The organism is Streptomyces sp. NPDC034086 (genome assembly GCF_055575515.1).
Map to the genome: position 1 here is coordinate 22,306 of NZ_JBVISM010000012.1, position 111,607 is coordinate 133,912.

At 75.0% G+C, this 111,607-nt stretch carries 102 protein-coding genes and 2 pseudogenes (1 of these 104 cut by a window edge); 47 read left to right on the plus strand and 57 right to left on the minus strand.

Translation table 11 applies throughout. The features are described from left to right. The first annotated feature begins 265 nt into the window (after positions 1-265). On the plus strand, positions 266-1,186 hold the full coding sequence (locus ACZ514_RS24205; RefSeq protein ID WP_468166192.1) for a glycoside hydrolase family 19 protein: 921 nt from the start codon (positions 266-268) through the stop codon (positions 1,184-1,186). Positions 1,187-1,208: 22 nt separating this feature from the next. On the opposite strand, the gene ACZ514_RS24210 is transcribed toward ACZ514_RS24205, so the two are convergent. The 3 genes from ACZ514_RS24210 to ACZ514_RS24220 form a co-directional block, all read right to left on the minus strand. Then, positions 1,209-3,965, minus strand: coding sequence for a helix-turn-helix transcriptional regulator (locus tag ACZ514_RS24210; protein ID WP_468166190.1), 2,757 nt, complete (start codon positions 3,963-3,965; stop codon positions 1,209-1,211). Between the two features lie 236 nt (positions 3,966-4,201). Further along, on the minus strand, positions 4,202-5,974 hold the full coding sequence (locus tag ACZ514_RS24215) for a S8 family peptidase (protein ID WP_469125719.1): 1,773 nt from the start codon (positions 5,972-5,974) through the stop codon (positions 4,202-4,204). A 393-nt stretch (positions 5,975-6,367) separates the two neighbouring features. Next, positions 6,368-7,102: a DUF1838 family protein gene (locus tag ACZ514_RS24220; protein WP_468166188.1), complete on the minus strand. Its 735-nt coding sequence runs from the start codon at positions 7,100-7,102 to the stop codon at positions 6,368-6,370. A gap of 157 nt (positions 7,103-7,259) precedes the next feature. Between ACZ514_RS24220 and ACZ514_RS24225 the strand changes: the two genes are divergently transcribed. From ACZ514_RS24225 to ACZ514_RS24235, 3 genes are all read left to right on the plus strand, one after another. Continuing rightward, positions 7,260-8,246 carry a DUF1996 domain-containing protein gene (locus ACZ514_RS24225; RefSeq protein WP_469125633.1) on the plus strand — a complete coding sequence of 329 codons (987 nt, stop codon included), beginning with the start codon at positions 7,260-7,262 and terminating at the stop codon, positions 8,244-8,246. Between the two features lie 83 nt (positions 8,247-8,329). Next, entirely contained in the window at positions 8,330-8,932 is a 603-nt protein-coding gene (locus ACZ514_RS24230; protein WP_467883788.1) for a sigma-70 family RNA polymerase sigma factor, read from the plus strand. Beyond that, a complete protein-coding gene (locus ACZ514_RS24235) occupies positions 8,929-9,660 on the plus strand; it encodes an anti-sigma factor (protein ID WP_468166184.1) in 732 nt (243 codons plus the stop codon). The genes ACZ514_RS24230 and ACZ514_RS24235 overlap by 4 nt, the downstream gene beginning before the upstream one ends. Here the strand turns inward: ACZ514_RS24235 and ACZ514_RS24240 are convergent. After that, complete coding sequence (locus ACZ514_RS24240) at positions 9,639-10,091, minus strand: hypothetical protein (protein WP_469125634.1); 453 nt, start codon at positions 10,089-10,091, stop codon at positions 9,639-9,641. The two genes, ACZ514_RS24235 and ACZ514_RS24240, sit on opposite strands and share 22 nt — an antisense overlap. Before the next feature lie 309 nt (positions 10,092-10,400). Here ACZ514_RS24240 and ACZ514_RS24245 point away from each other — a divergent pair, with 309 nt between their 5' ends. Next, on the plus strand, positions 10,401-10,934 hold the full coding sequence (locus ACZ514_RS24245; protein ID WP_468166182.1) for an EF-hand domain-containing protein: 534 nt from the start codon (positions 10,401-10,403) through the stop codon (positions 10,932-10,934). A gap of 58 nt (positions 10,935-10,992) precedes the next feature. Here the strand turns inward: ACZ514_RS24245 and ACZ514_RS24250 are convergent, their stop codons facing one another. From ACZ514_RS24250 to ACZ514_RS24300, 11 genes are all read right to left on the minus strand, one after another. After that, positions 10,993-11,898 (minus strand): class I SAM-dependent methyltransferase, encoded by a 906-nt coding sequence (locus tag ACZ514_RS24250; RefSeq protein WP_468166180.1) that lies wholly within the window; start codon positions 11,896-11,898, stop codon positions 10,993-10,995. Positions 11,899-11,978: 80 nt separating this feature from the next. Next, positions 11,979-13,082 carry an NAD(P)-dependent alcohol dehydrogenase gene (locus ACZ514_RS24255; protein WP_468166236.1) on the minus strand — a complete coding sequence of 368 codons (1,104 nt, stop codon included), beginning with the start codon at positions 13,080-13,082 and terminating at the stop codon, positions 11,979-11,981. 2 nt (positions 13,083-13,084) lie between these two features. Then, positions 13,085-14,488 (minus strand): aldehyde dehydrogenase family protein, encoded by a 1,404-nt coding sequence (locus ACZ514_RS24260; protein ID WP_469125635.1) that lies wholly within the window; start codon positions 14,486-14,488, stop codon positions 13,085-13,087. A gap of 8 nt (positions 14,489-14,496) precedes the next feature. Continuing rightward, positions 14,497-15,252, minus strand: a complete 756-nt coding sequence (locus ACZ514_RS24265) for a (5-formylfuran-3-yl)methyl phosphate synthase (RefSeq protein ID WP_468166175.1) — start codon at positions 15,250-15,252, stop codon at positions 14,497-14,499. 591 nt (positions 15,253-15,843) lie between these two features. Further along, positions 15,844-16,575 (minus strand): DUF7873 family protein, encoded by a 732-nt coding sequence (locus tag ACZ514_RS24270; protein ID WP_468166173.1) that lies wholly within the window; start codon positions 16,573-16,575, stop codon positions 15,844-15,846. Between the two features lie 130 nt (positions 16,576-16,705). Then, positions 16,706-17,944, minus strand: a complete 1,239-nt coding sequence (locus ACZ514_RS24275; RefSeq protein WP_468166171.1) for a cytochrome P450 family protein — start codon at positions 17,942-17,944, stop codon at positions 16,706-16,708. Then, a complete protein-coding gene (locus ACZ514_RS24280) occupies positions 17,941-19,170 on the minus strand; it encodes a cytochrome P450 (RefSeq protein ID WP_467883796.1) in 1,230 nt (409 codons plus the stop codon). Before ACZ514_RS24280 ends, ACZ514_RS24275 begins: the two co-directional genes overlap by 4 nt. Next, on the minus strand, positions 19,167-19,814 hold the full coding sequence (locus tag ACZ514_RS24285; protein WP_469125636.1) for a GTP-binding protein: 648 nt from the start codon (positions 19,812-19,814) through the stop codon (positions 19,167-19,169). Before ACZ514_RS24285 ends, ACZ514_RS24280 begins: the two co-directional genes overlap by 4 nt. Next, a complete protein-coding gene (locus ACZ514_RS24290) occupies positions 19,795-20,151 on the minus strand; it encodes a DUF742 domain-containing protein (protein WP_388936307.1) in 357 nt (118 codons plus the stop codon). The genes ACZ514_RS24285 and ACZ514_RS24290 overlap by 20 nt, the downstream gene beginning before the upstream one ends. Next, positions 20,148-20,549 carry a roadblock/LC7 domain-containing protein gene (locus tag ACZ514_RS24295; RefSeq protein ID WP_136214855.1) on the minus strand — a complete coding sequence of 134 codons (402 nt, stop codon included), beginning with the start codon at positions 20,547-20,549 and terminating at the stop codon, positions 20,148-20,150. The genes ACZ514_RS24290 and ACZ514_RS24295 overlap by 4 nt, the downstream gene beginning before the upstream one ends. Beyond that, positions 20,546-22,153 carry a sensor histidine kinase gene (locus ACZ514_RS24300; RefSeq protein WP_469125637.1) on the minus strand — a complete coding sequence of 536 codons (1,608 nt, stop codon included), beginning with the start codon at positions 22,151-22,153 and terminating at the stop codon, positions 20,546-20,548. The genes ACZ514_RS24295 and ACZ514_RS24300 overlap by 4 nt, the downstream gene beginning before the upstream one ends. A gap of 227 nt (positions 22,154-22,380) precedes the next feature. Between ACZ514_RS24300 and ACZ514_RS24305 the strand changes: the two genes are divergently transcribed. The 3 genes from ACZ514_RS24305 to ACZ514_RS24315 all read left to right on the plus strand — a co-directional run bounded on the left by ACZ514_RS24305 (position 22,381) and on the right by ACZ514_RS24315 (position 24,882). Further along, a complete protein-coding gene (locus tag ACZ514_RS24305; protein WP_468166164.1) occupies positions 22,381-23,286 on the plus strand; it encodes an ATP-grasp domain-containing protein in 906 nt (301 codons plus the stop codon). Next, positions 23,283-24,071, plus strand: coding sequence for an ATP-grasp domain-containing protein (locus ACZ514_RS24310; protein WP_468696588.1), 789 nt, complete (start codon positions 23,283-23,285; stop codon positions 24,069-24,071). The genes ACZ514_RS24305 and ACZ514_RS24310 overlap by 4 nt, the downstream gene beginning before the upstream one ends. A gap of 94 nt (positions 24,072-24,165) precedes the next feature. Continuing rightward, entirely contained in the window at positions 24,166-24,882 is a 717-nt protein-coding gene (locus ACZ514_RS24315) for a hypothetical protein (RefSeq protein ID WP_469125638.1), read from the plus strand. On the opposite strand, the pseudogene ACZ514_RS24320 reads toward ACZ514_RS24315, so the two are convergent. After that, positions 24,879-24,977 (minus strand): annotated as a pseudogene (locus ACZ514_RS24320) (IS481 family transposase); the annotation flags it as partial. The gene ACZ514_RS24315 and the pseudogene ACZ514_RS24320 sit on opposite strands and share 4 nt — an antisense overlap. Positions 24,978-25,149: 172 nt before the next feature. Here ACZ514_RS24320 and ACZ514_RS24325 point away from each other — a divergent pair. Beyond that, entirely contained in the window at positions 25,150-25,683 is a 534-nt protein-coding gene (locus ACZ514_RS24325; protein ID WP_468166158.1) for a hypothetical protein, read from the plus strand. A gap of 304 nt (positions 25,684-25,987) precedes the next feature. Here ACZ514_RS24325 and ACZ514_RS24330 read toward each other — a convergent pair whose 3' ends face one another. Then, positions 25,988-26,830, minus strand: a complete 843-nt coding sequence (locus ACZ514_RS24330; protein ID WP_469125639.1) for an alpha/beta fold hydrolase — start codon at positions 26,828-26,830, stop codon at positions 25,988-25,990. A gap of 14 nt (positions 26,831-26,844) precedes the next feature. Then, positions 26,845-27,957 carry a DUF2330 domain-containing protein gene (locus ACZ514_RS24335; RefSeq protein ID WP_469125640.1) on the minus strand — a complete coding sequence of 371 codons (1,113 nt, stop codon included), beginning with the start codon at positions 27,955-27,957 and terminating at the stop codon, positions 26,845-26,847. Between the two features lie 114 nt (positions 27,958-28,071). Between ACZ514_RS24335 and ACZ514_RS24340 the strand changes: the two genes are divergently transcribed. After that, entirely contained in the window at positions 28,072-28,551 is a 480-nt protein-coding gene (locus tag ACZ514_RS24340) for a hypothetical protein (protein WP_469125641.1), read from the plus strand. Here the strand turns inward: ACZ514_RS24340 and ACZ514_RS24345 are convergent. Then, positions 28,532-29,551: an NAD-dependent epimerase/dehydratase family protein gene (locus ACZ514_RS24345; RefSeq protein WP_469125642.1), complete on the minus strand. Its 1,020-nt coding sequence runs from the start codon at positions 29,549-29,551 to the stop codon at positions 28,532-28,534. The two genes, ACZ514_RS24340 and ACZ514_RS24345, sit on opposite strands and share 20 nt — an antisense overlap. A 71-nt stretch (positions 29,552-29,622) precedes the next feature. Here ACZ514_RS24345 and ACZ514_RS24350 point away from each other — a divergent pair, with 71 nt between their 5' ends. Both ACZ514_RS24350 and ACZ514_RS24355 read left to right on the plus strand, forming a co-directional pair. After that, positions 29,623-30,543, plus strand: a complete 921-nt coding sequence (locus tag ACZ514_RS24350; RefSeq protein ID WP_469125643.1) for a LysR family transcriptional regulator — start codon at positions 29,623-29,625, stop codon at positions 30,541-30,543. Positions 30,544-30,668: 125 nt separating this feature from the next. After that, a complete protein-coding gene (locus ACZ514_RS24355; protein ID WP_468166145.1) occupies positions 30,669-31,688 on the plus strand; it encodes a hypothetical protein in 1,020 nt (339 codons plus the stop codon). 90 nt (positions 31,689-31,778) lie between these two features. On the opposite strand, the gene ACZ514_RS24360 is transcribed toward ACZ514_RS24355, so the two are convergent. Beyond that, positions 31,779-32,720, minus strand: coding sequence for a hypothetical protein (locus ACZ514_RS24360; protein ID WP_468696574.1), 942 nt, complete (start codon positions 32,718-32,720; stop codon positions 31,779-31,781). A gap of 136 nt (positions 32,721-32,856) precedes the next feature. After that, positions 32,857-33,606 (minus strand): ABC transporter ATP-binding protein, encoded by a 750-nt coding sequence (locus ACZ514_RS24365; RefSeq protein ID WP_469125644.1) that lies wholly within the window; start codon positions 33,604-33,606, stop codon positions 32,857-32,859. Between the two features lie 158 nt (positions 33,607-33,764). Between ACZ514_RS24365 and ACZ514_RS24370 the strand changes: the two genes are divergently transcribed. From ACZ514_RS24370 to ACZ514_RS24380, 3 genes are read left to right on the plus strand one after another with little or no spacing between them, the layout of a single operon-like run. Further along, the gene (locus ACZ514_RS24370; RefSeq protein WP_469125645.1) at positions 33,765-37,004 is read left to right on the plus strand and encodes an FtsX-like permease family protein; all 3,240 of its coding nucleotides are present in this window, start codon (positions 33,765-33,767) and stop codon (positions 37,002-37,004) included. Continuing rightward, the gene (locus ACZ514_RS24375; protein WP_469125646.1) at positions 37,001-39,748 is read left to right on the plus strand and encodes a thioesterase domain-containing protein; all 2,748 of its coding nucleotides are present in this window, start codon (positions 37,001-37,003) and stop codon (positions 39,746-39,748) included. The genes ACZ514_RS24370 and ACZ514_RS24375 overlap by 4 nt, the downstream gene beginning before the upstream one ends. Next, complete coding sequence (locus tag ACZ514_RS24380) at positions 39,745-40,737, plus strand: ABC transporter ATP-binding protein (protein WP_469125647.1); 993 nt, start codon at positions 39,745-39,747, stop codon at positions 40,735-40,737. The genes ACZ514_RS24375 and ACZ514_RS24380 overlap by 4 nt, the downstream gene beginning before the upstream one ends. A gap of 147 nt (positions 40,738-40,884) precedes the next feature. Here ACZ514_RS24380 and ACZ514_RS24385 read toward each other — a convergent pair whose 3' ends face one another. Beyond that, positions 40,885-41,298, minus strand: a complete 414-nt coding sequence (locus tag ACZ514_RS24385; RefSeq protein WP_469125648.1) for an Imm10 family immunity protein — start codon at positions 41,296-41,298, stop codon at positions 40,885-40,887. A gap of 175 nt (positions 41,299-41,473) precedes the next feature. Here ACZ514_RS24385 and ACZ514_RS24390 point away from each other — a divergent pair, with 175 nt between their 5' ends. Then, positions 41,474-42,940, plus strand: coding sequence for a condensation domain-containing protein (locus ACZ514_RS24390; RefSeq protein WP_468166131.1), 1,467 nt, complete (start codon positions 41,474-41,476; stop codon positions 42,938-42,940). On the opposite strand, the gene ACZ514_RS24395 is transcribed toward ACZ514_RS24390, so the two are convergent. The 3 genes from ACZ514_RS24395 to ACZ514_RS24405 all read right to left on the minus strand — a co-directional run bounded on the left by ACZ514_RS24395 (position 42,930) and on the right by ACZ514_RS24405 (position 45,132). Next, positions 42,930-44,165 (minus strand): RNA polymerase sigma factor, encoded by a 1,236-nt coding sequence (locus ACZ514_RS24395; RefSeq protein WP_469125720.1) that lies wholly within the window; start codon positions 44,163-44,165, stop codon positions 42,930-42,932. The genes ACZ514_RS24390 and ACZ514_RS24395 overlap by 11 nt on opposite strands. Positions 44,166-44,251: 86 nt before the next feature. Next, positions 44,252-44,611 (minus strand): YciI family protein, encoded by a 360-nt coding sequence (locus ACZ514_RS24400; protein WP_468166128.1) that lies wholly within the window; start codon positions 44,609-44,611, stop codon positions 44,252-44,254. Positions 44,612-44,862: 251 nt separating this feature from the next. Next, positions 44,863-45,132: a hypothetical protein gene (locus ACZ514_RS24405; RefSeq protein WP_468166126.1), complete on the minus strand. Its 270-nt coding sequence runs from the start codon at positions 45,130-45,132 to the stop codon at positions 44,863-44,865. A 94-nt stretch (positions 45,133-45,226) separates the two neighbouring features. On the opposite strand from ACZ514_RS24405, the gene ACZ514_RS24410 reads away from it, so the two are divergent. The 3 genes and pseudogenes from ACZ514_RS24410 to ACZ514_RS24420 all read left to right on the plus strand — a co-directional run. Next, positions 45,227-45,571, plus strand: coding sequence for a thioredoxin family protein (locus ACZ514_RS24410; protein ID WP_469125649.1), 345 nt, complete (start codon positions 45,227-45,229; stop codon positions 45,569-45,571). A 180-nt stretch (positions 45,572-45,751) separates the two neighbouring features. Then, entirely contained in the window at positions 45,752-46,939 is a 1,188-nt protein-coding gene (locus ACZ514_RS24415; protein ID WP_468696565.1) for a cytochrome P450, read from the plus strand. A gap of 5 nt (positions 46,940-46,944) precedes the next feature. Beyond that, positions 46,945-47,136: pseudogene (locus ACZ514_RS24420) on the plus strand (ferredoxin); the annotation flags it as partial. 196 nt (positions 47,137-47,332) lie between these two features. Here the strand turns inward: ACZ514_RS24420 and ACZ514_RS24425 are convergent. Together ACZ514_RS24425 and ACZ514_RS24430 are read right to left on the minus strand one after the other, a co-directional pair. After that, entirely contained in the window at positions 47,333-47,536 is a 204-nt protein-coding gene (locus ACZ514_RS24425) for a cold-shock protein (protein ID WP_468166119.1), read from the minus strand. Between the two features lie 124 nt (positions 47,537-47,660). After that, positions 47,661-48,047 (minus strand): HGxxPAAW family protein, encoded by a 387-nt coding sequence (locus tag ACZ514_RS24430; RefSeq protein ID WP_468166117.1) that lies wholly within the window; start codon positions 48,045-48,047, stop codon positions 47,661-47,663. A 90-nt stretch (positions 48,048-48,137) separates the two neighbouring features. Here ACZ514_RS24430 and ACZ514_RS24435 point away from each other — a divergent pair, with 90 nt between their 5' ends. Together ACZ514_RS24435 and ACZ514_RS24440 are read left to right on the plus strand one after the other, a co-directional pair. Further along, a complete protein-coding gene (locus ACZ514_RS24435) occupies positions 48,138-48,635 on the plus strand; it encodes a MarR family transcriptional regulator (protein WP_468166115.1) in 498 nt (165 codons plus the stop codon). A 163-nt stretch (positions 48,636-48,798) separates the two neighbouring features. Then, positions 48,799-50,295, plus strand: a complete 1,497-nt coding sequence (locus ACZ514_RS24440) for a DEAD/DEAH box helicase (protein ID WP_468166112.1) — start codon at positions 48,799-48,801, stop codon at positions 50,293-50,295. A 64-nt stretch (positions 50,296-50,359) separates the two neighbouring features. Here ACZ514_RS24440 and ACZ514_RS24445 read toward each other — a convergent pair whose 3' ends face one another. From ACZ514_RS24445 to ACZ514_RS24460, 4 genes are all read right to left on the minus strand, one after another. After that, positions 50,360-51,301 (minus strand): class I SAM-dependent methyltransferase, encoded by a 942-nt coding sequence (locus tag ACZ514_RS24445; RefSeq protein WP_469125650.1) that lies wholly within the window; start codon positions 51,299-51,301, stop codon positions 50,360-50,362. Positions 51,302-51,420: 119 nt separating this feature from the next. Next, the gene (locus ACZ514_RS24450; RefSeq protein ID WP_468166108.1) at positions 51,421-51,954 is read right to left on the minus strand and encodes a hypothetical protein; all 534 of its coding nucleotides are present in this window, start codon (positions 51,952-51,954) and stop codon (positions 51,421-51,423) included. A 114-nt stretch (positions 51,955-52,068) separates the two neighbouring features. Beyond that, positions 52,069-52,578 (minus strand): SRPBCC family protein, encoded by a 510-nt coding sequence (locus tag ACZ514_RS24455; protein WP_468696554.1) that lies wholly within the window; start codon positions 52,576-52,578, stop codon positions 52,069-52,071. Positions 52,579-52,633: 55 nt separating this feature from the next. After that, the gene (locus ACZ514_RS24460) at positions 52,634-53,641 is read right to left on the minus strand and encodes an NUDIX domain-containing protein (RefSeq protein WP_469125651.1); all 1,008 of its coding nucleotides are present in this window, start codon (positions 53,639-53,641) and stop codon (positions 52,634-52,636) included. Between the two features lie 253 nt (positions 53,642-53,894). Between ACZ514_RS24460 and ACZ514_RS24465 the strand changes: the two genes are divergently transcribed. The 3 genes from ACZ514_RS24465 to ACZ514_RS24475 all read left to right on the plus strand — a co-directional run bounded on the left by ACZ514_RS24465 (position 53,895) and on the right by ACZ514_RS24475 (position 59,047). After that, entirely contained in the window at positions 53,895-54,362 is a 468-nt protein-coding gene (locus tag ACZ514_RS24465; RefSeq protein ID WP_469125652.1) for a hypothetical protein, read from the plus strand. 108 nt (positions 54,363-54,470) lie between these two features. Next, the gene (locus ACZ514_RS24470) at positions 54,471-56,213 is read left to right on the plus strand and encodes an RNA ligase family protein (protein ID WP_469125653.1); all 1,743 of its coding nucleotides are present in this window, start codon (positions 54,471-54,473) and stop codon (positions 56,211-56,213) included. Further along, positions 56,213-59,047, plus strand: coding sequence for a poly(A) polymerase (locus ACZ514_RS24475; RefSeq protein ID WP_469125654.1), 2,835 nt, complete (start codon positions 56,213-56,215; stop codon positions 59,045-59,047). Before ACZ514_RS24470 ends, ACZ514_RS24475 begins: the two co-directional genes overlap by 1 nt. Before the next feature lie 76 nt (positions 59,048-59,123). On the opposite strand, the gene ACZ514_RS24480 is transcribed toward ACZ514_RS24475, so the two are convergent. Then, positions 59,124-60,041: an NADP-dependent oxidoreductase gene (locus ACZ514_RS24480; RefSeq protein WP_468166232.1), complete on the minus strand. Its 918-nt coding sequence runs from the start codon at positions 60,039-60,041 to the stop codon at positions 59,124-59,126. Positions 60,042-60,406: 365 nt separating this feature from the next. On the opposite strand from ACZ514_RS24480, the gene ACZ514_RS24485 reads away from it, so the two are divergent. Continuing rightward, a complete protein-coding gene (locus ACZ514_RS24485; RefSeq protein WP_468166096.1) occupies positions 60,407-61,150 on the plus strand; it encodes an SDR family NAD(P)-dependent oxidoreductase in 744 nt (247 codons plus the stop codon). 102 nt (positions 61,151-61,252) lie between these two features. On the opposite strand, the gene ACZ514_RS24490 is transcribed toward ACZ514_RS24485, so the two are convergent. Together ACZ514_RS24490 and ACZ514_RS24495 are read right to left on the minus strand one after the other, a co-directional pair. Further along, a complete protein-coding gene (locus tag ACZ514_RS24490; protein ID WP_468166094.1) occupies positions 61,253-62,002 on the minus strand; it encodes a peptidoglycan-binding domain-containing protein in 750 nt (249 codons plus the stop codon). Between the two features lie 217 nt (positions 62,003-62,219). After that, positions 62,220-63,455: an MFS transporter gene (locus tag ACZ514_RS24495; protein ID WP_469125655.1), complete on the minus strand. Its 1,236-nt coding sequence runs from the start codon at positions 63,453-63,455 to the stop codon at positions 62,220-62,222. Between the two features lie 464 nt (positions 63,456-63,919). Here ACZ514_RS24495 and ACZ514_RS24500 point away from each other — a divergent pair, with 464 nt between their 5' ends. Beyond that, positions 63,920-64,348 (plus strand): hypothetical protein, encoded by a 429-nt coding sequence (locus ACZ514_RS24500; protein ID WP_468166090.1) that lies wholly within the window; start codon positions 63,920-63,922, stop codon positions 64,346-64,348. A 22-nt stretch (positions 64,349-64,370) separates the two neighbouring features. Here the strand turns inward: ACZ514_RS24500 and ACZ514_RS24505 are convergent, their stop codons facing one another. Further along, positions 64,371-64,685: a hypothetical protein gene (locus tag ACZ514_RS24505; protein ID WP_468166088.1), complete on the minus strand. Its 315-nt coding sequence runs from the start codon at positions 64,683-64,685 to the stop codon at positions 64,371-64,373. Between the two features lie 93 nt (positions 64,686-64,778). Between ACZ514_RS24505 and ACZ514_RS24510 the strand changes: the two genes are divergently transcribed. Both ACZ514_RS24510 and ACZ514_RS24515 read left to right on the plus strand, forming a co-directional pair. Beyond that, a complete protein-coding gene (locus tag ACZ514_RS24510; RefSeq protein ID WP_469125656.1) occupies positions 64,779-65,237 on the plus strand; it encodes a hypothetical protein in 459 nt (152 codons plus the stop codon). A gap of 33 nt (positions 65,238-65,270) precedes the next feature. Next, complete coding sequence (locus ACZ514_RS24515; protein WP_468166084.1) at positions 65,271-65,465, plus strand: hypothetical protein; 195 nt, start codon at positions 65,271-65,273, stop codon at positions 65,463-65,465. A gap of 81 nt (positions 65,466-65,546) precedes the next feature. Here ACZ514_RS24515 and ACZ514_RS24520 read toward each other — a convergent pair whose 3' ends face one another. Then, the gene (locus ACZ514_RS24520; RefSeq protein WP_469125657.1) at positions 65,547-68,279 is read right to left on the minus strand and encodes a DNRLRE domain-containing protein; all 2,733 of its coding nucleotides are present in this window, start codon (positions 68,277-68,279) and stop codon (positions 65,547-65,549) included. Between the two features lie 329 nt (positions 68,280-68,608). Here ACZ514_RS24520 and ACZ514_RS24525 point away from each other — a divergent pair, with 329 nt between their 5' ends. The 3 genes from ACZ514_RS24525 (at position 68,609) to ACZ514_RS24535 (ending at position 70,238) form a co-directional block, all read left to right on the plus strand. After that, positions 68,609-68,911 (plus strand): hypothetical protein, encoded by a 303-nt coding sequence (locus ACZ514_RS24525; protein ID WP_007262440.1) that lies wholly within the window; start codon positions 68,609-68,611, stop codon positions 68,909-68,911. 184 nt (positions 68,912-69,095) lie between these two features. Then, a complete protein-coding gene (locus tag ACZ514_RS24530) occupies positions 69,096-69,560 on the plus strand; it encodes a Crp/Fnr family transcriptional regulator (RefSeq protein ID WP_468166079.1) in 465 nt (154 codons plus the stop codon). A gap of 234 nt (positions 69,561-69,794) precedes the next feature. Continuing rightward, positions 69,795-70,238 carry a subtilase-type protease inhibitor gene (locus ACZ514_RS24535; protein WP_468166077.1) on the plus strand — a complete coding sequence of 148 codons (444 nt, stop codon included), beginning with the start codon at positions 69,795-69,797 and terminating at the stop codon, positions 70,236-70,238. Between the two features lie 76 nt (positions 70,239-70,314). On the opposite strand, the gene ACZ514_RS24540 is transcribed toward ACZ514_RS24535, so the two are convergent. Together ACZ514_RS24540 and ACZ514_RS24545 are read right to left on the minus strand one after the other, a co-directional pair. After that, a complete protein-coding gene (locus ACZ514_RS24540; RefSeq protein ID WP_469125658.1) occupies positions 70,315-71,166 on the minus strand; it encodes a GNAT family N-acetyltransferase in 852 nt (283 codons plus the stop codon). Between the two features lie 215 nt (positions 71,167-71,381). After that, positions 71,382-71,831, minus strand: a complete 450-nt coding sequence (locus tag ACZ514_RS24545) for a hypothetical protein (protein WP_469125659.1) — start codon at positions 71,829-71,831, stop codon at positions 71,382-71,384. A gap of 212 nt (positions 71,832-72,043) precedes the next feature. Between ACZ514_RS24545 and ACZ514_RS24550 the strand changes: the two genes are divergently transcribed. Further along, positions 72,044-72,766, plus strand: coding sequence for an SIR2 family NAD-dependent protein deacylase (locus tag ACZ514_RS24550; protein ID WP_468166071.1), 723 nt, complete (start codon positions 72,044-72,046; stop codon positions 72,764-72,766). A 52-nt stretch (positions 72,767-72,818) separates the two neighbouring features. On the opposite strand, the gene ACZ514_RS24555 is transcribed toward ACZ514_RS24550, so the two are convergent. After that, positions 72,819-73,469, minus strand: coding sequence for a TetR/AcrR family transcriptional regulator (locus tag ACZ514_RS24555; protein WP_468696526.1), 651 nt, complete (start codon positions 73,467-73,469; stop codon positions 72,819-72,821). Positions 73,470-73,647: 178 nt separating this feature from the next. Here ACZ514_RS24555 and ACZ514_RS24560 point away from each other — a divergent pair, with 178 nt between their 5' ends. Beyond that, positions 73,648-75,273, plus strand: coding sequence for an APC family permease (locus ACZ514_RS24560; RefSeq protein WP_469125660.1), 1,626 nt, complete (start codon positions 73,648-73,650; stop codon positions 75,271-75,273). Then, on the plus strand, positions 75,270-76,400 hold the full coding sequence (locus ACZ514_RS24565) for an agmatine deiminase family protein (protein WP_469125661.1): 1,131 nt from the start codon (positions 75,270-75,272) through the stop codon (positions 76,398-76,400). Before ACZ514_RS24560 ends, ACZ514_RS24565 begins: the two co-directional genes overlap by 4 nt. 579 nt (positions 76,401-76,979) lie before the next feature. Here the strand turns inward: ACZ514_RS24565 and ACZ514_RS24570 are convergent. The 7 genes from ACZ514_RS24570 to ACZ514_RS24600 form a co-directional block, all read right to left on the minus strand. Further along, positions 76,980-77,462: a VOC family protein gene (locus tag ACZ514_RS24570; protein ID WP_468696520.1), complete on the minus strand. Its 483-nt coding sequence runs from the start codon at positions 77,460-77,462 to the stop codon at positions 76,980-76,982. Between the two features lie 118 nt (positions 77,463-77,580). Further along, a complete protein-coding gene (locus ACZ514_RS24575) occupies positions 77,581-81,144 on the minus strand; it encodes a bifunctional glycosyltransferase/CDP-glycerol:glycerophosphate glycerophosphotransferase (protein WP_468166061.1) in 3,564 nt (1,187 codons plus the stop codon). 183 nt (positions 81,145-81,327) lie between these two features. Beyond that, positions 81,328-81,699, minus strand: coding sequence for a hypothetical protein (locus ACZ514_RS24580; RefSeq protein WP_467883846.1), 372 nt, complete (start codon positions 81,697-81,699; stop codon positions 81,328-81,330). 85 nt (positions 81,700-81,784) lie between these two features. Next, positions 81,785-82,261 (minus strand): roadblock/LC7 domain-containing protein, encoded by a 477-nt coding sequence (locus tag ACZ514_RS24585; RefSeq protein WP_469125721.1) that lies wholly within the window; start codon positions 82,259-82,261, stop codon positions 81,785-81,787. Positions 82,262-82,359: 98 nt separating this feature from the next. Continuing rightward, on the minus strand, positions 82,360-83,142 hold the full coding sequence (locus ACZ514_RS24590; RefSeq protein ID WP_469125662.1) for a transcriptional regulator: 783 nt from the start codon (positions 83,140-83,142) through the stop codon (positions 82,360-82,362). After that, positions 83,139-83,534, minus strand: a complete 396-nt coding sequence (locus tag ACZ514_RS24595) for a hypothetical protein (protein WP_362467359.1) — start codon at positions 83,532-83,534, stop codon at positions 83,139-83,141. Before ACZ514_RS24595 ends, ACZ514_RS24590 begins: the two co-directional genes overlap by 4 nt. Positions 83,535-83,750: 216 nt before the next feature. Then, positions 83,751-84,314, minus strand: coding sequence for a TetR/AcrR family transcriptional regulator (locus tag ACZ514_RS24600; protein WP_468166055.1), 564 nt, complete (start codon positions 84,312-84,314; stop codon positions 83,751-83,753). A gap of 133 nt (positions 84,315-84,447) precedes the next feature. Between ACZ514_RS24600 and ACZ514_RS24605 the strand changes: the two genes are divergently transcribed. Then, a complete protein-coding gene (locus ACZ514_RS24605; RefSeq protein ID WP_469125663.1) occupies positions 84,448-85,710 on the plus strand; it encodes a PucR family transcriptional regulator in 1,263 nt (420 codons plus the stop codon). Here the strand turns inward: ACZ514_RS24605 and ACZ514_RS24610 are convergent. From ACZ514_RS24610 to ACZ514_RS24620, 3 genes are all read right to left on the minus strand, one after another. Then, positions 85,622-87,568, minus strand: coding sequence for an APC family permease (locus tag ACZ514_RS24610; protein ID WP_469125664.1), 1,947 nt, complete (start codon positions 87,566-87,568; stop codon positions 85,622-85,624). The two genes, ACZ514_RS24605 and ACZ514_RS24610, sit on opposite strands and share 89 nt — an antisense overlap. A 227-nt stretch (positions 87,569-87,795) precedes the next feature. Further along, entirely contained in the window at positions 87,796-88,251 is a 456-nt protein-coding gene (locus tag ACZ514_RS24615) for a (2Fe-2S)-binding protein (RefSeq protein ID WP_468166049.1), read from the minus strand. Positions 88,252-88,269: 18 nt separating this feature from the next. Further along, the gene (locus ACZ514_RS24620; protein ID WP_469125665.1) at positions 88,270-90,501 is read right to left on the minus strand and encodes a xanthine dehydrogenase family protein molybdopterin-binding subunit; all 2,232 of its coding nucleotides are present in this window, start codon (positions 90,499-90,501) and stop codon (positions 88,270-88,272) included. Positions 90,502-90,798: 297 nt separating this feature from the next. Here ACZ514_RS24620 and ACZ514_RS24625 point away from each other — a divergent pair, with 297 nt between their 5' ends. Further along, a complete protein-coding gene (locus ACZ514_RS24625; protein ID WP_469125722.1) occupies positions 90,799-91,047 on the plus strand; it encodes an SCO4226 family nickel-binding protein in 249 nt (82 codons plus the stop codon). A gap of 273 nt (positions 91,048-91,320) precedes the next feature. Beyond that, positions 91,321-92,745: a PP2C family protein-serine/threonine phosphatase gene (locus ACZ514_RS24630; protein WP_469125666.1), complete on the plus strand. Its 1,425-nt coding sequence runs from the start codon at positions 91,321-91,323 to the stop codon at positions 92,743-92,745. A 160-nt stretch (positions 92,746-92,905) separates the two neighbouring features. Here the strand turns inward: ACZ514_RS24630 and ACZ514_RS24635 are convergent, their stop codons facing one another. Then, positions 92,906-94,399: a DNA-binding protein NsdB gene (locus tag ACZ514_RS24635; protein WP_469125667.1), complete on the minus strand. Its 1,494-nt coding sequence runs from the start codon at positions 94,397-94,399 to the stop codon at positions 92,906-92,908. Positions 94,400-94,630: 231 nt separating this feature from the next. Between ACZ514_RS24635 and ACZ514_RS24640 the strand changes: the two genes are divergently transcribed. Continuing rightward, a complete protein-coding gene (locus tag ACZ514_RS24640; RefSeq protein ID WP_469125668.1) occupies positions 94,631-95,758 on the plus strand; it encodes an aminoglycoside phosphotransferase family protein in 1,128 nt (375 codons plus the stop codon). Between the two features lie 199 nt (positions 95,759-95,957). Beyond that, positions 95,958-97,757: a 3-oxosteroid 1-dehydrogenase gene (kstD, locus tag ACZ514_RS24645; protein WP_469125669.1), complete on the plus strand. Its 1,800-nt coding sequence runs from the start codon at positions 95,958-95,960 to the stop codon at positions 97,755-97,757. Positions 97,758-97,834: 77 nt separating this feature from the next. On the opposite strand, the gene ACZ514_RS24650 is transcribed toward kstD, so the two are convergent. After that, positions 97,835-98,335: a hypothetical protein gene (locus ACZ514_RS24650; RefSeq protein ID WP_468166037.1), complete on the minus strand. Its 501-nt coding sequence runs from the start codon at positions 98,333-98,335 to the stop codon at positions 97,835-97,837. A 502-nt stretch (positions 98,336-98,837) separates the two neighbouring features. Here ACZ514_RS24650 and ACZ514_RS24655 point away from each other — a divergent pair. From ACZ514_RS24655 to ACZ514_RS24670, 4 genes are read left to right on the plus strand one after another with little or no spacing between them, the layout of a single operon-like run. Beyond that, a complete protein-coding gene (locus ACZ514_RS24655; protein WP_469125670.1) occupies positions 98,838-99,011 on the plus strand; it encodes a hypothetical protein in 174 nt (57 codons plus the stop codon). 14 nt (positions 99,012-99,025) lie between these two features. Then, positions 99,026-99,556, plus strand: coding sequence for a toxin-antitoxin system, toxin component (locus ACZ514_RS24660; RefSeq protein ID WP_468166228.1), 531 nt, complete (start codon positions 99,026-99,028; stop codon positions 99,554-99,556). Positions 99,557-99,558: 2 nt separating this feature from the next. Further along, positions 99,559-100,749, plus strand: coding sequence for an MAB_1171c family putative transporter (locus ACZ514_RS24665; protein WP_469125723.1), 1,191 nt, complete (start codon positions 99,559-99,561; stop codon positions 100,747-100,749). Next, the gene (locus tag ACZ514_RS24670) at positions 100,746-102,164 is read left to right on the plus strand and encodes an NAD(P)/FAD-dependent oxidoreductase (RefSeq protein ID WP_469125671.1); all 1,419 of its coding nucleotides are present in this window, start codon (positions 100,746-100,748) and stop codon (positions 102,162-102,164) included. The genes ACZ514_RS24665 and ACZ514_RS24670 overlap by 4 nt, the downstream gene beginning before the upstream one ends. A 121-nt stretch (positions 102,165-102,285) precedes the next feature. Here the strand turns inward: ACZ514_RS24670 and ACZ514_RS24675 are convergent, their stop codons facing one another. After that, the gene (locus ACZ514_RS24675) at positions 102,286-102,750 is read right to left on the minus strand and encodes a hypothetical protein (protein ID WP_468166030.1); all 465 of its coding nucleotides are present in this window, start codon (positions 102,748-102,750) and stop codon (positions 102,286-102,288) included. A 173-nt stretch (positions 102,751-102,923) separates the two neighbouring features. Between ACZ514_RS24675 and ACZ514_RS24680 the strand changes: the two genes are divergently transcribed. After that, positions 102,924-103,463, plus strand: a complete 540-nt coding sequence (locus ACZ514_RS24680; protein ID WP_469125672.1) for a hypothetical protein — start codon at positions 102,924-102,926, stop codon at positions 103,461-103,463. Between the two features lie 27 nt (positions 103,464-103,490). On the opposite strand, the gene ACZ514_RS24685 is transcribed toward ACZ514_RS24680, so the two are convergent. From ACZ514_RS24685 to ACZ514_RS24705, 5 genes are all read right to left on the minus strand, one after another. Then, complete coding sequence (locus ACZ514_RS24685; RefSeq protein WP_468166026.1) at positions 103,491-103,730, minus strand: DUF397 domain-containing protein; 240 nt, start codon at positions 103,728-103,730, stop codon at positions 103,491-103,493. Positions 103,731-103,872: 142 nt separating this feature from the next. Continuing rightward, on the minus strand, positions 103,873-105,048 hold the full coding sequence (locus ACZ514_RS24690; RefSeq protein ID WP_469125673.1) for a thiolase domain-containing protein: 1,176 nt from the start codon (positions 105,046-105,048) through the stop codon (positions 103,873-103,875). Continuing rightward, entirely contained in the window at positions 105,045-106,112 is a 1,068-nt protein-coding gene (locus ACZ514_RS24695; protein WP_469125674.1) for a thiolase domain-containing protein, read from the minus strand. The genes ACZ514_RS24690 and ACZ514_RS24695 overlap by 4 nt, the downstream gene beginning before the upstream one ends. Next, positions 106,112-107,074: a Zn-ribbon domain-containing OB-fold protein gene (locus ACZ514_RS24700; RefSeq protein WP_468696489.1), complete on the minus strand. Its 963-nt coding sequence runs from the start codon at positions 107,072-107,074 to the stop codon at positions 106,112-106,114. The genes ACZ514_RS24695 and ACZ514_RS24700 overlap by 1 nt, the downstream gene beginning before the upstream one ends. A 104-nt stretch (positions 107,075-107,178) precedes the next feature. After that, complete coding sequence (locus ACZ514_RS24705; protein WP_468166018.1) at positions 107,179-107,979, minus strand: crotonase/enoyl-CoA hydratase family protein; 801 nt, start codon at positions 107,977-107,979, stop codon at positions 107,179-107,181. A 172-nt stretch (positions 107,980-108,151) separates the two neighbouring features. Here ACZ514_RS24705 and ACZ514_RS24710 point away from each other — a divergent pair, with 172 nt between their 5' ends. The 3 genes from ACZ514_RS24710 to ACZ514_RS24720 form a co-directional block, all read left to right on the plus strand. Then, entirely contained in the window at positions 108,152-109,783 is a 1,632-nt protein-coding gene (locus ACZ514_RS24710) for an acyl-CoA synthetase (RefSeq protein ID WP_468166016.1), read from the plus strand. Positions 109,784-109,974: 191 nt separating this feature from the next. After that, positions 109,975-111,300, plus strand: coding sequence for a phenylacetate--CoA ligase PaaK (paaK, locus tag ACZ514_RS24715; RefSeq protein ID WP_469125675.1), 1,326 nt, complete (start codon positions 109,975-109,977; stop codon positions 111,298-111,300). Between the two features lie 101 nt (positions 111,301-111,401). Further along, positions 111,402-111,607: the 5' portion of a YhjD/YihY/BrkB family envelope integrity protein gene (locus ACZ514_RS24720; RefSeq protein ID WP_468166012.1), read on the plus strand. The gene runs 649 nt beyond the window's last position; 206 of the gene's 855 nt are visible here — the first part of the coding sequence; its start codon is at positions 111,402-111,404; its stop codon lies off the right edge, out of view.

Here is a 111,607-nt window from a genome sequence, read left to right on the forward strand (position 1 = left end):
GGAAAGGAAAAACACCCCCCGAAAAAAAAAAAAAAAAACCCTCCCTCCCTGACCGGAATCCTCGCGAACGGGGCACCGATTGAGAAAAAAGGCCCCGGTCTCCTTTCCCCCCCCCCCCCCCGCTCCGGCGCGTTCCGGCCCGTTCCGTCCCCTCACGCAACGGCCCTGGTCTAGACCTTGACAGGTCCAGACCACTTTCGGTTCAGTGGCGGTAGTCGTCTCCCCACACGACGGCGACGATTCCCCCCATTCCAGGAGCAGTTACGTGATACGTACGCTACGCCGCCGCGCCCTGTCCCTCGCCGCGGCCGCCGCCGCGACCTTCGGCCTGGCCGTCGCCCTGCCCGCCTCCCCCGCCGCCGCGGCGCCCGCCTGCGCCGGCGCCTGGAGCTCTTCCGCCGTCTACACGGGCGGTACGAGCGCCTCGTACGGCGGCCACAACTGGCAGGCGAAGTGGTGGACGCAGGGTGAGACGCCCGGCGCCACCGGCCAGTGGGGCGTCTGGTCGGACCAGGGCGTCTGTGGCGGCGGGGGCCAGGAGCCCGACCCGGGCACCGGCGACCCGTCCGGCTTCGTGGTCAGCGAGGCCCAGTTCAACCAGATGTTCCCGGACCGCAACCCCTTCTACACCTACAACGGCCTGGTGGCGGCGCTCTCCGCGTACCCCGGGTTCGCCCACACCGGCGACGACACCGTCAAGCGCCGCGAGGCGGCCGCGTTCCTCGCGAACGTCTCGCACGAGACGGGCGGGCTGGTGCACATAGTGGAGCAGAACACCGCCAACTACCCGCACTACTGCGACGCCACCCAGCCGTACGGCTGCCCCGCCGGCCAGGCCGCGTACTACGGACGCGGCCCCATCCAGCTCAGCTGGAACTTCAACTACAAGGCGGCGGGCGACGCCCTCGGCATCAACCTGCTCGCCGACCCCTACCTGGTGGAGCGGGACCCGGCCGTCGCGATGAAGACGGCGCTCTGGTACTGGAACACCCAGAACGGCCCCGGCACGATGACCGCGCACGCCGCCATGGTCAACGGCGCGGGCTTCGGCGAGACGATCCGCTCCATCAACGGGGCCCTGGAGTGCAACGGCGGCAACCCGGCGCAGGTGCAGAGCCGGATCGACAAGTACCGCGCCTTCACCCAGCTGCTGGGCGTCACCCCGGGGAACAACCTGAGCTGCTGACGGGGGGGCGGTGGGGGCCGGCTCACTGGCCGCGCAGCGCCGTGGCGAGCTGGGCGCGGGACCGGACGTCCAGTTTCTGGTAGATCCGGGTGAGCCGGGCCTCCACCGTCTTGACGCTCAGGAAGAGCTTCGCCGCCGCCTCCTGGTTGCTGGCGCCCCCGGCGACGAGGAGGGCGAGCCGGGCCTCCGCCTCGGTCAGGGCCTCCACCCCGGGGTGCGGTCCGCAGCTCTCGGGCGCGTTGTCCCGGGCGAGTTCCAGCCAGGGCACGGCTCCGGCGGCCTCGAACAGCCCGGCCGCGGCCCGCAGCGCGTCCCGGGCCGGGGCGCGGCGGCGGCGCCGGCGTTCCACACGGGCCAGCGCCAGCAGCGTACGGCCGTGTTCGAGGGGCAGCCCGAGCGCGCCGAACCGCTCGGCGGTCGCCTCGAGCAGGGCGACCGCCCGCTCCGGCTCGCCCTGCGCGGACAGGCACAGGCCCCGGGCCCGGTCCAGGGCCGCGAGCACGGTGGTCCGGCCGAGGGAGCGGGCGACGGGCGTGACCCGGTCCAGCAGTACGAGCGCCTCGTGCGGGGCGTCGGCGGCGACCAGCGCCTCGGCGAGTTCCCCGTGCCAGCGCAGGACGGAGGGGTCCACCACCTGCTGGGCCTCCTCGAGGGCGGCGACCCGGCGCAGGGTGGCCACGGCCTTCGCGGCGTCCCCGGTGGCCAGTTCCACCGTGCCGAGCGCGTACAGCCCCCGGGACAGGAAGACCTGGTCGCCCTCCTCCTCGGAGGCCCGGATGCCCCGGCGGGCGTAGGCGGCGGCCCGGGCGAAACCGCCGCCGGCGGCCTCGGCGGTGGCGGCCACGTACCAGGCCGGGCCGGGTGAGAGGCCCGCTTCGATGGTGAGTTCCAGGGCGCGGCGGGCATGGGCCGTGGCGCGGGCGCAGTGGCCCCGGCGCAGCTCGGCCTCGGTCATGCTGCGCAGCACCTCGAAGACGTCCTCGGCGGAGCCGGTGCGCTGGACGGCGGGCAGCAGGGCGAGGAGCTGGCGGTGGGCGTCGGCGAGCCGGTCGTCGAAGAGGGCGTGGCGGACGGCGAGGAACTGGGGGGCGTTGCGCATGCCGAGGGGGACCTCGGGGGCGGGCAGGGCGAGGGCCTCGGCCAGGATGTCCTCGGCGTCGGGGTCGCCGAGGATGCGGCCCATCCGGGCGCGGACGGTCAGGGCCATGGCTTCGGCGACCTGGTCTCCCCCGGCCTTCGCGAGCGCTCCGGCCTCGGCCGCGGCGTCGCGGGCGCGCACCGGGTCGCCGTCGCCGATGTTGTGCTTCCAGGCGATCCGCAGCTGGACGGCGGCCTGGAGGGAGGGGTCTCCGGCGGCGTCGGCCACGGCGTGGGCGATGGTCTCGTCGAGGTCGGCCAGGGCCTGCCCGGCGGCGTCGATGACCGCGAGCCGGGCCCGTACCCGCTGGGCGGGCGAGGCGTCGCGGGCGAGCACGGCGCGGGTGGCGCGGCGGGCCAGGTCGGCGCGGCCGGCCCAGCCGGCGTCCTCGGCGGCGGCGACGAGGCGGGCGAGTTCCTCCTGCGGGAAGGCGGCGGGGGTGCGTTCGGCGGCGAGCAGGCCGAGTTCGGCGGCCAGGGCCCGCTGGCCCCGGCGGCGGCAGGCGTCGGCGGCCCGGGTGATCTCGGCGGCGAGGTCCGCGTCGGGGGTGTCGACGGCGAGCGCGCGGTGGCGTACGGCCTGGACGGGGTCGTCCACGGCGGCGGCGAGCGCGGCGTGCCCGGCGGCCCGCTCGGGCCAGCCGGCGTCGGCGGCCAGGGCGGTCGGCAGGGCGCCGGCGGTGAAGGTGACGGTGCCGTCCTCGCCGACGGTGACCAGCGCGGCCCGTTCGGCCTGCGCGAGTTCCGCCTCGGCGTCGGGGCGTCCGGCCCGGCGCAGCAGGGCGGTGGTGGGGCGGGCGGCGAGTGCGGCGAGGAGCAGGGTCGGTCGGGCCCGGCCGGGGGCGGCGGCGAGGAGCCTGCGGGCGACGTCGCGGGCCTGGCCGGTGACGGGCAGGGTGTCGGCGTGGTGGGCACCGCCGCCCTGTCCGGCGGCGGCTTCGGCGAGGGAGTGGCCGAGCGCCAGGGCGAGGCGGGGGTTGCCGCCGCTGGCCTGGTGGATGCGGCCGGCGAGGCGGGCGGGCAGGCCGTGGCGCAGCAGCAGCTCGGCGACCTCGTCGGCGCCGAGGGCGGGGACGTGGACGACGGGGGTGCCGGGGCCGCAGAGGGATTCGGCGACGGGTGTGTCCTGGACGCATTCGGCGGCGAGGACCCGTACGCGCGGCGGGGTGAGGCGCAGGACGAAGCGGAGCAGGTCGGTGCTCTCGGGGTCGAGCCACTGGGCGTTGTCGAGGACGAGGAGGACGGGCCCGGAGGCGGCGAGGGTGCGGAGCACTTCGACGACGGCCAGGCGCAGGGCGACGTGGTCGCGGCCCGCGCGGGGGGCGTCGGCCTCGCGGCGGAGCAAGGCGACGGCCGTGCGCTGGGGGCCGGCGAGGCGGTCCAGGGCGGTGCGGGGCACGGAGGCGAGGAGGGCCGCGGCCGAGGCCTCGGGTATCTCCCGGTCGACGGCCTCGGGGGCGAGGCGCAGGACGGTCTCGCGCCGCCTGGCGGCGGCGGCCGCGACGGCGCGCGCCACCTCGGTCTTTCCCGAGCCGGCCACGCCCGTGAGGACGGCGCGGCCGTGCGCGGCCAGCGCCCGGTCGACCGCCTCGATGAGTGCGCCGTGTCCGACGTTGGTGTCAGCGTTCCCCGTCGCCGCCACGCACAGCCACCAGCCTTTCGCGCCCCTGCTCCTGTGCCCTTCCTGTGAGACGCGACAATACGAGGTCAGCCCCCCGACGGACCCGGATTGTGACGCAGAATTCAGTCAGGTGACAGGAAAGCGCCGCCGGCCTGCCGGTACGGGAGGTACCGGCAGGCCAGCGCACTGGGTTGGTCCGTACTATCGGCCCGTCAGGACGGAGTTGGGGGGCTCCGCCGGGACCGGTGCGAACCGGGTCAGAAGCCGAGGCTCCAGGAGTCGATCTTGCCGGTGTCGCCGCCCGCGTTGTCGTTGACGCGCAGCTTCCAGGTGCCGTTCGCGACCTCGGAGGAGGCGTTGACGGTGTAGGTCTGGTTGATGTTGTCCGCGCTGCCGCCGGCCCGGTTGTGCAGGGTGTAGACGGTGCCGTCGGGGGCGACCAGGTCGACCTTCAGGTCACCGATGTAGGTGTGCGCGATGTTCACGCCGACCTGGAGGGCGGCCGGGGCGTTGCCGGTCACGCCGGAGACGGTGATCGGGCTCTCGACCGTGGTGTTGTCGCCGATGGCGAAGTCCGTGGTGTTCTCGAAGGCCGGGGTGGGCTGGGTCGAGGTCACGGCGTTGACGGTCGCGGTGGCGTCGGCGAGGCCGGAGCCGCAGCCGCCGGTGCAGGTGCCGGCCAGCGGGCGGGCGTTGGCCTTGATCGCGGACTCGATCTGCGCCGGGGTCAGCGAGGGCTTGGCCGCGACGAGGAGGGCGGCGAGGCCCGCGACGTGCGGGGCGGCCATGCTGGTGCCCTGGTACGGCTTGTAGATCTCGGCGCCGGGGGTGGTGGTGCCCGCGTTCAGCGTGGAGAGGATGCCGTTCTCGGGGGTGGTGACGGTGCCGGGCGTGTCGGTGGCGCGGCGGGTCTCACCGCCCGGGGCGGCGACGTCGATGATCGTGCCGTAGTTGGAGTAGAAGGAGCGGTCGCCGGTGCGGTTGCTGGCGGCGACGTTGATCACGTTGTTGCAGCTGGCGGGCGAGAAGCCGGCCGCGTCCGCGTTGCTGTTGCCGGCGGCGACCACGACGGTGGTGCCGCGGGCGACGGCCGCGTTGATGGCGTTCTGGTAGGTCGCGGTGCAGGCGCCGGAGCCGCCCAGGCTCATGTTGATGACCTTGGCGGGGGTGGCGTTCGCCGGGACGCCCGCGACGGTGCCGCCGGAGGCCCAGGTGATGGCGTCGACGATGTCCGAGGTGGCGCCGCCGCACTTGCCGAGCACGCGGACGGGCTGGATCTTGGCGTTGTACGCGATGCCGGCGACACCCTTGGCGTTGTTGGTCGCGGCACCGATGGTGCCGGCGACGTGGGTGCCGTGCCAGGAGGAGTCGCTGGCCTTGGAGCCGGTGCCGCACTCGCCGGCCGCGCTCCAGTCGCCCTGGTCGGCCGGGTTGCTGTCGCGGCCGTTGCCGTCGCGGGCGGCGGTGGAGCTGCTGATGAAGTCGTAGCCGGCGACCACGTTGGCGGCGACGTCGGAGTGCGCCACGTAACCGGTGTCGATCACGGCGACGGTGACGCCGGAACCGGTGGTCTTGTCCCAGGCGGCGGGCACGTTCATGCCGGCGGTGGGCTCGAAGAGGTCCCACTGCTTGGCGTAGTCGGTGTCGTTCGGCGTGGCCATCGCGTAGGCGCGGGAGTCCGGCTCGACGTAGGCGACGTCCGGGTCGGCGCGGAACTGGTCCATGAGGGCGGCGGCGTCGGCCGGGGCGGTCGCACCGCCGAGCTTGACGAGGGCCGCTCCGGTGCCGAGACGGCGGTCGAACGTGGCCTTCTTGCCGGCCTTCTTGCCCTTGGCGGCGGCGTCGTCGGCGGCCGCGTCGTTCGAGCTGGCCTCGGAGGCCGAGGACTTGTAGCCGACGATCAGGTTCTCGACCGGGGCGGCGGCGGGGGCGGCGGGGGCCGCGGCGGCCGGCAGGGTGGAGGCCGGGTCGTTCGCGGGGGTCACGGCCACCGCGGCCGTGGCGGAGCCGGCGAGCAGGGTGACGGACATGGCCACGACGGATATGAGCCGACGTCTGGGTGCGTGCACGTTGTTCCCCTTTTACGGGCCGGATCCGGGCAGGCCGGAGCGGCCGGTGGGTGCAGTGTGGGAGGTGGAACCGGCGGAGCGGGGCCTGGGCGGGCTGGTCGATCCCGCCCCGGCCGCCGCCGCGCGCCACGTCGCCCGGCCGCGACGGCGGGGCAGGGCGACGGCGTACCCGGCGATCAGCGCGTCCGCGGTCGTTTCACACCATGTGGGGTTGGTGCGGGGTCCGCCCGGGACGCGGAAGATCGCCGGTGGGCAGACAGTAGGCAACGCGGGGGTGAACCCGATACGGGGAAAACCCTTGTCCGGACCCTGTGGGGCCCCTCCCCCTCCGGGGGTTGGCGGCGGCCGGCCAGGTCAGCGCGGGTGGAGCCGGCGGAAGTAGGTCCAGCTGGACTCGTTGGGTTCGGCCCACTTCTCCGGGGCGCGGGCGAACTGCGGGTGGTGGGCGGCGATGTACGCGCGGGTGCGCTCGGGCACCTCGGTGTACGAGCCGAGCTTGACGCCCCGGCAGTGGAAGGTCAGTCCGCCGGGCCGCTGCCCCTGTTCCATCCAGGGCAGCCAGGGGGACATCCGCATCCACGACATGGTGGCGGGGACGCCCGGGGCGTCACCGGCGAGGGCGGCCGCGGAGGTGAAGAACTGGAAGAGCTCCAGGGCCCGGTAGGTGTCGTCGGCCGAGTTCAGCGGGTAGTCGGCGACCGGCAGCGGAGAGGGGTAGGCGAGGGGGATCTCCAGGCTGAAGCAGACCTGGTCGCCCAGTTCGGTGCGCGGGACGGGGAAGGGCCGCAACCGCTGGTTGGCCGGATCGTTCCAGACGTGGACGACGGGCTTGCCCTGCCAGGTCTCGAGGATCTCCCGGGTCACGGGGTCGAGGTAGAAGGCGGCCTCGCGGGACAGCATCCGGTAGCCCCCGCCCTCCTCGTCGGCCTCCAGCCGGGCGGCGTTGAGGCCCTCGAAGCCGAAGAGGCGGCGGTAGGGCTCACCGGGCGCCCAGGAGTGGACGTCGCCGGTCCACCAGAAGACCGTCTCCTCGCCGTCGAGGGAGGCACGGGTGCGGGCGAAGGCGTGCAGGAGCTCTTCCGGTGTCATACGGAGAACTCTCGCGGCCGGGTCCGCGGCCGGACAAGCACCGGACGGGCCAACCTCGCCCGTCCGCGCATCCCCGCGACACCTACGAAACCGCGGGGACCGCCTCGTACGGACGCCCGGTTGACGGCCCGGCGCGCCACCGGTGACCGTGACCGTCATGGGGAACGGAAACCGCCTGCCGGCGCTGCTCGTGTGCCTCCTGCTCGGTGCCGGGCCGGCCGCGGCCGCGCTGGGGGCCGCCCGGACGGCGGCGACGCCGCGGCACGCCGCCCCCGCGTCCGGTGACCGGGTGGACATCGGTGACGTCCCGCCCGGGCCCCTCCCGCCCCCGGCCGGGCCCGACGCCTCGACGGGAACGGTGACGGTGGAATGCGGCCGCAACGAACAAGGGCACTGGAACCAGGACAACGTGGTGGTGTCACCGGGCCTGCGGGCGGGCGCCCACCACACCCACGCGTACGTGGGCAATCTGTCCACGGACGCCCTGTCCACCGACGCCTCGCTGGCCGCCGCCGGCACGAGCTGCGCCGGCGGCGACCGTTCCGCGTACTACTGGCCCGTCCTGCGGCGCACCGACCGGCCGGGAGGGCGGCCCCACGAGCGGGCGGCGGGGCACGGCAACACGGGGGAGATCCTCGCCGAGGCCTCGGTGCGGGTGGAGTTCCGGGGCAGCCCCGTGAGCAAGGTGGTGCCGATGCCCCGCTTCCTGCGGGCCGTCACGGGGGACGCCGTGGCCGCCACGGCGGGGACCGGCGCGGGCGTCCGGGCCCGCTGGGGCTGTTCGGGCTTCCCCGACCGGTCGACCACCGGCTACCCGCGCTGCCCGGCCGGCCGGCTGGTGACCCGTACGCTCGTCTTCCCCAGCTGCTGGAACGGGCTGGACACGGCCGCCGCCGACCACCGCTCGCACCTCGCGTTCCCCTCCGCGAGCGGGGTGTGCCCGCAGGGCACGTTCCCGGTGCCCGAGCTGCGGCTGTCGCTGGCCTACGCGGTGCCGCCGGGGGTGCCCGTCGCGCTCGACTCCTTCCCGGAGCAGCGGCACAGCCCGCGGACGGACCACGCGATGTTCGTGGACGTGATGACCGACGCGCGGATGGCCGAGCTCGTCGGCTGCCTCAACGAAGGCCGCACCTGCCGGATGTGAGTGACGCGGGTCACATGAACCGGGGGGCCCTTCGGGGCGTGTTCCGACCGCACGACGCAACACGGAGGCGGACGGAGGGTGCCATGCCCGGACCACTGTGGCCCCGCACTCGGCGGGGCTCGACCGACGAGGCGCTGATCAGGGCGGTGTACGAGGAACACGGCAACGCCCTGCTCGCCTACGCCACCCGGCTGACCGGCGACCGCGCCGCCGCCGAGGACGTCGTCCAGGAGACCCTGATCCGGGCCTGGAGGCATTCCGAGGTCCTGGTCAACGGGAAGGGCTCGGTGCGCGGCTGGCTGCTCACCGTGACGCGGAACATCATCACGGACCGGTACCGGGCCAAGGCCGCGCGGCCGCCGGAGGTCTCCGGGTCGGCGGCCGCTCCCCCGGTGGAGGGGGACCACGCGGACGCGGTGGTGGACGCCATGACGGTGCTCGGTGCCCTGGACCGGCTGTCGCCGGAACACCGGGACGTCCTGACGGAGTTGTACTACCGCCAGCACAGCGTCGCCGAGGCCGCCGACCGCCTCGGCATCCCCGCGGGGACGGTCAAGTCGCGTTCGCACTACGCCCTCAAGGCGCTGCGCGAGGTGTTCGGGGACGGTACCGCCGACGGCGGGCACAGGAGAGGGACCGGCCGGCCGCCCCAGCAGCCCGGCGGACTGCGGGAGGTGGTGGCGTGAACCGGCAGCGGCACGAGGAGGACGTGGAACTGCTCGGCCCGTACGTGCTCGGCGTCCTGGACGGACAGGACGCACGGCGCGTCGAGGAGCACCTCGGCGACTGCGTGCGGTGCCGGGAGGAGGTGGCCGCGTTGCGGGAGATGGAGAGGGCGCTGGGCGAGGTGCCCGAGGAGGCCTTCCTGGACGGGCCGCCGCAGGGCGGTGACCTGCTGCTCCAGCGGACCCTGCGGCAGGTGCGCGGGGAGCGGGCGGCGGCCGCGCGGTGGAGGGCCGCGGTCGCGGGCCTGGCCGCGGCGGCCTCGCTGGCGGCGGTGTTCTGGGCCGGGGCCCGGATGGGCGCGGACCCGGGTGACGCCGGGGCGCTGCCCCCGCCGCCGTCGCCGTCCGCGTCGGCGGTGCCCTCGCCTCCGGTGGCGGGGACCCGGGTGGCCTCCGCGACCGACGCGGGCACCGGCGCGCGGATGACCGTACAGCTGACGCCGGCGGCCAAGTGGGTGCGGCTGCGCGCGGCGGTGACCGGGGTGCCGGCGGGCGAGCGGTGCCGGCTGGTGGTGGTCTCCCGGGACGGTACGCGCTCCGTGGCCGGCGGCTGGGTGGTGGGCACGGCGGAGCACGGGGAGGGCAAGGGCGCCGCCCTGGACGGCTCCGCGGCCGTGGACCCCTCGGACGTGCGGGAGGTCCAGGTGGTGAACGAGGCGGGCCGGACCTACGTGTCCGTGCCGGTGTGACCCGCGCCGGGCGCGGTACGGGGCCCGGCCGCGCGGGTCCCCGTACCGGTCCCGGGGGCCGTGGAAGCGGCTCCCGGGGCGCCTGCGGCCGGACGGGGACCGGGCAGGGCCCGTCGCGCCGACGCCGGCCCGCTCTCCTCGGGGGCCCTGGGCCGGGCCGCGCCGTCGAGGAGCCCGAAGCCTTCGGGGAACCCTTCCAGGAACGCGCGCCGTGCCGGATCGGACTCGGCTTCGGCCAGGGTCCCCAGCAGGTCGACGAACTCGCTGCGCTGCCCGCGCGACAGCCCGCCGACCACGTGGCCCACGCCCTCCAGGACCTTGACCGCGTCGTCCGGATCCATCTGCTCGTCCTCACAGCCCTCGATGAAGCACAGGACATCGACCAGAGCCTCGGCCAGTGCGTGAGTCAGGGACGAGTACGCGTGCGTCAAGGCGGGCTCCCGGCGGGTCAGGGCGACGAAGTCCGGCCATCCATCACACGCCACCGGCCTCACACGCGCCCGGGCCTCACGGAGGGGGCGGAGCCCGGCAGGGCTCGTCGGCGGGGTCGTCCGAGCCGATGAACGGGAGCGGTCAAGAGGTCCGGTTTTTCTGGCAGGCGGGGCATCGGACGTGTCGGACACGGTCGTCCGGCAGTCCTTCTGTGACCACAAGCGAAGATCGACAGTCCGTGGCTCTTCAGGGCGGTTCCATGGGGCACGGCCCGGAATCGCCGGGTCACGAAGGACAGGTGATGGAACATGCGGACCGAAGCCGCCCAGCGGGTCGAACTGGTCTTCTCCCTCTTCGACGCCAATGACAACGGCGTCATCGACTCCGGGGACTTCGACCTGATGACGGAACGTGTTCTGGAGGCGGCGGCCGCGTCGGACGACGGCGCCAAGGCCGCCGTCCGGGCCGCGTTCCGCCGCTACTGGACGACGCTGGCCACGGAACTGGACGCCAATGGTGACGGCGTGGTCACGCTGGACGAGTTCCGTCCGTTCGTGCTCGACCCCGAGCGTTTCGGTCCCACGATCACCGAGTTCGCCGGGGCGCTCTCCGCGCTCGGCGACCCCGACGGGGACGGTCTGATCGAGCGCCCCCTCTTCGTGTCGCTCATGACGGCGATCGGCTTCCAGGAGGCGAACATCCACGCCCTCTTCGACGCCTTCGGCCCGGACGCCGACGACCGCGTCACCGTGGCCACGTGGGCCGCCGGCATCGAGGACTACTACGCGCCGGACAGGGCCGGGATCCCGGGCGACCGGCTCGTGACCGCCCGGGCCGTCTGACACCCCCTCCCAGGGGCGTCACCGGGCGGGAACGGCGGCCGCCGAGCGCCGCGGAAGGTCATGGCCGGGTCTTGTGCGCGAACACCCACCGGTTCCCCTCCAGCGCGTCGTTCGGCTCGGGGAGGGGGCCGCGTCCGTGCCGGCGGGTGAACGCGAAGGGCGTGTACGTGGAGGCGGACCAGCCCTTGGCCGTCAGGGCGCCCGCGGAGTCGGGCCGCGGCCCCTTGGCGAAGAGGTCGAGCAGGTCGATGCCGGCCCGTTCCCGCGTCGCCGTGTAGATCGGGCTGTCGCGGTACATCAGCAGGTCCTTCTCCAGCTTGGCCTCGAAGGCCAGGGCGCTGCCCCCGGCGGCCAGCCCGTCCACCGTGTCGAAGAGGCACGTCTCGGCGGGGCCCGGCAGGTAGAAGAGCAGTCCCTCGGCCAGCCAGACGCTCGGTGCGGCCGGGTCGAAGCCGGCGGCGGTCAGCGCGCCGGCCCAATCCGCGCGCAGGTCGACCGGGACGGGGACGCGCTCCGCCTTCGGCGTGGCCGCCAGGCCCGTGAGCACCTGGTGCTTGAACTCCAGCACGCCCGCCCGGTCGATCTCGAAGACCGCGCAGCCGGACGGCCAGTCCAGCCGGAAGGCGCGGGTGTCCAGCCCCGCTCCCAGCAGGACCGCCTGCCGGGGGCCCGTCCGCACCGACCGCAGCAGGAAGTCGTCGAGGACCCTGGTCCGCAGGCCGAAGTACCGGGTGAACCGCCCCCACAGCGGGTCGCCGTCCCCGTCCGGGACCTGCTGGATGCGCACCGGCCAGTCGGCGCACGCCGGGGCGGCGCGCACGAAGTGTTCCGCGTAGGGGTCCTGGGCCAGGCTGTCGTCGCGGTGGGTCTCGATCGCCCGTGCCGCGGCGACCAGGAGGGCGGTCAGGCCCACACCTCCGTCCACGCCTTCCACGTCCGTGTGCTGCGGCGCCGTGCCGGTCATGTCTCCTCCATGGTCAGGGGCGGGGACCTCGAGCTTCCCGCTCGTCGGGGGTGGTGGGTCCACGGTGCCGCGTACCGCGCTCACCGTCCCGCGGCCGGGAGCAGGACCGGTTTGACCACGCGGCCGGCGTCGCAGTCGCGCTCGGCCTCGTTGATGTCGGTCAGCGGGTAGGTGCGGATGAGCTGGTCGAAGGGGAAGCGTCCGGCCTGCCAGAGCCGGGTCAGCAGCGGGATCAGCAGTGCGGGGACGGCGTCCCCTTCGCAGATGTGGCGGATGCCGCGGCCCCCGTCGAGCGTGCCCGGTTCGAGCGGCAGCGCGGTGTGGAGCCGTGCCACCAGGCCGAGGGTGCCGGTGGGGCGCAGGGCCCGGAGCGCGTCGTTGATCAGCGGGGCGGAGGCCGTGGTGTCGAGCGCGTACTGGGCGCCGCCGCCGGTGAGCCGCCGGATCCGTCCGGCTCGTGCGGGCGTTCCGGCGGGCAGGGGGATCGCGCCGAACCGTTCGGCCAGGGCCAGCCGTCGGGGGTGCCGGTCGACGGCCACGGTCAGCGCACCGGCGGCGGTGGCCGCCATCACGGCGGCCAGGCCCACGGCCCCCGCGCCGAGGACGACGAGGGTGTCGCCCGGACCGGCGGCGAAGGTGTTCAGCACGGCTCCGGCGCCGGTGAGGAAGCCGCAGCCGAGCGGCCCGAGCAGTTCGACGGGGAGCGCGGGGTCGACCCGCACGGCGTTGCGGGCCGGGACGAGCGCGTACTCGGCGAAGGAGGACTGGCCGAACCACCGGGGGGACAGCGCTCCCCCGGCCGCGTCGGTGAGCCGCGGGGCGGCCTCCTCGCGTCCCCCGAAGAGGTTGAGGGAGGCGAAGGAGTCGCAGTAGGCGGGGGCCGCGGCACGGCAGTTGGGGCAGTGCCCGCAGGAGTCGAAGCTCAGCACGACGTGGTCACCGACGCCGATCGCGGTGTCCGGGCCGCCGCCCGTCCGCACCACGGTCCCGGACCCTTCGTGGCCGAGCACCGCCGGCAGCGGGCTGCGGCCTGCCGATCGCCGGACCGCGAGATCGGTCCGGCACATCCCGCATCCGGCGATCTCGACCAGGACCTCGCCGACGGCGGGTTCCGTCCGCAGGGTGACGTCCTCGACCGTGAACGGGTCCCCGTACGCGCGCAGGACGGCCGCCCGGAACCTCACCATCACGCCTCCAGCGGGCGGTGGACGACGAACGGCCGCAGGTTGCCGTACAGCCCCCACGGTCCGCCGGCCACGCCGACGCCGCTGTCCTTGACGCCCGTGAAGGGCTGGGCGAGCGACAGTTCGGCGTGGTGGTTGATCCAGGCCGTGCCGCATTCGAGCCGCTCGGCCACCGCCGCGGCCCGGTCGGGGTCGGCGCCCCACACGGAGCCGCCCAGTCCGAAGCCGGTGCCGTTGGCGGCGTCGACGGCTTCGTCGAGGTTCCGGTAGGGCAGCACCGGCAGGACCGGCCCGAACTGCTCCTCGGTCACCACCGGGCTGTCGGGGGGAACGCCGGTGAGGATCGTGGGGGCGAAGAAGTAACCGGGCCCGGCCGGCCGGTGGCCACCGGCCGCCGCCCGGGCACCGTCGGCCAGGGCCCGCCGCGTGATCCGCTCGACCCGGGCCAGCTGGGGGGCGTTGCTGACCGGTCCCAGCCGGGTGGCCGGGTCCAGGCCGGGCCCGACGGGGACGGCCTCGGCGCGCTCGGCGAGGGCTTCGACGACCTGGGCGTGGATCCGGGCCGGTGCGTACACGCGTTTGACCGCCATGCAGACCTGCCCGCAGTTGCGGAAGGCCGCCCAGAACAGCCGGTCCGCGATCCGATCCACCTCGACGTCGTCCAGCAGGACGGCGGCGTCGTTGCCGCCCAGCTCGAGGGTGACCCGGGCCAGCGAGGCCGCCGCCGCCCCGGCGACGGCCCGCCCGGTGGGCACCGAGCCGGTGAAGGTGACGTGGCGGATGCCGGGGTGGGAGGCGAGGCGGGCACCGAGGGGTTCGCGGCCGGTGACGACGGTCAGCACGTCCTCGGGCAGGACGGTGGCGAGGACGGAGCCGAGCAGCCGGGTGGCGAGCGGGGTGAAGGGAGACGGTTTGAGGACCACGGTGTTGCCCGCGGCGAGGGCGGGCGCGAACTTCGCCGCCGCCAGCTGGAGGGGGAAGTTCCACGGCACGATCGCGGCGACGGGTCCCAGGGGGCGCCAGCGGACCTCGCTGTGGACGGGCCGGCCGTCGCTGATCCGCCGGGTCCCGGGGGCCAGGTCGGAGAAGTAGCGCAGTCGGGCCGCCGTACGGGCGGTCTCCGCGTACGACTCGGCCAGGGGCTTTCCCTGTTCCCGGGTGAGCAGCCGGGCGAGGTCGTCGGCGGCCGCCTCGACGGCGTCGGCGGCCGCGCGCAGGGCGGTGGTGCGGGCGGCGGGATCGGCGCGCCAGCCGTGCCAGGCCCGGCGGGACCGGTCGACGACGGCGTCCAGTGCGTCCGGCTGCTGGTCGGGGGCCTCGTCGAAGACCTCCCCGGTGGACGGGTCGACGACGGCGAGGAACGGGGGCCGGACTCGGGGTACGCGCTCGGGCTCGGAGGTCGGCATGCCGGTGGTCAGCTCCCGGAGGTGACGCCGGCCGCGTGCTCCCGGGCCTGCCGGTCCATCTCCGCCCGGAAGGCGGCCACCAGGTGCGGCCGGATCCGTCCGGCGTTGCGGTCGCCGCCCTCGCAGACCGCTCCGCGCACCCCGACGATGTCCGTGCCGATCCGGGTCAGCGGCCCGATGTCGGACTGCCTGACACTGCCCGCCAGGGCGGCCCGCAGGCCCGCGGCGTGGGCCCGCCGCACGAACTCGGCGCACACGTCGGGCGGTACGTGGTCGAACAGCCGCGTCCCGTCCTTGACGGCGGTGTCGAGCATGGCGGCGTCGGCACCGGAGCGGGCGGCGATGTCGGGCAGGGAGAGCGGGTTGACGCAGCCGATCCGGTGGGCGTCGGCGTAGCCGGAGGCGACGACCAGCGCCTCGGGGCGGTGGTCCTTCACCGCCCGGACGACCGCGCGCATGACGTCGATCCCCTGGTCGGGCGTGGTGCATCCGTAGAGGCCGACCTTGATGTACGTGGCGCCGGAGACGACCGCGCCGAGCGCGGCCTGCGCCACCGTGCCGGGCTTGTACGGGACGTCGCCCACGGTCGCGGAGACCGGCTTGTCCGCCGGTACGGCGTCGCGGACCTCCCGGATGACCCAGGGGAAGTTCGCGCCGAGGGAGCCCTCGTCGGGCTTCTTGACGTCGACGATGTCGAGGTGCTCCGCCGCCTTCGCGCAGTCGAGGGCCTCCTCGACGCCGTCCGGGGAGATGAGAAGCAACACCGTGAACTCCTTTCGCCGCCGGTCCGCCCGGCCGGGGGCCGGGGACCGCGGATCACCTGGTTCATGTGCGATGCGCTCATCATTTCCGTGACCCGTGGGGTCCGGGAGGGCGCACGGGGTGTCCATTGGCGCTCGTGTCCTCGTACGGCGCGCCGTACACGGCGGGGCAAACGGGACAGGGCTCCGGGGACCGGCGGGGCGGGGAACGTGACGGGGCCCGGGAACATGTCCAGTTCCCGGGCCCCTCGGTGCCACCCAATTGCGCACACCGGCGCCATTTAAGAGCGGGGATCATTCTGAGGCCGACGTGTTCTACCTTTGAACTACCGCGCCGCGAAGAGGCGCAGGAGGGACTTGAACCCCCATCCGTCGGTGATCGTCCCCGCTCGGTCGATCCGGTGTTCGGCGGCGAATGCTGAGACTGGAGCGATAATCTGAGGTTCAAGGGGCCGCCTCTACCGGCTTGGGCCACCCCGGCACGTGTGCCGGGGGAGGGATTCGAACCCCCAGTGACACCCCTGTTTCAGCTTCGACGTCAGTTTCAGCTTGCGCTCTCGCGCACCCCCTGTCACGCAGGGGGCGTTCACGGGGCTACCCGAAGAGGTAGCCGAACACGGCGTCCCCGACCCGCTGGTCGGTGACTTCGGTGCCGTTGGCCTCCTCGCGGGCGAACTTCACGGCCTGCTGGAGCCGTTCCACCCGGTCGAGGAGTTCGTTGACCCGGCGGGCCGGGAGGGCGCCGGAGAACTTCACGGTCGTCCAGTAGCCGACCGCGACGTCCTCGTAGTACACCTCCACCTGCGCCGGGTGCTTCTCCGTGGCCTCGGCCTTGACGTGGTTGCGCGGCACCTTCTTGGTGCGGATCGTGCGCACCGGTTCCGTCTTCCAGGAGTCCGTGGAGGGGTCCAGGTTCCAGGACTCCGAGGCGTCCAGGACGGGCAGCTTGCGCACGAAGGTGTGCAGGTCGGTGAGCTGCTTCTCGAGGAAGAGCAGGTAGGGAACCGGGACCTGGGCGAGCAGTACGTTGCCGTCGACGACCACGTCGGCGGCCGCGGTGCGGTTCGCCCAGTCCTTGGTCGCCGTCACGTCGAACAGGCGGGTCAGGGTGTTGGCCGTCGCCCGCAGCACGTCCTCCGCCTTGACCTGGACCCGGGTGGACTCGGGCGGCAGCTGCTCGCCCTCCTCGTCCTTGGGCTGGTACGTACGCGAGATGCCGGCCAGCAGGGCGGGCTTCTGCACGTCGTGGTGGGCCTGGGTGAGCTCCTGGAGCGACTTGGACTTGACGCCCTTTTCGACTGCGATGATCTGATTCAGCTTCGGCACGTGAGCAACCTAGCAACGGCCCCGGTACGACTGCCATTTCTTTTCCGGCCCGGGGTCGGAACCGGGACTGCGGCGCGCGCCCGCCCCGTGTTCCGGTCCCCTGTTCCGGTCCCGTGTCCGGCCCGTGTGCTCAGCCGCGCAGCCGCACCGGGAGGTCGTACAGGTCGTTCTGGGTGAGGACCGGCTTGTTGCGCAGTTCCTCGCGGGCGACGGCCAGCGTGAGGTCCGGGAAGCGGGCGTAGAGCGCCGGAAGGGCCACCAGGGCCTCCAGGCGGGACAGGGCCGCGCCGGGGCAGACGTGGGGGCCGTGGCCGAAGGCGATGTGGCGGATGGGGGTGCGGGTGACGTCGAACTCGCCCGCGTCCTCGCCGTGCTGGGCCTCGTCGCGGCCGAGCGCGCCGAAGGAGACGATCAGCCCCTCGCCCTTGGGCAGGACGCGGTCGCCGACCTCGATGTCCTCGGTGGCGAACCGGATGAGGACGTGGGAGGTGGGGGTGGACCAGCGCAGGGTCTCCTCGATGACGTTCTCCCAGGGCACCTCCCCCTTGAGGACGAGGGCCCGCTGCTCGGGGTGGGTCTCCAGGGCGACGACGGCGTTGACGATCAGGCTGATGGTGGTCTCGTGCCCGGCGGCGACCATCAGCTGGAGGGTGTTGGTGATCTCCTCGGTGCTGAGGCGGTCACCGTCCTCGGAGGCGGCGATCAGCGCGCTGGTGAGGTCGTCCCCCGGGTTCTCCCGCTTGGACTCCACGATCCGGGAGAAGAGCGCGCCGAGGTCCGCCATCATCTGGGGGACCTCCTCGGGGAGGGTCTGCGTGGAGAAGAACTTCTCGAAGAGGGCCTTCAGGCGCGGGTGTTCGGCCGCGTCGACGCCCATCAGCTCGCTGATGACGTTCATCGGCAGCGGGTAGGCGAAGTGCGCCTTCAGGTCGACGGGCCCGTCGTCCGCGAGGGCCGCCAGCCGGTCGAGCGAGCCGGCCGTGAGGGCCTCGATGCCGGCGCGCAGCTTCTCCACCCGGCGGGCGGTCAGGGCCTGGGCGACGAGGGTGCGCAGCCGGCGGTGCTCGTCGCCGTCGACGGTCAGCATGGAGCGGCCGGGGTTGGCCAGGCCTATGAGCGGCCAGTCGAGGGGGATCTCGCCTCGCTGCCAGGCGCCCCACACGTTGATGTCCTTCACGACCCGGGGGTCGGTGAGCAGCTTGCGCGCCTCGGCGTGGTGCGTGACGGCGTACACGGCGACACCGCCGGGGAGGACGACGCGGGCCAGCGGGCCGGCGGCGCGCAGCGCGGCGCTCTCGGCGTCGAGGTCGGCGACGAAGGGGTCCAGGGTGAGGGGGGCGGGGCCGGTGTGGTCGATCGGGCAGGTCACGGGGTGGCTCCAAGCGCGGGGGTCGGGGTGTAGGTCACGGGGAGGGCGGTGAGGCCGCGCAGCCAGGGCGAGGGCCGCCGGGTGAGTTCGGCGGCGGGCTCGGCGAGGTCGACGTCCGGGAGCCGGTCGAGGAGGACCTCGATGCCGGTGCGGGCGATGGCCTCGGCGACCTCCTGCGCCGGGAAGGGGCAGCGGTGCTCGCCGTGGCCGAAGGAGAAGAAGGCGTTGTTGCCGCCGGTGAGGGCGCCCGCGTCGGTGCGTACGTGGGGGTCGGCGTTGGCGGCGGCCAGGCCGAGCAGGACCAGGTCGCCGCTGCCGATGCGGCGGCCGCCGAGGTGGGTGTCGCGGGTGGTCCAGCGGCCGGCGACGTTCTGGGTCGGGGTGTCCTCCCAGAGCACTTCGTTCATGGCCTCGCCAACGCTGTGCCGGCCGCCCGCCAGGGAGGCGGCGAAGCGGTCGTCGGTGAGCATCAGGCGCAGCGAGTTGCCGATCCAGTCGGCGGTGGGCTGGTGGCCGGCGGCCATCATCACCATCAGGTCCTGGGCGATCTCGTCGACGGTGAACCCGGCCGTGTTGGCCAGCATCCGGGAGGCCACGTCGGGTCCGGGGGCGGCGGCCTTCGCCGCGAGCAGCGCGTACATGGACTCGCCGAGGTGGCGCTGGCCCTCCAGGGCGCCCTCCCGGCCGTTGATCATGTCGTTCATGGCGGTGACGAGGCCCGGGCCCTGCTCGTCGGAGAACCCGTAGATGCGGGCGAGGACGCGCAGGGGCAGGAGCATGGCGTACTCGCCGACGATGTCGCACCGCCCCTTGCCGCACAGCCCGTCGATGAGCTCGTCGGCGAAGCGTTCGGCGTGGCCCCTGAGTTCGAAGGGGTCGACGGACTCCAGCGCGTCGGAGATGACGGCGGCGCGCTCGCGGTGGCGCTCTCCGACGGTGTACAGGATGGACGGCTGCTTGCGCCCGATCATCGGGAGCAGCGGCCAGTCGGCCGGGATGCGGTCCCACTGGTTCCACAGGTCGGAGTCGCGGGAGAAGAGCTGCGGGTCGCTGGTGACCTGGTGCAGTTCGCGGTAGCCGAGGACCAGCCAGGCCGGGACGTCGCCGTCGAGGACGACCGGGGCGACGGGGCCGTGGTCGCGGCGCATCTCCCGGTACAGCTCGGCGGGGTCGCTCTGGAAGCGGGGGCCGCCCAGGTAGACGGGCTGTGGCTCGGGGGTGGTCACGGGGTGGGCTCCGGGAGGGTGTGCGGGACGACGGCCGGCTGGTCGGGCCGGTGGCTGTGGCGGTGCTGGAGGTGCTCGACGAGGGAGATCAGCACCTGCTTGCTGGATGCGCGGGAGCGGGCGTCGCAGAACAGCAGGGGCACCTCGGGCGGGAGGTCGAGCGCGGTGCGGATCTGCTCGGTGGTGTGGGCCGGCCCGCCGAAGTCGTTGCAGGCGACGACGAAGGGCGTGCCGTGGTGTTCGAGGCGGTCGATGGCGTACCAGGAGTCCGCGAGCCGGCGGGTGTCGACGAGGACGACCGCGCCGAGGGTGCCGGAGAAGAGCCGGTCCCACAGGAACCAGAACCGCTCCTGGCCGGGGGCGCCGAAGAGGTAGAGCACGTTGTGGGCGTCGAGGGTGATGCGGCCGAAGTCGAACGCGACGGTGGTGGCGGTCTTGGTGCCCACGCCGTCGGTGTCGTCGACGGCCTCGCCCGCCTTGGTCATCGTCTCCTCGGTGTTCAGCGGGCGGATCTCGCTGACCGAGCGGACCATGGTGGTCTTGCCCACGCCGAAGCCGCCCACGATCACGATCTTGAGGCCGTTGTCGGCGGTGCTGCTGAGGGCCTGCCGGGGTTCGGCCCGGTCAGATGTTGCGGAGTCCAACGAGCACCTGCTCCAGGATGTCGGGGTCGGGAAGGCGGTACGTCGTGAGGCGCGGGTGCCGCGCGCTGATCCGCCCGGCCGCGAGGAGGTCGGCCAGGAGGATCCGTACGATCGAGACGGGCAGGCCCAGTTCGGCCGCCACCTCCACCACGGCCGTCGGGAAGCGGCACATCCGCAGGATCGCCGCGTGCTCGGACTGGATGCCGGGGACCGGGTCGCACTCGGCGACGATCAGGGTCACCAGGTCGAAGGCGTCGCTGCCGGAGCTGCTGCGGCCGCCGGTGAGGGTGTACAGCCGGTCCGGGGAGTCGTCCCGGCCCGGCCTGACGCGGCTCATCCCCGGGGCCTGGCGATCAGATGCTCGCTCAGCTGCTCCACCAGCTCGGACATGTTGTGCCCGACGAGGCCGGCGTCGGCGTCCTCGGCGGCGACGAGCGCGAGGTGCGCGCCCTCGCCGGCCTCGACGATGAAGAGGATTCCGCCGTAGAACTCGGCCATGGCGGAGCGGACTCCTCCGGTGCCGTCGCCGAACTCGATGGACGCCCCGTGGGACAGGCTCTGGATGCCGGCGGCGATCGCGGCGAGCTGGTCGGCCTGGTCGACGGACAGCTCGGGGGTGCGGCACAGCTTGAGGCCGTCGCGGGAGAGCACGAGGGCGTGCCGGGCGCCGGGGGTGCGCTCCAGGAGTCCTTCCAGGAGCCAGCTGAGCGTCTCGTCGGTGGTGGAGCCGGTCATGGGGTGTCGTTGCCTTCCGGGTGCGGGGGGTTCGTGGGCTGCTGCTGCGCCGGTGCCGCGGTGCCGCGTACGGCTTGGCGGAAGCTGCCGAAGCGGGCGGCGGACCGGGACGCGCCGCCGGGGGCGGCCTGGGTGCGGGCCGCGGCACCCGTGGCGTCGGCCCCCTCGGGGTGGGCGGCGGCCAGGGTCCGGCCGCGCCGCCGCTGGGGCAGTCCGCTCTCTCCGAGCACCGGGTCGCGGCCGGTGGTGCCGGACCCGGCGGAGTCTACGGGGGTCTCGCGGGCGGGTTCCGCCCCGGTCCGCGGGGCCGGTGCGGGCCCGGCGGGCTCCGGCTCGGTGCGCCGTGCCGGTACGGACGCCGGCAGGGCGGCGGGCGCGGGGGCCGCCAGCAGGGCCGGGGCGGGCACCGGTTCGGCCGGCGCGTGGCTGACGAGTTCCTCGGGGATCATCATCAGCGCGCCGGTGCCGCCGCGCGCGGAGGGGCGGAAGGAGACGGTCAGCCCGTGCTTGCGGGCGAGGCGGCCGACGACGGCGAGGCCGAGGCGGGTGCCGGAGAGCCCGGCGAGGTCCGGGGAGCCCGCGGACACGGCCTGTTCGGCGCGGCGCAGCTGGACCCCGCTCATGACGAGTCCGCTGTCCTCGACGGTGATGATGATCCCGGCCGGCACCTCCTCCACGTAGACGTGGACCTCGGCGGTGGGCGGCGAGAAGTTGGCCGCGTTGTCGAGGAGTTCGGCGAGGGCGTGCATGACGCCCTCGGCGGCGTGTCCGGCGACGGCCGCCTCGCTGGTGGAGTGCAGCCGGATCCGCTGGTAGCCGCCGATGCGGCCCATCGCGCCGCGCAGGATGGACTCCATGACGATGGGCCTGGCCCAGCGGCGGCCGGAGCGGGCTCCGGTGAGGACGGCGATGGAGTCGGCGAGGCGGCCGGCCTGGGCGGTGCGGTGGTCGAGGTGGAGCAGGTCGCCCAGGACCGCCTCGTCGGCGTGCCGGTGCTCCATGTCCCGCAGGTCGGCCAGCATTCCGGTGGCGAGCGCCTGCATCCGGCCGGCCGCGTTGGCGGCGGCGGCCATCGCGGCGGCGCGGCCCGACTGGGCGCGGCGCAGTTCGTCGCCGAGCCGCTCACGGGTGGCGAGCTGGGCGGCGGTGATCCGGTCCAGTTCGAGGGCGTGGGCGGCGTTGATCCGGTCCAGTTCGGCGGCGTGGGCGGTGGTGAGGTGGTGCTGTTCCGCGGCGTGGGCCGCCGTCAGGTGCTCCACCTCGGCGGCGTGGGCCGTCGTGAGCCGGGTGCGTTCGGCCGTGCGGGCCGCCGCCTCGCGGGCCCCGTCGGCCGTCAGCCGGGCGATGTGGGCGTCCCGGGCGGAGAGTTCGCCGGCGAGGTGGGAGAGCCGGCCCCGCAGCTGCCGGGCGGTGCGCGCCCACCAGGTGACGGCGCAGGCGGCGACGGCGAGCAGCAGCGAACCGGAGAAGGAGAACCAGGCGAGCGGGACTTGGACGGCCGACGGGGCCGCGGCCACCGCCGCCGTGGACAGAGCGCCCGCGGCCGCTGCTGTCACCAGCAGGGCGAGCGCGGAGGGGCGGAGGGGGGTGGGCGACGCCGTCATCAATCAAAGCCTCAAACCGGGCGTAAATGGAAGAGAGGGTTCCTGTGGCAACGAGCCCCAACTATAAGAGGATTGGTGATCGTTTAGGAAAGGTCTTGACAAACATTACGTTGAGTAGTGCCCAATTAGGATCCTTCTGGAGCGGTTTCGGGGCTATGCCGTGGCATCCTGTGACGTCATCACACGCCGGACGGAATCGGCGGACGTCCGGAAAACGGGGAAGGTCCATGAGGCTCTGCTTCCTGGTGGAGGAGCACTACCGCCACGACGGCATGCCCAACGAGGTCGTCCGGCAACTGACCGCCTGGGGCCACCGGGTGGACGTCGTCCGGCCGGGCGGCTCCCTGCTGCGCATGGACGGCCTGGTCCGGGCCGGCGCACACGACGCCTGGGTGCTCAAGACGGTGTCCGGCGGCCCGGGGCTCACCCTGCTGGAAGCCGCTGCCGCCGCCGGGACCACCACCGTCAACGACGCCCGCTCGATCCGCGGGGTACGGGACAAGGCCCTGGCCGCCGCGCTCGGCAGCGCCCGGGGCCTGCCGATGCCGCCCACCTACGCCTTCGCCCGGCCGGAACTCCTGTCGGCCCTGCCGGACTCCGCGTACCCGCTGGTGGTCAAGCCCGCCGACGGCAGTTCCGGCCGGGGCGTCCACCTGCTGCCCTCGCCCGACCGGCTCGCCGGCCTGCTGCCCGCACTCGCCGGCGAGGGGATGCTCATCGCGCAGCCCTACGTCCCGAACTCCGGCACCGACCTCAAGGTGTACTGCGTCGGCGGGGAGTCGTACGCCACCGAGCGCCGCTCCCCGCTGCACCCGGACGCCCCCGTCCGCGAGCGCCGGGTGCGGCTGCCCGCCGAGGTGGCCCGGATCGCCGCCCGGGTGGGTGAGGTGTACGGGCTGGACCTGTACGGGGTCGACGTGCTGCTGGGCCCCGACGGGCCGGTCGTGGTCGACGTGAACGACTTCCCGAGTTTCCGCCAGGTACCGGACGCGGCCGCGCGGGTCGCGCGCGCCGTGCTGGACCTGGCCCGCTCGGGCGGCGCGCGTCCGGCCGCCGTGCCCCGCCCGCCGGTGCGGCCGTACGCCCGGCCGGTGGCCGTTGCCGCGCAGGCGGCGGCGGGGGACGGCGCGTGAGGGTCGGTCTGATCACCCCGGACGCCGGGCACCCGCTGCTGGCGGCCACCGCCGCCCTGCTCGCACCGGAGCACGAGGTGCGGGTACTGGACCCGGAGGCCGGGGAGGCCGCCGCTGCCGGGGCCCGGGCCGACGTGTACCTGCTGAAGGCGCGCACCCCCTCGGCCCTGGCGCTGGCGCGGGAACTGGAGCGGCGCGGGGCGCCGGTACTGAACTCGGCGGCGGCCACCGCGCGCTGCCAGGACCGCACCGGCATGGCCGATCTGGCCCGGCGGGCCGGACTCCCCTTCGCCGCCACCCGCACCTTCGGCTCGCCGGTGGAGCCGGGGGCCTCGGAACAGCCCGCCTGGCCCGTGGTGGTCAAGAGCCGGCACAGCCGCAAGCACGACCTCGTCGCCCGCGTCGACGGCCCGGAGGGCCTGCGCGAACTGGCCGCCGCGGGCTGGGAACGGGAGCCGGTCGTGGTACAGCCGTTCGCCCCCAACAGCGGCTGGGACCACAAGCTGTGGGTGATAGGCGACCGGGTCTTCACCGGGCTGCGCCGTTCGGAACTGGCCACCGGACGCGAGGAGCCGGGCCGGTCCCCCGGCCGGCCGCCCGACGGGACGCGCGAACTGGCCCTGCGGGTCGGTGCGGTCTTCGCTCTGGAGGTCTACGGCGTGGACGTCATCACCACGGACGACGGCGCACCCCTCATCGTGGACGTCAACGCCTTCCCCGGCGTCCGCGGCCAGACCGGCGCCCCCGAGGCCCTCGCCGCCCTGGCCCTGCGCCGGGCCCGGTAGCCCGCGCGGCGGGCCGGGACACGTCCGGGTGGCGGACCCGGCGGGCGATGTGCGTAGACTCGCCTCCGGCGCGACCCATGACGACGAGGATTCCATGAACCCCGCCGACGAAGACCCGCAACAGCTGGACCCGGCCAGTCTCCACAACGCGAGGACGACACTCGTCCAGCTCCTGGGCCGGGCGGGGGTTCCCTCCGACGCCGCCGACGAGCTGATCGGGCTCGTCGAGGCCGGAGTGCTCGCCGCCGCCCACCGGGAGATCGGCGCGAGCGCCGGTACCGTCCCCGGGGAGAAGGGCGAACCGTACGCGTCGGGCTGGCTCGACGGTGCCCGCGCCCTCACCGACGCACTCGGCGACGTCGCCGAACGAGCCCTGGGCCGGGCCGTCGGCGCCGACGCGTCGGAAGCCTCGCGGGACGCCCGCACCCCCGTCCGGAGGATGGAGGTGGAGCGGGCGAAGGTGGCGGTGACACCCCTCTACCTGTCCTTCAGCACCGCCTCCGACCTCGACCCGGAAGTCTCCGAGCAGGTGCTCACCGCCGTCCTCGCGACCATGGGCCCCCGGCAGCGGGCCGCGTACGCGGGGCGCCTCACGCGGTTCGCCGCCGACCACCGCGCCCGCCTGGAACGGCTGTACGCCCGGTACGGCCCCGGCAGCACCATCGCGCTCCACGGCCGCTACTCCCTGCTGCACTCCCCCACCAGCATCGCCGTGCTGGAACGGCTCGCCGCGGCGCCCACGGCGCTGCGGGAGGAATGGGACGCCGCCGAACTGCCGCCCTCCTGGCTCGACGGCCTCACCGCGGCCTAGGTGTATTGACCCGCAGGGTTGTTGACGCGGCTGATGGGTGGGTGTCCGTCGAGTGCGGTGTGGCAGCGGTGGTGGTTGTAGGTGTGGAGGAAGTCTGCCTGGCGGCGGACGGCCCGCCGGATCCGGCACCCCGCGCTCGTCCGGTAACCGACCGTCTCGACGGTGTCGGCCGGCGGGCACGGCTCTGCGGCGCTCGCAAGGCGCACCCTTCATCTCCCACCGGGGACAATGGCGGGGAACGCACACGTCCTCGTCAGAAAGTCCGACATGAACGACTCCGCCTTCGACATTCGCGCATGGGGCGAGGAGATGGCACCGCTGGCCGTCGCATTCGCCGACGGCTTCGAGGAGGTGCATGCGTATGCGCCGGGCGAGTACAGGGTGGAGACCGTCACGGCGCAGGACGGCTCCCGGGCCGTCGCGCTGCTCGCCGGGGAAGGCGTCACCGGTGCGCTCCTGGAGTACTACGCGGCACTCGGCGCCGTCGAGCTGCCGGACCTGCACATCGGCATCTGGATCGCCGACGCCGAGCGGGTCGCCGAGGGCGTCCTCGCCGGCGCCCTCATGCCGGTGACCGGAGCGGTCGACGACACGGTGACGGTGTTCGCCACCGACGGCGGCGGGAACCTGTACGCGGTCAGCCCCTCCACCGGATCCGTATGCCACCTCATCGGAGGGGCCTGGGACGGGACCAGCCTCGACGTGAGCGAGAACGGCTACCGCGTCGTCGCCCCTGACCTGTGGGCCTTCCTCGACGGACTCCGCCACGACCTCCGGCAGGCCCTCGCAGAACGGCCCTGAAGGCAGAGGTGACGTGCTGCGACAACAGCGAAGGCCATGTCGTCAGCGACGCCTGGTCACCGGAGCATCTCCGCTGAGGGCTCCGCCGGCCGCCCCGGTCGCACCAGAGGGACTTTCGCAGGCGCCGGAGGCGGATGATGCCGCAGGCCCTGGTGGAGGCCGGCGCGTCGGCCCGGACGTGCGAACCGTCCACGGATCGGTCGTCCGGGTCCAGCAGGTCCGCGCGGCGCAGTTCGGTCAGCAGCGCGGTGCGCTGTCCGTGCACGGTGGCAGACGCGGTGCACCGCACGGCGGAGGGTCGTCCTCACACCGCGAGGAACTCCGCCACGGCGCCGCTGAAGGCGGCCGGGTCGTCGAGCCACGGGAAGTGGCCGGCTCCGGGCAGGACGGTGAGGCGGGCGTCCGGGAACAGTGCGGCGTACGCGGCCATGGCGCGCGGCGGGGCCGCCAGGTCGGCCTCGCCGGCGAGCAGCAGGACCGGTGCGGCCAGTCCGGCGAGTGCCTCGCGGGTGGCGTCCGGGTCGAAGGCGCCCTCGGCTCCGTACGCGGCGGCGGCCTGGTGGTTCTTCTGCCCGGCCTCGGCGGCCCGGTGGGCGCGGGCCGCGTCGTCCCAGCGGCCGTACCAGAAGGGGGCGACGGCCTCCGTGGTGGCGGCCGTGGGCCGGCCCGCGACGAGTTCCTCGAGCGCCGCGTAGGCCGCGGCGAACCAGGGCGCCGCGGCGTGCAGCCGGGCGGCCTCCAGCCGGTCCTCCCCGGCGACGGGGATGCCGACGGCGAAGACGCTGGGCGTGACCAGCACGAGCCGGCCGACGCGTCGGGGGTGGCGGGCGGCGTACAGGGCGGCCAGGTTGGCGCCGGCGGAGTGCGCCAGCAGGTCCACCGTCTCCAGGCCGAGGTGTTCGCGCAGGGCCTCCACGTCGTCGACGAGCCGGTCGCAGCGGTAGCCGGCGGGGTCCTCGCAGGCCTCCGAGCCGCCGGTGCCGCGCAGGTCGAGCCGGACGGGGCGGCGGTGCGGGAGCAGTCCGTCGAGGCCGCTGAGGTAGAGGGACTCCTGCATGGGGCCGCCGGGGAGGCAGATCAGCGAAGCCCCCTCGCCGCTGGTGTGGCAGGCGAGGCGGGTTCCGTCGTACGCGGGAAATGTGATCACCCGTCGGGACGGTGTCAGGCGCGTCCGGGCAGGTCAAGCGGTTTCCCGGGAGCGGGCGAGCGGGACGTGCGGCGCACGCGCACGGCCAGGAACACGGCCGCGGCCGTCGCCGCCAGCAGCACGCCGCCCACCGTCAGCAGCCAGACGGGGACCCCGCCCGCGGTGAGGAGTTCGTCGCGGTAGACGGCCCGCCGGTAGGGCGTGTCCTCGGCGGTGGCGCGCAGTTCGTGGTCCCCGTCGATGCGGGAGGGGACGGGGAACCGCTGGTCGATCGCGGTCAGGAACACCGGTTTGCCGCCGGTCAGCTCGCCCAGGGCGCCCTTCGGCGGGACGGTCCCGGCGAAGGTCACCTCGGGGGCGGCGCCCCCGATCGCCGAGCCGGGTTCCATCCGGTGGTCGGCGAGGACGTAGAGGCCGAGGGACTGCGGGGTGCGGGCCAGCCGGGAGAGCCGCATCGGGTACACCAGGCGGGCGCTGTCGAAGCGGACGCGCAGCGGTTCGAGTTCGCCGCGCAGGGTCCGGCCGGGCTCGCGGGGGGCGAGGCGGACGGCGACGTACTCCCACTTCTGGTCGACGTACGGCTTCAGTTCGGCGGCGAGCCGCTCGGGCAGCTCGAAGCCGTTGTCGTGCAGCCAGGTGCGCAGGGCCCCGGGGTCGGTCGCGGTCAGCCGGGCCACGTCGAAGTCGCCGAGCCGCTCGCGGCCGACCACGCCGACCGGGCTGCCGGCTCCGGGCAGGGCGGCTCCCGCGGAGTCCCCGCTGCCGGAGGAGAAGGGCCAGTCCCGCTCACGCGGCCAGAAGTACGTGCGGGTCCTGCGCTCGGGCCTGGTGAGCTCGGTCAGCTGGCGGAAGAGGGCCGGGTCGCCGAGTTCCACGGTGGCCCGGCCGGGGACCGGCATGATCCAGGCCGCGCGGCGGGCGTCACCGCCGACGGTGAAGCGCATCACGATCTCTTCCGTCCTGCCGTCCCAGCGCACGACGGAGCTCTCCCGGTCGACCCCGATCCGCGCGGCGCCGTCGGGCACCATCGCCCCGCAGCCGCACGCGTGGGCGGGGCTGACCAGCGATCCGATCTGGACCGCGAGCAGGGCGGACAGCAGCGCCGGGATCCTTCTCTTCCTCCACACGGGCTCTCAGACGCGGCCGGCCGCCGGCCGGTTCCGCCCGCGGCGCGGCCCGCCCGTCCGGCCCCCGGTCAGCCTCCTCGACCGGGCCGGGGCCCGCTTACATACTTGGGCCCCATGAGAGGGAAGGAACAGCCGCTCGGCAGCCCGCTGGTGCCCGACGGCGTACGGGAGACCATCGCGCGGTACGACTGGGAGTCCTTCGTCTGCGGCTGCGGCCGCTCGGCGGGGCATCTCGCGGCCACCCTGTGGGACGCGGCCGAGGGGCACCCGGCGGCGTACCACGCGCTGGAGGGGCACGTCTTCGCCCGGTCGCGGCTGTGGCCCCCGGCCCCGGCGGCCTGCGCCGTGCTGATGGCCGTCTGGGCGGCCGGCCCGCCCCGGCTGGCGACCCGCGAGGCCCTGCTGTGGACGCTGCTGGCGGTGCTGAACTCCGAGGACGACGGGACCCCGTACGAGGCGGGGCTCTACGGCCAGTGCGCCGCGCACGTCCGGGCCGGCCTGCCGCTGCTGCGCGGCGGCCGGGCGGGGCGGCCCGGTTCGGTGTCGGCGGCCTACGCGGACGGCATCGCGGACCTCATCGCGCTGTGCGCCTGAGGCCGCCGTCCCGCCCGGCACCGTCCCGCCCGACGTCATCCCGCCCGGCGCCGTCCCGTCCGGCGCCGTCCCGTCCGGCGGGGCCGCGCAGGACGGTGGTCTCGCGGACCGCCTCGTCGACGGCTTCGGGCAGCCAGTCACGGGTGTGGCGGAAGGTGAATCCGAGACGGGTGGCGCGGGTGTTGTCGAGGGCGTAGGCCCGGTCGAAGGAGAAGGGGGACGCCTCCTCCCCCGCGGCCACGACCCGGTGGAGGGCCGGCCGTCCGAGCCGGGCGGCCACCAGACCGGTGAGGGCCGTGACGTCGAGCGCGCCGTGGGAGGCCGCGTTGACCGGCCCGGTGAAGGTCCCGGCGGCCGCCCAGGCCAGGAACTCCGCGATCTCCCGGTGGTGGACGAAGGAGGTCTCGTACGCGTCCCCGTGCACGGCGACCGGCAGCCCGGCGGCGATCCGCCCGGCGTAGTGCGCCAGCCGTCCCGTGAAGTCGGCCCCGCCCCCGCCCAGGACGTGCGCGGAGCGGACGCTGACGTACGGGAAGGCCGCGTCCCGCAGGAACACCTCCTCGGCCCGCCGCTTCCCCTCGGCGTAGCCGGGGAGACCGGGCGGCAGGTCCAGCGGGTCGCACGCGTCCTCCGCCACCGGGCGGGCGGCGGCCCCGTCCGGTGGCGGGGGCGGGCTGCGGAAGGTCGCGGGGTCGTACACCTCCATCGTCGAGGTCATCACGTAGCGCCCGGCCCGTCCGCCGCCGAAGACGCGGCGGGCGACGGCCGCCTGGCGCGGGGTGTAGCAGACCTGGTCCACGACCACGTCGAAGGCGCGCGCCCCGAGCGCCGCGCGCAGGGCGTGCTCGTCGTCGCGGTCGGCGACCAGGTGGGCGGTGCCGGGCGGAGGGGCGCAGGAGCCCCGGTTGAGGACGGTGACCGCGCTGCCCGCGTCGCGCAGCCGTGTGACCAGATGTCTGCCGAAGTACCGGCTGCCGCCGATGACCAGAACCTTTTCCATGCCTCCGACTCTGCCGCTGTAGGGTCCCCAGCAGAACCGATGACCCACTGAACGGACCACAAGGAAAACTGTTGATCGATGTGCACCGGCTGCGCGTCCTGCGGGCCGTCTCGGAACACGGCAGCTTCAACCGCGCCGCCTCCGCCCTGCGGCTGACCCCCTCGGCCGTCTCCCAGCACATCGCCTCGCTGGAGCGCGGCCTCGGCCACCCGGTGGCGGTGCGCAGCACGCGCGGCGTCACCCTCACCGAGGCGGGACGGCTGCTGGTGGAGACGGCCGAGACGATCACCGCCGAGCTGGACCAGGTCCGCGCCCGGATCGACCGGATCGCCGCCGGCCGGCCCCGGCTGACGGTCGCCACCTTCACCAGCGGCGGCCGCCACCTGCTGCCCCGCGCCCTGCCGGAGTTCGTGGCCGCCCATCCGGAGGTGGAGCTGACGGTGCTGGAGGCCGAGCCGGAGGCCTCGCTGGCGATGGTGCGCGGCGGGGCGGCGGACCTCGCGCTGGCGTACGGCTTCGACGGGCCGCTGCCGTCCTCGGGACCGGTGGCGTCCAGTGCGCGGCTGGAGTGGCTGCCGCTGCTGGAGGACCCGCTGTACGCGGTCCTGCCGCGCGGCCACCGGCTGGCGGGGCGGGACCGGCTCGAGCCGGCGGAGCTGGCCGGGGACCGCTGGGTGCTGGGCTGCCTCAAGACGGAGGCCTTCCTGCGCCGGTACGCGGACCGGGCCGGGTTCGAGCTGCGGGTCGCCGCTTCCACCACCGACTACTTCTTCGCGCAGACCCTGGTCGGCGCGGGTGTCGGCGTCACCCTGATCCCGCACATCTCCCTGGCCCCGCCCGAGGGTTCGGCGGTGGTGCCCCTGGCGCCGCCCCGCCCCGCCCGCCGGATCGGCGTCGCCCGGCCGCGGCGCCCCGACCCCCAGCCGTACGCCGCGTCGCTGACGGAGGCCCTGCGGCGTGCGGCGGGGCCCGGGGAGGGGCCGGCCCGGTGAACCCCGGCCGTCGGCGGGACCGGCGGCCGGCGCCGGTCCTGAAACCCTGACAGGAGCCGGTCCCGCGTAGGAGGATGCCCCTGTTCCCGCCGTCGGCTACGGGCGGGCGCCGAAGGGGGACTGGCGTGGTGGAGCACCTTTTCCGGGACGGGCGCTGGGCGCTGTGGCTGGTCTGCGGCTGCTACCTGGTGGTGGTGTACATCACCAGCCGGGGTCTGATCGCCGCTCCCCGCTACCGGCTGCTCCAGGCCCGCATCCACGACTGCCGTGCCCGCGTCGGCGTGCTGGCGGCCGGCCCGGCGGGCCCGTCCGCGGCCCTCGAGGCGGTCACCGGCCGGCTGGACCGGCTGGAGAGGAACGGCCAGGTGGCCTGGCGCCTGCTGCCCGGGCACTGGGTGGTCGCCATCCCGCTCTCCAAACTCGCTTCCGCCTGGCGGGTGCTGCACGAGGCCGAGAGCCAGCTGCTGCGCCTGGAGGGTGCCGAGGAGATCACCGTACGCGGCCGCGCCCTGCGGCTGCGCCTCGCCTCGGACCAGGACCCGGCGAACGACTCCCTCGTGGCGGAACTCGCCGCCCGGGCGGGCGATCCCCCGGCCGAGCGGGCCCTGCTGATCGCCGTCACCGAGCAGCTGTCCTGGCAGGAGGACGGTGATTTCGAGCGGGAGTACGAGCTCCAGCGGATCGCCCTGTGGCTGGCCCTGACCGGTCTCGGCGCGGTGCTGCTGGTCGGCCTGGTGCTCGACCACCGTCTGTCGCTGCTCCTCGGGGGGCTGGGCGGGTTCCTGTCGCCGCTGATCGGCGTGATGCGCGCGCAGCGCCCCGCCTCCTGGGGCGTTCTGGTGCTGGCGCCGGTCGGCGGCGCGCTGGCCGCGCCCGGCGGCCTGCTGCTGGTCCGGATGCTCGCCGACCCGGAGCTGAACCTGTTGGGCCAGGTCTTCCTGGACAACTCCTGGGGTGCGCCCGCCCGGCCGATCTCCCTGGCCATCGCCCTCCTGTTCGGCTTCTCGGGCACCCTGTTCTCCCGTCTCGCCCTCGCGGCCACCGGCCAGCTGATGCCGGTGGCGGGCCGCGGCGCCGCGCGGGCCCCCGTGCCGCCCCAGCAGCGCCCGGGCGCCGGGCGCTCCGCGTCGAGGCCCGGCCCGTAGCCCGTGCGGCGGCGCCGCGGCCCGTGCCGTAGGCGCGGCCCGGGCCACCGGCGCGGCCGTTCCGCCTCCCGCGTGACCCCGGAGGGACGGTTACGTCCGGCGCAGGCGGCGTTGGGCGGACGCCGCCGCGTGACGGGCCTCGCGGGCCGCCCGTTCGGCCTGGCGGTGGTGGACCTCCGCCTCGGACACGGCCTCGTACGCCAGGTCGCGCGCGGCCCGCGCCTGCCCGGTCTCCTCCAGCAGCCGCTCGACCACGGCGTCGGCCTCCGCCGCGCGGGCCAGGGCGTGCTGCCGGGCCTGCTCGGCCATCCGCAGTTCCTCCTCCCGGGCGGAGGCGGCCCATGCCGCGTCCTCGGCGGCGGCCCGGGCCGCGTCGATCCGGGCCGCGCGGGCGCGGTCGACGGGCTCGGCGGCGGTACCGGCTGCCGGTCCGGCGGCCGTACCGGCAGCGGCACCGCCGGCGGTGTCCGGCGCGGCGGGCTCCGGCGCCCCCGGCGACGGCTCCGGCACCGCGGACGGCGGCACCGCGTGCGGGTCGACCGCCGGGAACTCCGACACCGGCGCGGGGGCCCGTACGAGCCGCCCCGAGGCCCATTCCCCGGCCGCCACCGGGTCGGCGAGGACGGCGCGCAGGATCTGCTCCAGCTCCCGCACCACGGCCTCGGACACCGGGGTCCCCGCCTCCTCGGCCAGCCGTGCGGCCTCCCGCGCCAGGGCGCCGATCACCACGTGCTGCTGGTGCGACAGGTCCCGCAGCCGTTCCCCGTCCAGGGAGTGGTGCGCGGCGCGCAGGGTCTGTCCGAGCTGGAGGAACTGCTCGGTCTCGTCGGGTTTCGCGCGTACCAGCGTGTTGGACGCCCAGGCCGCGAGCGTCGGCCGCCGCAGTGCCGCGATCCGCTTGGCCGCCGCAGGGTCCCCGGCCTCCTTCACGCGTGCCGCGGCCGCGTCCCGCGCCGCCGTGAACCCGGCGGGGTGCGGCCGGTACAGCGCGTCGACGATCTCGTCCAGATCCATTTCCGCATCGGCATCCACGCGCCCCACTGTCCGTCATGTCCGCCCGCCCGGGGCGTGCGCGCCCCACGGCCACGCGGGTGAATGGCGCCGGGGCGCCGGTTCCCGCCCCGGCCCTCGACGGGCCTCCGGGCCGGGGCGGGGGTGCCGCCGCCGGTCAGCGGTCCGGCCCGGCCGGCTCCACGATCCGGCCGTCGCGCAACTCCACGACTCTGTCGGCGAGTTCCATCAGCTGCGGATCGTGGGTGGCGACCAGGGCCGTGACGCCCTCGCTGCGGACCACCGCGCGCAGCAGCCGCATGATGGAACGGCCGGTCTCCGAGTCCAGCTGGCCGGTGGGCTCGTCGGCGATGATCAGTGCGGGTTCGTTGGCCAGGGCGCGGGCGAGTGCGACGCGCTGCTGCTGACCGCCGGAGAGTTCCCCGGGGCGCTGTCCGGCGTGTTCGGCGAGGCCGACCAGGGCCAGCAGGGTGCGGACGCGTTCCTCGCGCCGCTGTGCCGGGACCTTGCGCATGCGCATCGGGACGCCGACGTTCTCGGCGGCGGTGAGGACCGGGATCAGTCCGAACGACTGGAAGACGAAGCCGATCCGGTCGCGGCGCAGCGCGAGCAGGCCGCTCTCGTCCAGGGTGGACAGGTCGGTGCCGTCGATCTCGACGGTGCCGCCGCTCGGGGTGTCGAGGCCGCCCACCAGGTTGAGCAGGGTGGTCTTGCCCGAGCCCGACCGGCCCTTGAGCGCGGTGAGTTCGCCGCGCCGCGCCTCGAACGAGACGCCGCGCAGGGCGTGTACGGCGTTCGTCCCGCCGCCGAAGCTCTTGCCCAGGTCGCGCACCGCCATCATGGGCGGTGCGGGAGACGCGGTGGCGGGGGCGGCCCCGGTGTCCTGTCGGTGCGGTCGCTGCGTCATCGTGGGCTCCCCCTCGGCCAGGCACTGTCCTACCTTCGCGTCCGAATTTGCTCATCTGTCACATCCATCACGCAAGTCCCTTCCTCTCCTCGACCGCATCTGACAGCATCGTCCGCTATCCGGTGCCCTTGGTCCGGTTCGGGGGAAGGAACAGGCACATGATCGGCTTTGTCGTGCGCCGGTTGCGCGGCCGACTGCCGCTCGCCGCCGCCGTCTTGCTCACCGCGCTCATCACCACGACCACGCTGACCGCGCTGCTGGCCTTCACCCGCGGCGTCGGGGACTCCGGCCTGCGGCAGGCACTGACCGGCCCCGCCGGCAGGTCGAGCACCGCCGTCGTCCTCACCGGAGAGCACGCGCTGGCCGCCCGAGCCGGCGACGACGCCGCCGTACGGAGTTTCGCGGACGCCCTGTTCGCCGGCCTTCCCGTCGGCGCCGAGAGCGTGGCGCGCAGCCGTTCCTACGGGCTGCCCGGCCCCCGCACCCCCGGCCGGGAACCCGACCTGACCCTCCTGGCCTCCCTCGGCCGCGACCGCGTACGGCTCCTCGCGGGCCAGTGGCCCGAGCCGGTCGGGGACCGCCCCGGGCGCGTCCCGGTGGCCGCGCCCGAGGCCGCGCTGAACCGGCTCGGGCTGACCGCCCCGGCACTGCCGGCCGAGGTCCGCCTGGAGGACCGCTACGGCGGGGCGCCGCTGACCGCCCTCGTCACCGGCGTCTACCGGGCGGCCGAGCCGGACTCGCCGTACTGGCGGCTCGATCCGCTCGGCGGACGCGGGGTGCAGGTCGGCTCCTTCACCAGCTACGGCCCGCTCCTCGTCGACGACTCCGCCTTCACCGGCGCCGCGCTGGTGCAGAACAGCCGCGCCACGCTGCTGACCCCCGACTTCCGCGCCGCCCGGGCCGCCGACCTCGACCGCCTGCGCCCCCTGGCACCTGAGAGCGGCACCAAGGGCCCCGCCGGCCTGACCGTCACCACGGACCTGCGGGACTTCACCGCCGCGCTGGAGACGGGACGGCTGGTGGCCCGCTCGACCCTGCTGGTCGGGGCGCTCCAGCTGGCCGTGCTCGCCGGGGCCGCCCTGCTGCTGGTCGCGCACCTGCTGACGGACCGCCAGGAGCCCGAGCGCGTCCTGCTCACCGCGCGCGGCGCCTCCCGCCGCCGGCTCGGGGCGCTGTCGGCCGCCGAGGCGCTGCTGCTCGCCCTGCCCTCGGCGGTCCTGGCCCCGCTGCTCACCCCGCCGCTGCTGCGGCTGGCGGGCCGGTACGGACCGCTGGCCAAGGCCCCCGTCGAGACCGGCGGGGCATGGCTGCTGTGGCCGGCCGCGGCGGGCTGCGCCCTCGCCTGCGTCCTGCTGACCTCCCTGCCCGCCGTGCTGCGCGGGGCCACGGCCGCGGTGCTGCGGCGGGCCGGGCGCCGTGCGGCCGTGGTGTCGGGGGCGGCGCGTTCCGGCCTGGACCTCGCCACGGTGGCGCTGGCCGTGCTCGCGTACCGCCAGCTCGACCGCTACAGCGGCGCCGGCACCGGGCCGGGCGGCGCACTCGGTGTCGATCCCGTCCTGGTGGCCGCGCCCACCCTGGCGCTGTGCGCGGGCACGCTGCTCGTGCTGCGGCTGCTGCCGTTCGCGGCACGCCTCGGCGGCCGGATCGCCGCCCGGGGCCGCGGGCTCGGCCCGGCGCTCGTGGGCTGGCAGCTCGCCCGGCGCCCCGGACGGGCCACCGGGCCGGTGCTGCTGCTGGTGCTCTCGGTGTCCAGCGGGGTCCTCGCCCTCGGCCAGCACACCGCCTGGTCCGCCTCGCAGCGCGACCAGGCGGAGTTCGCCACCGCCGGCGGACTGCGCGTCACCGGCAGCGAGCTGCCCGCCCCCGGCCGGGCGGGCCGGTACGCGTCCCTGCCGGGCGGCGACCGGGCGATCCCGGTGGTGCGCTCGGCCCACGGGCTGCCGGGCGGCACCGAGGGGGAACTGCTCGCGCTGGACGCCGCCGCCGTCGCCCGGCGGGTGCCGCTGCGCGCCGACCTGCGGGACGGGCGCCCGATGGCGGAACTGTTCGCCCCGCTGGCGGCCGGCGCCCCGGGCGGCACCGGCATCGTGCTGCCGGGCCGGCCGCAGCGGATCGACCTGGACGTGTCGGTACGGGCCTTCGGCGCGAGCGGCGGCGCCCGGCTGGGCGTACTGCTGCGCGACCGGTTCGGGCTCACCTACCGGGCGCCGGTCCAGGCGCTGCCGGATACCGGCGGGGGCACCCTGTCCGTGGACGTCGCGGCGCTGGCCGGGGCCCCGCTCGGCGCGGCCGCCGCACCCCTGTCCGTCGCGGGGCTCGCCCTGTCGTACGGCACCGAGACCGGCTGGTCCAGCCGGCCGGACGCCGGGTCGCCGGTCGACGCGGAGGTGGCGTTGCGCCGGATCTCGGTCACGGAGACGGCGGGCGGCCCCGCCGTCCCCGTCCAGGCCGCCGCACCCGCCTGGAACCTGGTGGTCCCGGCGGCGGACGGGAACCCGGCCGCCCGGCTGCTGCCGGCCGAGGGGGACCTGCTGCGGCTGCGGTACACGGGTGCCGCCGTGGGCAGTCACGCCTTCGGCGTCACCACCGGCGGGCGGGCCGCCGCCGAGGTGCCGGGCGTCGCCACCCGCGCCTATCTCACCGCCGTCGGGGCCCGGGTCGGCGACCGGGTCCCGGTGCCGCTGGGCTCGGCCACCGTCCCCGTACGGATCACCGCGGCCGTCGGAGCCCTGCCCGCGTCCGGCGACCGCGCGGTGGCCGTCGACGTCGCCGCCGCGGGCCGGCTGCTCGCCGCGACCGACGGGCGGTCCCTGCCCGGCGCCGACGAGTGGTGGCTGCCCGCGGCCTCCGCGTCGGACCCCGCGCCCGGCCGGGCCGCCGCCGAACTGCGCGCGGGCGCCGGCTCGCACCGGTTGCTGCTGCGCGAGGAAGTGGCCGCCGGGCTGCTGGACGACCCGCTGAGCGCCGGCCCCCGCCTGGCGCTGGCCGCCCTCGCCCTGTCCTGCGCGGTGCTGGCCGCCATCGGTTTCGCCGCCGCCGCGGCGGCCGCCGCGCGACAGCGGGCCCGGGAGTCCGCGATCCTCCTGGCCCTCGGGGCGCCCCGCCGGGGCCTGGCCCGGGCCGCTTCGGCCGAGGGCCTGGTCCTCGTCGCGCTCGGGACCGGGGTGGGGCTGGCGGTGGGCACGGCCATCGTGCACCTGACGGTGCCGCTGATGGTGCTCACCCCCGCCGCGCAGCGCCCGGTACCGCAGGTCCTGGCCGATCTGCCGGCCCTGCGGACCCTGTTGCTGGCCGCCGCCATCGCGGCGGTGCCGCTGCTGTCGGCGGTGCTCGGCGGCCGCGGCGACCGCACGTCCCGGGGCGCCGCCGCCCGCCTGCGCCACGTGGAGGAGATATGACCGGCCCGACCACCGACCGCCGCCCCGCCGCGCCCGGGCGGGGCGGCGGGGCGGGCTGGGTGCGGATCCGGCTGCGCGCCGCCCCGCTGGCCACGCTCCTGTCGGCCGTGCTGGTCTTCGTCTCCGTCCTGCTGGCCACCGCGCTGCCGCGGGCCCTCGACCGGGGCGCCGACCAGGCCCTGCGCGCCTACCTGGCCGAGCAGGGCCCGGCCGCGACCAGCCTGGTCGCCAACGCCCAGACCGCGCGGAGCGGGGACCTCCCGGCCTTCCTGGACTCCTCGCTGGCCGCCCTGCGCGCCGCCGTCGGGCCGGGTTACCGTCTGGCGGACTCCGGTCCCGTGTACGGGGTGCGCGCGAAGGACCCGCGCTCCCTGACGGGCCCCGGGCTCGCCCGCCCCTCGGACATCGCACCTGGCCTGGGCCTGCTGCACCTGCCGCAGATCGCCTCCCACAGCCGGCTGGTCGAGGGGCGCTGGCCCTCCGGAGGCGGCGGCGAGGGAACCGTCCCGGTCGTCCTGTCCAAGAGTGCCGCCGACAGCATCGGCGCCAGGGTGGGATCGGTGCTGGAGGGCTCCTCGGGCATCGCCTCGCCGATGAGCATCGAGGTCGTCGGCCTGTTCGCCCCGGACGACCCGGCCGGCGTCTACTGGAGCGACACCGCCACCAGCTGCCTCCTGGAAGCCTGCCTCAAGTGGGACGAGAAGCAGGAGAAGTCCTGGTGGGAGACGTCCGCCCTGGTCGGCCCCGAGGGGATCGGCCGGCTGGCGGGCTGGGGCACGCGCGCGACGGACTTCTGGCGGCTGCCGGTGGACACCGGCGCCCTGCGCGCCGACCGGCAGTCCGGGGCCGCCGAGCAGATCGCCTCGTACGTGGCCGGTCCCACCGCCAACCGCCTGATCACCGAGACCGGCCACCCCGACCTGCGGATCACCTCCGAGCTGCCGGAACTGCTCGCCGCCGCCGAGGCCCGCCGGCAGGCCGCCGCCCCGCTCGCCGCGATCGGGCCCGCCGGGGTGGCGGGCGTCGCCCTCGTGGTGTTCTGCCTGGCCGCCGGGCTCACCGGTGACCGGCGGCGGGCCGAACTGGCCCTGCTGCTCGCGCGGGGCGGCTCCCGCCGGGGTGTCCTGCGCCGGCTGCTGGGCGAGGGCGCCGTCACCGTGCTGCCCGCCGCCGTCCTCGCCGCCGCCCTCGGGATGCTGCTGCAGCCGACCCCCCGGCCGGCGCCCGGCCTGCTCTCGGCCGGGGCCGTCGCGCTCGCGGCCCTGCTGGCCTTTCCGGTACGGGCCTTCGTGCTCCTGTCGGGCCCGCGCCCGGCCGCACCGCGGCGCAGGCTGGTGGCGGAGCTGCTGGTGCCGGCCGCCACCGCCGCCGCCGTGGCCGAGGTCCGCCGGCGCGGGGTCGCCCCCGCCGGAGCCGGGCTGGACCCGCTGCTCGTCGCCGCGCCGCTGCTGCTGGCGCTGTGCGGGGGCCTGCTGCTGGCCCGGATCCAGCCCCCGCTGGCGCGGCTGGCGGCCCGGGCGGCGGGGCGCGGGCGCGGCCTGACCGGCTTCCTCGGGCTCGCGCGCGCCGCCCGGGGGAACGCGACGGGCGCGCGTCCCTCCGTACTGCCCCTGATCGCGCTGCTGCTGGCGGTGACCACGGGCGGGTTCGGGTCGGCCGTACTGGCCTCCGTGGACGGGGCCCGCCTCCAGGCGGCGCGGGGCGACGTCGGGGGCGACGCCCACGTGGCGGCGCCGCCCCGGGAGCAGCTGACGCCGGAGTTCCTGCGGGCGGCGGACGCGCTGCCCGGGGTGCGCACCTCGCTCGGGGTGTGGACCGACCGGGACGCCCTGCTGATGTCGGAGGACCTGATCGGCACGCGGGTCAGGGCGGTGGTCGCCGACCCGGCGGCCTACGCGGCGCTGTCCGCGGCCGCGGGACGGGGCCGCTTCGACCCGGCCCGGCTGGCCGGCGGCGCAGCGGACGCTCCCGTCCCGGTACTGGTCAGCGCGAACCTCGCCGGGAAGGGTTCCGGGGGCGAGTTCCGGATCCGCGTCGCGGACGGTGCGGAGCTGCGGGCGCGGCCGGTCGGTCTGGTCGAGGGGACCCCGGCGGAGCCGTCCGTGGAGGCGGCGGTCGTCGTGATGCCGGCCGGGCCGGTCACCGCGCGGGTGCCCGGGGCGGCGCGCCCCAACCACTGGTTCGCCCTGGGCACGGTGGACGAGGACCGGCTGCGGGAACTGGTCCGCGCCCACGCCCCGGCGGCGGACGCCGAGCGGACCTTCGTACGGACCAGCTCCGCGGTGGCGGCGAAGTTCGCCGGCGACCCCCTCCAGAAGGCGGCCGGGCGGCTGTTCTGGACCTCCCTGGCCGCGGCGGCGGGCTTCGCCCTGCTGTCCGTGCTGCTGACCCTGGTCCGGGCCGCCCCGGAGCGGGCCGCGCTGCTGGCCCGGCTGCGGACCATGGGCCTGCGGCCCCGGCAGGGGGTGGTGCTCCTGCTGACGGAGTCGCTGCCGCAGGTGCTGGCGGCCCCGCTGGGCGGCGCTCTGACGGCGGTCGCCGCGATCGTCCTGCTGGGGCCGTCGCTCGACCTGACGACGCTGGTCGGCGCGCCCGTGCCGGCCGGTCTGGGGCTCGGCCTGCGGCCGGTGTTCGTGCAGGCGCTGGGCCTGGCGGGGCTGGTGATCGTGGCCGTGCTCGCGGAGGCGGCGGTGAACGGCCGGCGTCAGATCACCACCGAGTTGAGAGCGGGAGACCGACGTTGAACACCGAAGCGCCCACGTACGAGGAACTGCGGCACCAGGCCCTGGCCGCCGCCGAGCCGCGCCGGCACGCGGCCGGGACCGCCATCGTCTGCGACCGCCTCGTCCGGATCTTCACGAGCGACGGCGTCGAGGTGCAGGCCTTGCAGGGGCTGGAGCTGACGGTGGACCAGGGCGACCTGGTGGCCCTGGTCGGGGCCTCCGGCAGCGGCAAGTCCACCCTGCTGAACATCCTGGCGGGGCTGGACGTGCCGACGGCGGGCACCGCCACCGTCGGCGGCTACGACCTGCTGGAGATGTCCGCCCGCGACCGGCTGCGGTACCGGCGCGAGACGGTGGGCTTCGTCTGGCAGCAGACGGCCCGCAACCTGCTGCCGTTCCTGACGGCCGCCCAGAACGTCGCGCTGCCCATGCAGTTGCGCGGCGGCGGCCGGAGGGCGCGGGCACGGCAGGCGGTCCGGGTCGCGGAGCTGCTGGAGGCCCTGGGGATCGGCGGCCTCGGCGGCCGGCGGCCCGCCGAGCTGTCCGGCGGCCAGCAGCAGCGGGTGGCCATCGCCGTGGCCATGGCCAACGACCCGGCGGTGCTGCTCGCCGACGAGCCGACCGGCGAGCTGGACTCCGAGACGGGGGCCGCCGTCTTCGAGGCCTTCCGCACCGTGAACCGGGAACTGGGCGCGACCGTGGTCATCGTGACCCACGACCCGATGGTGGCGGGCGAGGTCCGCCGTACCGTGGCCATCCGCGACGGCCGCACCAGCAGCAAGGTGCTGCGGCGCACGGTCACCGACGAGCACGGCACGGAGTCCGTCAGCGAGCGCGAGTACGTGATGCTGGACCGCACCGGCCGGGTGCAGCTCCCCCAGAAGTTCCTGGAGGCGTTGGGCATGGAGCACCGCGTGGCGGTCGACCTGGCCGCCGACCGCATCGAGGTCCGCCGCGACGACGCGGACGACCCCGCCGGGACCGCCACCGGGCGGCGGGAAGCCCCTTGAGCCCGGTGCGGCGGGTGGCCGGCAGCACCGTGTCCCGGCTCGCCGGGCAGGGCCGGCTCCGCACCGCCGGAGGAAGCGGCCGCCTCAGGCGGAGGGGAGCCGGAGGCCGCCGGTCCGGTGGTCCGGCCATGCCCGGTCCACGGCGGATCAGCCCGGGAGACCGATGAGCCGGGGCCGGTCCTCCTCGCGTCCGAAGGCCAGCACCCTCGCGAGGACCTCGCGCATGGCGTCGATGCCCTCTGTCGGCACGTCGAGCACCGCCTCGATCTCCGCCTCGTCCAGCTCCAGGTCGTCCAGGCAGTCGGGATCCAGCGACACCGTGAGCAGGCCGTCCGTCAGGATCACCTCGCGGACACAGCCGTAGGCCGTGCACGCGTCGGGGGTCATCACGCGGTAGGTGTCGTGCCCGAGCGCGACGTCCTGTGCGGACGGCTCACCGACAGGGCACGTGACCAGGAGGAAGAATCCCTCGTCCTCGTCCGCCTCCGCGACCCCCGCCTGCATCTCGCCGTCGACGTCGGTCTCGGCAGCCACCGAGCGGGCTGTGAATCTGTATGCCATGCGCCGGTTCTACCAGCAGCCCGGCACGGTCCGCGCCGGCCCCTCCGCCGGCGAGAGCTCCGCGACCGGGCCGGACGGCTCCGCCGTTCCGGCGCGCGCCGGGTTCGGGCGTCACTTCACCGGCCCGGGTCTCGTTAGGGGCTCGGGGCTGAACCGGGGGGCGAAGGGATGACGTATGCGGCAGTTTCCTCTGCAGATGCACCACATGGAGCCGGGGCGCCTGGTCGAGTGGCGGTTGCGGGCCACGGCCGGACCACAGGGCCCGGACCGGGGTGACGAGGGGGGCAAGAAGGCGTCCTTCAACCAGGACAAGCACTTCACCGTCGCCGAGGAGAGCCGCGCGGACGACGATCCCATGGCGTCCTGGGTGGCCGTCACCTTCGAGATCGAGGGCGCCCTCGACGAAGCGGCGCTGGCCGGGGCCCTGCTGGACTTCGTACGGCGGCACGAGGTGCTCCGCTGCGAGTTCCGCCGGCTCGCCGGGGAGCTGTCCTGCGAACCGCTGGCGGCCGGCGCCCTCTCCCTGGAGGCGCGTCACGTCGCCACCTTCGACTCCGCGGAGCCGATGCGCGAGTTCCTCTCGGAACGGTTCACCCGGAGCATCGACACCCTGTCGTGGCCGCTGTTCACGATGGGCGCGGTGCTGCGCCCGGACTCCGCCACGGTGTACCTCGCCTTCGACCACATCGTCTGCGACGGCATGTCGATGCCCGTGGTCGTCCACGACGTGCTGACCTCCTACGAGGCGCTGCGCCGCGGGGAGCGGGCCGCGCTGCCGCCCGCGCCGAGCTATCTGGACTTCGCCGACGCGCAGCGCCGCCGCTACCTGTCGATCGACGCGGACGACGCGCGCCTGGACTACTGGAAGTCGTTCACGGCCCGCGGCGGGGAGTTCTTCCCCCGTTTCCCGCTGGACCTGGGCGTGGAGCCGGACCGGATGTACCCGATCGTCAACGAGGCGTCCACGCTGCTGGACGCCGCCGAGACCGAGGTGTTCGAGAAGGTGTGCCGCGGGGCCGGCGGCAAGCCCTTCATGGGTCTGCTCGGCTCGGTGGGCGTGTGTCTGAGGGAGGCGGGCGGGCCCGGGGTGTACCGGGGGTTCATGCCCGTCAGCGAGCGGGGTCGGGAGGACTGGAACAACTCGGTGGGCTGGTTCGTCAACACCCTGCCGATCGAGTTCGACGCCTCGCCCGGCAAGGACTTCGTCCAGGTCATGGGCGAGGTCCGGGCGGGGTTCACCGAGATGATGCGCCACCTCGACGTGCCGTTCGTACGGGCGTGGCAGCTGCTGGCGCCGGAGGAGTTCGCGGGCCGCTCGTGGCCGTACCCGGTGAACTTCTTCTCGTACATCGACATGCGCCGCTGCCGGGGCGCCGACCGGCACGACGAGTGGCGGCCCGCCGCGCACGTGTGGTCGGCACGGGCCAACGGCACCTGCTCGTGGTTCCAGCGCGACGCGGACGGGCTCCACATGAACTCGCTGTACGTGGACACCCCGGCCGCCCGCCGCACGATGGGCGACTTCCAGGAGGCGCTGCGGCTGACCGTGCAGAGCGTGGCGCGCACCGGCGGGTTCCGCAGGCCCGTCGCGCTCACGGCGCCCCGGCGGCCCGAACCGCAGGCGGTCCGCGTCAGGGGCTGACCTCCCGGAGGGCGGCGGCACGGCCCAGCAGGAGCTCCCGCTCGCGGGCGTTGCGGGTGAGGGCGGCCGCCCTCTCGAACTCGGCGCGGGCCTCCGGGCCGCGCCCGAGCCGCTCCAGCAGGTCTCCCCGTACGCTCGGCAGCAGGTGGTAGGAGCGCAGGGCCGGTTCGCCGGCGAGCGCGTCGACCAGCGGCAGGGCGGCGGCGGGGCCGTCGGCCATGGAGACGGCGACCGCCCGGTTCAGCTCGACCACCGGGGAGGGGACCAGCTCGGCGAGTCTCCCGTAGAGGGCGGCGATGGACCGCCAGTCGGTGTCCTCGTAGCGCGCGGCCGCCGCGTGGCAGCCGGCGATGGCGGCCTGGAGGGAGTAGGGGCCGCTGCCCGCCCGGTGCAGGGCCTCCACCCCGCGCCGGATGAGCAGCCGGTTCCATCCGGCGCGGTTCTGGTCGGCGAGCAGCACCGGCTCGCCGTCGGGGCCGGTACGGGTGGCCGTGCGGGAGGACTGGAACTCCAGCAGCGCGGCGAGTCCGTGGACCTCGGGTTCGCCGGGCATCAGCGCGGCGAGTACGCGGGCCAGGCGCAGGGCGTCCTCGCAGAGGGCGGGACGCAGCAGGCCGTCGCCGGCGGTGGCCGAGTACCCCTCGTTGAAGACGAGGTAGATGACCTCGAGCACGGAGGCGAGCCGCTGCTCCCGGTCGGCGCCGTAGGGGACTTCGAAGGGCACCCGGGCCTTGGCGAGGGCCCGCTTGGCGCGGACGAGGCGCTGGGCGACCGTCGGCTCGGAGGTCAGGAAGGCCCGGGCGATCTCCTGGGTGGTCAGACCGGCCACCAGGCGCAGGGTGAGCGCGACGCGGGCGTCGGTGCCCAGCACCGGGTGGCAGGCGGTGAAGACCAGGCGCAGCAGGTCGTCGTCGATGTCGTCGGGTCCCGCGGGCTCGTCGGGGGGCGGTACGTCCTCCAGGGTCCGGCCGACCTCCGCGAGCTTGCGCGCGTAGGTCTCCCTGCGGCGGACGAGGTCGACGGCCCGGTGCCGGGCGGTGGCCATGAGCCAGGCGCCGGGCCGGTCGGGGATCCCGGAGAGCGGCCACTGCTCCAGGGCGGCGACCAGCGCGTCCTGTGCGATCTCCTCGGCGATCCCGACGTCCCGCACGATGCGGGTGACGCCGGCGATGATCCGCGCGGACTCGATCCTGAACACCGTCTCGACCGCCCGGGCCGCGCTCACTGCCGTCACGGCCACCCATCAGAGCAGCCGTGACGGGGCGGGGCAAACGCGGCGTCGGGCGGGCGGGGGCGCGGGCCGCGGCCGGGTCACATCTCCCGGACCTCGCGGACCTCGGCGCCGACGGTCCATTCCGCCGGGTGGGTCTCCAGGAACCGCCTGGTCCACTCGAGGGCCTCCGCCTTGTCCCCGCACTGGAGGAAGGCGTATCCGCCGATGACCTCCTTGGTCTCGGTGAAGGGGCCGTCGGTGAAGCTGGTCCTCCCGCCGGACCAGGTGACCCGGGTCCCCTCGGAGGTGGGGAGGAGACCGGCGGTGTCGAGCATCACCCCGGCCTTGGTGATCTCCTCCATGAGGGCGCCCATGCGCTGCTCGAAGTCCGGCGGGAAGGGGGTGTCGGGGGTCAGGGACCGCTCGTCGATGCGGATCAGCGTCAGGAAGCGCGGCATGGTGGCTCCTCGGTCGTGGGGCGGGGGCCTTCCCCGTCCCTCACCTCTGCGTCGAACGGGAGGCGCCCGGATCGACAGCCCTCCGGAGAATTCTTCGGAGATTCCGCGGAACCGGCCACCGGGTGCCTCCCCTCCGCATCCGGTCGCGCTCCGGCGGCCGAAGGAAGGGGCAGAGCCCCCGGGCACACGTCGGCGGTCCGGGGGCTCGCCTGCGCCGTCTCGCCGGGCCGCGGCGGGAGGCGCGGGCGGCGCTACCGGCTGTCCCCCGACCAGTCCCAGCGCCCGGGGTCCGAAGGACGGCGGCGGTAGTGGGCGCGGCCCCCGGGGCCGTAGCGGCCTATCTCGGTGGGCAGCCGGGCCTCTTCGGCGAGCCGCCGGGCGCTCCAGCCGGTGACGTCGAGGAGGAGCCCGTCGAGGGGACCGCCCACGAGCTCGCCGTAGACGTGGCCGGGGCGCGGGCCCGGGTCGGGGTCTTCGTGGTCGGCGCCGTAGACGCGGCGGCGCGGCATCCTGTCGTCCATGCGCCCAGCTTCACAGCCGCCACTGACAACGGGCGGTCCGGGCGCAGGGCCTAGGCTGGCGGTCCCGTCAGACGCGAACCGAGGAGCACCGCCCATGGCCAGTCGGGTACACCGGCCGCTGGAGGACCAGGAATTCGACTTCATCGCCGCCATGGCGCCGGGCCCGGTCCTCGCCTGCTTCACGGGCACCTGGCCCAAGGCCGTCGAGGCCTGCCGGGAGCTGGAGTCCGTCGTCGCGGAGCTGGCGGGGGGCCAGGAGTACGGGGCGCGGTTCACGGCCGTGCGCGCCGACATCACGCGCTGTCCCGGAACGGTGCGGCGTTACGGGGTGACGGGGGCCCCGACCGTGGTCCTGCTGCGGTCCGGCGAGGCGGTGGCGACGCATGAGGGCCCGATGGGGAGGGCGGAACTCCGCGCCTTCCTGGACACACACCTGTAGTCCGCGCACCCCTCGGTCCGGCTTCCGGGCGGGGCGGGGAGGCCGGGACCGGCGGCCCCCGGCCGCGCCGACGGGTGAACGCGGGCAGGCTGGCCGAAAGTGGCATAGGTGGGATAGGTGCCTCAGGCATGTAATGGAGTCCGGCGAGACGGAACCATCGCTTGCGAGGTGTTGCTTTCCATGTCCGATGCCGTTGCCTTCCCGCAGGACCGAACCTGCCCCTACCACCCGCCGGCCGCCTACCGGCCGCTCCGGGAGGGGCGGCCGCTCTCCCGGGTCACCCTCTTCGACGGCCGCTCCGTATGGGTGGTCACCGGTCACGCCGAGGCGCGGGCGCTGCTCTCCGACGGGCGGTTGTCCACGGACCGCACGAGGGAGGCCTTCCCCGCGCCCACCCCGCGGTTCAAGGGGCTGCAGAACCGGCGTACGGCCCTGCTCGGGGTGGACGATCCCGAGCACAACGCGCAGCGCCGGATGCTGATCCCGAGCTTCTCGGTCAAGCGGACGGCCGCCCTGCGGCCCCGGATCCAGGAGACCGTGGACCGGCTGATCGACGCGATGGAGGCCCGGGGTCCCGGGGCCGAGCTGGTGGGCGACTTCGCGCTGCCGGTGCCGTCCATGGTGATCTGTGCGCTGCTCGGGGTCCCGTACGCGGACCACGAGTTCTTCGAGGAGCAGTCGCGGCGGCTGCTGCGCGGCCCCGCGACCAGCGACGTGGAGGACGCCCGGGGGCGGCTCGACGCCTATCTGGAGGCCCTGATCCGGCGCAAGCGCGCCGATCCGGGCGAGGGGCTGCTGGACGAGCTGGTCGCGACCCGGCTGGAGGCGGGCGAGACCGATGTCGAGGAGCTGGTGTCGCTGGCGGCGGTGCTGCTGATCGCGGGTCACGAGACCACGGCGAACATGATCTCGCTCGGCACCTTCACCCTGCTGCGGCACCCGGAGCAGCTGGCCGAGCTGCGGTCCGACCCCTCCCTGATGCCGGAGGCGGTGGAGGAGCTGATGCGGTACCTGTCGATCGCGGACGGCATGCTGCGGGTGGCCACGCGGGAGATCGAGATCGGCGGGGTGACGATCCGGCCGGACGACGGGGTGGTCTTCTCCACCTCGGTGATCAACCGTGACGAGGCGGTGTTCACCGACCCCGACAGGCTCGACTGGCACCGCCCGGCCCGGCACCACCTGGCCTTCGGTTTCGGCATCCACCAGTGCCTGGGGCAGAACCTGGCCCGGGCCGAGATGGAGATCGCCCTCGGGACCCTGTTCGAGCGGCTGCCGGGCCTGCGCCTGGCGGCCGATCCCGACCGGATCCCGTTCAAGCCCGGCGACACCATCCAGGGCATGATCGAACTGCCGGTGACGTGGTGAGCGCGGTGCGGGTCGCCGTCGACCAGGGCCTGTGCATCGGCGCCGGCCAGTGCGTGCTGACCGCGCCGGGGGTCTTCACCCAGGACGACGACGGTTTCGGCGAGGTGCTCCCCGGGCGCGCGGACGGCCACGGCAGCCCGCTGGTCCGGGAGGCCGCGCGCGCCTGTCCGGTCTCGGCGATCACCGTGCGGGAGGCCGACGGGGACGACAGGAACGACGTAGGCGGCAGGGACCGTGCGGACGGCGGGGGCGCCTCGGGGGGAGCCGAGGACGCCTCGGGGGGCTGAGCCGGCGAACCGGGCCTCCCCCGCGGTGAGCCCCCTCCGGCCGACCGGAGGGGGCTCTGTGGCCGGCGGGAACCGCGGGGCCGGTGGTCCTGCTCGGGCGGCGGCGCTATTCGGGTACGACGCGCTCCGCCTGCGGGCCCTTCGGCCCCTGGGTGACGTCGTACGAGACGCGGGCGTTCTCCTCCAGGGACTTGAAGCCCGTCCCCTCGATCGCGGAGAAGTGCACGAACACGTCGGGGCCGCCGTCGTCCTGCTGGATGAAGCCGAACCCCTTCTCCGAGTTGAACCACTTCACGGTGCCAGTTGCCATCGGTACTGATCCTTCTCAACGTTCCGCTGGGACCGCTTGCCCGCGGCCGTCTCGATCCTGCCCGTCCGCCCCGCGGGCCACACGCGGGGCGGGGCCAACCGGGCGCGGCCAACCGGGGGCCGGGTCAGGCGTCGCCGTCGGTGGCGGGCAGTGGAGCGGCGGACGGGCGGGCGACGGCGGGGCGTCGCGCGGACGCCCCCGCGGCGCGGCGGGGACCGCCGGCGGCCCGGCAGCCCAGGCAGCCGGCGTGCCCGTTCCGGGCGGCGGTGTCCCGGGTCCGCCAGTCCCGGGCCTCGCGCGGGCGGGGGCCGCTCGGCTTGCCCCAGCCGGCGAGGTGCAGGAGCCAGGTCGCCGGCCCCGCGGCCACGACCAGGCCGAGGCCCAGCCAGATGCCGGGCGTCCAGGCCGCGCACAGGGCGGCGCCCGCTCCGGCGCAGCCCATCAGGGCCAGGGTGGTACCGGTCCAGCCGGCCACCGTGTGGCCGAGGTCGACGTCGCCGTGGGCGCTCATGATTCCCCTTCGAAGGGCAGGCGGCAGTACGCTCGGAGCAGGATCATTTATCTCACGAGCTAAGTAACTTAGATACTAAGGAGTGTGTCGGTGCACGGCAAGCCCCGCCCCGCGGCCACGGCCGGGGAGGCGATCGCGCGCATGGACCAGTACGTGGCCCTGGGCCTCATCGGCCAGCAGGAGGTGGCCCAGCTGCTCGGGATCAACGTCACCGACCTGACCTGCCTCGCCCACATCCTGGCCGCCTGCGACGAGCCCCTCTCCGCCGGCGACCTCGCCGGACTGGTGAACCTCACCACCGGCGCCGTCACCGGCGTGCTGAACCGCCTCGAGCGGGCCGGGTACGCCCGCCGGCAGCCCGATCCGGCCGACCGCCGGCGGGTACGGGTGGTGGCCGACCCCGAGGCCGCCGCCCGGGTCATCGCCACCTACCAGCCCTTCTACGACCGGCTCGCGGCCGTGTTCGCCGAGTACACCCCCGACGAGACCGCCGTGATCGCCGACTGGTTCGCGCGGGCGACGGTCGAGATGCGGGCCCACCTCGCCCAGGTGCGGTCCGGGGAGCTCGACCCCCGGCCGGGCCGGTGACCGGCTGGTAAAATGGCCGGGAAACTTGAGGCGCGGGGCGCTTGCGGCCCGGGCGGACGCGTACGACGAGCCGGGGACCGTACCGAGGGGTACGGACCCCGGCTCGTCGCCGTTCATCCGGTGCGGACCCCGAGGGCCTCACTCTCCTCACGGAAGGTTCTGCATGAAGAACCCGTCAGCTCACGGGCGTTTCGGCATCAAGGCCGGGGCGAAGGCAGGCTCCAAGCCGGGAGCCGCAGGCGGCAAGGCCCCCCGGACCGTCGGTCCGCAGGGCGAGTTCGCCATGCCGCGGACCACCACCCCGGCCCTGCCCCCGGTGGCCTCGTTCGACGAACTCGGGCTGCCCCCTGAGCTGGTGAGGACCATGGCCGAGCAGGAGGTGCGCGAGCCCTTCCCCATCCAGGCGGCCACCCTGCCCAACTCCCTCGCGGGCCGGGACATCCTCGGCCGCGGCCGCACCGGGTCCGGCAAGACCCTCGCCTTCGGCCTGGCCCTGCTGGCCCGCACGGCCGGCCGGCAGGCCGACCCCAAGCGGCCGCTCGCGCTGGTCCTCGTACCCACGCGGGAACTGGCGCAGCAGGTGACCGAGGCCCTGACCCCGTACGCGCAGGCCCTGCGGCTGCGCATGGCCACCGTCGTCGGCGGGCTCTCCATCGGCCGCCAGACCAGCGCCCTGCGCACCGGCGCGGAGGTCGTGGTCGCCACGCCCGGACGCCTCAGCGACCTGGTCGGACGCCGGGACGTGCACCTGGAGCGGGTACGGATCACCGTGCTGGACGAGGCCGACCAGATGTGCGACATGGGGTTCATGCCGCAGGTCACGGAGATCCTGGACCAGGTGCACCACGCCGGACAGCGCATGCTGTTCTCCGCGACCCTGGACCGCAACGTCGACCAGCTCGTGCGCCGCTACCTGAAGGACCCGGTCTCGCACTCCGTGGACCCGCAGTCGGCCTCGGTCGGCACGATGGACCACCACGTGCTGCACATCCACGCGGCGGACAAGGTCTCGGCGGCGACCGAGATCGCCGCCCGAGAAGGCCGGGTGCTCATGTTCCTGGACACCAAGCACGGCGTGGACCAGTTCGTGAAGCACCTGCGGGCGATGGGCGTGCGGGCGGAGGGACTGCACAGCGGCAAGTCCCAGCCGCAGCGCACCCGGACCCTCGGCCAGTTCAAGGACGGGCTGGTCACGGTCCTCGTCGCGACGAACGTGGCCGCCCGGGGCATCCACATCGACGACCTCGACCTCGTGGTCAACGTGGACCCGCCGGCCGACAGCAAGGACTACCTGCACCGCGGCGGGCGCACCGCGCGGGCCGGCGAGTCCGGCAGGGTGGTCACCCTGGTCACCCCCAACCAGCGGCGCGACATGGTGCGCCTGATGGCCGACGCCAAGATCCGGCCCACCATCACCCAGGTGCGCTCCGGCGAGGCGGCGCTGAGCCGGATCACCGGCGCGCGCAGGCCTTCCGGAGTCCCGCTGTCCGGGGCGCTGCCGACCGACGCCAAGGGCCGCCCGAGCGGCTCCGAGCTCGGCTTCCGGGGCATCGGCACCCGCCCGGGCCGCCCGGGCAAGGGCAAGGAGTCCCGCAAGACCATCGAGGCGCGTCAGGCCGCCGAGGCCCGCCGGGCGGCCAGGGTCCGCAAGGGCCTCTGAGCGGCCCTCCGGAGAACGGGGACGTCCGGCGGCGGCCCGCCGGACACCGTGAACGGCGCGGGCGTCAGGCCCGGGCGCGGCGCCGCCGGGCCACGATGGCGCGGGTGACCAGCGGCGGGAGCAGGTCCTTGGCCAGCCTGCGCCAGCGCGCCCCCGGCCGGGGTGCGGGCCGCGCGGCGGCCGGGGCAGGGGCGGCGGCCGGTCCGGGGACCGGCGGGTTCAGCGGCTTCGGGGCGGGCGCCACCGGGGCGCCCTCGTCGCCGATGCGCACCAGCGGCTTGCCGTGGATGACGTCGACTCCGTGCCACAGGTCGGTGCGGCCCTCCAGCCAGCCGAGCAGCGCCGCCCGCTGCGGCTCCGGGTCGCCCCAGGTCGCGTACAGCTTCGAGGCGGACACGGCGATCGGGTGCAGCTCGCCGGTGGCCACGGCGGCCCAGACGGCGGCGGCGACGCCCGGGCAGTGGGCGGAGCGGTAGTCGTCGAAGACCACCACGGCGTCCGGTGCCGCGACGATCCGCGACGAGGCTATGTCCTGGACGACGTGCTCGTGCAGGTGGGAGGCGTCGATGTGGACGAAGCGGCAGCTGCCGGGGCGCACCTTCTCGGCGACGACGGACGTCGGGGCCTGGATGACCGTGGGGAGCGCCCGGTGGAAGGCGAGGTAGTTCGTCTCGAACCCGCGGCGGGTGAGGGTGGGGTACGAGTCCCGCACCTCCTCCAGGTTGAAGTCGTCGGGGGCGGGCGAGTCGAAGAGGTCGCAGACGGTGAACTCCTCCCCGTCACGCAGGTACCCGCCCAGGAAGATCGCGCTCTTGCCCATGAAGGCGCCCAGTTCCAGGAGGTCGCCGGCCACGGGCGCGGCCTCGTTCTGGCGGGTCAGGAACCAGTCGAAGAGGACCTGGTCATGCGCCGAGAACCAGCCCTTCACCTCGTCGAAGGAGGTGGGGACGGGGGGTACGGGCTCGGCGTCGGGGGTGGTGACGGGAGCCTGTGAAACGTGCGACACGGAGAGTCATCCTCCAGCGGAATGGCAACGGTTCGGCGCTGATACCCGGCCAGGTAGGCAGACCATAAACCCGCGAACAGGCGTATGGCGAGACTTCTCCCGCGCTGATCGTTTCCGCTTCAGGCGGTGGCGCGCCGGTGCAGTCGCCGGGCCGCGGCGTTGCGTACGCCACGGGTCCGGCCGGAGGCGGCCAGCAGGGCCAGCGCCTCGTCGGGGGCGGGCGAGCGGGCCGCGGTGCGCTGGCACCAGTCCGAGGCGGCGGCCAGCTCCGCCCGCGACCACTCGCCGCCGGCCTCGATGGCCTTCAGCAGGGTCCACTCGCGCAGTCGCCGGGCGGGGAACGCGTGGCCGTCGAGCACGCGGTGCAGGGCGCGGGCCCAGTCGTGGAAGGCGGTGCCGGGCCGCAGCCGTACGGCCCGGCGGTCCAGGTGGGTCACCACAGCGCTCTGCGCCATCACCGGGTCGCGGTCGCGCAGGACCTCGGCCACCGCCGCGGCCTCCCCCGCCACGCCGGCCGCCCCGGCGGCGGCGAGCCCGTCGAGGTGGCGGGCGTACCGCCATCGGTCGGCCGGCACCGCCTGCTGCGGGGGCCGGGCCGTCGTCGCCGGGCCGGCCGACGGCGTGCGGCGCATCTGGTGTTCTGGGCTGCCCATGGCACACATTCCACACGACCGCCGTGCGCGGGGCCGGGGCGGGGGTCGGCCGACGGGTCCGCGACGGTCGCACCGGCGGTGGCCGTGCGACAGGCCGCGCCGCCCCGGCGGCGGTCACCGGCCCGGGCCGGGCGGCCCGGGCTCCGGCTCGGGCAGCGGGGCACCGGTCTCCAGGAGGGTCTTGAGGCTGGAGACGAGCATCGGCCAGGCGGCGGAGCACATGCCGATGAGGGTGCCTCCCGGGGCGAACCCCTCGTGACGGACGGTGAGCCGGGCGAGGGTGTCCCCGACCGGCTCGATCTCGTACGTCACCCTGGTGCGCGGCTCGCCCGCCAGCTCGGCCCGCAGCTCCTCGGTGATCCCGGCGGAGGCCGCCCACGCGGCGCTGAAGGTGTGCCAGGTGTAGGAGAGCCGGCGGTCCGGGACGCAGTCCAGGACCACCTGCTCGGGGTCGCTGGTACGGGCCCCGCGCTCGACCCAGTCCATCGTCGAGCCCACCGCCCAGTCCGTCTCGAAGGTCAGCCCCCAGTAGCGGCGGGTGTAGGCCGGGTCGGTGAGGGCCTGCCAGACCCGGTCGGGGTCGGCCTGGATGTAGACGGTGTAGTCGATCACGCTGTCGGTCATGGCCCCATGCTGCGGGACCTGCCGCCGCGGGCCCGGCATTGGCGGGCCCGGTCCCTCACCAGCGCAGTCCCTGCTCGGGCAGTTCCACGGGCGGCGTGCGCAGGGCGGCGGGCAGGCCGAGGTGGGCGCGGGCGGCGTGCACGGCGGCGAGCTCCTGCCACCCGGCCGGGCCCCAGTCGCTGAGCTCCCGCACCTGCTCCGGAGTGGCCAGCAGCCGGGCGTACGCCGGGTCCGCGGCCGGGGACACCCCCGTGAGCCGCGCCGCCGTGCGGGCCAGGGCGCCCCGGTCGGCGTACCGGTAGCCGAGCGGCACCGCCCCGACGGCGGGCTCCGCGTCCGGGGCCGGCAGGTGCGCGGCGCCGGTCGCGCGGGCGATGAGCAGCAGCACCCGCCCGTCGGGGGCGAAGAGCCAGCCGGCGTGGTCCCGTACGGGCAGCCGGGCGGGGACGGGGCCCGGATGCCAGGTGCCGTGCTGCGGGGTGCGCCGGCCGCGCAGGACCCCGAGGCGGTCCAGTGCGGTGGGGGTGGTGGGGCGGCCGTCCTCCAGCAGGGCGGGGCCGGCCCCGTTGATCCGGGCGCGGAGGGCGGACAGGGCGCGGCGGGCGTCGCCCGGGTCCATCAGGGCGGGCAGGTCGGCGGGTTCGGCGAAGTCGATGCCGGTGATCTCCTGGGCGGGCAGGCGTACGGAGCGGATGCGCTCCGCGGTCCAGGTGCCGCCGTCGTAGACGTGCAGGATCTCGCCGGGGAAGCGCATCTCGGGCGGGATGCCGGGGGTGTCCGCGGGGATCCAGTCGACGGCGAGCCCGCGCGGATAGTGGCCGTCGACGCCGAGTTCCTCGCGCACCTCGCGGGCCGCGGCCGCCGAGGGCGCCTCGCCCGCGTCCACGGCGCCGCCCGGCAGCAGCCGGTCCGTACGGTAGTCGACCGTCTGGACGAGGACCCGGCCGTCGGCGTCGGTGACGAGGACCGTCGCCCCGGTCCAGAGCGCGGCGCGGGAGGCCCCGTACTCGGCCGGGGTCATCCAGGTGCCCGCACGTCCGGGGTCGTCGGTCAGCTGCGGCATCGGTACTCCGTTCACCGTGGGTGGACCAGCCGCCTGTGCAACAGCGGCCCGGGCCGGGGGGTTACGGCGGGCATCCGGGCACGCGCGGTGACCGTTCCACCGCGGCGTGCCTCCTTATTGCGGTGTTACGCCCGTCTCGCTACGGTCCGTGCTGCGGACCGGCGGTGTGAAAGCGGCTGGTCCGACCACGTACGCTCACCCGTCCGTGTGAGCGGGCGCGACCGCCGGCGCCCCCTTGCGGCAGGGTGGGCGGATGCCGTCGCACCGGACCCTGCCCCTCGCCCTGTCCCTGCCCCTGGTGCTCGCCCTGCTGGTGCTGGCCACCGGGTGCGTGACCGTACGGGGACCCGGGAAACCGCCCGCTCCGAGCGGGTGGGCGCCCCGCCCGCCCGCGGCGGAGGGCCTGCCCCTGGGACCGGCGCCGGATCCGGTGGCGGTGCCGTCGCCGCCCGCCGGGGCCGCGGCCCCCGCCGGTGCCCCCGAGCGGCCCGCCGCCCCGCGCCGCCCCGGACACCGCTCCGACGACCGCCCGCCCCGCCGGGCCGCCCCCGCCCGGCCCGCCCGCCCCGCGACGCGCCGCGCCCCCGCCGCGAAGCCGCGCGAGCGACGGCCCGCACGCCCCGCGCCCCGTCCCGCGCCGGGGCGTTCGTACGACATGAGCCGTCTGTGCGAGGCGGCCCACGGGGTGGTGGATCCGGCCGTCGTCGCCCTGTGCCGCTGACCGCGCGCGTACGGGCCCGGACGAACCGGGGAGGTGGTAAATCGGTGGATGGGCCTGCTCCGGATACCTAGAGTGACGGGGCACCCGTAGCCCTGGCTGGAGCCGATCATGCGTACGCCCTACCCCCGCACGGCCCACCTGCCGTGGTCGCCCGGTGCCACCGCGGACGACGTCCGCGCCACCGGGACCTCGGCGCTGGCCGGACGCGAGGTGGTCGTCACCGAGAAGCTCGACGGGGAGAACACCACCCTGTACGCGGACGGTCTGCACGCCCGCTCGCTCGACTCCGCCCACCATCCCTCCCGCGCCTGGGTCAAGGGCCTCCAGAGCCGGATCGGCGCCCGGATACCCCAGGGGTGGCGCGTCTGCGGGGAGAACGTGTACGCCCGCCACTCGCTCGCCTACGAGGAACTCGACAGCTGGTTCTACGGGTTCTCGGTGTGGGACGGCGACCACTGCCTCGACTGGGACCGCACGGTGCGCTTCCTCGGCCGGCTCGGCGTTCCCGTGCCGCGCGTCCTGTGGCGCGGGACCTACGACGAGCGGGCGCTGCGCCGGCTGCGGATCGACACCACCCGCCAGGAGGGCTACGTCGTACGGACGACGGCCGGGTTCGACCGGGCGGACTTCGGGCGGTACGCGGCCAAGTGGGTGCGGGGCGGCCACGTGCGGACCGGTACCCACTGGATGCACGCGCCGGTGGTGCCCAACGGGCTCGGCCCGGCCGCACCGCTGTGGGCGGTCCGTTCCGGCTCCGAACCGGATCCGGCCGCGCTGCTCGCCGCCGTCGGGGCGTCCGCGCCGGGCGGCCCCGACGTGGAGCGGGCGGTCCGGGAGGTCACCGCCCGGCTCGACGGCGCGGGCCGCACCGGGGAGGCCCGGCTGGCGGGGGTCCTGGCCGCCGCCCTGCACGCCGAGCACCGCGGCACCCTCGCGGCGCGGCTCGCCGCGGGACCGCTCGGGATGCGGACGGCGCGGCGGGTGGCGGACCTGGTGGGTCTGTACCCGGTGCTGCGCAGGCCGTTCCCGGAGGAGGACCGGCGGGCCGGGCTGGTGCGGCTGGCCTCGGCCGCCGACCTCGGGGTGCTGCACGCGCTGGCGTCGGCCCTTCCGGCGACGGCGGAGGAGCTGGAGTGCGCGCAGTGGTCGGCGCTGTGCGCCGAGGAGGCCGGCCTGCTGGGCCCGGACCCGCTCGGCGCGTTGCGCACCGGACTGCGTCAGCGGCTCGGCGGTCTCGACGCGGACGCCGCCGACCGGTGCTGGGCGCAGGCCCGCGAGGCCTTCGGACGGGGCTCGGTCTCCTCGGCGCAGGAGGCGGTGGCGGCGACCTGGCGCTGGCGGGACGGGTCCGCGTACCCGCGCCTGGTGCAGCTGTGCGGGCCGTCGGGCAGCGGGAAGAGCACCTTCGCGCGGACGCTGCCCGGGGTGGACGCGTACGTCTGCCTGGACGACCTGCGCGCGGCCCGGGGTGCGCGCGCAGACCAGCGGGCCAATCCGGAGGTGCTGCGCGAGGGTCTGGAGCGGCTGGACCGCGCCCTGGCCGCCGGGGGTACGGTGGTGTGGGACGCCACCTCCCTGACCGAGCGGCAGCGCGGCCTGGCCGGTGCGGTCGCGCGGCGGCGCGACGCCCTGGTCACGCGGGTGGTGATGCTGGTCGGGGAAGCGGAGCTGGCGCGGCGCAACGCCGTACGGCCGCATCCGGTGCCGGAGCCCGTACTGGCCGCGCAGCTGCGGCGGTTCAGCCCGCCCCACCCGGGCCAGGCGCACCGGACCCGGTACGTCGGGGCGGGCGGCACGGTCGAGGACACCGCCGGTTCCCTCGGGCCGGCCGGCGAGGGGGACGGTCTCTGATGCGCACCAGCGAGCAGCTCTACCACCAGGTCCGCTGGGACCCCCGGTTCGACCCGGCGCGGTTCACGCTCGGCCTGCTGCAGCGGGGGGCCGCGCCCAAGCGGGTGCCGCTGCCCTCCTTCGTGCCCGGCGGCGACATCCCGTGGCACCGGGTGCTGTTCGTCGAGGCGGACGGCGAACTGGTGTGGGACCGGGCCACCGGCGTCGACCGGATCGACTCGACGGGGGCCGGGCGGGTGCGCGAACGGCGGCTGCTGGCGGCCCCGTTCTTCACGGCGAGGACCCCGCACGCCTGGGATCCGGCGGCCGGCGGCTGGCGGCCGGTCCAGGCCGGTCCGGGCGGCCCGCGCCCGCACCCCGCGGCGCGCGTGCGGCTGCTGACCTGGAACACCCTGTGGGACCGGTACGACGCCCCGCGCATCGCCACCGCCCGGCGCAGGCCGATGCTGCTGGCGGACCTGGCGGTGGCCGACGCGGACGTGATCGCGCTGCAGGAGGTCGAGCCGGCGCTGCTCGCGCTGCTGCTGGCCGAGCCGTGGGTACGGGCCGGTTACACGCTGGGCACCGATCCGCGGGGCGAGGACGTCCCGGACCACGGGCTGCTGGTGCTGAGCAGGCTGCCGGTGCGGGAGGCGGGGCTGCACGTGCTGGGCCCGCACAAGGCGGTCACCGCCGTGACCGTGGACACCGCGGGCGGTCCCCTGGTCGTGGCCGGCACGCACCTGACCAGCGACCACACCGAGAACGGCGCCGGCCGGCGGGAGGCCGAACTGGCGCGGCTGGCCGAGGGGCTGGGCGGGATCGACGCCGGGGTCGCGCTGCTCGGCGACTTCAACGACGGCCGCTCCGGGGCCGAGGGGCCGGCCGCCGCGCTGGGGCTGCTGGACGCGTGGAACGAGGTGCACGGGCCCGGGGACGACACCCCCACCTTCGACCCCCGGGTCAACCCGCTGGCGGCGGTGTGCTCGCTGTCGGGCCGGGCCGCCCGGCTGGACCGCGTCCTGCTGCGCCCCTCCGGCGGGGGGCGGGTGCGGCAGGCGGCGCTGCGGGGCGACGCGCCGGGGCCGCAGGGGCTGTTCGTCTCCGACCACTTCGGGGTGGAGGTCACCGTGGAGTACGCGGCACCGGACGCGGGGCCGGCGCGGTGCGGCGTACCGGCGACGGCCCGGACGGCGGTGGCGTGGCCGGCCCCCCACGACCCGGTGGTCGCCGAGCTGCGCCGGGCGCACGACCCGGGGGCGGACCGCTGGCCGGCGCACGTGAACCTGCTGTGCGGCTTCGTGCCGGAGTCCTCCTTCGAGGAGGCGCTGCCGCTGCTGGCGGAGGTCGCGGCCGCGGCGGAGCCGTTCACCGTCCGGCTGGAGGGGGTGCGGTCCTTCGGGCACCGCGAGGACGCCACGCTCTGGCTGGATCCGGCGGCGGGCGCGGACGGCGACGCGCCGTGGCAGGAGCTGCGCCGTGCCCTGGCCGACCGGTTCCCGGGCTGCCGGGGCAGCGCGGAGGGCTGGACCCCGCACCTGACCCTGGGCCGCAGCACGGATCCCCGGCGTGCGGAGCGGGAGTTCGCGGAGCGGCTCGGGCCCGGCCGGCGTACGGCGCGGGTCGGGGAGCTGGCGGTGCTGTCGCGGCGCGGGGACGGGCCGATGCGGGTCCGCGCGCTGGTGGAGCTGGGCACCGGCGCGGTGCGGTGGGCGCGGCCCACGGCCGGGGAACCGGCGGCGGACGCCGAGGTGCCGGGCGCGGCCGGGGAGTTCGCGGCGCGGATCGCGGCGGCGCTGCCCGAGGCGCTCGTGCGGACGGCGGGTTCCCGCCGGATGGGCTGCGCGCTGCCGGGGGCCGACCTGGACCTGGTGGCCGTACTGCCCGGGCCGGTGGACACCTCGGGGGTGCGGGCGCGGGTGGCGGCCGCGCTGCCGCGGGCGCGGCGGCTGCGCGAGGTGACGGGCGCACGGGTGCCGGGGCTGCGGCTGCACGCGTCCGGGCTGGACGTGGACCTGGTGCTGGTCGGCGCCGGGGAGCTGGATCCGGGGAGCGCGGTGGCCCGGCGGGCGGAGCTGGGCGGGGCGGCGGCCGTGGCGTTGAGCGCCCTCGCCGACGCCGACGCGGTACGCGGGTCCGTGGGCGCGGAGCACGCCGCCTTCGCGGGGCTGGCGCGGGAGGTCAAGGCCTGGGCGCGGGCGCGGGGGCTGGACTCGGCGCCCTTCGGCGGGCTGCCGGGTCTGGCCTGGGCGGTCCTCGCGGCCCGGACCGTCCGGGAGGCCCCGGACCTCTCCCCCGCCGCGCTGCGGCGGGAGTTCTTCGGGACCTGGGCCGCCTGGGACTGGAACGAGCCGGTGTCCCTGCTCCCGTCGGGCGGGGCGGGCCGGTCCCCTGACCCGGTCACGGTGCTGACCCCCTGCGCGCCGGTCCGCAGCTGCACCGCGCAGGTGACGCCGGGCCTGCGGGACCTGCTGGTGCGGGAGCTGTACCGGGCCTGGGAGGTGCTGGAGGCGGAGCCGGACGGCCTCGGGCGGCTGCTGTCGCCGCCGCCGCTGCACCGACGGCACGCGGCGTGGGCGGTGGTGACCGTACGGGGCGGGGCGGCCGGGGAGTTCGAGGAGCGGCTTGGCCGGGCCAGGGGCCGGCTGCGGGCGCTGCTCGCCGGGCTGCCGGATGCCCACGCCTGGCCCCGGCCCTTCGAGCGGACCTCCGCGCTGGCCCGTTATGCCGTCGGCCTGGGCCCGGCCCCGCCGGACGCGGCCGCCCTCGCCGCCCTGGCCGGGCCCTGGGCGGCGTCCCTGCCGGGCGTGGAGGTGGCCTGGAGGCCGTCGGGGGAGGTCCCGGACCTGCCGTGAGCGGGACGGGCGGCCCACGGCGTACACGGCCCGGCGCCTCCTTCGGCCCGGCGCGTCGTGGCGTGGGCGGCCGCCGTCACACCTCGATGACGATCTTGCCCGCGGTGTGGCCCTCCTGGCTGAGGGCGAAGGCCGCCGCGAGTTCGGAGAGCGGGAAGGTCCGGGCGACGGTGACCTCCAGACGGCCCTCGTCGGCGAGGCGGCCCAGGGCCGCGAGGTCCGCGGGGTCGGGGCGGACCCACATCCACTGTCCGCCCGCCCCGAGGACGGCGTGGTCGGCGATGGAGGCGTGGCGTCCGCCTTCGGCGAGGACGGCGCGGGTGACGTCGACGACGCCCCCGACGAAGTCGGCGACCACGGTGGCGCCGTCGGGGGCGAGGGCGCGGACGCGTTCGGTCAGGCCGTCCCCGTAGGCGACGGGTTCGCAGCCGAGCGCGCGGAGCCGGTCGTGGTTGCGCGGGGAGGCGGTGCCGATGACCCGGGCGCCGAGCGCGGCGGCGATCTGGACTCCGAGGGAGCCCACCCCGCCCGCCGCGCCGTGGATGAGGACCGTGTCGTCCTTGCCGGTGCCGAGGCGGGTGAGCAGCTGGTACGCCGTCAGTCCGGCCAGGGGCAGGCCCGCCGCCCGCTGCCAGTCGAGCGAGTCGGGCTTGGCCGCGAGGCAGCGTACGGGGACGCTGACGAACTCGGCGAAGGTCCCGCCGTGCACCCAGTCCTTGCGGGCGTACCCCATGACGGCGTCGCCGACCGCGAACTCGGGGGCGTCGATGCCGACCCGCTCGACGGTGCCGGACACGTCCCAGCCCGGGACGACGGGGAACACGGCGTCCATCAGGCCGTCGAGCCCGCCCGCCATGATCTTCCAGTCGACCGGGTTGACCGCCGCGCAGCGCACCCGGACGAGGACCTCGCCGGGCGCGACCTTCGGCACGGGCAGGCGGGTCTCGGCGAGCACCTCCGGCCCGCCGTAACTCTGGTACGCCATCGCCCGCATGGTGTCGTCGGTGTCCTGCGACATGTGGATACGGCCTCTCCTCGAACCCGGACCGGCGCAATCGCCCCTGGGTTCCATCCCATCACGGGAGTCCGCCCGCGCCCCTGAGCGCAACGCCGCCGCCCGGCCGGGGCGGCAGCCGCGGGCCGGCGGACGCCGTCCGGGAACCGGCGGCCAGGCCCTGGGAGAGTTCCCGCGCAGACGGAGCGCCTCGGCCCGGTCGCGGGAGCGCCGGCGGGGCGGACGGTACGGGTCCGGACGTCCCGGCCGCTTCCGGCGCCGCCGTTCCCGCCGGTCCAGCGGATCTTCCCGGTGTTAGCCTGCCCGTGCGGAGCCCATCCGCCTTGAGCAGCACGGAGGTTCACATGCCGCGTCGCCCCGTCACGGTCGTCACCGGAGGCAGCCGTGGCATCGGCGCCGCGACCTGCGTGCGCCTCGCCGCCGAGGGGCACGACCTGGTGCTCGGCTTCGCGCAAGACGGTGCGGCGGCCGAGGCGACCGCGGAGCGCGTGCGGGCGGCGGGCGCGCGCTGCGTGACCGTACGCGGGGACACCTCCCGCGAGGACGCGGTGGAGCGGCTCTTCGACATCGCCGGGACGGAACTGGGCCCGGTCACGGGGCTGGTCAACAACGCCGCGGTGACCGGGCCCCTGGGCCGGCTCGCCGAGGCCCGGACCGAGGACCTGCGGCGGGTGGTGGAGGTGAACCTGCTCGGGTACCTGCTGTGCTGCCGCCGGGCCGCCCGGGACATGGCGCGCGGGGGCGGCGGCGCCATCGTGAACGTCTCCTCGACGGCCGCGACGCTGGGCAGCCCCGGGGAGTACGTCCACTACGCGGCCACCAAGGCGGCCGTCGACGCGCTCACCGTGGGCCTGTCCAAGGAGCTGGGTCCGGACCGCGTCCGCGTCAACGGGGTCGCTCCGGGCATCATCGAGACCGGCATGCACGCGGCGATGGGCGACCCGGACCGTCCGGCCAAGGCGGCCCCGGGGATCCCGTTGGGCCGGCCCGGTCAGCCGGAGGAGGTCGCCGGGGCCGTCGCCTGGCTGCTGTCCGAGGACGCCTCGTACACGTCGGGGGCGGTGCTGCGGGTCTCGGGCGGACGGTGAGCCGGGCCGGGCCGGGCCGCCGGACCGGCTCACCGCCCGGGCGCCCTCCCGCCACGGCTCGCGGCGGTCCCGCCGTTGCCGGCTGTCCCGCCGTTGCCGGCCTCAGCCGAAGGCCGCCCGGGTCGCCGGGCCGTAGACGCCGATCGGGTCGCCCTTGATGTCCCGGTCCCGCTGGAGCTGCGCGACACCCCGCTTGGTCTGCCCGTCGTAGACCCCGGTCAGCCGCACGTACGTGAACCCCTGCGCGTACAGCCGTTCCTGGAGGGCGCTGACCTCGGGCCCCTTGTCCCCCGGGCGCAGGGTCCCGGAGGACCCGGCCGGCTGCTTCGCGGAGCCGCCGGGCCCCGGGGTCGCGGAGCCCGTCGGCTTCGCCGAGGACGCGGACGCGGTGGGGGTGTGCCGGGAGGCGGAGCCCGAGGGGGCAGCCGTGGCCGCCCGGCTCCGCACGTCGGAGTCCCCGGCGCCCGGGCTGCGGGCGGGCAGCGCGGGCAGTGCCAGGTCCGGCCGGGCCGCGGCCGGCGCGGGCTCCGGTTCGGGCGCGCTCACGAGGAACGCCAGCGCGCCCGCCCCGGCCAGCGCCAGCAGCGCGAGGACGGTCAGCGGGAGCCGGCTCCTCCGCCTCGCCGGTGCGTGACGGCGGGGCGCGGCGAGCGCGTCACCGGCCGGGGCCGCGGGCGGCACCCGCGGCAGGGGCTGCGTCGTGTCCGCCGGCCCGGGCGGCTCCGGGAACTCCGGGCCGGACGGCCAGGCGGGGTAGGCGGAGCCGGACGGGTCCTCCGGCACGGTGACGTAAGGGCGTACGAAGAGGTGGTCGTCGGGCTCGGGCCCGTTCTCATGGGGGTGTGGGGACACGGTTGTCTCCGGGCGCGGACGGGGGCCGGTGCGGCGGTGCGGAACCGGCCTCCGTCCAGCCGGTCAGGCCCTGCGCCGCCGGACGGCGAGGGCCGGGCCCGCCCCCTGGGCCGGCACGCTGAACGGGGCGCGGGCGGATATCGGCATGGGGGACTTCTCCGAAGTGCGGCTCATTCGGTGGCTCTTGAGCGGACTCTCGCCGTCCGCCGCCGCTTCGTCAAGCCGGGTGTCCGTTCCGCCCCATGCGTCCGTTCTGCTCGGGCGGCGGGGCGGGGGCGGCGGAGGCGGCCGGCCGGCAGTCCGGGCTCCCTCCGGGTGGGACTCCCGCTCCCTCCCCGTCGCCGTCCCGGCGGGTGGCGACCGCCACCGTCAGGGCGGCCGCCAGCATCAGCGCCGCACCGGTGAGCGGGGCCGCCGGGACGGAGAGGCCGTCCACCACGAGCCCGCCGGTGAGGGCGCCCGCCGCGATGGCGAAGTTGAACATGGCCACCATCAGGGACGAGGCCGCCTCGGCGGCCGGCGGCGCGGCCCGGAGCATCCAGCGCTGCAGGCTGACGGAGACCCCTCCGTAGACCAGGCCCCAGGCCAGCAGCAGCGCGGTGCCGGCGACGGCCCCGGGCAGCACGGCGATCAGCGCCAGTACGGCGGTGAGGGTGGCGCTGACGATCAGCAGCGTACGGCGGGGGTCGCGCGGGCCGGCCAGGAAGTTGCCCGCGACCCCGGCGAGGCCGTAGCCGAGGAGCAGGGTGCCGACCAGGCCGGAGCCGACGCCGGAGACGTCCCGCAGGATCGGGCGCACGAAGGTGTAGGCGGCGAACTGACCGGTCACCACCAGGAAGGTGACGATCACGCCGGCCCGGACCGCGCGGTTGCGGCGCAGGAGGGAGCGCAGTTCGCGGAAGGTGACGGGCCCGGCCGGGGGCAGCGGGGGGAGCAGCAGGAACAGGGCGGCGGCCGTGAGGGCGCCGAGGACGCCCACGGCGGCGAAGGCCGTGCGCCAGCCGCCCAGTTCGCCGAGGACGGTGCCCGCGGGGACGCCGAGGACCGAGGCGGTCGGCACCCCGGCGAAGACCAGGGCCGTGGCCCGGCCGGCGTGGTGCGCGGGGACCAGCCGGACGGCGAGGCCGCCCGCGACGGCCCAGAACCCGCCGACGCCGACCCCGACCAGGACCCGGGCGGCCAGGACCACGGTGAAGTCGGGGGCGTACGCGGCGGCGAGGTTGGCGAGGGCCATCAGGGCGATCAGCACGCACAGCACGTGCCGCCGGTCGGTCCGGGCGGCTCCGACGGTGACGAGGGGCGCGCACAGGCCGGCGACGAGCCCGGGGACGGTGACCATCAGCCCGGCGGTGCCGTCGGACACCCCCAGTGCGGCCCCGACGGGGGTGAGCAGCCCGATCGGCAGGAGTTCGGAGGTGATCAGGCAGAAGATCCCCAGCGAAACGGCCCCCACGGCGGCCCACCCCCGCACGGAAGCCCGCCCGCCGGCGGCCGGGGAGCCGGGGTCCGCCGGGCGCGGCGGATCCGCCGCGCCGGGTTCGGATCCCGGGGCGGGCGCGGGGGCGGGGGCGGGTGGGGGGCCCGGTTCGGGTGTGGGGCCCGGTCGGGGCGTCGGGCTGGGGGCGGGAACGCTGGACGCGGCTGGTTCGGTCATGCTCGGCACTCCGTACGGCGGGCGGGCGGAACGTGACGGGCACGGCGGCACCGGGCCCCGGGGGTCGCGCCTCCCCCGTCGCCCGCACTGCCGTACCGTGCCGATCGCGGTGCCGCCCATTCTGCGACCGCCGGGGCCGTTCCCGGCCACCCCCCGAAGGATCGATTCGGCAACATCCGGGCCCGTCCCTCGGCCACTCCACGGGTCACCCGGACGCGTGAGCGCCGGGATCCCGGCGGCCCGGACTACGGCATGGTGGTCGGATGCAGTTACGCCGGGCCACCCTGCCCCTCTCCCTCCTCGCGCTCCTCGCCGGCGCCGGCTGCGTCTCCGTGGGGCCGGAACCCGGCGCGCCGGGCCCGGCACGGGGCTCCGTACCGCCCGTGGACGCCCCGGACTCTCCCGGCTCCCCGGAGTTCACCGGTGCCCACCACGCCCATGACCCGCCTGCCGAGCTTCCCCCGCCCCTGGGCGACGTCCCCGAACCGGAGCCGCCGGTGCCGCCGGCCGCCCGCCGGGCCCGCCCGGCTCCCGAGCGGCCCGCCAAGCCCGTCGTCCCCCGGCACGCACGGCCCCCCAAACCGGCCCCGCGCGTGCCGCGACCGGTGCGCGGGGAGGAGCTGTGCGAGGCGGCGGAGGGGACCGTGCCGCCGTCCATCGTGGACCTGTGCGTGCGCCAGTACGGCCGCTGACCCGGGAGCCGGCGGGTACCCGTCAGCGAGCCGCCGGCTCCCTGAGGGCGCGGCGGCGGTCGCGGACGGCCGCGCAGCGCCGGGCGGTGCCCCGGCCGGCGGTGCGCAGCCTGCGCACCGCTCCGTGACCGCGCCGGCTCCACTCGGCGCGGGGCAGGCCGGCACGCTGGCCGCCGCCGGTGATCAGGGCGTTGACGGGGGCGTGCGGGTCGGCGGCGACCCCCTTGGCGATCAGAACGCCGACGACGAGCGGGACCAGCGCGACGGCCAGCGCGGAGCCGGCGGCGGTGACGTGCCCGAGGCGGGGGCGGGCGGGTCCGGGAGCCGAAGTGTTCATGCCGTCATTCCAGCAGTGACGGCGCGGCGGGGAATCGGGGCGGATACTCAGGCCGTTGGTCATGGGTACTCAGACGGGCGGGGGTGCGCGGAGGTGACGGAAACGCGGGGCGGGAACTTCCAGCCGGCGACCGGCGACGGCTCCGAGCCGTCCGGAACCGGGCGGGCGGCGGAGGTGCGCACGGCATACGAGGGGCTGCTGCAGATCCGGCGGCTGCTCGCCGGCGGGACGGCGGTCCCGGCGCCCTGGGAACTTCGGGCGGCGGCCCGCGCCGTGGCCCTGGTACTGGAGGCGGCCGGTTTCCCGCCGTCGGCGGTGGACGGAGCGGGGCGGCGCGTACGGACCGGGTACCGGGTGGTGCCGGGCGCGGACCGGGTGGAGGTCACCTGGGCGGGCCCGCCCGGTGGCGGCGCGGCCCTGGAGGAACAGGAACGGCTGAAGGCCTGCGCGGCGGAGCTGGAGCGGCACGGCTGGGACTGCCTGCTCTACCGCGGCCCCCGCGGCCGCCGCTTCCTGGAGGTGGAGGCGCCGGACGGCCGGGGCACCCCGTGAGGGGCCGCCCCGGCCGTCGGCGAGAATGCCGTCATGACCCGCCACACCGGTACCGCGATCTCGGCCTTCGGGGTCCTCGCCTGTTCGGTGCTCCTCGTCGGAGCCGTTCACGACTACCGGACCGGGGCGTCGCCCCTGTGGATCGCGGCCGGTGTCCTGCTCTTGCTCGGCGCCGTGTCCGCGCTCGTCCGGGACGTGCGGCGCTCGCGGGCACGGGCGTCGGCCTGACCCCGGAGGGGCCGCCGCCGGTCCGGTGACGGGCGGCGGCCCGGGGAGTACGCGCCGGACGGCGTGGAGCGCGCCCGCGGGCTACGGCGCCCCGAAGGTCAGCCGCAGCTGCGGCGTCCCCTCGTTCGCCGCCGCCTCCGAGGACCACAGCCACAGCGCGTCGGTCCCGGTGCTGGTCAGGGCGAGACCGTAGGAACCGCCCAGGGCGGCCGCGACGGCGGCCGTGTTCAGCCCGGTGGTGTGGACCGCCGAGCCGTCCGGGATCCCGGCGAAGCCGCCCAGTGCCGGGGCCCCGGTGCCCGGGCGGTTGTCGTACGTGGTCCCGCCCTCCGACCAGGCGCCGGTGACGGGGACGACCGAGACGGCGTCGGTGGTCCCGGCGCCGGCCATGGTGCTCGTCTTCACGCTCAGCGCGGCCGACTTGAGGACCTTCCCGGCGGGCGCGGCGGGCAGGTCGAAGCGCAGGTAGCTGGTGTAGAGCGAGGTGCCGCGCACCGCGAGGGACCCGGAGGTCCCGTAGTTGGTGCCGGGGGCGCCCGCGTTGGCGTACGTGTCCTCGGCCGCGGTCAGCTGGACGACGGAGTCGGCCGGGGCGGAGGCCAGGGCGTAGTGGTTCTGCACCTGCGCCGCGCTCAGGACGCCCGGGTAGACGGCGGTCTCGTCCAGCCGGCCCGCCCAGTGCTCGCTGGCCGGGCGGTCCGGCCAGCCGCCGAGGCCGTCGAAGCCGGTGCGCCAGTAACCCGTGAAGTTCTCGTGCGTGGTGACGTTCAGGGTGCCCTTCTGGACGCCGTCCACGTACAGGGTCATCCCGCCGGGGCCCTGGGTGGCGACGACGTGGTGCCACTTGTCGTCGTTGTAGGCGGCGGCGGTGGTGATGGTGCGGGTGGCTCCGGTGTAGACGCCGTAGACCAGCCGGCCGTCATTGGTCATGTAGATGTGCTTGTCGTACCGATTGCTGCCACTGGTCTGCTGGTTGCCGAAACCGACGAGCTTGCCGCCGCGGGTGGTGTTGGTCCTGAACCAGGTCTCGATGCTGTAGGTGCTCCCCACGCTCTGCCGCCGGTCGCCGTAGACGTGCGCGTTCGTGCCGTCGAAGCCGATGGCGGTGCTCGCGCCGCCCACCGCTCCCGGCGACTGGCGCAGGGCCGGACCGTTGTGGTGCACGCCCGCCTGGTTGCCGGCGGCCGAGGAGTCGGCCGCGTACGGGAGCACCGCGTCGTCGTAACGCCAGTACAACTGGGCGCCGTCCGCGCGGACCCGGCTCGGGTAGGCCTCGGCCGAGGCCGGGACCGTCACGCTCGCCGGAGCGGACGGGGCGCTGACGTTGCCCGCCGCGTCGGTGGCCGTCACCCGGTAGGTGTACGTCTGGCCGGCCTGGGCCGTGGTGTCGGTCCAGGAAGCCTGCGGGCGCTTGAAGAACAGCGAGTCGGCGGTCACCGTCGCGACCGGGGTCGCCGAGCCGTTGCGGTAGATCCGGTAGGTGAGGGTGCTGTCGTCCAGGTCGAGCCCGGTGCGCCAGCGCACCTGGACCTCGGCCGGCCCGAACGCCGCGGCGCTCGCCACGGGAACGGTGGGCGCGCCCGTGTCGTTGACGGAGGAGAAGCGCGTCAGGCTCTGCTGCGCCGCCCCGTTGACGGTGGTGAACTCGCCGCCCACCCACAGGTGGGGGACGCCCGCCTTGGTGCCGACGGCCATCACGCGCGGGCCGATTCCCTCGCCGATGCCGTCGTTGGTGTCGGGGGACCATCCCAGCTTGCCGGTGCTGGTGGTCGGCTGCGCCAGCAGGTGGTGGCGCTGCCCGTCGGGGAACTCGCCCACGCTGGAGCAGTCGTGCGCGTGCGAGGCGCTGTAGAGCACGTTCTGGTACGGCAGTACGGCCTGGGTGGCGCCGAGGCAGGTGTCGCGCCAGCGCTGGCCGAAACCGGCCAGGTCGAGGGCGATCCGGCCGTCGAACACGCCGCCGCCGGTGCCCTCGTTGGCGGTGTAGAAGCCGGTCGCGTCGGCGGCGATGTCCTTGACGACCGAGTTGGTCTCGATGAAACCGGCGTAGGACTTGGTGAGGGCGCCGCTGGCGGAGTCGACGACGGCGAGCGCGTGGGTGTCCGTCCCGTTGACCCGGAAGAAGTCGCCGCCCAGCAGCACGTTCTTCCCGTCCGGGGTGACCTCGACGGCCCGGCCCGGCTCGTCGGCGTCGGCCCTGAAGGGGCGCAGCGCACCGTCGGCGGCCGCGACGGCCGCGAAGCGCCCGCGCGGCTGGCCGGCGACGGTGAGGAAGTCGCCGCCCGCGTAGACGGTGTCGCCGGTGACGGCGACGGCCCGTACGGTGGCCGCGAACGCCGGGCGGAAGGCCGGCTTCACGGTGCAGGTGGCCACGTCGATGGCGGCCATGCTGGAGACGGGGGTGCCGTTGACCGCGCCGAAGTAGCCGCCCGCGTAGAGCGTCTTCTTGTCCGGTGACACGGTGAGGGCGCGGACGGTGGCGGTGCCGCTGCCGACGGTGAAGGACAGGTCGCAGGAGGTCGGGGCGCCCGTCGCCGCGTCGAGCGCCGCGAAGTTGACGGCGGGACGCTCGCTGCCGGCCGCTCCGGCCGGCGGGCGTACGGCGGAGAAGGTTCCGCCGACGAAGACGGTGCCGCCCGCCTCGGCGAGGGCCCAGACCACCCCGTTGGGCTGCCAGGTGGGCAGCGGGTCGGCGGTGAAGGCCACGGGCGGGGTGATGGCCGCCGCCCGTGGGGCGAGGCCGAGGCCGACGACCGCGCCGGTGCCGGCCAGTGACAGGGCGAGAGCGGCCGCCAGGCCTCTGGATCTACGCATGAACCCCCCAGTTCGTCGTGCGTCGCACCGCTGTACCGCGAGGTACCGGTGTTCTTCCGTACGGGCGCACCCTAGGACGGATCGCCGTCACGGACACCACACTTGACGCATCGGATGCCGAACGGACCGCCCCGGTAAGGGTGTTGGGGCGGAGCGGTGCGAGACGCGCGCGGCGCACCGGGCAGAGGGACCGCGTCCGGAGGCGTCAATTCCGGCAAGCGCGGGCCATCCCTTCCACACGCGGTCACCTGGCGAAAACCGCCCCGCGCGGGGCCGTGCGCCTCTACCGTGCCCTGAGGGGCAGGGCCGGTGACGGGAGGGCGGGGCTGATGGACGACGACGAAGACATGCGGCTGGCGAGGATCACCCCGGAGATATCGCGCCGCACCCTGGCGATGCTGCGCGGTCTCGCCGGGCTGGAGCCGCCCGAGCAGGTGCCGGAGGACGCCATGACGGTCGCCGACGCGATCCTCGACGACCACGGCACGGACGGCCTGCGGGTGCTGGTGATGACGCTGGCCGCCTGGGCGACGGCGCAGATCGAGAACGTCGCGGAACTGAGCGGGCGCAGCCACGAGGCGGTGCTCGACGCGATGGAGCTGGCCTGCCTGGAGGCCAACGCCGAGGAGTAGCGGCGACAGCCGCCGGCGGGGCTTTCCGGGGGCGACGCTCCGGTGCGGCCCGGCGGTCGCCCGCCACCCTCGGTGGACGGCGGACGACCGAGGGTACCCGCACCGCCGCCCGCCCCGATCCGGGCCCGCGTCGGCGACACTGGGGGGACCAGAGGCTCCTGGGGGGTCGTGATCGGAGGCCGTCATGAGCACACCTTCCCCCGTCCGGATCGCCGCCGTACTGCCCGCCGATCACCGCGGCCGGCTGATGTCGCACGCCCGTGAGGTCAACTTTCCCGAAGGGGCCCGGCTCTTCGAGGAGGGCGGCCCGGCGCTGACCTTCTGGATCGTGCGCTCCGGCACGGTGACCCTGGAGGTCCCGCTGCCCGGCCGCCGCACCCCCGCTGCCGTCGAGAGCCTCGGCCCCGGGGAGCTCGTCGGCTGGTCGTGGCTGTTCCCGCCGTACGTGTGGCAGCTCAGCGCCGAGGCCATGACCCCCGTGCGCGCCTACGAGTTCGACGGGGCGACGGTCCGGATGCTGATGGACGCCGATCCGGCCTTCGGCTCCGCGATCGGGCACTGGGTCGGCCGGGTCCTCGCCGTACGGCTCCAGCAGACCCGCACCCGCCTCCTCGACCTCTACGCGCCGCGCACGGCGGCGGGACGCTGACGGCGGCGGCCCGCCGACGGCGCGCGGCGAACCTTTCGGGGAGGGTGTTCGGCCGTTTCCCGGATTCCTTGCTCCCCAGGTCACCGCCGGGGAGGGCGGGGCGCCGGAGCCGCGGAGTGCACTCGCGCGCTTACGATCAGTGACGGAAAACAGCGGTGCGTACGGGCGTCCCCGCCACGGATGGGCGAGACTCGCGTCCGCTATCCGAAGCACCGACCCCGAGGAGTGTTCGAAATGCGGTCCATCACCAGGAGTCTGGGACTTGCTTCCGGAGCCGTGGCCCTCACCGCGCTCACCGCGCTGGCGGGGACCGGAGCCGCCGACGCGGCGCCGGCCGGAGCACAGAGCCCCTACTCGCCGTCCGCGCTCGTGGTCAGCGTCACGGCCGGGGAGGACGCCGTCAACGGGACGGTACTGCGCGCGGCCACGCTGGTGTGCGCACCGCGGCCGGGCGGCACGCACCCCGACCCGGCGGCGGCCTGCGCCGAACTGCGGGCCACCGGAGCCTCGCTCGACGCCCTGGCGGCGCCCCGCCCCGACACGGCGTGCACCCGGGAGTGGAACCCGGTGACCGTCACCGCCGAGGGCGTGTGGCAGGGCCGGCGGCTGAGCTACACGTACACCTTCGGCAACCCCTGCGGGCTGCGGAGCACCACCGGGGTGCTCTTCGGCGTCTGACGCCCGCCGCTCCCGGCCGGGCGGCGCCGGCCGGCCGCCGTCCGGCCCCGCGCCGCCCTCCCCGACGTGGCGCCGGTCAGCCCAGTTCGAGGCTGGTGATCCCGTACAGGCCGGCCAGCTCCACCTCCGGCGCCGGGCCGGTGTACATGCGGGCCGTCTCGAAGGAGGGCTCCAGCCCCAGCCCGGCCGCCACCGCGGCCGCGGCCGGGTTCGCGTCCGGCACGTCCACCGCCACCGCGCCGGCGGGGGCGTGCTCCGCGAGCCGCCGCACGAGGGCGGCGGCCACCTCGGGCGTGGCGGCGTAGAGCGGACCGATGCGGGAGGCGCCACTGCACGGGCGGACCACGCCGAGGCCCTCGATCCGGCCGTCCCGTACGGCCGCGAGGGCCGTCCGCCCCGGCAGCGAGATCCACGCGGAGAGGAAGGCGTCACGCGGTTCCGGGAAGAAGCGCCGGTCGTAGGCGGCGATCCGGGCGAAGGGCAGCGAGCCCGCGTCGACGATCTCCACGCCCCCGTCCGGGCCGGTGGCGCCGGCCCGCGGCGAGCCCTCGTAGCGCATGGTGGTCCAGGCGGAACGGAACCCGGACTTGCGGTAGTTGGGCTGCTGCTCGACCACCCCGTCCAGTCCGACGAGCCGGCCGTGGAGCCGCTCCATCCCGGCCCGCCACAGCCGGATGCCGTACCCCCGGCCCCGTACGTCGGGACGGGCGATGTAGAAGCCGATGAAGCCGAACCCGGTGCCGTAGCGCACGGCGGAGATGCACGCCACCGGTTCCCCGTCCCGGCGCCCGACCAGGAAGCCGTCCGGGTCGGCCACCGCGAAGGCGAACCGGTCGCTGTCCCCCGGGTTCCAGCCCTCCAGGTCCGCCCAGGTGCGCAGCAGTTCCATGTCGGCGGCGCCCGCGCCGGTGATCTCGAATCCCGTCATGGCCGGTGTTGTACCAGAACGCCGGGATGTGCGCAGGAGCGCCATCCGGCCGTCGGCGGCTCGGCGGGGGACCCGCCCCGAAGGCGCGCGGGATGACCGCGAACGCCGGGCCCCCGCCACGAGAGGGGCGCCGGCCCGGCGTTCGCGCGGCGCACCGGGGCGGTACGGGGCGGTACGGGGCGGTGGTGGCCGCGTCCACTCCGCCACGATGGTGATCAGCCCGCGCAGATCACGTCGTCGAGCACGATCGGCCGGGAGTCGAGGCGCACGTACGCGGTGAAGGTGTCGGTGAAGCCGGAGTCCCAGGTGGTGGTGACGGTGGCCCAGCCGACTCCGGCCGCATGGGCGACCGTGGCCGGGCCGATGACGATGCCCTGCGGGACGCCCCGGGCACAGAGCACGACGTCGGCGTCCGGGCTGTGGGCCTGCTTCTCCTTCAACTGCTGCGAGACCCGCCGGCTGCGGTCCCGCGCGGAGGGGCCGTGGTCCCCGTAGAAGGCGGTGAGGAAGCTGGTGATCTCGTCCTCGGTGTGATGGCGCTGGCGGGACCAGCCGGGCACGGGGTCGGCGAGGGCGGCCGCCGGAACCGACGACGCGATCAGGGAGAACAGGGAGGCGGACAGTGCGAGCAGCACGGCGCCCGGGCGGTACGGGATGAGCGTCATGTCCGGTTTATAGCCGCCCGCCCGCTCCCGTGTGCAGGGGCGCGGCGCGGGCTCACTCCGGTGGGCGCGGAGATTCACCGCAGAAACGACTCTCCTCATGCGCCGACCGGCCCCGGGGAGGCAGTCGCGGCGGGGAACGCGGCACGGGGAGCGGGGCGGAGCGGGGCTTAATCCGGTCGCAGGCGCCTGCGGGTTCCGCCTAGGGTCGGCCCATGGGGAAGCCGCTCGTCGCAGTGTTCAGTGGGGCCGGGATGTCGACCGATTCCGGGATTCCGGACTACCGGGGTCCGCAGGGGCTGTGGCGGCGCGATCCGGAGGCCGAGAAGCTCGTCACGTACGCGCACTACATGGCCGATCCGGAGATCCGCCGTCGGTCCTGGCTCATGCGCGCCGAGCTCTGGGCCCTGAACCCCCGGCCGAACGCGGCGCACCTGGCGGTGGCCGAGCTGGAGCGCTCCGGCACCCCGGTGCGGGTGATCACGCAGAACGTGGACGGTCTGCACCAGCTCGCCGGGATGCCGGCGCGCAAGGTGTTCGAGCTGCACGGCACGGCGCGGCAGGTGGTCTGCACCCGCTGCCACGCCCGGTCCGGCATGGCGGAGGCGCTGGCCCGGGTGGCCGCCGGGGAGCCCGATCCCGCCTGTTCCGCCTGCGGCGGGATCCTGAAGGCGGCGACGGTGATGTTCGGCGAGCGTCTCGACCCGGAGGTGCTCGCGCGGGCGGTGGCCGTGGCCAAGGGGTGCCAGGTCTTCATCGCCGTCGGGACCACCCTCCAGGTGCAGCCGGCCGCCTCGCTCGCCGGGATGGCGGCCGAGGCGGGGGCGCGCCTGGTCATCGTCAACGCGGAGGAGACTCCGTACGACCCGCTGGCCGACGAGCTGGTCCGCGAGCCGATCGGCACCGCCCTCCCGGCTCTCCTGGCCCGGTTCGCGTAGCCGGCCGGACGCCACGGCTCAGGCCGGGCCGGGCCGGGCCTGACGGAACGGCTCAGGGCCGTCCGGGCCCGGCCGGCGACAGCTGGGCGGCGAGGCCGTCCAGCAGGAGGCCGAGTCCCAGCTCGAAGCCGCGGTCGTCGAGCGCGTCGAGGCCGGAGCCCGTGCCCGCCGCGCCGGTGAGCGCGTCGGCCAGTGCCGGGTAGTCGGGGCGGTAGTCGGCGGGGGTACGGCTGAAGCCCGCCGTGAAGGTCTCCAGCGCCGAGCCGAGGACCAGGTAGTCGACGGCGGCCGCCGCCTCGGCCGCCCTGGCCGGGGTGCAGCCCGCCCGGACGAGCGCCGCGAGCAGGGCGTCGTAGCCGCGCAGCGCCTTGTCGGCCTCGACCTGGCGGCGGGCCGCCGGGGCGATGGCGTTCGGGTGGCGGAGGTAGACCTGCCGGTAGCCGCGGGCGTAGGCGGCGATCCCCTCGCGCCACCGCGGGTCGTCCAGCGGGCTCAGGTCGATCTCCTCGTTGATCAGTTCCGAGACCGCGTCGAGCACGTCGTCCTTGGAGGCGACGTGGTGGTAGAGCGAGGCCCCGCGCACTCCGAGGCGGTCCGCGAGGGTGCGCATCTTCAGGGCCTGCGGGCCTTCCTCGTCGAGGAGTTCGAGGGCCGCGCGCGCGATGATCCCGCGGTTGAGCAGCGGCTGGTTGGGTCGGCCCACGGTGATCCCCCTCGTTTTCCGCCGCCAGGTTACCCGTAGGGAGGGGTTCCCATGAGGTTCGGGCCGGGTTATGGTCCCCGCATTCCCGATACCTAACGCCGTTAGATTTACGTTCCGGAGCGCTCCGGGCCCGCCCGGGAGCGGGCGCCCGGCGTTCCCCCCTCCCCCAGAGGTGCGCATGCCAGACCTTTCCCCCCTCGTCCCCGGCCCGGACGCCCCGCCGGACACCGACGCCGCCCGCCTGAGCGACCTGGGCTACCGGCAGGAGCTCAACCGCAGCCTCGGGGTCCTCGGGAACATCGCCATGGGCTTCGCCGTGGTCTCCCCCGTGGTCGCCCTCTACGCCGTCTCGATGGTCGGCACGATGATCGCCGGGCCCGCCTGGGTGTGGGCGCTGCCGGTCGTCCTGCTCGGCCAGTGCCTGGTGGTCAACGTCTACTCCGAGCTGGCCTCGCAGTGGCCGCTGGCCGGCGGCCCCTACCAGTGGGGCCGCCGGCTGCTCGGCCCCTCGTTCGGCTGGATGAGCGGCTGGGTGTGGCAGTTCGCGGTGATGTTCGGCAACACCACCGTGGCGTACCTGGCGGCTCCCTGGGTCTTCGCCCTCCTCGGGACCGTCCCCTCGCCGGGCGCCCTGGTCGCCGTCGCCGCCGGCATCCTGGTGGCCTGCATGCTGGTCAACGCCTACGGGATCCGGATCCTCAGCTGGTTCGTCACCCTGGGCATCGCCGCCGAGGCCATCGCCTCCGTGCTGGTCGGCTTCGCCCTGCTGCTGTTCTTCCGCGAGCACGGCTTCTCGATGTTCACGCGGACCCTCGGCGCCGAAGCGCTGTCCGGCGGATCGGCGGCGATGGCTTTCCTGGCCGTCCTCGCCGTCGCCGGGTGGGGCTTCATCGGGTTCGACGCCTGCGTCTCGACCGCCGAGGAGACCAAGGACGCCGGGCGCCAGGTGCCGCGGGCCATGTGGTGGGCGCTGCTCAGCGTCGGCCTGGTCGTCGTCCTCAACGCGATGGCGGTCGCGCTGGCGCACCCGGACCCGCGGGCCGTCGTCGCCGGCGAGGACCTCGACCCGGTGACCACCGCCGTGGTCACCGCGTTCGGCTCCTGGTCCGACAAGCCCTTCGTGGCGGTGGTCCTGGTCGGCTTCCTCGCCTGTGCCATGGCCTCCCAGGGCGGCGCCGCCCGAGGCGTGTACTCGCTGGCGCGGGACGGGGTGTTCCCCTTCTCCCGTCAGGTCCGCAGGGTCAACCGGCGCCAGGCCCCCATCGGCGGCCTGATCGCCTCCACCCTGGTCAGCTGCACCGGTCTGCTGCTCGGCCTGAACGCCACCGCCATCGGCAGCCTGATCGCCTTCGGCACGGCCGCCACCTTCCTCCCGTTCTTCCTGGTCAGCCTGGCCGCGCTGATCGCCCGGCTGCGCGGCACGTGGGTCCCGTCGGGACACATCCGGCTGGGGCGCAAGGGCACCTTCCTCAACGTCCTGGCCGTCCTCTGGACCGCCTTCGAGGTGGTCAACGTCTGCTGGCCACGGGCGATCCTGGCCCCGCCCGGAGCCCCCTGGTACCAGGTCTGGGCCGGCCTGCTCGGCACCGGAGCGGTGATCACCGCCGGCCTCGTCTACCTCGCCGTCAGGAAGCCGCAGGACACGCTGCGGGGCGGCCCGGGCGCGCGAGGAGCGGGCCGCGCCCGCGCCCGTCGGCGAACTGGCCGGCGGAACCTCCTGATCCGCGGCGGGTGTCCGGCGGACCGCCGCCGGACACCCGCCCGGCCCCTCGCCCCCCACACACCACAAGGAGACATGTCATGAACCTGCCACGCATGAGCCGGCGCGGTTTCGGCGCCGCCGCCCTCGCCGCCGTCGCCCACCCGCTCCTCACCGGTCCCGTCCCCGCCTTCGCCGCCGCGGACGCGCGGGCCGAGGACGAGGAGCTCCACCACGCCCCCGCCGAATGGGAGCCCCACTCCGCCTGCGTCATGGCCTGGCCCTGGGACCGGACCGTCGGATGGGGCGCCCTGCTCGGCGACGTCCAGGACGAGGTCGCCGGCATCGCCCGGGCCGTCGCCCGTTTCGAACCGGTCGTGATGGTCGCCGAACCGGGGCAGGCGGCCCAGGCGCGGGCGCGCTGCGGCAGCTCGGTCACGGTGACCGAGTACCCCGTCAACGACTGCTGGGCCCGCGACACCGGTCCCGTCTTCACGGTGAACGACGCGCGGACCCGCTCGGCCGGCCTCGACTTCCGCTTCAACGGCTGGGGCGAGAAGTACCCGTACGACAAGGACGACTTCCTGCCCGTCGGCGTCTGCTCCTACCTGGGCGTCCCCCGGCGGCCCGTCGACATGGTCCTGGAGGGCGGGTCCGTCATCACCGACGGCCAGGGCACCCTGATCACCACCGAGGAGTGCCTGCTCCACCCCAACCGCAATCCGGGCATGACCCGCGCCCAGATCGAGGCCGCGCTGCTGTCCTCGTACGGTGCGAGCAAGGTGATCTGGCTGCCGTACGGCCTGGCCGGCGACGACATCACCAACGGACACGTCGACCTCGTCGCCGCCTACCTCGGGCCCGCCCGGCTGCTGCTGCACACCCAGCCGGACACCACCAGTCCCAACCACGACCGGATGGCGGCCAACAAGGCGGTGCTGGACGCCGCGACGGACGCGTGCGGACGGCCCTTCCAGCTGGTGGAGCTGCACCACCAGCCGCACTTCCGGCACAACGGGCTGATGGTGCGGACGTTCAGCTACACCAACTACTACGAGACCAGCGGGAACGTCGTGGTACCGACGGCGGGCGAACCGGCGGACGCCCCGGCGCTCGCCCAGTTCGCCACCCTCTTCCCGGGCCGCCAGGTGGTCGGCGCCCCGGCCCGCACCCTGGCCTGGGGCGGCGGAGGCGTCCACTGCGTCACGCAGCACGTCCCGCGCCTGCGCTGACCCCGCCCCGGCACCTCCGTGGCGGCAGCCGGTGTCCGGAGGCGACGCGGAGGGGCCTCGTCGACCGGTCCACCGTCGATGGAACGCACCGTTGCACCGGGCCCGGAGCGCGGATCCCGGCGACTTGCGATCAGGATTCCGGAGTGCTGCCCCGGAATGCGCAGGGGAAAAGGGCTCACGATCCGGGCCCGCACGGGTGGCAGCAACGCGACGGCCTCGTCCCAAGTGGCGGCGCTCAGATCGGCGGGCATGGCGACGACGACCCGCACAGGCCGCTCGGTCACCCACCGCCGCACGGCCCTCGGCACACTGGTCGCGGGCGTCTGATGCCCCGTCGTGATCCCCGGGGCTTGTGCGGACTCCCGCAGACCGTGCCGTGGCCGCGAGTCAGGGTGTGGACCGATCCCGTGGCAGAGGTTGTCCGACCAGGCCATGGATCGGACAGCGGGCCGGTTCCGACGGGTGGAACCGCGGGCCAACGCCCGCGATCCGCCGCACCCCTGTCACGAGGGAACTCGCCTTCAACCTGTGCTGGTCACCCGGTACCGACCCCGCACGGTCAGGCGACAGAAGCGGTGCCTAACCCGCGTCGGCCGCCCTGCGCATCTCGGCCACGTCCAGCTTCTGCATCCGCAGCATGGCCGCCGTGGCGCGGGCGGCGCGGCCCGGGTCCGCGTCGTCCAGCAGGTCGATGGCGCCGGGCGGGATGACCTGCCAGGAGACCCCGAACCGGTCCTTGACCCAGCCGCAGGCGGATTCGCGGCCGCCGTCCCTGGTCAGCGCGTCGTAGTAGTAGTCCGCTTCCGCTTCGTCGGAGCAGTGGATCTGGAAGGAGATCGCCTCGCTGAAGTGGAACTCGGGTCCGCCGTTGAGCGCGACGAACTTCTGGCCGTTGATCTCGAACTCGACGACCAGCACCGAACCGACGGGCCCCGGGCCCGCCTCGGTGTAGCGCGAGGTGCGCAGGATGCGGCCGTCCTTGAAGACGGAGAGGTAGTAGGCGGCGGCGGCCTCCGCCTCGCCGTCGAACCACAGACACGTGGTGAAGCCCTGGGTGGTCATGACTGCCTCCGGACGTGTGGGTGAGGGGGGCTGGAACGCCGTCCCTCACCTACAGACCGGTCCCGCGCCCGAAATTCATCGTGGGCGCGGGACCGGTCCGTACGTTCACCCGTGCGGGCTACATCTCCAGCATGCGGTCGACGACCCGCTCGGCCGCCCGGCCCTCGTCGAGGTCGCAGAACTCGGCGCGGAAGGCGGCCCGCGCGGCCGCGTACTCGGCGCCCACCGTGTCGGCGTTGCGCACGGCCTCGATCAGGCTCGCCGAGTCCGCCAGCAGCGGGCCGGGGGCCTTCTCCTCCAGGTCGAAGGTGAAGCCGCGCAGGGTGTCGCGGTAGTGCTCGAGGTCGTACGTGAACAGCAGGATCGGCCGGTCGGTCAGCGCGAAGTCGAAGAGCGCGGAGGAGTAGTCCGAGATCAGGACGTCGGCGACGAGCAGCAGGTCCGTGGTGTCGGGCCAGCGCGAGACGTCGATGGCGAAACCGTCGCGCACCCCGTCGCGGAGCTGCTCGTTCACCCGGTAGTGGCCGCGGACCAGCAGGACGTGGTCCTCGCCCAGCTCACGGCGTGCCGCGTCCAGGTCGATGCGCAGGTCGAGCTTGTAGCCGCCGCTGAAGCCCTCGCGGTTCTCGCGCCAGGTGGGCATGTACAGGACGACTTTCTTGCCCTCCGGCAGGCCGAGGCGCCGCCGGACCTCCGCGATCCGCTCGGCGTCCGGGCGTACGAGGGCGTCCGTGCGCGGGCTGCCGAACTCGACGACCTCGCCCTCGTAGCCGAGCGCCCGCTTGAGGACGGTGGTGGCGTAGGAGCTCGGGGAGGCGAGCAGCGTCCACTGGGCGCTGTCGTGCCGCAGGCCCTCCAGCACCTCGGGGCTGGTGTAGTAGTCGTGCGTGTAGTCGTAGCCGATCTGCTTGATCGGGGTGCCGTGCCAGGTCTGTACGACGGTCTGGCCGGGGCGGCGCAGGAAGTGCGACGGCACGCTGTCGTTGACGACGTAGTACCGGGCGCGGGCCAGCACCTCCCAGGCCTCCAGGCTGTCGTACTGGACGGCGCGCGCGGTCGGCGGGACCTCGGCCCGGCCGTCGCGGACCAGCCAGACGTGCTCGAGCTTCTCGCCCCGGCGCAGCAGTTCCTCGTGGATGGCGCGGGGGGAGTCGCCGGCGGCGTGGCCCTGGAAGGTGTCGTAGACGACCATGTCCTTGACCGGCAGCCGGCGCTGGGCCGGGTAGGTCTCGTCGCGGGCGATGCGCTGGGCGTGGCGGGAGCGGTCGCGCGGGCTCAGCAGCGGGTCGCTGACCAGGACCATGCGGTCGCGCAGGCGGGCTTCGACGCGCATCCGCCGGCCCAGGACCGTGACGGCGTGCGGGCCGGAGCCCAGGGCGGGCGCGATCAGCTGGACGGGAGCACCGCGGTCGACGCCGAGGAGGCCCGCGGTGGTGCCGCCCTGCGCGACCGGGCGCAGGGTGGGCCACCAGCGGCCCTGCGGGATGGTGGTGCGGCCGGCGTAGGGCTCGGGCAGCACGGGCTCGAAGGAGGCCTCGAAGCGGTCGCCGTCACGGGTGACGGGGTAGCAGAACTCCGTGCCGTGCTGGTCGTGGAAGACCAGTTCGTACGCTTCGTCGGCGGCGGCGTCCGGGGCGACGAAGGTGCCGCTCAGGGTCAGCGTACCGTCGCGCGCGGTGACGGAGTCGACCAGCGGCGGGGTCGGCTGGACGGAGAGGACGAGCTCTCCGCTGATCCCGCGCTTGGCGAAGACGGCGCGCTCTCCGCCGGTGCCGGGGAGCGGTACGGCGAGCCCGGCGAAGCCGCCGCGCTCGTCGTGGGCCAGGGGGTGGCTGGTGCCGTCGGCGCGGACGACGGTGAGGTTCCACGGCTCGGGGCTCCAGCCGCCGGGCTGCGTCTCGGCGGCCGGCACGGCGGCCAGCTCGGCGAGCGGCACGACCGCGGTGAAGGCGGTGCGGCCGCCGGCGGTGGTGGCGCCGGTGGTCAGCGGGACGCTGAAGGACGTACCGGTGAGGGCGTGCTCGGCGTGCAGGGTGGCGCCGGCACCGACCTCGGCGGCGAGCTCGCCGACGAGTTCGAGGTCGTCCTCGTGGCGGCGGACGTCCAGGACGCGGGCCCGGACGATCTCGACGCGGATGGTGAGGGAGCCCGCGACGGTCGGCAGGATGCGGACGTCGGGGGTGGCCCAGTGGGCGGGCGGGGTCATTCCGCTGTCGTGCTCGCCGCCCCGGAGGCGGGCCCGGTGCAGGCCTCCGGCGCCGGTGACGGCGATGGAGGTGGTCCACACGCCCTCGTGCCACTTGCCGCCCGACTGGAAGGCGGTGGGGTCGACGACGGCGGTGAAGCCGGCCCAGTCGGCGTGCCGCAGGGCGAGGTGCGGGGTGTTCACGGTGGCCATCGGGGAGGCGACGGTGCGGGCGCCGACGACGGTGCGGCGGCGCTTGCCCTGCTCGCGGAAGACCAGCATCTTGCGCGAGCCGAGGCGGCTCTCGGCTCCCAGGTGCCCGGGCACGGCGTAGCCGCGCAGCAGCAGCTTGCCGTCGCTCCAGACCGCCTGCTCGAGGCGGCTGACGACGCGGCGCTCGCGCGTGCCGAGGGTCAGCAGCTTGGGGGGTACCGGTGCCTTGAGGAAGGGGTAGTCGGCCTGCGGGCGGGCCAGTCCCTTGACGGGCACGCTGTAGCTGAAGTCGCGCTGGTGGTGCGTGAGGGCGATGAACTCCTCGACGCGGCCCTCGCGGGCCAGGTAGGCCTTGAGCCGGTCCGCGACGGTCAGGTCGTTCCACGGCCCGGTGCCGATCTCCCGGATGAGGCCGCCGACCTCCTTGACGAAGGCGGCGCGGAAGTCGGGGCCGCCCTCGCCGACGTACTTGTAGATGAGGGGCAGTTCCTCGCTGAGCACGTTGTGGTCGTACTCGCGCAGGTAGCGGGCGTACTTCTCGCCCGGCTTGGCGAGCAGGGCCTCGCGGACCAGCCGGACCGAGGTGACGCGGTCGATGACGGAGACCGGGTCGGTGGAGCGCTGGGTGATGGAGCGCTCGCCGGTCTCGCGGACCCGCCAGTGGTAGACGACGTCGCTGATGACGTCGACGCTCTTGGCGAAGTAGTGCGCGGGGATGCTGACCGGGGCGTCCTCGTAGAGGATGCCTTCCGGGTACTGGAAGCCGTGCTCCTCCCAGAAGCTGCGGCGGTAGACCTTGTTCCACGCGGTGCGGTCGGTGACCAGCGGCGGGAACTTCGAGATGTGGGTCTTGGGGCGGTCGTTCGCGAACGCGACGCGGTGGCCCCAGGACTGCTGCATGCCGACGGAGCGGAAACGGGTGACGTTGCCGGCCGCGAAGTCGGAGCCGGTCTCGTCCAGGGAGTCGATCATCCGCTGGTAGGCGTACGGCGGCATGGTGTCGTCGCTGTCGACGAAGGCTATGTACTCGCTGCCCGGCGCCGCGTGCCGGAAGCCCACGTTCCGCGCGGCACCGAGGCCGGCGTTCTCCTGGAGGACCACCCGGAACCGTTTGTCACGCTCAGCGAAGGCCTTGGCGATCACCGCACTGGTGTCGGTGGACCCGTCGTCGACGATCACGACCTCGAAGTCGTCGAACGTCTGAGCTGCTATGGATTCCAGGCACTCGTCGAGATAGAGCTCGACGTTGTAGACGGGTACGACGATGCTCAGGCGCGGGGGCATGGGTGACGGGTTCTCCAGCGTTTATGGCTTTATCGACGGGCTCGAAGATCAGTTGATTACAGCATCTTACTCTGTAACGGGATGATAAAGTCCGCCCATCCCGGACATATCACCTGGTCCGCGGGGCGGACAGCAAAGAATTCCGCCGCCCGCCACCGCGCCGTCACGGTCCCGAGGCCTCCGTCAGATGTCCAGATCCGCTTCGATCTTCTTCAGCTGGAGCCGCGCCATGGCCAGATTGGCCCTGCCGCGGTCGAGGGCGAGGTACAGGAAGAACCCCTCGCCGGCCCGCCCCTTCAGCAGCCTGATCAGGTGGTACTGGTTGCCGAGCGTGATCAGGATGTCCTCGATCTCGTCCTTCAGGCCGAGCATCTCCATCGTGCGGACCTTGGCCCGGACCACGTCCGTGTTGCCCGCGGCGGCCACCGCCAGGTCCAGGTCCTTGCTCCCGCCGACGGTGCCGAGGGGCATGCCACTGCCGTAGTCGACCAGGGCCGCGCCGAGGGTGCCCTCGATGCCGGCGGCTTCCTTGAGAGCGGTCTCCACATTGATCATGGGGTTCTTCCTCTTTCTGCAGTCGCCCGCACCGGGACGGGCCGGGGATTCGCTTTCGCGTCGTACTTGTTTGCTCTCGAGAAGGTCAGGGGTGGTGCTCCGGAGCGTGCTCCGGGGGTAGGGCGGCCGCGGGCGGCGCCTCAGCGGCGGCCGCGGGCGGCGCCTCGGGTCCGCGCCGGCCGAGACCGTGGTCCATGAGCTCGGTGATGCGCAGGGTGGAGCGGCGGGCCTCCAGGTGGAGGCGGCCGACGTTGACGCGCGGCTCCGCGATCAGGGTGAGGACGGCCGCGTCCCCCGCGGCGTAGGTGGCGACGTACCCGTGCTCGCCGCGCACGAGCAGTTCCCGGAAGCCGCCCTGCCCGGTGCAGTCACTGAGCCGCTGGGCCACGCCGAGGGCGGCCGCGGTCAGCGCCGCGAGGGACTCGGCCTCGACGGCGGCACTCTCCTGGGCGAGCACCAGGCCGTCCGCGCTGGCGGCGAGCACCCCGGTGAGCTGGGGTACGCGGGCCCGCAGCCGCCGGAGTTCGGCGAGTACGTCGGCTTCGGCCCCGGCGGGCAGCATCGGTGGGGTCATGTCGGCCTTCCTCTCTCCGGGCCGCCTCTCCTCGGACTGCCTGCGCTCGGAGCGGTCGGCTCGTAGGACCGGTCGCAGCGGGAGCCTCACAGGCTTGCCTCCAGTGCGTCGCGTAACCGGCGGAGCAGTGCCACGTCCGGGGGGTGGGCCTGGGTCATCCAGTCGGGCAGGGGTACGGGGACCGGCGCGGCGGGCGGCGCCGTGGGGTGCGGGGTCTCCACGAGGCCCGCGGCCGCGAGTCTTCGTACCTCGAGCAGGGTGTGGAAGGCGGGCCGGCCCAGCGCCCACGCGAGGTCGGCGGGGGTCCGTACGCCGTCCGCCTGCTCGAGCAGGAGCCTCTGCCGGGCGGTGACGGTCTGCCCGGGGGCGGCCGTCCTGGGCACCACCGGGGAGACGTCGAGCAGGGGGTAGGGCCACACCGCGTCCAGCAGTTCGCGGCGGCGGGCGGTTTCCCGCTCCACGGCGGCCGCCGGAACGGAGCGGACCGGGCCGATCCAGTGGGTGGCGCCGCGGCGGAACCGCGAGGGGCCGCTGCCCGGGGAGAGCGCGAAGAAGGCCGCGTCGTAGATGGCCGCGAGGTGGCAGATCTCGAGTTCGCCCCCGGCCAGCCGGCGGTTGTCGACGAGGAAGCGGCCCACCTGGCGGCGGGCACCGGCCTCGTTCACGGCCTCGGTCCAGCGCTCGGGGGCGAGGCCCCCGCCGGTGGTGAGCAGCACGGCGAGACCGGGGGTGGCGGGGCTCTCGGCGTGCACGACGCGGCCGTCCTCCAGGAAGAGGGTGCCCCGGTCGCGCAGCAGGGCGCCGGTGGCGCGCTCGGCGGCGAGCCGGGTGAGCAGCGGGGAGACGGCGGTGGCGGTGGCGGTGGTCATCTCAGGACCAGTCCTTCGGCGAGGGCGCGGAGTCGGTGCCGGGCGAGGGCGAGGTTGCCGTCGGTGCGGTCGAGCCACAGGTGCAGGAAGACGCTGCTGTCGAAGCTCGTCTCGACGAAGCGCAGCACGTGGTAGCCGGTGCGCGTGGTGACGATCAGGTCCTCCACGGGCGGGCCGGGGGCGCCCGCGTCGTCCGGGCCGGGCGCGAAGGACTCGTACTCGGCTGCCGCGCGGGCCAGTTCCGCGGTCTCGGCGGCTGTGGTCTCATGGTCGCCGACGGGCGAGTCTCCGGCGGTGCCGAGGGCCAGCCCGCTGCTCCAGTCGACCAGCGCGGCGCCCCGCGCACCGGGCAGGGCCATGGCTTCGAGCAGGCATTCGTCGATCCCAGGCACCGCGGGCTCCCCTCCCGGCCGGACGTGCTGATCGCACGGTCGTACGGCGTGACAGGAGGGAACTTACTCAAGTTCCACACTGCGAAAGGGCGTTCTGGCATTTTCCGCTGGAACATGCGCGGTCGGGCATGGCAGCTTGGCCGGAACCCGTCCGTTTTTGATCAAGACGGGGATCCAGCGGCGTGCCGCACGGGGCCGCCCGGCCGGTCGGGCCGCTCAGCCCGCCGAGCCGTCCGGCAGCAGCCGCTCCACCATCACCCCGAGGAGGTCGTCGACGGGGTGCGCCTCGAGCAGGGCCGGGATGGTGAGGTCGTCCACGATCAGGCCCTGCATCGCGAGGTAGAGCAGCACCACGCCCGCCCGGTCGCCGGGCAGGCCCGCGTCCAGGTGCCAGGCGATGTTCTCCTCCAGCTCGGCGGCGAGGAACGCGGAGAGCTCCGCCTGGAGTTCGGGCCTGCGGGTGGCTTCCAGACGCAGTTCCAGGACGGCGGTGTGCACGCTGCGCTCGCGGCGGATCCGCCCGAGCAGCCGGCCGAGCAGCACCTTGGTGTCGAGGGGGCCGGCCAGCTCGTCGGGGCCGGGGGTGAGGCGTTCGCGGGTGCGGTGCAGGATCTGCACCAGCAGCTGGCCCCGGTTGGCGAAGTAGTTGGAGGCGGTTCCGGTGGGCACCCCGGCCTCGGCGTCCACGGCACGCAGGGTCAGACCCCGGGAGCCCTCGCGGGCCAGGACCTCGATGGCGGCGTCGAGGAGCGCGGCTCGGCGCTGCGGATTCTGGCGCATGGCGGTTCCCGGGTGTCGCGGTGGCGGGGCGCGCACTCGTGAGCACTGCACCCACAGTACTCAGCACACGCTAGCGGACCACCGGCCTCCGGACCCTCCCCACGGCCCCCTCCCCCGTGCCACCCTGCCCGTCATGGACCGGATCATCGAGGAGATACGCGAGGACCTGAGCCGCCGGATCGCCGTCGCGGCGGACCGGCTCACCGACCGGACGCTTGCCGAGGATCCCGCCTGCGCCGCCCCGACCGGGCGGGCCGAGCTGCGCGAGCTGATCCACCGCACCCTCCACCAGGCCGTCGACGGCCTGGTCCGCGGCTCCCGGGGGCTGCCCGTCGAGCTGTCCGGCGCCCGCGCCACCGGCGCCCTGGCCGCCGGCCGGGGACTGCCGCTCGACTCGCTCCGGCGCGCCTACCGGTACGGCGGACGGCTGCTGTGGCAGAGCCTGACCGAGGCGGTGACCGCTCACGACCGGGCGGCGCTGCTGCGGCTGCTGCCCGCGGCGGGCGCGCTGTGGGACGTACTGGACCAGATGACGGAGGCCGCCTCGGAGGCGTACCGGCCCGCGGAGGCCGGGCGGGGCGAGCGCGAACGGGAGCGCCGGGCCGCCCTGCTGGACGCGCTGCTCGACGGCTCGGGCCCGGTGGCGGAGGCGGCCGCGCGGCTGGGGCTGCCGGAGCGGGGGCGGTTCGCCGTGGTCGTGCTCGGGCCGGACGGCGCGGGCGGCCCGGCGCGCCCCGGCGGCGGCGGACCGGAGGCGGGACCGGACTTCCCGCGCCTGCTCTGGCGGATCCGGGCGGACGGGGAGACCGGCCTCGCCGACCTGGGACACCACCCGCTGGAGTCCCTGCGCCGTCTGCTCGCCCCGCTCGCCGTCCGTGCCGGGGTCAGCCCGGTGGTGGGGACCCCGGCCGGACTGGCCGGGGCCCGCCGGCTGGCGGTCCTCGCCCTGCGCGCCGCCCCGCCGTCCGCCGCACCCGGGGCCGCCCTGCTGGACGAACGGCTCCCGGCGGCGCTGGTGGCGGCCGATCCGGAACTCGCGGGCCGGCTGCGGCGGGTGGTGCTGGGGCCGGTGCTGGAACTCGAGTCGGAGGAGGCCCGGGTGCTGCTGACCACGCTGGGCACCTGGCTGGCCTGCCAGGGGTCGACCACGCACGCCGCCCAGCGGCTGTACTGCCACCGCAACACCGTCTCCAACCGGCTGCGCCGGCTGGAGCGCCTCACCGGCCGCGCGCTCTCGGACCCGGCCCACGTGGTGGAACTGGCCCTGGCCCACGCGGCGGCGGCCCAGGTCGCCTCCCCCGCCGGGGCTACTCCGGCCGTCCCGCCGGGGCCTGCGGCTCCGGCCGGGCCGACTCCAGCAGGTACGGCACGTCGATCACCGCCACCCCCGGCGTGAACAGCAGCCGCGCCTTCAGCCGCAGCGCGTTCTGGTTGTGCAGGGGCTGCTCCCACCAGTGCCCGACCACGTACTCGGGGATCACCACCGACAGCGCGTCCGTCCCCTCGGCGGCCGCCGCCTCCTCGATGTACTCCATGACCGGCCCGGTCACCTCCCGGTAGGGCGAGTGCAGGACCGTGAGCGGGATCCCCGGGGCGTGTTCCGCCCAGGACTCGCGCAGGCGCCGGGAGTCCTCCTCGTCGGCGGCGACGGAGAGGGCGCCGAGGGTGTCGGGCCGCAGCCCCTGGGCGTAGCCGAGGGCCTTGAGCGTCGGGGCGTGCACCTGGGAGACGAGGACGACGACGTGGTGGCGGGAGAGCCCGCGGGGTCCGGCGCCCGGGGCGACGGCCACCTGGCGGGCGACCTGGTCGTAGTGGCGGCGCACCCCTTTCATGCCGAGGAAGAGGGCCGGCATCGCGATGACGACCAGCCAGGCTCCGTGCGTGAACTTGGTGACCAGGACGATGACCAGCACCAGGGCGGTGAGGACCGCGCCCACGGCGTTGATGGCGAGGCGGCGGTGGATGTGGACGCGCTCGGGCCGCGGTGTGGCGGGGGAGGCGAGTTCGCGCCGCCAGTGCCGGACCATGCCGGACTGGGAGAGGGTGAAGGAGACGAAGACTCCGATGATGTAGAGCTGGATGAGGCGGGTGAGTTCGGCGTCGAAGGCGACGATCAGCGCGATCGCGGCGAGCGCCAGCAGGACGACGCCGTTGGAGTAGACGAGCCGGTCGCCGCGGTTGAAGAGCTGACGGGGCGCGTACCGGTCCCGGGCGAGGATCGAGGCCAGCATCGGGAAGCCGTTGAAGGCGGTGTTCGCGGCCAGGACGAGCACCCCGGCGGTGACGGCCTGGAGCAGGTAGAAGAGGAAGTGCCAGCTCCCGAAGGTAGCGCGGCCGATCTGGGCCAGCGCCGTGGACATGGGGGTCCCGGCGGGCAGGCCCAGTTCGGTGGGGTCGGCGGCGGAGTGGACGTGGTACGCCATGGCGAGGGCGGTGATCCCGGCGAACATGGTCACGGACAGCACCCCCATGACGGCCAGGGTGGTCGCGGCGTTCCGGGCCTTGGGCTTCCGGAAGGCGGGGACGCCGTTGCTGATGGCCTCGACGCCGGTGAGGGCCGTGCAGCCGGAGGCGAAGGCGCGCAGGGCGAGGAACACCACGGCGAGGCCGGTGTAGGTACCCGCGGCGGTGATCGGGAGGCCGGCGGACTCGGCCCGGATGGTGTCGCCGGTGGCGAGCCGGACGGCGGCGACGGCGAACATCAGGTAGACGACCAGGACGAACCCGTAGGTGGGTACGGCGAAGACGCGCCCCGACTCCCGTACGCCGCGCAGGTTCATCAGCGTCAGCAGCGCCACGAAGCCGACGGACAGCAGCACCCGGTGGCCGTCGAGGGCGGGGACCGCCGAGGTGATGGCGGCGACCCCGGAGACGACGGAGACGGCGACCGTCATCACGTAGTCGACGAGCAGGGCGCTGGCGGCCGTGAGGGCGGCGGTGGGGCCGAGGTTCTCGCGGCTGACGACGTAGGCGCCCCCGCCGCCGGGGTAGGCGTGGCAGGTCTGCCGGTAGGAGGCGACGACGACCACCAGCAGGAAGACGATGGCGGCTGCCGCGTACCAGGCGAGGTGGAGCAGGGCGACTCCGCCGAGGGCGAGGATCAGCAGGATCTCCTCGGTGGCGTAGGCCACGGAGGAGAGCGGGTCACTGCAGAAGACCGGCAGCGCGAGCCGTTTGGGCAGCAGGGTCTCGCCCAGGCGCGCGCTGTCGAGTGGCTCGCCGACCAGCACGCGTTTCGCATTGATTCGCCTCATTCCGGCATGATCATCCATTTCTGCCGGATATCGGGGGTTACCCGTGCCGCGGGGCTGTGTCCCGGCGCGGAGCGCTGCGCCGAACGGCCCAGTGGCGGTCCTGCGGGGGTTCCGGGGGCTCAGGGGTTCCGCGCGCGGCCGGAACGGACGGACCGGACGCCCGCGCGGGCCGGCCCTCACGTCCCGGCGGCCCTCACGTCCCGGCGGCCGTCACGTCCCGGCGGCCGTCACATCCTGGCGGCCGCGGCCTTGATGGCCTCGCGGATGCGGAAGTAGGTCCCGCAGCGGCAGATGTTGGCGATGGCGTCGATGTCCTCGTCGGTGGGCTCGGCCGTCCGCTTGAGCAGGGCCACCGCGGCCATGATCTGCCCCGGCTGGCAGAAGCCGCACTGGGCGACGTCCTGCTCGAGCCACGCCTCCTGCACGGGGTGCAGCCGGTCGCCGTCGGCCAGCCCCTCGATGGTGGTGACCTGCCTGCCGGCGCAGGCGGAGACGGGAACCACGCACGGGCGGACGTCGGCGCCGTCGAGGTGGCTGGTGCAGGCCTTGCAGACGTCCACCCCGCAACCGTACTTGGGGCCCGTGACACCCAGCATGTCGCGGAGCACCCACAGCAGCGGGAGGTCGTCCGGGGCGTCGACGGTGACGCTGCGGCCGTTGACGGTGAAGGTGTGCAGAGGCACGGCGGCGTACTCCAGCGGTCAGCGCGGGTGGGGGGTGAAGTCGACGTCGAAGTCGAGGGGGAAGCTGCGGGGCTTGGAACCGGTGGCCCGGGCCCAGGCGTTGGCGATGGCGCCCACGGCGGCGGGCACCCCGAGCTCCCCCGCGCCGCCCGGCTCGGCACCGGTGGCCGGAAGGACGAAGACCCGCACGTCACGGGGGGTGTCGCGCTGCTGCGCCCAGTGGAACTGGCTGTAACTGCCCTCCAGGGGCAGCCCCTTGTCGAGGTGCAGTCCGGCCCGCAGGGTGGTGGAGATCGCGTCGGTGAGGCCGCCGATCATCTGGGCCTCCAGGCCGCGCGGGTTGACGGGCAGGCCCACGTCGACGGCGATGACCGCCTTGGTGACGCGGACGCGTTCCCGGTCGCGGGCGTCGATCTCCACGAGGCACGCGGTGCGCGACTTGTACTCCTCGTGGAAGGCGATGCCCTGCGCGCAGCCGGCCGGCAGGGCCCGGCCCCACTGCCCCTCGGCGGCGGCCTTGTCGAGCACGGCGCGCTGGGCGTCGGTCTTCAGGAAGGTGCGCCGGAAGCGGTACGGGTCCTTGCCGGTGGCCGCGGCCAGCTCGTCGACCATGATCTCCTCGGCGCCCCGGGTGTTGGCCGAGTACACCGACCGCCAGGACCCGGTCGGGATGCCGGTGGGGACCTCGGTCAGCGCCTGGGTGGTGAGCCCGAAGTGGTACGGGGACTTGACCGTGGTGTGGAACAGGGTCTGCGCGAGGGTGGCGTTGCCGATGCCGGCGGGCAGGCTCGCGGCGGTGGCGGTGATGATCTCGCCGAGCCCGTGCCGGAAGTCCGTCTCGGCGGCGGCCACCCGGTGCTCGAAGCTGAGCACCTCCCCGAGCAGGTGGGTGGCCCGGATCCGGTGGTGGGTGGCGGGGCGCATGCGGCCGTGCCGGGTGTCGTCCACGCGGGTCCACATCAGGCGGACCGGGCGGCGGCAGGCCCGGGAGATCCGGGCGGCCTCCAGGGCGGCGTCGAAGAACAGCCGCCGGCCGAAGGAGCCGCCGGCCTGGACCACGTGCACCTTCACCTTGTCCAGCGGCAGGCCGAGCTCGGCCGCGATGGACTGCCGGGCGACGATGGGGGACTTGAGCCCCGACCAGATCTCGGCGCGGTCGGCGCGGACGTCGGCGACGGCCGAGTTGGTCTCCATCGGGGCGTGGCTGACGAAGGCGAAGTCGAACTCGGCGTCCACGTACGGGGTGAGCAGCGGCGGTACGAGCAGCGGCGGGGTGGCGGCCCTCAGCTCGGTACGGATCTGCGCGTCCGAGAGCCGGTCGGCCGGACCGGGTCCCCAGTCGACGGTGAGGGCGGCCCTGGCGGTGAGGGCCTGCCCGAACGTCTCGGCGACGACGGCGACACCGGTCTTGACGGTCACCACGTCCAGGACGCCCGGCATGGCCCGGACCGCGGCGAGGTTGGTGACGGCGCGGACGGTGCCGCCGACGGAGGGCGGGCGGCGCACCACGCAGGGCTTCGCGCCCGGTACGTCGAGGTCGAGGGTGTACTTCTGGGCCCCGGTCACCATGGCGCGGGCGTCAATCCGGCGGGTCGGGGTGCCGATGAGGGCGTGTTCCGCGGCCGGCTTCGGGGAGGCGCCCGGGACGTGCAGGACGGGCGAGGCGGCTTCGGCGGACAGGTCGCCGTAGCCCGCGGTGCGGCCGTCGGGGGCCCGTACGGTGCCGTTCGCGGTGGTCAGCGCGGAGGCGGAGAGGCTCCAGCGCGCGGCGGCGGCCGCGACCAGGCGGGCCCGGGCGGTGGCGGCGCACTGGCGGACCGGCCCGTAGAGCGAGCGGATCGAGTTGGAGGACCCGGTGAGCTGGTTGAACAGCAGCTCCGGCCGGGCGTCGTCCAGTTCCACCCGGACCGTGTCCAGCGGTGCGTCCAGCTCCTCCGCGACCAGCATGGCCACGGCGGTGGTGAGGCCCTGGCCGACCTCCTCGCGCGGCAGCCTGAAGCGGACGGTGCCGTCCGTCTCCACGGCGAGTGCCAGCAGCGCGGAGGTGGGGGCGCCGGCCAGGATGAACAGGTCGCCCAGGTCGACGACGTCGGCGATGGCGGGCAGGCTCGGGACCACGGCGTGCGCGGCCTGGGGAGCGAGCAGGTCGGCTCCGGCCCGGGTGACCAGGGCCAGCGTGGGCGCCGCGACGAGGTGGGTCAGGAAGGAGCGCCGGCTCCGCCCCTTCGGCGCGCTGCTCTGTTCGCTCATCCGGCCGTGTCCCCGCCCCTCCCAGGGCCCGCAGAACGGACCGCCCCCCGGCTCATTACCGACACGTAGGGTAGCGATCAGGGGGAGAAGTGGGAAGCGTGGTGCGGAACGGGGTCCTTCGTTCGAGTGGTGCCCCTGACGGGCGGACGACCCGGGGTGCGGACGGGAACGGGGGTGCGGCGGCGTCGTACACCTCGAGCGTGCGAGCGACTTCCACCCCCCGGAGGGCCCTTTTCCGGCCATGGGCGCACGATGGAAGCAGACCCGTACACGGCGACGCACGAGGAGGTGTTCGCGGTGGCCAAGTACATGGACGTCCACCACGGGATGAAGGGCATCACGGCGGACGAGCCGATGGCCGCCCACCGGGCGGACCTGGCGATCCAGGCGGACGAGAAGGTGCAGTTCGAGCGGGCCTGGGCCGACCCCGCCTCGGGAGAGGTCTACTGCCTGTCCGAGGCGCCCTCGGCCGACGCCGTCCGCCGCATCCACGAGCGCGCGGGGCACCCCGCCGACGAGATCCACCCGGTGCCGCTGATGGTGTGACGGAGCGGCGGACTCCGACGGGACCGGTGCGGGGGCCGCGCGGAAGCGGAAAGGGAACCACCGGCAGGGCTGACCGGAAACGTTCGTACGGACGGGACAGGACCGGAAGGCCCTCGGCATATGCCCGGAGCAAGACCGTTACGGATGTTGCCAAACGCCTTACAGGCAGTCTCCGGCTGTGCCACAGTCGTAGTCGGTCCACAGCCGTCACCGGTCGCCCTCCGGGACCCGACCGAGCAGCGTCTGTATCGCCGCGCCTGTATCGGAGTCATCATGCCGTCCCACCTGTACGCGGACCGTCCCGCGCAGCCGCCCGAGCCGGGATCGGTGGACGCACTGATCTCGCAGACCCGCCGGCTGCGCGGCGAGGTGGACGCCGTGCGCCGCGACACCGTCGTGGACGACGACGACGCGCAGGGCCGCTGGCAGCGCGCACTGTGCGACCTCGCCGTGCACCACCTCGACGACCTCGGCCAGCACCTCGGCCAGCTCAAGGAGGGCCTCCCGCCCGCCCCCGAGCCCCCGGAGCCGCCCGCCGTCCCTGCCGAGCCCGCCGTGGAGGACCGCCAGACCCGCGTCGGCAGCGCCGAGTGGAACCTGCTGACGGACGAGGTCACCTGGTCCGAGGAGCTCTTCCAGATCTTCGGCCGGCCCCCCGAGGCGGGCCCGCTGCCCCTCGACGAACTCGGCTCCACCCTGTTCTCCGAGGACCAGCCCCTGATGACCTCGATGGTCACGGACTGCCTGGTCGACGGCAAGCCGATAGACGGCGAGTTCCGCATCGTCCGCGCCGACGGGCGGGTCCGGACCCTGCACATGAGGGGCGAACCGGTGCTCGACTCCGACGGCTGCACGGCCTCGATGTGGGCCCTGCTGCGGGACGTGAGCGAACTGCGCCGGAGCCAGCGGGCGGTGCGCGAGTCCCGGGAGTCGCTCCAGCGCCAGCGGGAGATCGCCCAGACCGAACACCGGCTCGCGGTCGAGCTCCAGGAGGCCGTCCTCCCCCCGTGGCGCGGATCCCTGCGGTTCCCGCACGGCAACGCGGGCACGATGGACGTGGCCGCGCACTACCTCCCCTCCGCGACCAGCGCGCTGATCGGCGGCGACTGGTACGACGCGCTCGAACTGCCCGACGGCTGCTCCCTCCTGACAGTCGGCGACCTCACCGGCCACGGGGTGACCGCCACCTCGGGCATGGCCATGATGCTCGGCGCCCTGCGCGGGATGGCCATGGCCGGGATCGAGCCGGGCCCGCTGATGGGCTGGCTCAACCAGCTGTTGGAGACCTCCGTCCAGCCGGCCCTCGGCTCGGCCGTCTGCTGCCGCTACGACCCCGCGCGCCGCGTCCTCTCCTGGGCCCAGGCCGGACACCCGGCGCCCCTGCTCTTCCGGCGCGGCGAGGGCCGGCCCCTGCAGTCCCCTGAGGGAGTGCTGCTGGGGGCCACCTCCGGAGCCGCGTACGGGCAGGCCGAGGAACAGCTCGAACCGGGTGACGTGCTCGTCCTGCACACCGACGGACTGACCCCGCGCGGCATCGAGTTCGGCCGGACGGACGGGACCGAGCGGTTGCTGGCGCTGGCGCCGCGCTTCTCGGAGGCCCGGTCGGCACGGGACTGCGTACGGATGGTCACGGAGGAGTTCGGCGAGAGCGAGCGCGAGGACGACGCCTGCGTCCTGGTCGCCCGGATCGGCGGCTGACGGCAGGGGATTCCCCGCCGCACGGGCTTCCGCGGGGCCGCGCCGGTACGGCGCGGCCCTTCCTCCGTCCCGTCCTCCCCTCCTCCCGTTTTCCCGTTCTCCTGTCCGCCGCCGGCTTTCCGCACCCCGGCCGTACCCCTCCCACGACGACATCCGCCCCCTAGACCGCCGCTCCGCGTGCGGCGGGGGCGGGACTGTTCGGGAGGGCCAGCTTGATCTCCTCGCGCAGCTCCTCGATGCCCGCGTAGCCGGCGTACTGGCCGGTGAGCCGGTACATCTCGCGGAGCCGGTCCCAGGTCCGGTGCGAGGACGTCTCGTTCATCGAGACCAGGGCGAGGCGCGCGTAGCGGTCGGCCTGTTCGGGGTCGTCCGCGATGAAGCAGGCCGAGGCCATCGAGATGTAGTCGAAGATCTGCGAGCGCTGGTAGCCGTCGCCGCGCAGCCGCAGCGCCTCCCGCGCGTGCCGCGCCGCGACGGGTGCCGCCGAGGCGTCGTGGTCGGCGAGGGTGCGGTAGGCCAGGGCCTGCATGCCGTGCAGGTCGGCCTCGTCGAAGTGCTGCATCCAGGAGGGCGGCGGTACGTCACCCTTGTCGGAGACGAAGAGCTCCTCGGCCTCGCCCAGGGTGCGGCGCATGGCCTGCCCCTTGCCCATGGCGGCCTGCGCCCAGGCCTCGATGGTGTGCAGCATGGCGCGGGTGCGCGGCAGGGTCTGCTCGCCGGAGCCGGACTGTGCCAGCTTCATCAGGTCCAGGGCCTCGTTCGGCTTGCCGAGGTGCACCATCTGGCGGGCGGCCCGGGAGAGGGCCTCGCCGGCGCGCGGCCGGTCACCGCCCTCGCGGGCCGCGTGCGCGGCGATGACGAAGTACTTCTGCGCGGTGGGTTCGAGGCCCACGTCGTGCGACATCCAGCCGGCCAGCACCGCCAGGTTGGCCGCCACCCCCCACAGCCTGCGCTGGAGGTGGTCGGGGTGGTGGTAGGCCAGCATGCCGCCGACCTCGTTGAGCTGGCCGACGACGGCCTTGCGCTGGAGCCCCCCGCCCCTGGAGGCGTCCCAGGCCCGGAAGACCTCGACGGAACGTTCCAGGGCCTCGATCTCCTGGGAGCCGATGGGCGCCGCCTCGTAGCGGTCGTAGCCCGCCGGGTCGGCCTGGTGGGGGCCGCCGAAGTGCCGCGCGCTCCGGGCACCGGAGGGCTCGGTGTGCAGCCAGTCGTACATGGCGTTGCTGAGGGCTGAGCCGGCGGTGAGCGCGGCTCCCGCGCCCATCAGGCCGCGACGGTTGAGCATGAGGTCCATTCCCGTGAATTCGGTGAGGACCGCGGCTGTGCGTTCGGGCGCCCAGGGCACTCCGTCGGGGTTCTGCTGAACCGCGTCCGGCTGCCGTCTGGTGGTGCGCCGCTGCCGTACGAACCCGAGGTCCTCGATGGTCACGACACGACCGAGCCGCTCGGTGAACAGTGCTGCCAGTACCGTGGGCACCGGCTCGCGCGGGGTCTCCCCCATGTCGATCCAGCGCCGCACCCGCGAGGTGTCGGTGGCCAGTTGGTGGTGGCCCATCGCGGCCGCCTGCCGGTTGACCATCCTCGCGAGTTCGCCCTTCGACCAGCCGGCCAGGCCGAACAGGTCGTTCAGACGGGTGTTTGGACCTTTGCTCACGTCAAGCCCCCAGGTTCTCGGCTGAGTTGACAGTAGCCGCCCGTCAGATGCCCAGCGACTATTCGCCAGGGTTCGCCACCCGCCGCCCCGTGGTTCGCCACCTGCGGGCGGGTGTCAGGTAGGAATGCGCCTCCCCGACCCGGTTCACCGGCGGAACTCCCCAGGGTGAAGCACGGGATCCGGCGGGGCGGCGTACGCACTCGTCGGCGCACGAAGGGAACCGTAAACGCCATGTACGCAGCAACGTCCTCCGTGTCCGCCCCGGTCCGCCAGCACCGCACCCTCCAGGCGGGGGGCGGCTCCTACCTCGAACCGGGCCGTCAGCCGGTACCGGCGCAGGGCGCCGCCGTACGGGCTCGGCGCATGCCGGGAGGCGGACCGCAGCCCCTCAGCGGAAGGATCGACCTTTCGGGACCGCAGGGGGCGCAGCTGCGCACCGCGCTCGCGTCGGTGCAGCGCATCTGTCCCGAGTTCGCCCCGGTGCAGGTCCTGCGGCGCAGCGGCCGGTCGGTCCTGCTGGTCGGAACGACGGGACGGATGACCGCGGTCGCGAAGGTTTTACTGGACCACTCGCCGGAGTGGCGCGAGCGGTACCGGCACGAAATAGCGGCGTACCGGACGTTCGTCCGGCACCGCCCGCCGGTCCGCGTGCCCCGGCTGATCGCCGCCGATCCGGAGAACTGCGTCCTGGTGGTGGAGCGGATGGCGGGCCGGGTCGCCGCGCTCCAGCGGCATCCGGTGGAGGCGCCGCCGCGGCCCGACGTACGGGCCGCGCTGGGAGCCGTGTGCCGGGTGAACCAGTGGCGGCCGCCGGCCGATCTGTTCGGGCACCCCGTGGACTACGCGCGGCGGATCTCGCGTGACCACGAGCTGGGCCTGCTGACCGACCGGGACTACGGGGACCTGCAGAAGCTGCTGCACGGGCTGCGGCCGGCGAGCACGCCGTGGCAGTTCAACCACGGTGACGCGCTGCTGTCGAACCTGCTGCTGTCCCCGGCGGGGCCGGTGCTCCTCGACTGGGAGCACGCCGGCTGGTACCTGCCCGGCTACGACCTGGCCACGCTGTGGACCGTGCTGGGTGACGCCCCGGCGGCCCGCGGCCAGATCAGCCGGCTGGCGCAGTCGGCGGGTCCGGCGGCGCGGGACGCCTTCCTGGTCAATCTGATGCTGGTGCTGACGCGGGAGATCCGGATGTGCGAGACGGCGGTGCAGCGCTCCATGCTGGCGTCCGCTCCGGACCGGCCGCTGCCGGCGGGGGCGGTTTCCTCGGGCGAGGAGCAGCGTCTTCTGCTGCGGCGACTGCACGACGACGCGGGGATGGCGCGCAGAGCGGTCCGGGCGGCGGTCGGCACGCGCTAGACGGCCCGCCCGCCCGGCACCGCACGGATCCCGTGTGCCGCACACCCAGTGTGCGGGGCGCGGGATCCGGCCTGTCCGGGGCCGGGACCGTTGCGCGCGCGTGCCTTGACATCCCATGATCCCCGGAACAGTTTCTCTGACCCGGCATCAGAACCGTCCCTGCCGCCCGCGCTTCCTCCCACTCCGCTGGAGCCCGCCCATGACCGAGGCCATGCCCGTGACCGAGACCCCGGACCGCCCGCGCGCCGTTCCGCCCACCCGCCGGGCCGTCCTCGCCGGGACGGGGGCCGGGGTGCTCGCCGCCGCCGTGCTGCCGGGTGCGGCCGCGCGGGCCGCCGAGAGCCCGCTCGGCGAGTACGACGTCGTCGTGGTGGGCTCGGGTGCGGCGGGCATGACGGCCGCGCTGACGGCCGCCGCGCGGGGGCTGAGCGTGCTGGTGGTGGAGAAGGCCCCGACCTTCGGCGGTTCCGCGGCGCGCTCCGGCGCGGGGATCTGGCTGCCGAACAACTCGGTGATCCTGGCCGCGGGTGTGCCGGACACCCCCGAGAAGGCCGCGGCGTACCTGTCGGCGGTGGTGGGGCCGCAGGTGCCGGCCGACCGGCAGCGGGCGTTCCTCGACAACGGGCCGCGGATGCTGGACTTCGTCATGGCGAACAGCCCGCTGCGGTTCCGTTTCATGGACGGCTACAGCGACTACTACCCCCACCTGCCCGGCGGGCTGCCGAACGGCCGCTCCATCGAGCCGGACCAGATCGACGGCAACCTCCTGGGCGCCGAGCTCGCGCACCTGAACCCGGCGTACATGCCGGTGCCCGCCGGGATGGTGGTCTTCAGCCAGGACTACAAGTGGCTGAACCTCGCGGCGGTCAGCGCGAAGGGGCTCGCGGTGTCCGCGGAGTGCCTGGCGCGGGGCACCAGTGCCGCGCTGCGCGGGGAGAAGCCGCTGACGATGGGCCAGGCGCTGGCCGCGGGACTGCGGGCCGGGCTGCTGCGGGCGGGGGTGCCGGTGTGGCTGGACAGCCCGCTGGTCGACCTGGTGCGGGACGGCGGTGCGGTCACCGGGGTCGTGGTGGAGCGGGAGGGCGTACGGGGTGTCGTGCGGGCCCGCAGGGGCGTGGTGATCGGCTCCGGGGGCTTCGAGCACAACGCGGAGATGCGGGCGCGGTACCAGCGGCAGCCGATCGGCACCGAGTGGTCGGTGGGTGCGAAGGAGAACACCGGTGACGGGATCCGGGCCGGTGAACGGGCGGGCGCGGCACTGGCGTTGATGGAGGACGCCTGGTGGGGGCCGTCGATCCCGCTGCCCGGGGAGCCGTACTTCTGTCTGGCGGAGCGGACCCTGCCGGGCGGTCTGATGGTGAACGGGGCGGGCACCCGCTTCGTGAACGAGGCGGCGCCGTACAGCGACGTGGTGCACGTGATGTACGACAAGGACCGGGACGCCCCGGGCTCGCACATCCCGGCGTGGCTGATCGTGGACCAGAACTACCGGAACAAGTACCTGTTCAAGGACGTCCTGCCGGCACTGCCGCTGCCGGAGGCGTGGTTCGCGTCGGGGGCGGCGAAGAAGGCGTGGACCTGGGACGCGCTGGCCGGGCAGATCGGGGTGCCGGCGGGCGCGCTGCGGGCGACGCTCAACCGGTTCAACGCCCAGGCGTGGAGCGGGACCGACGCCGACTTCCACCGGGGCGACACGGCGTACGACCACTACTACACGGATCCGCACGTGGTGCCGAACTCGTGCCTGGCGCCGGTGTGGGCGCCTCCGTTCTACGCCTTCCGGATCGTCCCGGGCGACCTCGGCACCAAGGGCGGCATCGTCACCGACGCCCGGGCGCGGGCGCTGCGGGCGGACGGGTCGGTGATCCGGGGCCTGTGGGCGGCGGGCAACGCCAGCGCGGCGGTGATGGGTCACAGCTACGCGGGGGCCGGATCGACGATCGGGCCCGCGATGACGTTCGGTTACGTCGCGGCGAACGACATCGCGGACAGCCGCTAGCCGTGTCGTCGAAGTCGCACCCGGCCGGTGCTGTTCTGCCGGTGCCGTTCTGACGGCCCGGTGTGGGGCCGCCCCGGTCAGCCCTGCTGGAAGAGCTCGGCGGGGAGCGGCTTCAGCAGCGCGTAGAGGTCGTCGGTGATCGGGCGGTCCCAGCTGGCGATCGTCACGAGGACGTTGTCGCTGCGGTCGAACTGCACGCAGGAGATCCGGCCCTCGGAGAGCTTGACCTTGCGGACGATGAGGAGGTTGTCGCCCTGCATGACGGGGCAGTCCTCGGTGCCGGTGACCTCGACGTCCTCGTCGTTCTCGAGGGCGTCGAGGAGCTGGGCCACCTCGAAGGGGACCTGGCCGTCGGCGAGCTCGCGCGCCGGGGAGCCCTCGGGGAGGTTGCCGATGATCATCGCGGGGCCGCGGCCGCCGAACAGGTCGTAGCGGAGGAAGACGCCCTGGCAGCTGCCGTCGGGCGCGGGGAGCAGCCCGGCCCCGAGGTTGCCCGGCCAGTCCCCCGGGTCCATGGCCAGGACGTCGAAGTCCGGGCCGGCGGGTGTGGCGGCGCGGTGGCGGCGGAGGAAGGACATGCGGCCATGGTACGTGGCCGCGCGGGTTTTCCGGCGCCGGGGGCTCCGCGGCGGCGCAGTGCCGCGGGGCCGTGCGGGGCGGGGGTGCGGGAGGGGTTCCGCCCCGGGCGGCGCCCGGTCGGCGGCGGGCGCGCGGGGGCCGTGGACCTGCGGGTACGGGGGTGTGCGCGCCGGGTACTCCTTACCCGGGGGCGGGCCGGCGCGCTGAGCTGCGGTCCTGCGACCTTTCCCGCCACGGGCCGCCGCACTGGCTGTATCTTGCTGTGCGTCCCCGCGTCCGGTCATCGATCGTTTTCGATTCGACAACGATCGCTTCGGTGCTGGGGATCTTGTCGCCCGGGGGGACCTGCCGTCGCTACCGTCGTCCCCGGTGCGCAGACGGATCTGCCCTTCGGACGTATGGGAGCACAGACAGATGACTGTCCCCGTTGGCGGTCCGCCGCTTTCCCTCACCACGACGCCCGCCCGGCCGCGGGCTCGCGCCGCGGAGAGACGACTGGACGTGGACGAGATCCCCGGCGCGGTGTCCCTCTCCGGGCGGACCGGCGTTCCCGTGGAGGTGGCGGCGCCGCGGCGCGGCGCGGCGTTCGCCGGCCCCGCCCCGGCCGGGGCGGCGTACCGGGCCCCGGGGCCCGCGGTGATCAGCGGGATCCTCTCCTCGGAGGTGGCGCGGTGAACCCGTCCCGTTCGATGCGCAAGCTGTGCGCCACGCTGACCTCCTCGCTCGACCTCGAGGCCCCGGTGGAGCCGCAGGTCCTCTTCCGGGCCCTGTGCGACGCCATGAGCCGCTCCCGGGGCGGCCGCCCGATCGTGCTGCGCTTCGAGCGCTTCCCGTCGGAGCTGACCACCTCGGGCCTGTGGCTGAACATGGAGGACTACGACATCGTCGTGGTGGAGAAGTACACGACCCCCGACCACCAACTGGTCATCCTGGGGCACGAGCTGTGGCACATGAAGGCGGGTCACTGCACCGGCCACGGGCGCGGGGCGGCCGACGCGGCCCGGGCGCTGCCCGACGCCTCGGACCTGACGTACGCCAGTGTCGCCGCGCGGTCCCACTACGAGGACACGCAGGAGATCGAGGCCGAGACCTTCGGGCTGATGCTCGGCGACCGGTGCAGGGCGTGGCTGCCGGGCGGCGACGCGGCCGGGGCGCCCCGCCGGAGCGACGTCGCCGGCCGGATAGGCAACGCGCTCGGTTACCGTGGACCGATCGGTTGACGGTGACCTCGGACAAGTACTACATCCCGTACCTCATACCCGCGGCGATCCTCACCCTGGCCTTCGCGATCCGGCTCCCGGTCATGATGAGGTTCTGGCGCATCGACCCCAACGTCCGGTCCGTCGGCGGCCTGCTCCTGCTGGCCTCGGCCGTCTTCTACTTCGGCCGGCCGAAGACCCTGGTCCTGCTGAACAGCGCGACCGGCGTCAGCAACTTCGCGGCGCCGCTGGTGTACACGCTGCTCACGATGTTCTGCGCCTGCTGCCTGATCATGATCATCCACTGGCGGGGCGGCGATCCCCGCCGGGTGCGCCGGACCAACTGGACGATCGGCGTCGTCTACTCGACCGTGGTGGCCGGACTGTGGATCACCTTCGCGTTCGCCGACGTCCCGGTCGAGCGGCTGCGGGACCTGGACACGTACTACGCCAACACCCCCTGGATGCGCGAGCACATCATGCTCTACCTGGGGGCCCACACCACCGCCTGCGCGATCACCGCCGTCGTGACCTGGTCCTGGCTGCGGGAGGTCACCGGCTGGCTGCGCTCCGGCCTGGTGCTGCTGGTCATCGGGTTCGTCCTGAACCTCTGCTACGACACGGTGAAGCTCACGGCGGTGTTCGCCCGCTGGAACGGCCACGACCTGGACTGGCTCAGCACGTACGTGGCCCCGCCCATCGCCTCCGTGTGCGCCCTGTTCATCGCCGTCGGCTTCATCCTGCCCCACGCGGGCCAGGCGCTCCAGGGGATCTGCACGGACTACTACCACTACCGGTGCCTGGCCCCCTTCGTACGCGAACTGGCCGGAGTGGACACCGGTTCGGTACGGCTGCCGCGCCGGTCGCCCATCAGCCGTCGCCTGGTCCAGCGCAGGACGCGGATCAGCGACGGGCTGCTGCGGCTCCAGCCGTACATGGACCCCGCGGTCCGCGAACGGGCCCTCGCCGAGGCCCTCGCCCGGGGCGAGAGCGCCGAGCGGGCGGCGGCGACCGCCGACGCGGTGGCCGTGGTCGCGGCGGTCGCCGCCCTGCGCGCGGGTGCCGGGGCGGAGGCGGAGGACGGCCCGGTGCCCGGCCCGGCGGGGGCACCGGACCTCGTCGCGGTGGCCAGGGCCCTGCGCCGGTCCCCCGTCGTCACGGCCTTCCGCGCCCGGTCCGGCCCCGCAGACCACCGAGAGAGCGTGAGTCCATGAGCAGTTCACCGCCGTCGCGCGCCCGGCGCACCTCGGTCGTGGTCGGGGGCGGTCTGGCCGGCATGCTCACGGCCGCCGCGCTCGCCGGGGCCGGCTCCGGCGAGGTCGTCGTCGTCGAGCGGGACGCGCTGCCCGACGGGCCGGTGTCCCGCAAGGGGCTCCCGCAGGCCCACCACGCGCACCTGCTGTGGTCCGGCGGGGCCACGGCCATCGACGCCCTGCTGCCCGGCACCATCGGGGCGCTCAGGGACGACGGGGCCCACCGGATCGCGCTGCCCACGAACATGGTGGGCCTCTCCCCCGAGGGCTGGTTCCGCCGCTGGGCGCTGGAGTCCCACTACGTGCTGATCGCCAGCCGCGACCTGCTCGACTGGCACGTCCGCCGGGCGGTGGCGGCGCTGGCGAACGTGACCGTCGCCGACCGCACCGAGGTACTGGGGCTGGCGGGCGACGCCCGGCGCGTCACCGGGGTGCGGGTGCGCGGGAAGGACGCCGTGGAGCGGGTCCTGGACGCGGACCTGGTGGTGGACGCCTCCGGGCGGGCCTCCCGTGCGCCGCGGTGGCTGGGCGGGCTGGGAGTGGCCGGGCCCGCCGTACGGACGGTCGACCCCGGACTCGTCTACGCCAGCCGGACCTTCCGGGCCCCGGCGGACCTGGGGAGGACGTTCCCGCTGGTGGTGAACGTGCAGGCCGATCCCCGCGGGGACGGTCCGGGCCGGTCCGCGACGCTGGTCCCGATCGAGGGCGACCGCTGGCTCGTCACCCTGTCGGGGACGCGGGGCGGCGAACCCAGCTCCGATCCGGAGGCCTTCGCGGCCTTCGCCCGGGGGCTGCGGCACCCGATCGTCAGCGAGCTGATCGCCGGGGCGGAGCCGCTGACGGACGTGGTGCGCACCCGTACGACCGTCAACCGCAGGCACCATTACGAGAAGGCCGCGCTGCCCGGCGGGTTCCTGGTGCTCGGGGACGCGGTCGCCGCCTACAACCCGGTGTACGGGCACGGGATGTCGGTGGCCGCGCAGAGCGCCCTCGCGCTGCGGGACGCCGTCGTCCGGTACGGCTGGGCCGACGCGCGGCTCGCCGCCCGCGCCCAGAAGGCCGTCGCCGGTCCGGTGGCCGCCGCGTGGGCCCTGTCCACGGGGAACGACGTCTTCTACCCCGGTGCCACCGAGGGCGGGCCGACCGCGGCCGAGCGGGTCGCCGCGGCGTACGTACGGCGGCTGATGCGCACGAGCACCGGCAACGGGCGGGTCGCCCGGGCCGTGACCGACGTGATGACCCTGGAGCGGCCCGCCACCCGGCTGTTCACCCCGCCGGTGCTGCTGGCGGCCCTGCTGGGACCGCGCCGGGCACAGCTGACCGGGCCGCCGCTGGGGCCGGCGGAGCGGGCGGCGGTGGCGGCGCTGCGGCGGTAGGCAGGCGCGTTCCCCGCGCGCGGTGCGTCGTTCCCCGCGCGGGGTGCGTGCGCCGCAGCGGGGCGTGCGCCCGGCCGGTGCGCGGACCGCGCGGGGCCGCGGGTGGCTCGGGGCGAGGGGCTCAGCCGTGCCACCGCCAGGTCAGGGAGCCGTCCTCGGGGACCGCCGTCCAGCGGGCCGAGGCCGCGTCGAGGGCGGTGCGGGCCCGCTCCAGGTCGGCTTCGCCGAGCACGGGGCGGCCCACGCCGCGTCCCGTGACGGGCAGCCCGGACCAGGCGCGGTAGGCCCAGTTGACGGCCATCTCCGCCGCCATCACGGCGTCGCCCCTGCGGCGCAGCACCTTGAGGCCCGACCGGCGGTGGCGGCCGGGGTGGGTCATCTCGAACCCCTGGAAGGTGGCGCCGCCGGCGACCGCCCCCCAGAAGCCGTCGGTGATGCCCAGCGCCTCCTCGACCGCGGCGTGGGCCAGGTCGTGCGGGAGCGTCGGGCCGGTGGGCTGCGCGGGCAGCCGTACGTCGGGGCCGCGGCGGCCGGTGACCGTGATCTCGTGCCGGTTCCCCGGCAGTTTCCTGAAGGCGATGTCCACGGTCGAGACCGTAGGGCGCGGGGGGTGGCGGCGCCAGTGGATTCGGGGCGGGGCCCGGCGGCGGGTTTGGCGCGGCCGTACGCGGATAGCCGCCAGGTGAGGCACCTGGCGTGCCGGTCCACGGTCGTCCCCGGGCTCCGCGCGGGGCCGTACCCCGACCCGGAGGCGAATCGATGAACACGAACCGCGGGTACGACGCCCCGGAGCGGCGCGGCGCGCTGCTCCCGGACGCGGGGGCCGAGCGGGACGAGCACGGCCGTGCGCCGGGCTCACCCTCGCGCACCGGAACCGGCTCCGGCCCCGCGGCCGACGCGGCCCGGGTGGACGAGGCACGGGCGCGGGCGGGCCGCTCGGCGGAGGCCGAGGTGAACGTACTGGTCAGTCACTGCGACCGGTCGTGCGCGGACGCGGTGCTCGGCGTCCTGGCGGAGGCGTTCCCGGGGATGGCCCCGCCGGTGCTGCAAGGGGCTGCGGGGCCCGCGGCGGCCACGAGCATCTGGTCGACGACGGTGGACGTCCGCGACCGGGCGCCCGGGGTGAGCCCCCGGGCCCGGCCGGCCGCACCGGTGACGGTGGAGCTGGACGGCGCCGCCGACCCGGTGCGCCAGGTCCGCGCCGTCCTGGAGGACGCCTTCGCCGGCGAGCACCTCGGTACGGTGTCCGGGGAGCACGAGGTCCAGGTCGCGCTGCGGCTGTCCGCCCGCCCGGCCTGATGCCGGGGGCTCGGCCCGCGTCCCGGCTCAGGTCAGGTCGAAGCGGCCGCCGCGCGCCCCCAGGACGAACTTGCGCCACTCCCGCGGCGCGAAGACCAGCGAGGGACCGTCGGGGCGCTCGCCGTTGCGCATCGCGATGAACCCCTCCACGAAGGCGACCTGCACGTCGCCCACCCCCCGGCTGCTGCCCTGCCATGCGGCCCCGCTGAGATCGAGCTCGGGCCTGCCCCAGCCGGCGGACGGCTGCGGAATCGCGCTCTCGGCCACGTCGTGCTCCTCCCGGTACGGTACGTCGTCGGTGGCCCAGGGTAGCGATGGCGGCGCGTGCCGGACAGGCCACGTACGGTCACGCGTCGCGGCGGATCGGGAGGAGCCCTTCCGCCGGGAACCCGGCGGCCGCGCTCCCCCGTCAGGAACCGGGCGGCCGCGAGCCCACGAGCCACATCGCGAAGAACTGCGCGCCGCCGCCGTACGCGTGCCCCACGGCCCGGCGCGCCCCGGGGATCTGGTGCTCCCCGGCCCGGCCGCTGACCTGGAGCGCCGCCTCCGCGAAGCGGATCATGCCCGAGGCACCGATCGGGTTGGTGGACAGCACCCCGCCGGAGGGGTTCACCGGCAGGTCGCCGTCCAGTTCGGTGACGCCCGCCTCGGTGAGCTTCCAGCCCTCGCCCTCCTGCGCGAAGCCCAGGTTCTCCAGCCACATCGGCTCGTACCAGGAGAACGGCACGTACATCTCGACCGCGTCGATCTCCCGGCGCGGGTCGGTGATCCCGGCCTGCCGGTAGACGTCGGCCGCGCAGTCCTTGCCGGCCCGCGGCGAGACGAAGTCCTTGCCCGCGAAGAGCGTCGGCTCGCTGCGCATCGCGCCGCCGTGCACCCAGGCGGGGGGCCTCGGCGCACGGGCCGCGCCCGCGCGGTCGGTGAGGACCATCGCGCAGGCGCCGTCCGAGGAGGGGCAGGTCTCGGAGTACCGGATCGGGTCCCAGAGCATCGGCGAGGCCTGGACCTTCTCGAGGGTGATGTCGTGCTCGTGCAGGTGCGCGTACGGGTTCTTCAGCGCGTTGCGCCGGTCCTTGTACGCGACGAGCGAGCCCACCGTGTCGGGGGCGCCGGTGCGCCGCATGTACGCGCGCACGTGCGGGGCGAAGAAGCCGCCCGCGCCGGCGAGCAGCGGCTGCTGGAAGGGGACGGGGAGCGAGAGCCCCCACATGGCGTTGGACTCGGACTGCTTCTCGAAGGCGAGGGTCAGGACCGTGCGGTGGACGCGGGCCGCGACGAGGCCGGCCGCGACGAGGGCGGTGGACCCGCCGACGGAGCCCGCCGTGTGGACGCGGAGCATGGGCTTGCCGACCGCGCCGAGGGCGTCGGCCAGGTAGAGCTCGGGCATCATCACGCCCTCGAAGAAGTCGGGGGCCTTGCCGATGACGACGGCGTCGACGTCCGCCCAGGTCAGCTCCGCGTCGGCGAGGGCGCGGACCGCCGCCTCGCGGACCAGGCCGGCGATGGAGACGTCGTGCCGGGCGGCGACGTGCTTGGTCTGGCCGATCCCGACGACGGCCACGGGCTCCTTGCCCGGTGTGCTCATGTGCGGTCCCCTTCCAGGACGGCGACCAGGTTCTGCTGGAGGCAGGGGCCGGAGGTGGCGTGCGCGACGGCCCGGTGGGACTCGCCCCGGTGGATGCGGGCGGCCGCCTCGCCGATCCGGACGAGGCCGGCGGCCATCATCGGGTTGGCGGCGAGGGGGCCGCCGGAGGGGTTGACGGCCACCGCTTCGCCCAGGCCGAGCGCCTTGCGCAGCACGACCTCCTGGGAGGAGAACGGCGCGTGCAGTTCCGCCGTGTCGACGGGGGCGTCGAAGACCCCGGCGTTCTCGGCGGCGGTCCGGGTGGACGGGGAGTCGGTGAGGTCGCGCAGGCCCAGGCCGTGGGCCTCGATGCGGTGGTCGATGCCGGTGATCCAGGCGGGCCGCTCGCACAGGCGCCGGGCGGTGTCCCCCGCGGCCAGGACGACGGCGGCCGCGCCGTCCCCGACGGGCGGGCAGTCGCCCGTGCGCAGGGGCCGCACCTGGTAGTCGCCCTGCGGGACGGGGCCGCGGAGCTGGGCGTGCGGGTTGCCCTCGGCGGAGGCGCGGCTGCGGGCGCCGATCGCGGCGAGCGCGGCCTCGTCGGTGTCGCCCGCGTCGATCAGCGCCTGTGCCTGGAGGGCGGCCAGGGCCACCGAGTCGGGCCAGAGGGGGGCCATGTAGTACGGGTCGAGCTGCCGGGTGAGGACGTCCCGCAGGGATCCGGGCGAGGACTTCCCGTACGCGTAGACGAGCGCGGTGTCGGCGTCGCCGGTCTGGAGCTGGACCCAGGCCTCGTAGAGCGCCCAGGCGCCGTCCGTCTCGACGTGCGATTCGGAGATCGGCGGCCAGGCGCCGACCCCGTCGAGGGTCATGGTGAAGGAGAAGGCCCGCCCGGCGAGGTAGTCGCTGGAGCCGGAGCAGGTGAAGCCGATCCCGCCCGCCCTGAGCCCGGTGGCCGCCAGCACCTGGTGCAGGACGGGCATCACCATCTCGACTTCGCTGAGTTCGTCGGTGCGGCGCAGGTGGTCGCTCTGGGCGAAGGCGACCACGGCCACCTCGCGCGCGTGGCGGGGGTTGCGGGGCATCAGAGCAGCTCCTTGTACGCGTCGTAGTCCGCGTCCGGCTCGCCCGTGGGGCGGTAGTGGTCGGGGTAGCGGCCGCCGTCGGTCCACACCGGTTCGACGCGCAGGCCCATGCGGACCTGGTCGTACGGGATGCCGCCGATCCGGCCGTGGAGGGCGAGGCCGGCGCCGTCGAGGGCGATGTGGGCGTAGACGTAGGGGACTTCGATGTCGAGGTTGCGCGCCTTGATGTTGACGATGCAGAAGGTGGTGACGGTGCCGGCCGGGCCGACCTCCACCCGGTCGGTGGTGGCCACCCCGCAGGTGGGGCACGCCCCGCGCGGGGGGACGTACACCTGGTGGCAGGAGGGGCAGCGCTCGCCGACGGTGCGGCGCTCGGAGAGCGCGTTGATGTAGGCGGTCTGGGCGCGGCCGGGGCTGTAGGTGTAGTCGAGGCGGGCCTCGGCGACGATGCCGGTGACGGGGTCGGCGAACACGCCGTCGTGCGGTGCGGCGCCGCCTTCTTCCGCGCGGCCCCCGTACGGCTCGAAGCAGGCGATGTCGGTGATGGCGCCGGTGCGCTCGGCGGCCCAGCGGATCCGCACCCGCATGCCGGTGGACACGGCGTCGGGGCCGGGGGCGTCGAGGGCGTGCAGGATCGCGGTGTCGGCGCCGTCGAGCCTCACCAGGACCCAGGCGAAGGGGGTGCCGAGGGGCTGGTGGGGGCGGGGCCGGCCGTTCCAGGCCCAGGTGGTGACGGTGCCGGTGGGGGCGACCTCGACGAGCTCCCGGATCTCCTCGGCGGTGACGGGGTCGTACTCGGCGGGCGGCACCATGACCCGCCCGTCGGAGGTCCTGACGCCGAGCACGACGCGCTGCCGGAGCCCGGTGAGGAAGGCACTCTGGACGGGCCCGAGGGACCGGGTGAAGGGGAACTCGACGACGAGGGGCGCGCGCAGCACCTCGGGCGGGGACGCGGCTGTCATGGGTGTCTCTCCGGTTCTCGGGGGCGGTGGGGCCGGGCGACCGGAACGGCCACCGGGCGGGTGGCGGGGCCGGGGACCGCGGGACGGCGCCGGCGGGACGGCGCTCAGGCCCGGCGGTAGACCGGCGGCCGCTTCTCCGCGAAGGCGCGCGCCCCCTCCTTCGCGTCGGCCGTCTCGAAGACGGGCCAGCCGCGGGTGAGTTCGGCGGCCAGGCCCTGCGTCTCCGTCAGCTCCGCGGCTTCGTACACCGACGCCTTCACCGCCTCGACGGCCAGCGGCCCGCACGCGTTGATCAGCTCCGCCGTCTCCAGCGCCGCCTCCAGGGCCGTCCCGTCGGGCACCACGCGCCCCACGAGACCGATCCGCGCCGCCTCCTCGGCCGCGTACGGGCGCCCCGTCAGCAGCATCTCCAGCGCGTGCGTGCGCGGGACCTGCCGGGGCAGCCTGACCGTGGAGCCGCCGATCGGGAAGAGCCCCCGCCTGACCTCGAACAGTCCGAAGGTGGCCCCGGCGCCGGCGATCCGGATGTCGGTGCCCTGGAGGATCTCCGTGCCGCCGGCCACGCAGTAGCCCTCGACCGCCGCGATCACGGGTTTGCGGGGCCGGTGGTGGCGGAGCATCGCCTTCCAGTGCAGGTCGGGGTCGGCCTTGAGGCGGTCCCGGTACTGGTCGCCCGCCATGCCCCGGCCGGCCAGCGCCTTGAGGTCCATCCCGGCGCAGAAGTCGCCGCCGGCGCCCGTCAGGACCACCGAGCGGACCGTGTCGTCCGCGTCCGCCTCCAGCCAGCCGTCGTAGAGGCCCACCAGCAGGGGAAGCGAGAGCGCGTTCTTCGCTTCCGGCCTGTTCATGGTGAGCACCAGAGTGGCGCCGCGGCGTTCCACGGTCAGGTGTTCGGTCCCACCCATTGCCGTCCTCCCGTCTGAAGACCTAGAACAGGTTGCAGCAGGGTCCGGTCCAGTTCAATAGTTTCCTGACACCCAGTCAGATTTCTTGGCGGGCGCCCTTCCCCCTTGGACCGGGCGGCGCTCTAATGACCGCCGAGCGGACCAGCCGTGAGACTTCGGGTCAGGAGGAACGGTGGAGTACAACCTTGCCGACCTGTTCGAATCGGTCGTGGACGTGGTCCCGGACCGCGAGGCGCTGGTGTACGTCGACCACCCCGGCACCGGCGCCGAGCGCCGCCTGACGTACGCGGAGCTGGACGCGGCGGCGAACCGCGTCGGGCACCACCTGCTGGACAGCGGGCTGCGGCCCGGCGAACACGTGGGGCTGCACCTCTACAACGGGATCGAGTACCTGCAGACCGTCCTGGCCTGCCTCAAGGCCCGCCTGGTGCCGGTGAACGTGAACTACCGGTACGTGGAGGAGGAACTGGTCTACCTCTACAACGACGCCGACCTCGCCGCCCTCGTCTTCGAGGGCGAGTTCACGGAGCGGGTGGCCGCAGCGCTGCCGCGGACGGCGAGGCTGCGGCACCTGGTCCGGGTCGGGCGGGCGCCGGCCGGGGCGCCGGAGCCTGCGGTCGCGCCGGTGGCGTACGCGGACGCCGAGGCGGCCGGGTCCCCGGAGCGCGGCTTCCCGGAGCGCAGCCCCGACGACCTCTTCATCATCTACACCGGCGGTACGACCGGCATGCCCAAGGGCGTGATGTGGCGGGCCGAGGACCTGTTCTTCGCGGGGCTCTTCGGCGGGGAGCCCTCGGGGGAGCCGGTGAAGCGGCCCGAGGAACTGGCCGAGCGGGTCGCGGCGCGCGGCGCCGGGCTCACCTTCTTCCCCGCTCCCCCGCTGATGCACGGCACGTCCACGCTGACCTCGTTCATCGCCTTCAACTACGGCCAGCGGGTGGTGATCCACCGCAAGTACGTCCCCGAGGAGGTGCTGCGCACGATAGAGAAGGAGAAGGTGTCGAGCGTGTCGCTGGTCGGCGACGCCATGCTGCGCCCGCTCATCGACGCGCTGAACGGCCCGCTCGCGGGGACCGACCTGTCCTCGCTGTTCAGCGTCTCCTCCTCCGGTGCGATCATGTCGGACACCGTCCGCGCCGAGTTCCGGCGGCTGGTGCCGAACGTGCTGCTCCTGAACAACTTCGGCTCCTCCGAGTCCGGTTCCAACGGCCGGGCGACGGACGACTCCGGCCCGGAGAAGGGCTTCCGGCTCCAGGTCAACGACCGTACGCAGGTGGTCGATCCGGTGACGCACGAGCCGGTGCCGGTCGGCGTACCCGGCCGTCTCGCGCAGCGCGGACACGTCCCGCTCGGCTACTACAACGACCCGGCGAAGACGGCGGAGACCTTCTTCCGGAAGGGCGCGGAACGCTGGGTGCTGCTCGGCGACATGGCGACCGTCGACGAGGAGGGCATCGTCACGGTGCTGGGGCGCGGCTCGCAGTGCATCAACACCGGTGGCGAGAAGGTCTATCCGGAGGAGGTCGAGCAGGCCCTGAAGTCGCATCCGGACGTGTACGACGCCCTGGTGGCGGGGGTTCCGGACCCGACGTGGGGCAACCACGTGGCCGCGGTGGTGCAGGTGCGGCGGGGCGCGCCGGAGCCGACGCTGGAGGAGATCCAGCGCCACTGCCGGACGAGGCTGGCGGGTTACAAGATCCCTCGCCAGCTGGTGATCACGCCCGCCGTGCAGCGCTCCCCGAGCGGCAAGGCGGACTACCGGTGGGCGAAGGCGGTGGCCGCGGAGGCCGACGCGGGGAGCTGACCGGGCGACCACCCCGGGTCGCCGCCGGGGGGCCGGTGGGCCGTGGTCACAGACGGTGAGGGCGGTCCTGCGGCCACCCGATCAGACGATCACTCGTTCGAGTCATTGATATACCCGGCGGGGTCCGGCAGTCTACCGAATGAACGTTCGGTTGGGTTGACGGTGCGACTCTCGGCGATGAGGTGGCGGCAATGACGGCGCGTGCGGGTCTCGATGACCTCGGGGATCTCCAGGACGAAGGCGAGCGGCTGAGCGCCGACGGCCTGGCGGCGCTCCAGCTGGAGCGGCTGCGGGCGACCCTCCACCGGGCGTACGAGCACGTGCCCTTCTACCGCCGGGCCTTCGACGAGGCGGGGGTCCGTCCCGACGACTGCCGCTCACTGGCGGACCTGTCCCTCTTCCCGCTCACGACCAAGGCGGACCTGCGCGAGCAGTACCCGTTCGGGATGTTCGCCGTACCGCGGGCGGAGGTGCGCCGCGTCCACGCCTCCAGCGGCACCACGGGCCGCCCCACGGTGGTCGGCTACACCGACGGGGACCTGTCCACCTGGGCCGATGTCGTCGCCCGCTCGCTGCGCGCGGCGGGCGCCCGGCCGGGGCAGATCGTGCACGTCGCGTACGGGTACGGCCTGTTCACCGGCGGCCTGGGCGCGCACTACGGCGCGGAGCGGCTGGGGTGCACGGTGGTCCCCGCCTCGGGCGGCATGACGGACCGCCAGGTCCGGCTGATCCAGGACTTCCGCCCGGAGGTCATCATGGTGACCCCCTCCTACATGCTGACCCTGCTGGACGAGATGGAGCGCCAGGGCATCGACCCGCGCCGGACCTCGCTGCGCACCGGGATCTTCGGGGCCGAGCCCTGGACCGAGGGGATGCGACGGGAGATCGAGGAACGGCTGGGCATCGACGCCGTGGACATCTACGGCCTGTCCGAGGTCATCGGACCGGGGGTCGCCCAGGAGTTCGCCTCGCACAAGGACGGCCTGCACATCTGGGAGGACCACTTCTACCCCGAGGTGATCGATCCGCTGACCGGGGCGGTCCTGCCGGACGGTGAACCGGGGGAGCTGGTGTTCACCTCCCTCACCAAGGAGGCCATGCCGGTGATCCGCTACCGCACCCGGGACCTGACGCGGCTGCTCCCGGGGACGGCCCGCCCCGCCTTCCGCCGGATGGAGAAGGTGACCGGCCGCAGCGACGACATGATCATCCTGCGCGGGGTGAACCTCTACCCGACGCAGGTCGAGGAGATGCTCCTGCGCATCCCGGGCCTGGCCCCGCACTTCCGGCTGCGGCTGACCCGGGAGGGCCGCCTCGACGCCCTCACCGTGCGCGTGGAGGCGCGCCGGGACGCCGACGCCGGGAGACGGCGGGCGGCGGCCGCGGAGCTGGTGCGGGCGGTCAAGGAGTCCGTGGGGGTGTCCGTCGCCGTCGACGTGGTCGAACCGGAGAGCCTGGAACGCTCGGTCGGCAAGATCAGGCGAGTGGAGGACCTCCGGGAACCGCACGTCTCCTGAGGAGGCCGGGCCACACCGGCGGACGGCCGAAACCACCTGTTCGGGCCCACTTCGGTGCCGCTCCCGGGAGCGGCCGGGCCCGTACGGGTAGGGGATCAGGTGTGACCTCGATCCTCCGGCGCCTCCACGCCCGGCTCCTGGGCTCACCGGCCGGGCTGGCCTGGAGCCGGGGCCGGGAGATCGAGCTGATGCACCGGGCGATGGGCTTCGCCGCTCTCGGGTTCCTCACGCTGGTGCCGCTGCTGGTGGTCGTGGCGGCGGCCGCGCCGGGCAGCGGCTCCAACTTCGGCCGCTGGCTGGGACAGGC

Bases quoted from the DNA above. Each gene is read 5' to 3' on its own strand.
- ACZ514_RS24215 (WP_469125719.1), bottom strand. From the start codon at position 5,974: ATGTCCGTCACCCTGCTCGCCGGCTCCGCCACGGCCGCGGTGGCCGTG.
- ACZ514_RS24220 (WP_468166188.1), bottom strand. From the start codon at position 7,102: ATGACACCGGAAGAGCTCCTGCACGCCTTCGCCCGCACCCGTGCCTCC.
- ACZ514_RS24225 (WP_469125633.1), top strand. From the start codon at position 7,260: ATGGGGAACGGAAACCGCCTGCCGGCGCTGCTCGTGTGCCTCCTGCTC.
- ACZ514_RS24230 (WP_467883788.1), top strand. From the start codon at position 8,330: ATGCCCGGACCACTGTGGCCCCGCACTCGGCGGGGCTCGACCGACGAG.
- ACZ514_RS24245 (WP_468166182.1), top strand. From the start codon at position 10,401: ATGCGGACCGAAGCCGCCCAGCGGGTCGAACTGGTCTTCTCCCTCTTC.
- ACZ514_RS24250 (WP_468166180.1), bottom strand. From the start codon at position 11,898: ATGACCGGCACGGCGCCGCAGCACACGGACGTGGAAGGCGTGGACGGA.
- ACZ514_RS24260 (WP_469125635.1), bottom strand. From the start codon at position 14,488: ATGCCGACCTCCGAGCCCGAGCGCGTACCCCGAGTCCGGCCCCCGTTC.
- ACZ514_RS24290 (WP_388936307.1), bottom strand. From the start codon at position 20,151: ATGAGCCGCGTCAGGCCGGGCCGGGACGACTCCCCGGACCGGCTGTAC.
- ACZ514_RS24295 (WP_136214855.1), bottom strand. From the start codon at position 20,549: ATGACCGGCTCCACCACCGACGAGACGCTCAGCTGGCTCCTGGAAGGA.
- ACZ514_RS24300 (WP_469125637.1), bottom strand. From the start codon at position 22,153: ATGACGGCGTCGCCCACCCCCCTCCGCCCCTCCGCGCTCGCCCTGCTG.
- ACZ514_RS24305 (WP_468166164.1), top strand. From the start codon at position 22,381: ATGAGGCTCTGCTTCCTGGTGGAGGAGCACTACCGCCACGACGGCATG.
- ACZ514_RS24315 (WP_469125638.1), top strand. From the start codon at position 24,166: ATGAACCCCGCCGACGAAGACCCGCAACAGCTGGACCCGGCCAGTCTC.
- ACZ514_RS24325 (WP_468166158.1), top strand. From the start codon at position 25,150: ATGAACGACTCCGCCTTCGACATTCGCGCATGGGGCGAGGAGATGGCA.
- ACZ514_RS24340 (WP_469125641.1), top strand. From the start codon at position 28,072: ATGAGAGGGAAGGAACAGCCGCTCGGCAGCCCGCTGGTGCCCGACGGC.
- ACZ514_RS24345 (WP_469125642.1), bottom strand. From the start codon at position 29,551: ATGGAAAAGGTTCTGGTCATCGGCGGCAGCCGGTACTTCGGCAGACAT.
- ACZ514_RS24365 (WP_469125644.1), bottom strand. From the start codon at position 33,606: ATGACGCAGCGACCGCACCGACAGGACACCGGGGCCGCCCCCGCCACC.
- ACZ514_RS24370 (WP_469125645.1), top strand. From the start codon at position 33,765: ATGATCGGCTTTGTCGTGCGCCGGTTGCGCGGCCGACTGCCGCTCGCC.
- ACZ514_RS24375 (WP_469125646.1), top strand. From the start codon at position 37,001: ATGACCGGCCCGACCACCGACCGCCGCCCCGCCGCGCCCGGGCGGGGC.
- ACZ514_RS24385 (WP_469125648.1), bottom strand. From the start codon at position 41,298: ATGGCATACAGATTCACAGCCCGCTCGGTGGCTGCCGAGACCGACGTC.
- ACZ514_RS24390 (WP_468166131.1), top strand. From the start codon at position 41,474: ATGCGGCAGTTTCCTCTGCAGATGCACCACATGGAGCCGGGGCGCCTG.
- ACZ514_RS24400 (WP_468166128.1), bottom strand. From the start codon at position 44,611: ATGCCGCGCTTCCTGACGCTGATCCGCATCGACGAGCGGTCCCTGACC.
- ACZ514_RS24405 (WP_468166126.1), bottom strand. From the start codon at position 45,132: ATGGACGACAGGATGCCGCGCCGCCGCGTCTACGGCGCCGACCACGAA.
- ACZ514_RS24410 (WP_469125649.1), top strand. From the start codon at position 45,227: ATGGCCAGTCGGGTACACCGGCCGCTGGAGGACCAGGAATTCGACTTC.
- ACZ514_RS24415 (WP_468696565.1), top strand. From the start codon at position 45,752: ATGTCCGATGCCGTTGCCTTCCCGCAGGACCGAACCTGCCCCTACCAC.
- ACZ514_RS24425 (WP_468166119.1), bottom strand. From the start codon at position 47,536: ATGGCAACTGGCACCGTGAAGTGGTTCAACTCGGAGAAGGGGTTCGGC.
- ACZ514_RS24430 (WP_468166117.1), bottom strand. From the start codon at position 48,047: ATGAGCGCCCACGGCGACGTCGACCTCGGCCACACGGTGGCCGGCTGG.
- ACZ514_RS24440 (WP_468166112.1), top strand. From the start codon at position 48,799: ATGAAGAACCCGTCAGCTCACGGGCGTTTCGGCATCAAGGCCGGGGCG.
- ACZ514_RS24450 (WP_468166108.1), bottom strand. From the start codon at position 51,954: ATGGGCAGCCCAGAACACCAGATGCGCCGCACGCCGTCGGCCGGCCCG.
- ACZ514_RS24455 (WP_468696554.1), bottom strand. From the start codon at position 52,578: ATGACCGACAGCGTGATCGACTACACCGTCTACATCCAGGCCGACCCC.
- ACZ514_RS24460 (WP_469125651.1), bottom strand. From the start codon at position 53,641: ATGCCGCAGCTGACCGACGACCCCGGACGTGCGGGCACCTGGATGACC.
- ACZ514_RS24465 (WP_469125652.1), top strand. From the start codon at position 53,895: ATGCCGTCGCACCGGACCCTGCCCCTCGCCCTGTCCCTGCCCCTGGTG.
- ACZ514_RS24470 (WP_469125653.1), top strand. From the start codon at position 54,471: ATGCGTACGCCCTACCCCCGCACGGCCCACCTGCCGTGGTCGCCCGGT.
- ACZ514_RS24475 (WP_469125654.1), top strand. From the start codon at position 56,213: ATGCGCACCAGCGAGCAGCTCTACCACCAGGTCCGCTGGGACCCCCGG.
- ACZ514_RS24480 (WP_468166232.1), bottom strand. From the start codon at position 60,041: ATGCGGGCGATGGCGTACCAGAGTTACGGCGGGCCGGAGGTGCTCGCC.
- ACZ514_RS24485 (WP_468166096.1), top strand. From the start codon at position 60,407: ATGCCGCGTCGCCCCGTCACGGTCGTCACCGGAGGCAGCCGTGGCATC.
- ACZ514_RS24500 (WP_468166090.1), top strand. From the start codon at position 63,920: ATGCAGTTACGCCGGGCCACCCTGCCCCTCTCCCTCCTCGCGCTCCTC.
- ACZ514_RS24505 (WP_468166088.1), bottom strand. From the start codon at position 64,685: ATGAACACTTCGGCTCCCGGACCCGCCCGCCCCCGCCTCGGGCACGTC.
- ACZ514_RS24515 (WP_468166084.1), top strand. From the start codon at position 65,271: ATGACCCGCCACACCGGTACCGCGATCTCGGCCTTCGGGGTCCTCGCC.
- ACZ514_RS24520 (WP_469125657.1), bottom strand. From the start codon at position 68,279: ATGCGTAGATCCAGAGGCCTGGCGGCCGCTCTCGCCCTGTCACTGGCC.
- ACZ514_RS24525 (WP_007262440.1), top strand. From the start codon at position 68,609: ATGGACGACGACGAAGACATGCGGCTGGCGAGGATCACCCCGGAGATA.
- ACZ514_RS24530 (WP_468166079.1), top strand. From the start codon at position 69,096: ATGAGCACACCTTCCCCCGTCCGGATCGCCGCCGTACTGCCCGCCGAT.
- ACZ514_RS24535 (WP_468166077.1), top strand. From the start codon at position 69,795: ATGCGGTCCATCACCAGGAGTCTGGGACTTGCTTCCGGAGCCGTGGCC.
- ACZ514_RS24540 (WP_469125658.1), bottom strand. From the start codon at position 71,166: ATGACGGGATTCGAGATCACCGGCGCGGGCGCCGCCGACATGGAACTG.
- ACZ514_RS24545 (WP_469125659.1), bottom strand. From the start codon at position 71,831: ATGACGCTCATCCCGTACCGCCCGGGCGCCGTGCTGCTCGCACTGTCC.
- ACZ514_RS24550 (WP_468166071.1), top strand. From the start codon at position 72,044: ATGGGGAAGCCGCTCGTCGCAGTGTTCAGTGGGGCCGGGATGTCGACC.
- ACZ514_RS24560 (WP_469125660.1), top strand. From the start codon at position 73,648: ATGCCAGACCTTTCCCCCCTCGTCCCCGGCCCGGACGCCCCGCCGGAC.
- ACZ514_RS24565 (WP_469125661.1), top strand. From the start codon at position 75,270: ATGAACCTGCCACGCATGAGCCGGCGCGGTTTCGGCGCCGCCGCCCTC.
- ACZ514_RS24570 (WP_468696520.1), bottom strand. From the start codon at position 77,462: ATGACCACCCAGGGCTTCACCACGTGTCTGTGGTTCGACGGCGAGGCG.
- ACZ514_RS24575 (WP_468166061.1), bottom strand. From the start codon at position 81,144: ATGCCCCCGCGCCTGAGCATCGTCGTACCCGTCTACAACGTCGAGCTC.
- ACZ514_RS24580 (WP_467883846.1), bottom strand. From the start codon at position 81,699: ATGATCAATGTGGAGACCGCTCTCAAGGAAGCCGCCGGCATCGAGGGC.
- ACZ514_RS24585 (WP_469125721.1), bottom strand. From the start codon at position 82,261: ATGCTGCCCGCCGGGGCCGAAGCCGACGTACTCGCCGAACTCCGGCGG.
- ACZ514_RS24590 (WP_469125662.1), bottom strand. From the start codon at position 83,142: ATGACCACCGCCACCGCCACCGCCGTCTCCCCGCTGCTCACCCGGCTC.
- ACZ514_RS24600 (WP_468166055.1), bottom strand. From the start codon at position 84,314: ATGCGCCAGAATCCGCAGCGCCGAGCCGCGCTCCTCGACGCCGCCATC.
- ACZ514_RS24605 (WP_469125663.1), top strand. From the start codon at position 84,448: ATGGACCGGATCATCGAGGAGATACGCGAGGACCTGAGCCGCCGGATC.
- ACZ514_RS24610 (WP_469125664.1), bottom strand. From the start codon at position 87,568: ATGAGGCGAATCAATGCGAAACGCGTGCTGGTCGGCGAGCCACTCGAC.
- ACZ514_RS24620 (WP_469125665.1), bottom strand. From the start codon at position 90,501: ATGAGCGAACAGAGCAGCGCGCCGAAGGGGCGGAGCCGGCGCTCCTTC.
- ACZ514_RS24630 (WP_469125666.1), top strand. From the start codon at position 91,321: ATGCCGTCCCACCTGTACGCGGACCGTCCCGCGCAGCCGCCCGAGCCG.
- ACZ514_RS24640 (WP_469125668.1), top strand. From the start codon at position 94,631: ATGTACGCAGCAACGTCCTCCGTGTCCGCCCCGGTCCGCCAGCACCGC.
- kstD (WP_469125669.1), top strand. From the start codon at position 95,958: ATGACCGAGGCCATGCCCGTGACCGAGACCCCGGACCGCCCGCGCGCC.
- ACZ514_RS24650 (WP_468166037.1), bottom strand. From the start codon at position 98,335: ATGTCCTTCCTCCGCCGCCACCGCGCCGCCACACCCGCCGGCCCGGAC.
- ACZ514_RS24660 (WP_468166228.1), top strand. From the start codon at position 99,026: ATGCGCAAGCTGTGCGCCACGCTGACCTCCTCGCTCGACCTCGAGGCC.
- ACZ514_RS24670 (WP_469125671.1), top strand. From the start codon at position 100,746: ATGAGCAGTTCACCGCCGTCGCGCGCCCGGCGCACCTCGGTCGTGGTC.
- ACZ514_RS24680 (WP_469125672.1), top strand. From the start codon at position 102,924: ATGAACACGAACCGCGGGTACGACGCCCCGGAGCGGCGCGGCGCGCTG.
- ACZ514_RS24690 (WP_469125673.1), bottom strand. From the start codon at position 105,048: ATGAGCACACCGGGCAAGGAGCCCGTGGCCGTCGTCGGGATCGGCCAG.
- ACZ514_RS24695 (WP_469125674.1), bottom strand. From the start codon at position 106,112: ATGCCCCGCAACCCCCGCCACGCGCGCGAGGTGGCCGTGGTCGCCTTC.
- ACZ514_RS24700 (WP_468696489.1), bottom strand. From the start codon at position 107,074: ATGACAGCCGCGTCCCCGCCCGAGGTGCTGCGCGCGCCCCTCGTCGTC.
- ACZ514_RS24705 (WP_468166018.1), bottom strand. From the start codon at position 107,979: ATGGGTGGGACCGAACACCTGACCGTGGAACGCCGCGGCGCCACTCTG.
- paaK (WP_469125675.1), top strand. From the start codon at position 109,975: ATGACGGCGCGTGCGGGTCTCGATGACCTCGGGGATCTCCAGGACGAA.